The organism is Bacillus sp. DU-106, from assembly GCF_004799705.1.
Classification (GTDB): Bacteria; Bacillota; Bacilli; order Bacillales; family Bacillaceae_G; genus Bacillus_A; species Bacillus_A cereus.
Genome location: NZ_CP026607.1, coordinates 365,172 through 480,514 on the forward strand (window position 1 = coordinate 365,172; position 115,343 = coordinate 480,514).

Sequence of the window (115,343 nt, forward strand, 5' to 3'; positions counted from 1 at the left end):
ACGAATCCCTTTATACATTGCTTCTTCAAGATCATTCCATTTGTAACCATAACGCCAAGCGACAATAGAAGCAACGGTTGTACCAATAATAAGTGGAACGTGAGGAGTTTGTTTTAATACAACAATTGTAACCATCATAACTGCAACGGTAATGATAATAGGGATAATCGCTATTCCAAAAGGTATTTCTTTTTTCATAAAGTTCCTCCTTGTTACGTATGTTTGTTTGTATTTTTAGAATTGTCGTAAAATAGACGTTTATTAGGTTATGATAACTAAAAGTTTATGTAAGCGTCAACATAAAAAAACAGAAAATAAGGAATGTTCTAGTTGTTTGTTTAGTTTGTAATATAAGTGCAGAGTAAGCTTTTTAAGTATTTAAAAATAAATAATTGACTTTTTTCTTAAAATTCAATATGTTCATAAAAACATCTGTTTTTCATAAGTATAATTAACCCGAATCGTTTGTAATGTGGGAAGGAGACTGGAACGTTGAAAACATTAGAACTACAAGAGCGCTTAACGGAGATTTTTCAGCATTTACACGAAAACCCTGAAGTAAGTTGGAAAGAATATGAAACGACAGCGTATATTACTGACTTTTTAAAAGAAGAAGGAATTTCATATAGAACATTTGATGATTGTCCAGGTGTAATTGCTGAGATTGGAGGCGGGAATCCAGTTATTGCGATTCGTGCTGATATGGATGCACTTTGGCAAGAAGTAAATGGAGAATTTAAAGCGAACCATTCATGTGGCCATGATGCTCATATGACCATTGTAATGGGACTTATTTTACAATTGAAAAATATGAGATGGAAAAGTGGTACGGTTAGATTTATTTTTCAGCCGGCAGAAGAGAAGGGGAATGGTGCTTTGAAGATGGTGGAGAAAGGTGCTGTAGATGATGCTGATTTCTTATTTGGCGTCCATCTAAGACCAATTGAAGAACTATCTTTGAAACAAGCAGCCCCATCTATTCGCCATGGAGCAGCAGGATTTTTAGAGGGTATGATTCATGGGGAGGATGCACACGGGGCAAGACCACACCAAGGTGTGAATGCAATTGATGTCATTTCCATGATTAATATCGGTTTGAAAAATATTTGGCTGCCACCGCAAAGTTCCTATTCAGTAAAAATGACGAGATGCCAAGCAGGTGGTGATAATTTAAATATCATTCCGGGAAATGGTCATTTCAGTTTAGATGTAAGAGCTGAGAGTAATATACTATTAGAAGAATTAAAGAAAAAGATTGAGCATGTAATAGAATCAGCTGCATCGATGGGGTCGAAAACTTCATACGAATGGATGGATCTTGCACCAGGAGCAGAGGTTTCCGAAGAAGCAGAGCGCTTTATGCGTAAAGGTATTCTCGAAGTGTATGGGGAAGAGAGATGCACAGGGCCTCTCTATACGACAGGAAGCGATGATTTCCATTACTATACAGTGAAAAGACCACATTTAAAAGCTGTCATGCTTGGACTAGGAGCAGACCTACAACCTGGATTACACCATCCGTATATGAGGTTTGATCATAGTTGTATTATGGATGGGGTAGAAATATTGAAACAAACTGTATTGAAAGTGTTAGAAGACAGGGGCTAGAGAGCTCCTGTTTTTTTGTCGTGAATTGTCGGCAAATCGATATATTTGAAAAACCGTTGATATATTTGAAGTTATGATAGATATATTGAGAAAATCGTTGATATATTTAAAGTTATGATAGATATATTGAGAAAATCGTTGATATAATTTCACGTACCTATTAATTTGATGAAAAATGAGCCTCCAGTACATGGTGTATAATAATAAGTACCATTTTTTAATAGGAGAAAACGAATGAACGAACAATATTACGATGCAGTTTTACATATAAAAACAGTCGGTGAGCAAAAAGGGTTTAACAAGTCTATGCATTATCATCGCTATGAACCGACACCGTATAGCGGGTTAGATGAGTTATTGAATCAATATGAAATACGAAGTAGCGACCGAATTGTAGACTTTGAGTGCGGAAAAGGGCGATTAAACTTTTATATGCATCATAAATGTGGTGCTTCAGCAGTTGGAATTGAAATGAATGAAGAGTTTTATAAAGAAGCGATGGATAATCGAGATCGTTATGCACGAAAGGCACGAAACAGTAAGGGGAAAATTCAATTCCAATGTTGTTTAGCGCAGGAATATGAGATTGATCCACATGATAATAGGTTTTATTTCTTTAATCCGTTTTCTGTGCAAGTGTTTATGAATGTAGTAAATAACATTTTGCTTTCAGTAGAAAACACGGGGAGAGAAGTGGATATTATTTTATATTATCCTTCTGAGGACTATATTTTCTTCTTAGAAAATCAGACTGCGTTTGAGCTGAAGAAAGAAGTTAGATTGCCAGGTGCTTATGAGAAGAATGGGAATGAGAGGTTTTTAGTTTATACATTAGGGTAATAAAAAAACAGGTGCCAAGGCACCTGTTTTTTTTATTAGTTACGGATTAAGTAATCAAATGCACCTAAAGCTGCGTTTGCACCTGAACCCATAGAGATGATGATTTGTTTGTACGGATTATTTGTACAGTCACCTGCAGCAAACACTCCTGGTACGTTTGTAGCGCCGTGCTTGTCTGTTACGATTTCACCGCGAACGCGTTCAACTGTTTCGCCTAACCAGTCTGTGTTTGGCACAAGACCGATTTGTACGAATACACCTTGTAATTCAACGTGATGAACTTCTTCAGTTTCACGATCGATGTAAGAAATACCGTTTACTTTATCAGTACCAGTGATTTCTTTCGTTTGAACGTTTTTCAGAACAGTTACGTTTGGTAAGCTGTTAAGACGCTCTTGTAATACAGCATCAGCTTTTAATTCTGGCATGAATTCAAGAACAGTTACGTGCTTAACGATACCTGCTAAGTCGATAGCTGCTTCAATACCAGAGTTACCTCCGCCGATAACTGCTACGTCTTTTCCAGTGAATAATGGACCGTCACAGTGTGGGCAATATGCTACACCTTTATTTTTGAACTCAGCTTCACCTGGTACGCCAACATTACGCCAGCGAGCACCTGTAGAAACGATTACGCTCTTACTTTTCAGAATAGCGCCGTTTTCAAGTTCCACTTCAATAAGTTCTTTTTTCTCTAAACGTTTCGCACGTTGTAGATTCATTACATCGATGTCGTATTCTTTTACGTGCTCTTCAAGGCTTGCTACTAGCTTAGGACCTTCAGTCTTTTTCACGCTGATGAAGTTCTCAATGCCCATAGTATCCATTACTTGACCACCGAAGCGCTCAGCAACGATACCAGTGCGGATGCCTTTACGTGCTGCGTAAATTGCTGCACTTGCACCAGCAGGGCCGCCACCAACAACAAGAACATCGTATGGATCTTTATCAGAAAGCTCTGATGCATCTGGACCGTTACCCATTTTAGCTAAAATTTCTTCAAGTGTCATACGACCGCTTCCGAAAGATTCGCCGTTTAGGTAAACAGTTGGTACTGCCATAATGTCTTTGCTTTCTACTTCCTCTTTGAATGCAGCGCCATCAATCATAGTATGTGTAATACCAGGGTTAAGAACGCTCATTACGTTAAGAGCTTGTACAACATCAGGACAGTTATGACAACTTAGGCTGATATAAGATTCAAAATGATATTCGCCTTGAATGTTTTTAATTTGATCGATTAATTTTTGTTCAACTTTTGGAGCGCGTCCACTTACTTGTAGTAAAGCTAACACTAATGATGTAAATTCGTGTCCTAATGGAATACCAGCGAATACGACACCAGTGTTTTCACCAGGGCGGTTTACGCTAAAGCTTGGTGTTCTCTCTAATTCAACTTTTTCTACTGTAATCTTAGATGACATAGTAGCTAATTCGTCTACTAGAGCTAACATATCTTTAGATACGTTATCGTCTCCTGCGCTTACTTTAAGTAAAATATCGTTCTCCATTAATTGAAGGTATTGGGATAGTTGTGTTTTTATATCTGCATCTAGTATCATTTTGATCGAACTCCTTAGATTTTGCCTACAAGGTCAAGGCTTGGTTTAAGTGTTGCAGAACCCTCTTGCCATTTAGCTGGGCAAACTTCACCTGGGTTGTTACGTACGTATTGAGCAGCTTTAATTTTGTTAACAAGAATGCTTGCGTCACGGCCGATACCGTCAGCATTGATTTCCATAGATTGGATAACGCCGTCTGGATCGATGATGAATGTACCACGAGCAGCAAGACCTTCTTCTTCCATTAAAACGTTGAAGTTTGTAGTGATTGTGCGAGTTGGGTCACCAATCATGATGTACTCGATTTTGCCGATAGTTTCTGAGCTATCATGCCATGCTTTGTGAGTGAAGTGAGTGTCTGTAGATACAGAGTATACTTCAACGCCTAAGTCTTTTAGAGTTGCGTATTGGTTTTGTAAGTCTTCAAGTTCAGTTGGGCAAACGAATGTGAAGTCAGCTGGGTAGAAACAAACTACACTCCATTTTCCTTTTAAACTTTCGTCAGTAACTTGGATAAATTCTCCATTATGGTAAGCATTAGCTTTAAACGGTTTTACTTCTGTGCCGATTAATAACATGTTAAAATTCCTCCTAAATGTTGGTTTTGAGCATCAAAAAATAGTGTGCTCATAAAATATATTTTTTAATTAACTATAATAATTCTAATTCGATATTAATTATCATATAGAAGTGGTTATTTTGTCAAGAGAATAAACCAACTTTATACCAATTTAATTAATATTTATTCTCAATTAAGACTAACAGGGAATGGAAAGGTAATTTTAAGTCTATAAATTTTAGATGAGTAGTTGAAAGTTTAGTGTGTATGTTAGAGATAGTGTGTAAGTTTAATTTCTTAGGAAGGAGATATTTCTTAGAAGTTGTGGTTTTGAAAAGGAACTGCTTACTTCTATTTTACAAAGAATTTTGTGATAAATAAAATAAAATGAATCGGAAATTTTTTGAACAATTTTTGTCATCTCAAATATATAATTAGGAAGTATATTACGATAATAGTTAGAAACATTGACTCAAAGTGCTAACAAGATATAATAAAACCTAGATATACATTTCAAAAAGAAGATCATATATTTTAGGATGAAAGATTTAATCCTATTATTTTTTATAGCTTTTAGAAAACGCTTACAATTAGTGTGGAGGGGAAACCATGTCTAAGTTCATGAAGTATTTTTTAATGGAAGCTAAAGATGTGATTGCATATGTGAAAGAGAAATTATCTAAGTTTGAACATGCAAAGGGGTTACAGTGTAAAGAAATAGGTGATGGCAATTTAAATTATGTGTTCCGCGTTTGGGATGAAAAAGAGAACATGTCTGTCATCGTAAAGCAAGCTGGGGATACAGCTCGCATTTCAGAGGAGTTTAAGTTGTCGACGAATCGTATTCGTATAGAATCAGATGTTTTGCAGTTAGAGGATGAGTTAGCACCTGGACTTGTTCCTAAGGTGTATTTATTTGATAGTGTGATGAATTGTTGCGTAATGGAAGATTTATCGGATCACACAATATTACGTACAGCACTTATAAATCATCAAATATTTCCGAGGCTTGCTGACGACTTAACTACTTTTATGGTAAATACACTTTTGTTAACATCGGATGTTGTAATGAATCATAAAGAGAAGAAGGAACTTGTGAAGAATTATATAAATCCTGAATTATGTGAGATTACAGAGGACCTCGTATATTCAGAACCATTTACAAATCATAATAAGCGTAATGAGTTATTTCAGTTAAATGAGGGATGGATTAGGGAACATATTTATAGTGATAAAGAGCTTCGTATGGAAGTAGCGAAACGTAAATTTTCTTTTATGACGAATGCACAGGCATTACTTCATGGTGATTTACATACTGGTTCTGTTTTTGTAAGAGATGATTCTACAAAGGTTATTGATCCTGAGTTTGCTTTTTATGGACCTATGGGATATGACGTTGGGAATGTAATGGCGAATTTAATGTTTGCTTGGGTGAATGCAGATGCAACGATGTCACCTGGAGCTGAGAAAGATACGTATATGGATTGGTTACAAACTACGATGGTAGAGGTAATTGATTTATTTAAGCAGAAGTTTTTAGGTGCTTGGGATATTCATGTGACCGAGATTATGGCGAAGGAAGAAGGCTTTAGCGAAGTCTATTTGCAATCTGTATTAGAGGATACAGCTGCAGTGACAGGTCTGGAATTAATTCGCCGTATTGTTGGATTAGCGAAAGTAAAAGATATTACTTGTATTGGGAATGAGGAAGCACGTGCTAGAGCGGAGCGAATTTGTCTTCAAGTAGCGAAGGGTTTTATTTTACGAGCGAATCAATATAGAACGGGCACAAGTTTTGTAGAAACGTTAAAAGAACAGTCAATGCACTACGCGAAGTAAGGGGAGAATATGATGGAAGAGCAATTAATACCAATTCAGTGGAAAGATGATGCTTTAGTTTTGTTAGATCAAACGTTATTACCAAATGAAATTGTCTATGAATCTTTTAAAACAGCTGAAAGTGTGTGGGATGCGATTCAAGTAATGAAAGTACGAGGTGCACCCGCGATTGGTGTTTCAGCTGCTTATGGAGTGTATTTAGGGATAAAGGAATTTGCTGAAAGTACGGAAGAAGGATTTATGGATGAAGTAAGAAAGGTATGTACATACTTGGCGACATCAAGACCGACTGCCGTAAATTTATTTTGGGCACTTGAAAGAATGGAAAGTGTAGCGACAGATAATATTCATTTATCAATCTCACAGCTGAAAAATAGATTACTAGAAGAGGCAAAAGAGATTCATAGAGAAGATGAAGAAATTAACCGTCAAATTGGAGAACATGCATTAACATTATTCCATGATGGAATGGGAGTATTAACACATTGTAATGCTGGTGCGTTAGCGACAACTAAGTATGGTACCGCGACAGCTCCCATGTACTTAGCGAAAGAAAAAGGATGGGACTTAAAAATCTATTCTGATGAAACACGCCCTAGATTACAAGGTTCAACGTTAACAGCATTAGAACTGCAGCGAGCAGGCATTGACGTTACTGTTATTACAGATAATATGGCAGCTATGGTCATGTCACAAGGGAAGATTGATGCGGTAATTGTTGGATGTGATCGTGTGGCAGCAAATGGTGATGTAGCAAATAAAATTGGCACATTAGGCGTATCTATTTTAGCTAAGTACTACAACATTCCGTTTTATGTAGCAGCGCCAACACCGACAATTGATTTAAAGACATCGACAGGAAAAGAAATTCCGATTGAAGAAAGAGATGCTTCTGAAGTGATTAATCGCTTCGGAAAATATTCAGCTCCGAAAGAAAGTAAAGTATATAATCCAGCATTTGATGTTACTCCACATGAAAATGTAACAGCGATTATTACAGAAAAAGGGATTGTAAAGGCACCGTTTACGGAGAATTTAAAAAAGCTATTTCAATAAGTAGATAAATGTAAAAGTCAGTCATCATAAGCTTCATACTTAGGGGGATGTATATGTTATTACAAAAAGAAAGAGAAGAAATTGTAGCGTATGGAAAGAAAATGATTTCTAGTGGTTTAACAAAGGGAACGGGCGGTAATATTAGTATCTTTAATCGTGAACAAGGTCTTGTTGCGATTAGCCCAAGTGGTTTAGAGTATTATGAAACAAAGCCTGAAGATGTAGTTATATTAAACCTAGATGGTGAAGTAGTAGAAGGAGAGAGAAAACCATCAAGTGAATTAGATATGCACCTTATTTACTATAGGAAGCGTGAAGATATAAATGCGCTTGTGCATACACACTCTCCTTACGCGAAGACGATTGCATCATTAGGATGGGAGCTTCCTGCTGTATCGTATTTAATTGCTTTCGCAGGACCGAATGTGCGCTGTGCACCGTATGAAACATTTGGTACGAAGCAATTAGCGGAGGCTGCTTTTGAAGGCATGATTGATCGCCGTGCTGTTTTACTTGCAAATCACGGTTTAATTGCTGGTGCAAATAATATAAAAATGGCGTTTACTGTTGCAGAAGAGATTGAGTTTTGTGCTCAAATTTATTATCAAACGAAAAGCATTGGGGAACCAAAGCTATTGCCAGAAGATGAGATGGAGAATTTGGCGAAGAAGTTTGAAGGGTATGGGCAGCAGTAGAATGAAACAAAAACACCCTCAAGAAATCTTGAGGGTGTTTTTTAAGCTTTTTTAAGCAACAAATACATAAAGTAAGGAGCCCCAATTAAAGCAACGACAATACCTGCTGGAATGCCATTAGGATCAACGATATTTCGTCCGATTGTATCTGCTAATAATAATAGCCATCCGCCGATTAAAAGGGCGATAGGCATGAAGATTTGATGTCTTGGACCTACTAAAGATTTCGCGATATGAGGAGCCATTAATCCGATAAAGCTAATTCCTCCTGTTACGGAAACAGCTGCGGCTGCAAGTGCAACGGCTGCAACTAATAAGTACCTGCGTTCTTTTTCAATTTCAATTCCAACGCCAATTGCGACTGGTTCGTTTAATGCTAAAATGTTTAATCGATTTGCTTTATAGAAAACAAACGGAATGAATACGATTAACCATGGGAGCATTGCTAAAACGAAAATCCAGTCATCTCCCCAAATATTTCCGGCAATCCATTTTGAGATAAAGTCCACTTTCATACGATCAGCGGATGAAATAAGGACAATCATCGCTCCAGATAGTGCAAATGCAAAACCGATACCAGTTAATGTTAATCGTATTGGTTGAAGTCCAGTTGATTTACTATATGAAAACACGTAAATTAGAACAGCTGTCAGAAATGCCCCAATAAATCCAACGACAGGTAGTAAGTAAAGAAATGAACCTACGTCTATTGGAAAGTATAAAAAGAAAATAGCAACAGCAACACCAGCCCCAGAGTTAATACCAAGAATACCAGGTTCAGCTAAATCATTTCGGGTAATTCCTTGCAGAATAGCCCCTGATAAAGCGAGAGCCATACCAGCTAATAATGTAATGACAATTCTAGGTAGTCTTAAAGAGTATAAAACAAACTCCTCTTTAAAAGTCCCTTGCCCCATTAATGTTGGGAGTAGTCGATCATAAGATAAAGATGCTGAACCAAGTCCCATTCCAACTACAATGGTTGTGATGATTACTATAAGTAAAGCGAGTATAATGAGACGCTGTTTTCTTAAAATAGATTGCATCATGAGAATGTTTTTCCTCCTTTACGTACAATGAATAGGAAGAATGGTAACCCTACAATCGCAACAATTGCCGCAACTGGTGTTTCGTATGGAGCGTTAATAGTACGTCCGATTGTATCTGCAAGTAGCATAAAGGAAGCTCCAGCAATTGCTGACATCGGTATAACAAATCGGTAATCTGGACCGACAATTGGGCGTACCATGTGAGGTACCATTAAGCCGATAAATGCCATATTTCCAACAAGCGCTACAGATGCACCTGCAAGTAAGATAATAATGATAAATAAAATAGTTTTAATAACAATAATTTTTTGACCTAGTCCAATAGCCACTTCTTCACTGAAACTAAGAACTGTCAATTTTTTTGCTAGTAAGATAGCGATAAAGATACTAATTGAAATGACTGGAATAATAATTTTTAATTGGCTCCAAGTTGTTCCAATTACGCCCCCAGCAGTCCAAAGTGATACATCTTGTGAAATTTTAAAGTAAATGCCGATTCCTTCTGAAATTGCGAGTAGAAATGCTGAAACTGCAGCGCCCGCTAATACAATTCGAAGAGGAGAAAGGCCGCCTTTTTTCACCATACCAATTCCAAATACCATAATTGCGCCAATTGCAGCACCGATAAAGCAAGCTAATGTTAAGTAAAGATAGCTGATGGAAGGGTTGAAAGCAAGTGTCAGTGCAAGCGCAGCATTTGCTCCACCAGATAGCCCTAATAATCCAGGGTCCGCAAGTGGATTTCGTGTTAATCCTTGCATAATTGCCCCAGAAACGGCTAATCCAGCTCCTACAAAAATAGCAGCAACTTCACGTGGTAAACGTATTTCTCGAATAATAGATATTTTGTCTCCTTTAGCGGAGGAAGTGAGTGCTAACCATACATCTTTTATCGAAGTATCTGCAGCACCTAATACCATTGCAACCATAAAAATAAGAAAGAATGCAATTAAGCTTAAAATTAGTTTGTATGTAAAAGCTATAGAACGTGGATTGTCATGATCTTTTGTCATTCGTTTCACATCTTTTCTGTTCATAGAATAAAGGAAGAGGAATTCTTAAATTAAGAATTCCTCATGTTTGTATTATTTACCAAGAAAGCTCTTCTTGAAGAAGTCTAGTTGGAAATCTAATGTAAGTGGATCATTGAAATAGAATTCCATCATGTTTGCTTCATATACGCGATTATTTTTTACTGCTGGGATGTTTTTATATGATTCTGTCTCTTGGAATGAGTTATCAGTATCTTTGTTTTTACTTACGATTAAGTAATCACCAGCAAATTCAGGTAATACCTCAGTAGATAATGCGTAGTAACCTTCTTTTAATGCTTTCTCTTTTACTTTTTCAGGCATTTTTAATTTCATTTCTTGGTACAGGATTTCTGTTCCACGGCCCCAGTTCTCGCCGTATACATAAAGCTGTTTGTTGAAGTTTTCTACAACAGAAACTGTTGCATCTTCACCGATTTTTGCTTTAATTTCTTTACCAGCTTCTTGTGCACGTTTCTTGAAGTCATCAACCCAAGTTTTTGCTTCTTTTTCTTTATTTAATAACTTACCGATTTCTAAATGCTGTGTTAAGTAATCAACTTTTCCGTAAGTGTATGTTACAGTAGGCGCGATTTTCTTTAACTTATCGACATTTTTAACATTTGATAAACCGATGATTAAATCTGGATTTAGTTCAGCGATTTTTTCAACATTTTCATCAGATACTTCAGCAACATCTTTAAGTTTGCTATCAAAACGTGGGTTTTGTTTAGACCATGAATCTACCCCAACAAGATTTACACCTAATGACATTACGTTACCAGCGAATGATGATAATACAACAACGCGTTTTGGATTTGCAGGAACTTCTACTTTTTTACCATCTTCAGATTGGTATGTAATTGTTTCTGATTTGCTACCTTTTGCATCGTTCTTTTTGTCTGTAGAGCTATTGCTACAAGCGCTCATAACAAGAACGAAAAGGACTGTTAGTGAAATAAATAACTTTTTCATCGTCTTTCTCCTTTAACATAGATGATATGTGTATACAATAATTTGTTTAACTGCAATCTTTTTGAAATAGTAGTGGTAATGCAAAATAATTTATTAAAAATCTTGAATATGAGATTTTATAATATAGTAATAACCATATTAATGAAAGAAGATGTAATCTCAAATTTGCTAATTATTAACAAAATGATAATGATTATCACTATTGATTCTTTAAATAATATAATTTTATATAGGTGTATTGTCAATAGTAATTTTGATTGTAAATTTTGCGGAAACAGGTTATATTTTATTGAGAATGATAATCAACGATTAATAGCTGAGGAGTGAGCACGAATGAATCGAGAAGAATTGTTTGATGTAACCGTGATAGGCGGAGGACCTGCAGGGCTTTATTCAGCTTTTTATAGTGGACTCAGAGAAATGAGAACGAAAATAATAGAATTTCAACCACATTTAGGTGGAAAAATACATGTGTATCCGGAAAAAATGATTTGGGATGTAGGAGGACTATTGCCAGTTACAGGTGATAAGTTAATTGAACAACTTGTACAGCAAGGGTTAACATTTAAGCCGGAAGTTGTATTAGATACAAAAGTAGAATCGATTATTCGTAATCAAGATGGTACTTTTACATTAAAAACAAGTACTGGCGAAGAACACTTTTCAAAAACAGTTATCGTCGCAACAGGAAGTGGTATATTGAAACCGCAAAAGTTATCTATTGAAGGTGCTGAGCGATTTGAAGTATCGAATTTAAATTATACAGTTAAATCTTTAAAGCGTTTCAAAGGTAAAACAGTTATTATTTCCGGTGGAGGCAATTCTGCTGTTGATTGGGCAAATGAATTGGAACCAATTGCGAAAAAAGTGTATGTAACTTATAGAAAAGAAGAATTATCTGGTCATGAAGCACAAGTAAAACAACTTATGAACAGCTCAGCGGAGTGTTTCTTTAATACATCGATTACAAAATTAATTGCCGGTGATAATCATGAAGCGATCGAATATGTAGAATTAACAAATCATGAAACAGGTGAGGTTTCTCATTTACCTATTGATGAAGTTATTATTAATCATGGATATGAACGCGACATTACATTATTAGAAAATAGTGAGTTAGACGTTGCAATTATAGATAATTATTATATTGCAGGTAATGCAAATAGTGAGTCTTCAGTAGATGGATTATATGCTGCTGGAGATATTTTAAAGCACGAAGGGAAACTACACTTAATTGCAGGTGCATTCCAAGATGCTGGAAATGCTGTGAATAAAGCAAAACAATTTATCCAACCAGATGCAAGTGAGTACGGAATGGTTTCTTCTCATAATGAAGTATTTAAGAAGAGAAATCGCGAACTGATTAAGCAGATGATGAAATAATAAGGAACAAGTATACCCCCACGTATTTCTCTATTCAAGTGAATGAGAGATGTACGTGGGGGTTTTCCTGTTTACTATATTTTCTATCATTATAATGACACCGGTTTCATCAGTTCATATGATATGAACATTTTATTGGTAAAGCATCCTAGAAAACAATTTAGCTATGTTTTGCTTACACAGAACATGGCTAAATTACGCTGTCCCTTTAGCGCGTTTATTAGGAAATGGCATATTTAGTATAGAAGCAATATACTGTTTTCCGTGTTTTCGAGCCAATGATTCTAATATTTGACGGACGCGTTTTGTAAGATGACCTTGTTTTTGGATGGCTTCACAATATGCGTCATAGAAGGCATATTTAGCCCAAAGGAAATCATCTTGTTGGAATAAGAAATGATTTTTGTACCATTCACCAATTGTATGATAACAATTGTTTTCATGTATTGCTGTGCTTTGAGAAAGAAAACGATCAGATAAAGATACATTCAAATGAGAAATTGTGTTTTCTGTTTCAACTTGCAGTGTTTTTTCTAACATTGTAATGATGTGACGAGTAGCCATATGTTAACTCTCCTTTGTGTAAATGGGTAATACCATTCTATATTTAAAAAATTCTTACTATATAATACTATACAATATATGGAATGCATCTACCTGCTTTTTGAACTGCATTTACAAAATCTTTTTTATTTGTTTACAAAAATAAAGTAAAGTAAGATACAGTATAGATGAAAAAATAATAAAGGAATGAACGCATTGTATATAACAATAGAAGAGACTGCGGAGTATTTGAATTTACCAAAATCGTATATTGAAGAGTTAATTCAGCAAAAGAAAATTCGTGCGCTATTCGATGGAGAGCAATATTTAGTAAATAAAGAACAATTCAATACGCATTTAGAACAAATGGAGAAATATAAGCAATTAGTGGAAGAAATATTGAACGAACCAATTCCAGAAGATATGGATGTTAAAGACGAAGATTAAACTATGGGAAATCCCTTATGAAGATATGCAGAAATGTATCTTCATAAGGGATTTTTTGTTTGAAGATATCAAAAACATAAGGAGTTCTTAGCCTTTCTTCAAATTTTGATAGGTAGTAGTCTACCATGTTAAAAGCATATTTTTTTCTAGCTAGGACAAACATAGAGAACGTAACCTGTACAGATACATATACTATCAGTGCAAAAGCTTATAAATTAATGGAAGGGGTTTTCTCGTGAGTTTATTTCATTGTGATTTTTTGAAAGACTTAATTGGATCTTTTGTGAGAGTAAACAGGGGTGGTCCAGAATCTCAAAAAGGAACAATAATATCAGTATGTCAGGACTACTTCGTATTGAAGAATGAAAAAGGTGAGCTTTATTACTATCAACTTAAACATCTAAAAAGTATTACAAAAAATGCGAAAGAATGTGGATCAAGTGATTGTGAGTGGGAAGATTGCGCCTGTGCAGAAGATTTTGAAGCACTACTTGAAAGTTTCAAATATTGCTGGGTGAAAATTAATCGCGGCGGTCCAGAGAAAGTGGAAGGCATTTTGCAAGATGTTTCTTGTGACTTCGTAACATTAATCGTAAAAGAAGAAATTATATTAATTGCAATAAAGCATATTAAAAGTGTTAACTATAATGCTTTAGCATGCGGAGAGAGTGATGAGAGCGACGATAGTAAGGAAAGTAGCGATAATTCAGGTCGTGCTCGTGCACAAAGACAATCAAGTAGAGGAAGATAATAAGAAAGGGGGATACGAAATTGGAGAACGTATTATGCTGTGACCAAATTAAATGTTTAGTTGGTGAGACTGTAAAAGTAAACCTTCGTGGACCAGAAAGTCGAGTTGGTGAGCTCGTATCGTTAGGAAAAGATTATCTAACGTTACAGTTACCTCATGGTGAATTAGTATATTATCAGTTGAAACATGTGAAGAGTCTAGTGAAGAAAGTGAAAGAAAGTAAATGTGGCGATTGCTATAGTTCATGTTTCTGCTCTGATGAGGATACTTTTTTAGATATATTAAAAGACTTGAAGTATAAGTGGGTAAAAATTAATCGTGGCGGTCCAGAGTGTGTGGAAGGTTTATTAAGTGAGGTACACCATGGCTGTATTACACTAGTAAACGGTGATGAAGTTATTTATGTAATTAAGTCTCATATTAAGAGTGTGAGTCAAGTAGTTAAATGTAAAAAGAATGAAGATGAATAATGTTTAATAAATAAGAGGGGCATTATGAGGGAAAGAGAAGAACAATTTCTTATTTCGATAGTATGAAAAGGAATTACTTACTATTAAAACAGAACTTTGCCCTGATTATTTTTTTAGAAATGGAAGACAGATAAGAAGAAATTCGTAGGAAGGAGGATATAGATGAATGAGTTAAACAAAAGTATTGGAGAAAATATATATGTTAAATTAATCGGTGAAAAAAGATTTAAAGGTGTATTAATTGATGTAGGAAATGATATCGTTGTTCTTTACAATGGACAAGACTACGTATATATATCTTTATATCATGTACAATATTATAAGTTTTTAAGATCAAATGATGAAGAAATCTCAAAACCAGATGTGGATTCTGTAATTAAGAGAGAGTCTCCTTCAATTTCTTTGAGGAAAGTATTAAGTACATCTAAAGGGATTTTTACGGAAATTTATGTAGCCGGAAATGCTCCAATACATGGTTATGTTACAAGTGTGATGAACGATTATATTGTTTTTTATAGTCCAGTTTATAAAACTGTATATATATCTTTAAAACACTTGAAATGGTTAATTCCGTATAAAGAAAATCAAGTGCCTTATGCCCTCAATAAAAATGAACTCCCCGTGAATCCGTTAAATATTACGTTAGCTCGAACGTTTGAAGAACAGCTTATTAAAATGGCTGGGAAAATTATGGTGTTCGATTTAGGTGAGGAGTCCAATAAAATTGGAAAAATGGCGAAAATTGATGAAGGTCATATTGAAATATCAAAAGCACGTGATGCGAAAATGTATGTAAATATTCAACATGTAAAATCCGTCCATTGTCCGTAGATTAGTTGGAAGGGCTGGCTTTTTCTTTTATATGCAGAAGAAAAGGTCGAGCCTATTTGTTTTAGTTTAATTTGGAGATGAGGGGAAAATGAATTGAATATAAGCATAGTATAGTGTGATTTTTTAAAAGGTAACTTTGTACTAACTTATAAACATTGTGTACGAGCTATCTTATTATATATTCAATTTATTTTTTGAGGAGGAGCTGCTCAACTAATTTATTAAAGGGGTTTTGTTTGTGGAGCAGTTTCCTAATTCGTTATCAATTACATTGCTTGGTAGTGCTGGTGGAGCAGCAAAAGCGGTTTTAGCAATTTTAAATCAAGCGATAGCAAATGAAAAAGATCCAATTTATGAAGTATTAAAGAATGCCAAATTTCATTTGGTGGATATAAAACAAAAAGATAGGACTTATTATGATGAGTTGTTTTCGAATCTGAAAGGTCAATTATATTTATATGAAATAAACCTTCAAAATGTAGTGGAATTTAAACAACATTTAAAAGAAAAAAGAACGAGTGTTGTGATTGATGTTTCAGGGGCAGATACAATTAGAGTATTAAGCTGCTGTAATGAACTAGGAATTTGTTATATTAACTCAGCCTTGGAAAATGAGGCAGTAGATCAGGACGATAGCTTAATTGGCTTTCAGCTTACGGAAAGATATACAAGGTTTGAGAAGGAGAAAGAGAAATTTACAAATACAAAAGCGATTATAGGTTCAGGTATGAATCCAGGTGTTGTTCAATGGATGGTTGTTGAGCTTATGAAGGAACGACCAAATGAAAGGCCAAGAGCATGTTATATTGTAGAACATGACACGTCATTTTTGAATGATACAGCACTTATAAAGCCACATACACTTTATGCTTCATGGGCAGTAGAGCGATTTTTAGATGAAGCAATCTGGAGTTATCCGATGTATATGAGCCATCATCGTCCTCTTTACTTTTATGAAGATGTATATGCTTCAGAGTATAAAGTGAAGTTAGGAGAAAAAGAATTCTATGGTTGTTTAATGCCACATGAGGAAGTATTAATTTTAGGGAAAAACTTTAATATGGAAGTTGGTTTTCTTTACCGAATTAATGAGTATACAACAAATATAATTAGACAGAACTTAGATCAAGTAGAAGATTTATGGAACTGGAATCGTAAAGTGTTTAATCCAGCGGAAGAAGAGGTTGCTGGAGAGGACTTGGTCGGTGTGTTACTCGTTTATGAAAATAGTGAGACATATATGTATAATGTGATGAATAGTAGCCAAGTTTTTCGTAAATATAAAACGAATGCAACGTATTTTCAGGTAGGGTGCGGGATTTATGCGGGCTTGTCCAGTTTACTTTTAGATCAATTTGAACAAGGTGCTTATTACGTTGAGGAGTTGTTATTAAATACAGAAAGTAAGTACGGTGAGTATTTAAATTTATATATGAAGGATTTTGTAATAGGGCATAATAATTTTACGGATGGATTGTTACATGACAGGGTAAGATGGATGTAAGTTGTTACCAAAAGGAAGGAGAGATCTCCTTCCTTTCAGTATTATAAGGTTAAATATTGCCCTGAAAGCAATTTCATACTTATACTTTAAGGAGATAACAATGAAAGTTTTTTGTATCGATCAAGGGGAGTTTTTATATGAATAAATACAAGAGCTTGATTTATGAAGAAAGAAGAGCCTTAAAGGTATTTATATTATTATTTTATATTATATTCTTTTTATATGACGCTATATATTATTTTGTATATCCTGCTATGAATATTAGTGGAACAGCGGTAGGTTGGCCAGAAGGTAGTCTTGGGATAGGTGTGCCTATATTTGTAATAGCATTATTTCCTATTTCTATATATCTTCAAAAAAGAGGGTATGTATATTCTGTAAAATATTTATTTTTATTTGGGTACATGTTTATCAATCTTGTGAATAATTTAATGATTTATTTGCGAACGGATAGACCTTTTGAACATGGCAGTATGGTAGAAATGTTATTAATTTTATTTGCCCCAGTTTTCGTGAATAGAAAATACTTTTATTTAGTGTCCTTTAGTGTAATTGGAAAGTACGTATTTTTCACATTGCTATTACAAGATTTAAAAGTGATAATTCCACTTGTTTTATGTGTATTTTATTTCATTATTTCACATTCTTTATTAAAACGATTTCAATCTTATGTAAGAACAGTGGTTGAAATGATGAACAATATGAAAGAGACGGAAAATTTAGCTGTGATTGGGACTATGTCTACAACAATTGCTCATGAAATTCGAAACCCGTTAACAGCGTTAAAAGGGTTTACGCAAATGCAAAAAGAAAGAAATCCAACTGATACGATGAGCTACGACATTATGCTACAAGAAATTGAAAGAGTCAATGGATTTGTTAGTGAATTGATGTTGTTAGGAAAACCAAAGCCAACAAATTATGAAAGGTGTAATATACGAGACATCCTTCTATATGTTGTGCATCTAATGGAAAGTTATGCAACGCAATATAGAGTTAAATGTCATTTACAAGTAGATGGGAATTTACCGGCTATAAACGGTGATGATAAGCAATTAAAACAAGTGTTATTAAATATCATTAAAAATGGAATAGAATCAATGCCAGAGGGTGGAGAAATTCATATCCGTGCATATCAAAAAACGCAAGGACATTTGTGTATTTCTGTTGAAGACCAAGGATTTGGTATAGAGAATGAGAAGTTAGAAAAAATTGGCAAGGCGTTTTACACAACAAAGGAGACTGGTACAGGACTTGGATTAATGATTACATATAAAATTATTAAGGAACATCAAGGGAGTATCACGATCCAAAGTAGTGTAGGAGTAGGAACGAAAGTAGAAATTTTTTTGCCGACCTTTTAATGTATTGGGAGAAAAGATTTTTCAGAAAAGTGTTCTTGTTGTGTAAATATAAACATTTTATAAAATGTTTCAAGAAGGGTTTTTTTTATAAAATACTTCGTTTATAATGGAGGAAAATATCGACATGAGATTGATTGCTCATGTAGCGGTTCAGTAGTGTTATGAAAAGATAAGAAGGGGTGCACACGCATCCTTTTTTCTATGCAGATATTATGAAAGAGGTGGTATGATGGAATTAACATTAAATTCGACTGTATGTTTACACACGATTCAATTTCGAAAAGAGCAAAAGAATTATATTGTAAAAGATACAATTACAGGAGAAAAATATGAAATGCCGCCACTTTGGATTGATGCATTGGCAATGATGCGTGACGGTTTTTTATTGGGGGAAATTGAGGAGAAATTAAAAGAAGAGTATCCATCCGAAGAAGTGAATATGTTAGCATTCACGAGGCAACTGTTAGAACTAGAACTTGTTGAAATGGTAGATGGAGAAGAGATAGCTTGCACAAAGAAGAAAGAGATAGATTGTTTAGCTTGGGTGCGTCCTCGTGTGGAACAATTCTTTCTTAATTTAAATAGAAAATATAGAAGCAAAGACCAGTAGTGGCCTTTGCTTTTTTTATAGGCTATGTTTAAAAAATAACAGCAAATGCTCTTGCGAAAGCACCGTCACTATTTTTAATTTTTAAAGGTGCTGCTGAGAAAAAGAAACGTTTTTCTTCGATAGCATCTAGATTTGTTAAGTTTTCAATTAAGTAAATATCATTCCCTAGTAATATGTGATGAATCGGTGATGTTTCTGTTGTGACTTCATCAGGAGAAATGAAATCTAAACCGATAGATTTTACTTTTAATCGCACTAGTTCTTTAGCTAATTCTTCAGAAAGATAAAATGCTTCCTTCTCATAAGCTTCTGTATTCCATTTTGTGGATAGATTAGAATGAAAAATAACAATATCACCTTCTTTTATGTCAGTATTATGCAATACTGTCTTAGGTAATTTTCGCTCTTGAATATGTGTTACATCTATAAGAACAGCTTCACCTACAAATTGATCCAGCGGTAATTGATCGATGGTCGTTGCGCCTGAAATAAAATGCGCAGGAGCATCACAATGCGTGCCAACATGAACGACAGAATGAAAATCTGTAACTTGATATCCTGATTCTTCAACACTTGTAACAGCTTCTAGTTGTATTTTAGGTGTTCCAGGAAATTGAGACATATTATTTTCAAATGTTTGTGATAAATCAATTACTTTCATTTTACATACCTCCAATATATGTTTTTCAAATAATAAAAAGCTCATCCTTCAGTATCAAGAAAGATGAGCTTTACATGCTAGTTGAGTTTTATCTTCCAAAATGCATTGCATTTTGCAGGAATTAGCACCTATTCAGTTTGTATAAACTGAGGTTGCTGGGCTTCAAAGGGCCGGTCCCTCTGCCTCTCTTGATAAAGAAGTATTCAGTTTTTAAAATCGGAATTTTCCGATAGTTAAATTGTAATTCATTTCCTTTTTGCGTGCAATACAAAATAGGTATTCACCCAAATAAAGCTGCTCGCATATTGTAGCTTATGTAAATAGAATGCTGCGAAGGAGTGAGTGCAGTGACAGGAAATGTATTAAATTATTATGCTGGTGGTAATACAGCTAGGGGATTTCACAATTTATACGAAGAGAATTTAAAAGGATTAGACAGATTATTTATCTTAAAGGGTGGCCCAGGAACGGGAAAATCTTCTTTAATAAAGGCAATAGGTCGTGAATGGATTGAAAAAGGATATGATATTGAATTTTTACATTGTTCTTCTGATAATAAATCGGTTGATGGTGTAATTATCCCAAAATTAAAAGTAGGAATTGTTGATGGGACATCGCCGCATGTTATTGAGCCAAAAATGCCAGGAGTTGTTGAAGAGTATATAAATTTAGGAATTGCTTGGGACTCAGATAAACTAAGAAAGCAGAAGTTAGAAATTGTAAGATTTGTTTCAGAAGCAAGCAAAGCTTTTCAGTCTGCTTACGCACGTTTTAAAGAGGCATTGGTTATACATGATGAGTGGGAGAAGATATATATTGATAATATAGATTTTAATAAAGCAAATGAACTAACCAATCAGCTAATCCAGAAATTATTTGCAGATAAAAGCGGGAGACAATCGCTTGTAAAACATCGTTTTTTAGGAGCTGCTACACCGAAAGGAGCAGTTGATTTTGTTCCTAATTTAACAGAAGGGTTACCACATCGTTATTTTATAAAAGGGCGCCCAGGCTCTGGAAAATCAACGATGCTCAAAAAGTTAGCTAAGGCAGCTGAAGAAAAAGGGTTTGAAGTTGAAGTATATCATTGTGGATTTGACCCGAATAGTCTTGATATGGTTATCGTAAGAGAATTAGGATTTGCAATTTTTGATAGCACCGCACCACATGAATATTTTCCAAGTCGCGAGGGTGATGAAATTATTGATATGTATGCCCTTATTGTTACGCCAGGGACGGATGAGAAATATGCGAAGGAAATTCGTGATGTCTCCATTCAATATAAAGCAAAAATGAATGAGGCGATGTCTTTCTTAGCGAAAGCAAAATCGGTTCGTGATAAATTAGAACGAATTTATATTGCTGCTATGGATTTTTCAATAGTAGATGCATATAAAGAGGAGATTCAAAAAGAGTTTGAACGAATTGCTGCTACTGTAATTGAAAAGCAACAATAGACGTTTCATTAGGCTGTCAGTAATTTCTGACAGTTTTTTTAGTATGTAGTAAAATTAATAGTGTATTGTCGAATTTCCAAGGAAATAATCAAAAAATGGAGATGTTATGAAATGAGAGAGAAAATCGAGTTGGAGTTAGAAAGAATTGAAAAAGAGAATGATGTAAAAATTTTATTTGCGGTGGAATCAGGGAGTCGTGCTTGGGGGTTTCCATCGAAAGATAGCGATTATGATGTTAGGTTCGTTTATATACATCCGGTAGAATGGTATTTATCAATTCATGACAAACGAGATGTAATTGAATATCCAATTAGTGATGATTTAGATATAAGTGGTTGGGATATTAAAAAGGCGTTGCAACTATTCGCGAAGTCGAATCCTGCTTTACTTGAGTGGATTCGATCACCAATTTTTTATTCGAAAAACTCTAATTTTCCAGAACTACTTCAACAGATGAGTGAGAAGAATTTTGATCCAAAAGCAACGATATATCATTATTTACATATGGCTTCGAAAAATTATCGTGAATTTTTGCAAGGTGAGAATGTAAAGCTGAAAAAGTACTTTTATGTATTACGTCCCATTTTAGCTTGTAAGTGGCTAGAAGAGAAAACGACTTTACCTCCTGTAGAATTTGATCGATTAATTACAGAATTATCATTAGAACGTAGCGTATTAGATGAAATTGAAAAGTTGTTAATAAAGAAAAAAGCAGGTACTGAATTAGATGTTGGATTGAAAATTAAGGTGCTAAATCAATTTTTAGAAGAACAAATTCATTACTATCAGCAATATGTAAAAGGAATTGAAAAGGGATCAGGAATCGATATTGAGAGTTTAAATACATTGTTTCGAGATATGTTGTTTGAAGCATATGAAAAAGAGCACAAGTAAGTTTGTGCTCTTTTTATTTTGTAGGAATGAAGAAAACAGATATAGCTGCGATAAGACCTGCAAAGGAGAATAAGTAAAAATTCCATGCTAAGTCATATTGCATTGTCATAATAATACCGACGAGAATTGGGCCAGCAATTGCACCAACTCGGCCAAGCCCCAGTCCCCAGCCTAAGGAGGTAGCTCGGATATGTGATGGGAAGTATTGTGTTACATATGCATTTAATATTTGAGTAATACCGACTGATCCAATACCAGCAAGGCCAATTAAAAGATAAATGATTGTAACAGATGGTTTGATTGTTAATAGTCCGATACATATGGCTGCCATAAGATAAGAGATGCTAATAACAATTTTTGCTCCTATACGATCAGCAAGTGCTCCAGCGAATAATGCGCCGATAGCTGCGGTAATATTTAGCATAAGTAGAAATGACAGACTAGACCCAAGAGGATATCCTGCCTGGCGCATCATCTGTGGTAACCAAGTGTTTAAACCATATATTAAAAACATTCCCATTATATAAGTGATCCAAAAAAGTAGCGTTGCTTTTATGTATTCTTTTGAGAATAAAGTAAAAAATCCATTTTTCTTTCGTATAGTAGATGGAGCTTGATGAGTTTTATCTTTTACATGAAATTCAATTTGAAAACGATTAAGAATTTGGTTCACTTCTTCTTGGCGATTACGTGATAATAAAAATTGAATGGACTCGGGTAAATAGCGAATAATGAAAGGAATGAGGAGTAGTGGAATCATTCCGATACCAAACATAATTCTCCATCCGAAATCTTCTAACATAAGCATGGACAAAATAGCACCTAACACGATACCTAAAGGATAGCCAGTAAACATAAGAGCATAAATAAAAGATTGCCTTTTTTTTGGTGAATATTCAACAGTAAGTGCTGAAGCTGTTGGGATAACACCGCCTAATCCGATTCCTCCTATAAATCGAGATAATCCAAATAACTCAGGAGAAGGAGCGATAGCCGCTAAACCCATTGTGATAGAAAAAAGTGCTAAACAGCATATAAGCGTCCATTTACGCCCAATTAGATCTGTAATCGTTCCAACTAGAATAGCTCCAATAAACATCCCCAATAAAGCATAGCTTGCAATTGTACCAGCATGCGCTGGTGATAGCGCCCAGCTTTTGTCTTCTAGGAGCTTTGGTAGAACGGCACCGTAAATACCTAAATCATATCCATCAGCTAAAATGGCTAGCCAACAAATAAAAACAACAAGTTTTGTAATAGAGCTTGGAAAGATAGTTTCTGTAGATTCTAGATGAGGTGGAGCTGAAGGTTGCATAATATTCACCCCTTTTAATTTGTAGATGAATATATTATTTTATTTAATGTTAATATTTTCCTCCTTGTGTCGAATTTTATCTGAAAAGGGTTTATAACAAATAAAGAAGTTCAACAGTAATTTTGTTGAACTTCTTTATTTGTTTACTCATTATCAACTCGTTTTAACGGTTGATCTGCTGGGCCTTCAAGAACGTCTCCCTCAATTGAAAAACGAGAACCATGGCAAGGGCAATCCCAAGTACAATCACCATTATTCCATTCAACTTCACAGCCGAGATGTGTACAAGTTGTATCGACGATATGTAATTTTCCTTCTTTGTCCTTATAAGCACCTGCTCGTTTACCGTTAACATGTACGACAGATCCTTCACCAACTTCGAGATCTTCTGGCTTACGTAATGCGGTTTCAATCTTTCCTGCAATTAAATGTTTCGCAACATCAATGTTTTGGGAGAGGAATGTTTTTATATCTGGATTTGCATGGAAGCGTGATGGTGCATACAGTTCTTTATAGGGACTGTGGACTTTTAGGATGGAGTCCTTCAGTAGGTGAGCAGCAGCAGTTCCAGTTGTCATTCCCCATTTGCGATATCCAGTTGCAACAAATATATTTGGATTTCTTTCGTTAATATGTCCGATATAAGGAAGCTTATCTAGAGTAATTAAATCTTGTGCTGACCATCTATAAGGAACTTCATCTATTCCAAAAGTGGCTTCAGCAAAAGAATAGAGTGCTTCATAATGAAGCATCGTATTTATTCCCTGACCTGTTTTATGACTCTCTCCGCCAATCAAAATTAATTTTTCTCCATTGTTTGTTATATAGCGTAAGGAGCGCTTTGGATCATCAATACTTAAATACATGCCACCTGGATACTCCGTTTTTGCTTTTATTGCAAGAGCGTAGGAGCGTTCTGCGTACATTCGCGTAAAGAAAAAGCTATTCGCATCATAAAAAGGAAAATGTGAACAAGAGACGACATATTCACAAGTGATATGATGGCCCTCTTTTGTAATTATTTGTGAATAATCGCCCTTTTCCACATCCATAGCTGTTGTTTGTTCGTAGACCTTTCCGCCCATCTCCACAAACTTTTCTAAAAGTGTTTTTAAATAAAGAAGGGGATGGAATTGTGCTTGATTTTTCATTACAAGCGCAGATTGTACTGGAATAGGAATCGATAGAGATTGAACATAGTCACAAGGTATATTTAATTTTTGATAAGCTTCATATTCTTTCGATAAATTTCTTAATCCGTTATCAGTAGTTGTATATAAATATGAATCTTCATTTGAGAAATTACAGTCGATTTTATATGTTTGAACAGTTTTATTTATGAATTGTAGAGCCTGATTATTTGATTCATAGTAAAGCCGGGCCTTTTCTACACCGAAATGATTTATTAATTCATCATAAATAAGATCATGTTGTGCTGTTACTTTCGCTGTTGTATGCCCAGTCGTTCCATTTAAAATACGACCAGAATCAATTAAAACAACATCGATGCCTTCTTTTGCAAGTAAATAGGCAGTAGTAATACCTGTAATACCAGCACCGATAATAGCAACTTTCGTCTTTATATTTTCGGATAAACGAGGGAAAGTAGGAAACTGAGTAGATTCAATCCAATAAGATAGCGGCAGTTGTGGAAATGTATCACTTGTCATTGTGGAAACCTCCTGATTTTAGAACAATTTTCCTTTTAATATTTCCATATTATATGAAATTCATGTGTGTTGTTTTAGAAGTAGTCTATTTTTATTAAAAGAGGTTATAAATTATTTTGATATAATTAATTAGGTGGGGCATTATGATGTAGTAGGATTTATATAAAACTAAATTCAAGTGATTCTGTTTGTTGATTACATAGGGAGTTATTGAATGAGATAGAGTCTATGGCGTTTAAGAAAATGTCTATATATAGTGGGTAAATCCTTATGGAATCTATACATTTTCTTTAGTGAAATAAAGTATGATTATAAAAATATAACCACCTTTTATTACTAGGTCATAAAAGGTGTTGACAATATAGAAATTCTATTGTTATGATTCATCATGTGGAAAGGTTGATAGAGAGTAAAAAGAGAAATGTTTTTCATTGATAATAAAAGCGAAAAATAAGTGACGATAGAGTGAGTATATTTTCCTTATAGTAGATGCTTTTTGGATCATCTAGTAAAATCAATCTGGAAGCAAGAATTGATATATGTAAGTTGCGCAAGGCGCGGCATAAGAAAGGAGCAAAAGGATGAAGGAGCTTCATACGTTTGGGTGGTATGCAGCACGTGTATCACCACATTTGCCGAAAAAAGCATTTAAACCAGTGCCTACTCGTTTATTTGGTGGACTGGCTTATTTGCTTGTGGCATTGGCGGGATTAATATCGATTGGTGTATTTGAATTGAATGTGTGGGCGAATCTAGGAATTGCGATTGTTCTTGGATTATGTTTTGCTTCACTAGGATTTTTAGGGCATGAAATTTTACATGGAACTGTTGTAAGAAAGGCATGGCTTCGTGACTTCTTAGGCGCGATTGCATTTATGCCATTATCAACAGGGCCAAAGCTTTGGAGAAAGTGGCATAATGCAACGCATCATGTTCATACACAGCATGAAGAGAATGATCCAGATGCATGGCCGACACTTGAGAAACTTAAGAAGAGTAAGTTTTTGAGTTGGGTATATCGTATGCCTTTACATGTACGTTCATTCTTTAGTTTTCTGTCACTAACAATTCAATTTACATTGCATTCGACTCGAATGTTCTTTCATTTTATAAAAGAGTTCAAGTCATCCAATCAAAAATCTGTATGGCTTCAACTTCTTTTGCCTTGGACAGTTTGGATTAGTTTATTGTTTATTATGGGACCTGGAAAATGGTTATTTGCATATGTCATTCCGTTGTTAATTGCTAACTTTATTGTAATGGCATATATCGCAACAAATCACCGCTTAAATCCAATTGTTCCAGTAAATGATCCGTTAGCAAACTGTTTGTCAGTAACAGTGCCGCGCTGGGTAGACGTTTTACATTTCAATTTCTCATATCATACAGAACATCATCTGTTTCCCGCTATGAGTTCTAAATACTATCCGTTAGTAAAAGAGAAGATTAAAGAAATGTGGCCGGAACGCTATCATGAGATGCCGATGACAAAAGCTTTGGCAGCGCTATGGAATACACCACGTGTGTATTATCAAGGAAGTGAATTAGTGGATCCGCATAGAGAGCATTTCTATGGTTCTTTAGGAAATGGACTAGATCCTCATAATATTTCATATCGTGAGGAACATATAGAAGAAGAAAAGAGTATTAAAAAAGTAAATCAGTAAAAATTAATATATTTTTGCAATGAAAAAGCAAGCCATCTCAGGCTTGCTTTTTCTTATAAAGAAACTTCCTTTTTGTTCCTTTTATGGACTTGGACGGAGTTAGTTTCTTTTCGTTGTAGTCGTTTTTCTAAAAGATTAACAAAATAAGTAAATAGAAGAACAAGTATGAGATAGTATGCACCAACGATTATGTAAGTATCTAATTGTTGGAAATTACCTGCTGCAATTGATAAACCTGAACCCCATAATTCGGACATTCCTACATAAGCAACAAGTGAAGAATCTTTTAATCCGATAATAAATTGGTTTCCTAGAGGAGGAAGAGACAGACGAAATGCTTGTGGTAATATAATTCGTCGCATAGCTAAAGGATAAGGCATGCCTAAAGAGCGAGCTGCTTCTAATTGTCCCCGGTCAACGGATTGAATAGATCCACGGAAAATTTCCGTAATATATGCTCCGTTATGAATTGCTAAAGCGATTGCACCTGCCCAAAAAGGGGTGAAAACAACAACGGATGTAATCCCAAAATAGAGAATGGCAATTTGAACAATTAAAGGTGTACCACGAATAATAGCAATGTAGACATGAGCGATACTATTTAAAACTTTATTGTTAGAGATTCGAAAGAAAGCGAATAATAATCCAATTAATGAACCGAGTACTAGGGAAGTTAATGTTAATTGTAATGTGACAATAGTAGCCTTTAAGAGTGTGGGATAGGAAGAGATAAAAATTTCAAACATGCGTTTCACCTCATATTGTATAGATTTTAGTAGAGAATGAAATGCCCCACATAAAATGAACATTTAATCAGTGGGGCATTGTTTATGAATCTTTTGAATGGCTAACTTACTTCGTTTTTTCCTCTTCACCGAGAATATTACGCCCGAACCATTTTTTACTGATCTTTTCATACGTACCATCTTTAATGATTTCATCTAACGCTTTATTTACTTTCTCAACCATTTCTTTATCATCTTTGCGAATAGCAATTCCCATTTCATCAAGATTTAATGGTTTTCCGGCTTCTTTTATCTTCGATTTTCCTTCTTTTATCATACGTAGACCAACCATTTGATCCGTAATTACTGCGTCAACACGCCCAGGCTCTAAGTCCATAAGAGCAGTAATATCGCTGTCATATTCTGTGATTTGATCTGTATATTTTGCAACAAGATTTTTAAAGGTACTAGCTTTTACAACACCAATTTTCTTACCTTTTAAATCTTCTGGAGAAGAGATAGCGGTATTCTTTTTAGCCACAAAAATTTGGGCGCCAGAGCGATAGTACGGATTTGAGAAACTAACAGCTTTTAAGCGCTCCTCTGTAATTGCCATACTACCCAGTATTACATCATATTTCTTCGCTTGAAGACCTTGAATCAGCGTTTCCCATGGGTTTGTAACGGGCGTAGCCTTCATGTTCATCTTTTTAGCAAGAGCTTCACCGATTTCTACATCAAAGCCGACAAGTTTGCCGTCATTTTCTTTATAGTTAAAAGGTTTGTATAATCCACTCATCGCATAGCGAAATTCTTTTTCACTATTTGATGAAGTAGTAGAGCTTTCTTTGCTACAAGCTCCTAGTATGAAGGATGTACATAGTGTAATGCTCGCAACAATGGTTAATAGTTTTCTTTTCATAAAACCCCTCCTATATATTGATCATACGGATGGTTTTTTAGTATGTTATTGAAATATTTTATTTGGATGATTAGTTGTGCACCGTATGAATGTATTCCTTTTCGTTTGAAACAAAAGTTACATTATAAAACGTTGCGTAAAAATTGTTTTGCCCGTTCATGTGATGGAGCTGAAAAGAATTGTACTGGCGGAGCATCTTCTACAATCTTTCCATCGTCCATAAAGATGACGCGATCAGCTACATCTTTTGCGAAATTCATTTCATGAGTAACAATAACCATTGTCATCCCTTCTTCAGCAAGTTCTTTCATAACTTGCAATACTTCTCCAACAAGTTCAGGGTCTAAAGCTGAGGTAGGCTCATCAAATAGCATAATCTTAGGGCTCATTGCAAGAGCTCGTGCAATGGCAATGCGCTGTTTTTGACCACCTGAAAGAAGATGAGGAGTTACATCCGCTTTATCTTGAAGGCCGACTTTTTGGAGAAGTTGATTTCCAATATCCTGTGCATTTGCTTTCTCTAATTTTTTTACGTGAATAGGTGCTTCTATGATGTTTTCTAGTGAGGTCATATGAGGAAAGAGGTTAAAGTGCTGAAAAACCATACCGACATTTTCACGGACTTTATTTAAATTTGAATGCTTTGGATCAATTCGCTCACCTTGTAAGTGAATTTCGCCTTCATCGTACATTTCTAAAAAGTTAAGACAGCGAAGTAATGTACTTTTACCAGAACCACTGGCACCAATTAAAACAACAACTTCTTTTTCTTTTACTTCTAAATCAATTCCTTTTAACACATCAAGTGAACCGAATGATTTTACTAGATTTCGAACTTGAATCATACAAAACCCCCAGTTAAAAATATATTTTACAAATGTTGCCCTGTATTTCTGTTATTAGTCATAAATTGTCAGAATCCTTTATTTTTTTCGTGCAATTTGATATTCAAAGAAATAATGATTTTTAAAATCTCTATATCCTTCTATAATGAAAATATGGATAATAATATATAGGTAGTATTTATATTGCTTATAAAAAGGGGGAAAGGGAAGATGGAAAAAGAAAGAAAAACATTTTCTTTTGGATTACGTACACAACTTATGCTATTCACTACAGTTTTAGCTTTCATTACATATTCAACAAGTATATTTTTTATTTACGTGATATACGATTATTTTCAAAGTTATGTAAGTCAAACTGTATATAATATTATCGTTATGTTATTAGGGGTAGTATGGTCTGGAATTTTAGCATATGGAGCAGCCGTATTTTTAATTAAACCGCTTCGCAAGTTAGAGGAAGCGGCAAGAAAAGCAGCTGAGGGTGATATTCGTGAAGATGTTCCATTACCGAAGACAGATGATGAAATTAAATCTTTAAGTGTTGCATTTAATATGATGTTAGGAAACTTAAGGGGCATGGTAAAAAATATTGATACAACATTTTCGTATACAAATAATCAAGTACAGCAGATTAGAAAACAAACAGGCGAAGCAACGAGACAAGCGCAAGGTGTATCTGAGACACTTGCAGAGATTTCTTCAGGCGCTGAGCAATCAGCGGCATCAATTCAAGCAATTGTTTCTGCTGTTGATACAACGACTTCTATTGCAAGTGAAGTAGAAGAAAAAGCGAAGCAGTCTGATACATTGTCTTCAGAAATGGTTGAAGCTTTAGGGCATAGTACTCGTGTCTTTACGTCTTTAATTCAAGGTATTCAAACATTGGCAAAAGAAAATGAAGATTCAATGCAAAATGTACAGAAGTTAGAAGAACGAATGAAACAAGTAGAACATATTGTGTCTGTTGTGAGTGCGATTGCTAGCCAAACGAATTTATTAGCACTAAATGCTTCTATTGAGGCAGCTCGTGCAGGAGAGCATGGAAGAGGCTTTGCGGTTGTTGCGGAAGAAGTACGTAAACTTGCTGATGAAAGTGATCATTCTGCAAGAAACATATCGCAGTTATTACGGAATATGCAAGATGAAGTACAACAAGTTGCAATGAAAATGACAGAACAAGTGAAAATAGCTAAAGAAGAGGCGAAACGTGGGGAAGCTACGGAATTAATTTTAAAAGAAATGTCATCAAGTGTTATGGAAGTAGCCGATGCAACTCAGCAAATTAGTAGTTATATGAATGAACAAGTGAGCCACATTCATCAAACAGGAGCACAAACAAAAGCTGTAGCAGCAATTGCTGAAGAAACGTCAGCTGGTTCGCAAGAAGTAGCACGTGTGACGCTACAACAATCTAAAAATATGATAGTAATCGATCAATTATTAAAGGATTTAGAGAAGCAAGCAACTGATTTGAAACAAACAATTGAACGATTTTCAATGTAAAAGGAAGAACAGAATATTGTTCTTCTCTTTTTTATTTAGCTTGATTTAATATTTACAGTTAAACTATGAACGTTTCCGCAACATTCTTTTCTGTCCCTTTCGGATGAAAATTATAGCGAGCTATAATATTAAAAGGGGTGTCTTTTATGAAAAAAGAAAAAAGACAACGGTTAATTAAACAATTTGTAAAGGAGTATGAAATAGATAAGCAAGAAAGATTAGTAGAATTGTTAGCAAAAAAAGATGTATTAGTAACACAAGCTACGGTTTCTCGCGATATTCGTGAGTTAAACTTAACGAAGGTACCTTCTCAAGAAGGATTAATGATATATAAAGTTTTCTCAGAAGAGCATTTACAAACTGATATAAAGTTAAAGAAAAAATTACGAGAAGTTGTTGTAAAAATTGATTGTGTAGATCAATTAATGGTTATTAAAACATTACCTGGTAATGCACATGTTATTGGTGTTTTATTTGATGAATTAGATTGGAAAGAAAAAATAGGATGTATATGTGGAAATGATACATGCCTTATAATTTCACAGTCGAAATCAGATAGGGAGATTATAGAAGAAAGATTAAATTTAATTATTTAGATGCAAAAATCCTGTTTTTAATAAAATTAAAAACAGGATTTTTGCTTAAATACGGAAGTTAAATATTCAATATATATGCGTAATATATGTATTTTTTATTGAGAAAGCAAGATAGTTTGTTATAAAAATACATATTCGTATGATTTTAAAAAAATAACTTGTTTAATATTTCACAATGATAATGTGGATGCTTTCACAAAGATGAAAATACAGAGCATTTATTATGTACTTGTAAGACATCAAACATATTTAAAAGGAGGTACAACAAATGAAACATCCGATACATGTTACTTCAGAAATTGGGGAATTACAAACGGTTTTATTAAAACGACCGGGTAAAGAAGTGGAAAACTTGACGCCAGATTATTTGCAGCAATTATTATTTGACGATATTCCATACTTACCAATTATTCAAAAAGAGCATGATTATTTTGCACAAACGTTACGCAATCGGGGTGTTGAAGTTCTTTATTTAGAAAAACTAGCCGCTGAGGCGTTAGTAGATAAAAAACTTCGAGAAGAATTTGTTGATCGTATTTTAAAAGAAGGACAGGCCGACGTAAATGTTGCACATCAAACTTTAAAAGAATATTTACTTTCCTTTTCAAATGAAGAATTAATTCAAAAAATTATGGGCGGTGTACGGAAAAACGAAATTGAAACAAGTAAGAAGACACATTTATATGAATTAATGGAAGATCACTATCCGTTTTACTTAGATCCAATGCCTAATTTATATTTTACTCGTGATCCAGCAGCTAGCGTGGGCGATGGCTTAACGATAAATAAGATGAGAGAACCAGCGCGTAGACGTGAATCATTATTCATGGAGTACATCATTAAATATCATCCAAGATTTGCAAAACATAATGTACCAATCTGGTTAGATCGTGATTATAAATTTCCGATTGAAGGTGGCGACGAGCTAATTTTAAATGAAGAAACAATTGCGATTGGAGTATCTGCTCGTACTTCAGCTAAAGCAATTGAACGTTTAGCTAAAAATCTCTTTAGCCGACAAAATAAAATTAAGAAAGTGTTAGCAATAGAAATTCCAAAATGTCGAGCATTTATGCATTTAGATACAGTATTTACAATGGTTGATTATGACAAGTTTACAATTCACCCAGCCATTCAAGGGCCAAAAGGGAATATGAATATTTATATTTTAGAAAAAGGATCAGATGAGGAAACTCTTAAAATTACACATCGTACTTCTTTAATGGAAGCATTAAAAGAGGTATTAGGCTTAAGTGAATTAGTTCTTATTCCATGTGGAGGAGGAGATGTAATTGCTTCTGCTCGTGAACAATGGAATGATGGCTCGAACACATTAGCAATTGCGCCAGGTGTAGTTGTTACATATGATCGCAACTATGTATCTAATACGTTATTACGTGAACACGGTATAGAAGTGATTGAGGTGCTAAGTTCGGAATTATCTCGTGGTCGTGGGGGTCCACGTTGCATGAGTATGCCAATTGTTCGTAAAGATATTTAGTATAAATAACGGAGAAAGTAGGGATGAATTATGTTAATGACTAGACCAAATTTAAAAGGAAGAAGCTTTCTAGCAGAAAAAGATTTTACACAAGAAGAATTGTTATATTTTCTAGATTTGGCAGCAGAATTAAAAGAGAAAAAGAAAAATGGTATCCCGCATCATTATTTAGAAGGTAAAAATGTAGCGCTCTTATTTGAAAAAACTTCTACTCGTACGCGTTGTGCATTTACAGTAGCATGTACAGATTTAGGGGCAAATCCTGAATATTTAGGGAAAGGTGATATTCAACTTGGGAAAAAAGAATCTGTAGAGGATACAGCAAAAGTGTTAGGGCGTATGTTTGACGGAATTGAGTTTCGTGGATTTAATCATGAAACTGTAGAATCTTTAGCACAAAATTCTGGTGTGCCAGTTTGGAATGGATTAACAGATATGTGGCATCCAACACAAACACTAGCAGATTTATTAACAATTAGAGAACATATAGGGAAATTGAAAAATGTGAAGCTCGTTTACGTTGGCGATGGGCGAAATAATGTTGCTAATAGCTTACTAGTTGGTGGAGCAATCGTTGGAATGGATGTACGTATTTGTACACCGGAATCTTTATGGCCTGCACAAGAAGTAATTGATTTAGCAAAAAAATATAATGAACAAGTAATGATAACAAGTAATGTGGAAGAAGCTGTTGCGAATGCAGATGTAATTTATACAGATGTATGGGTGTCTATGGGGGAAGAAGAAAAATTTGCTGAACGTGTCGAGTTATTGAAACCTTATCAAGTAAATATGAAAATGATTAAAGCAACAGGGAATGAAAACGTGATTTTCTTACATTGTTTACCTGCATTTCATGATGTTGAAACGATGTATGGCGAAGAAGTTTATGAGAAATATGGGTTGAAAGAAATGGAGGTAACTGACGAAGTATTCCGCAGTAAACATTCAAAAGTATTTGATCAAGCTGAAAATAGAATGCATACAATTAAAGCGGTTATGGCAGCTACTTTAGGAAACATGGAGTAAAGAAGAAAGGGAGTCTTCCTTTCTTCTTTCTCCTCCTTTAGACACTATCATTCACTATTGCTTTTGTATTGTTATTGCAATTAAAGAGAGGTGAGTGGAATGGGTGAAGATAAGAAATTAGGGTTGTTTACACTAACGGCTCTTGTAGTTGGGTCTATGATTGGCGGTGGAGCCTTTAATTTAGCGAGTGATATGGCAAAAGGTGCTGGTGCTGGAGCCATTATTATTGGCTGGGTTATAACAGGAATTGGGATGATCGCACTCGGATTATCTTTTCAAAATCTAACTGTAAAACGGCCAGATTTAGATGGTGGTATTTTTAGCTATGCAAAAGCAGGGTTTGGTAATTTTATGGGGTTTAATAGTGCATGGGGATACTGGCTATCTGCTTGGCTTGGGAATGTAGCTTACGGTACATTATTGTTTTCTTCATTAGGATATTTCTTCCCGATCTTTGAAGGCGGTCAAAATGTAGAATCCATTATTGGTGCAAGCGTATTATTATGGTGTGTTCACATGTTAATTTTACGTGGAGTTCAATCAGCAGCCCTTGTGAATTTAGTAACTACAATCGCAAAATTAGTACCTGTATTTGTATTTATTGTCATAGGAATCTTTGCGTTTCATATTGATACGTTCTTAGATGGATTTTGGGGGCAAACTGGTTCTTTTTCATGGGGAGCAGTTGGCAGCCAAGTTAAAAGTACAATGCTTGTAACTTTATGGGTATTTATTGGGGTAGAAGGGGCTGTTGTTTTATCCAGTCGAGCAAAAAATAGAAGTGATGTAGGGAAAGCAACCGTTATTGGCTTAATTGGTACACTCATCATTTACATTTTAATCACATTATTGTCTCTTGGACTTATGCAGCAAGCAGACATTGCAGGTTTGAAAAATCCGGCTATGGCTTATTTGTTTGAAAGTGTTGTTGGAAAATGGGGTGCTATCTTTATTAATTTAGGTTTAGTCATCTCTGTATTAGGTGCTTGGTTAGGTTGGACTTTGCTCGCTTCTGAAATTCCATATTTAGCGGCTAAAGATGGAGTATTTCCAAAATGGTTCGCAAAAGAAAATAAAAATAAGGCTCCAGTAAATTCATTATGGATAACAAATGGTTTAATACAAATATTCTTGTTAACATTCGTCGTTTCTGATCAGGCGTATAACTTTGCATTCTCTTTAGCATCTTCAGCTATTTTAATCCCATATGCTTTTTCAGCATTTTATCAACTGAAGCATAGCTTAAAGTCTGAAGAAGCAGATCGAAATAAAAATATAATAATTGGCTTGATCGCAAGTATTTATGGCGTGTGGTTAGTTTATGCAGCCGGTTTAGAGTATTTATTATTAACAATGACTTTATATGCGCCAGGTATTTTTATTTTTTACAATGTTCAAAAGCAAAAGAGTTCGAAGCAAATATTTACTCGAGTGGAATTAGCATCATCCGTAGCAATTGGTGCTTTAGCATTCTTTGCGATTTATGGATTAATTACAGGCAGTATTACTTTATAAAGCGCTGTGAAAGCGAAATCAACTGGAGGGCTGGAATATGGCACGAAGAAAAATTGTAGTTGCACTAGGGGGAAATGCGATACAGTCTGGAGAAGCTACTGCGGGAGCGCAGCAAGAAGCGTTGGAAAAAACGGCAGAACAACTTGTGAAAATAATGGAAAATGATGTGGATATAGTAATTGCGCATGGAAATGGCCCACAAGTGGGGAATATTTTATTACAGCAAAAAGCTGCAGAAACGGAAAAGACACCTGCAATGCCATTAGATACTTGTGGGGCAATGAGCCAAGGGATGATTGGATATTGGATGGAAAATGCAATTGAAAAGGCATTGAAAAAACGGAATATAAACAAAGATGTAGCAACGGTTATAACACGTGTTGTTGTGGATAAAAAAGATGAGGCATTTAAAAATCCAACTAAACCAATTGGTCCTTTTTATACAGAAGAAGAGGCCAGAAAATTAATGGATGAAACAAAAGCAGTGTTTAAAGAAGATGCTGGTAGAGGATGGAGACGTGTTGTTCCATCACCGAAGCCTGTAAGTATTCATGAACATAAAGTGATTAATTCTTTGGTCGAAGATGGAAACATAGTGATAGCTGTGGGCGGAGGTGGAATTCCAGTAATTGATTCTGAAGAAGGGTTAAAAGGAACTGAAGCGGTTATCGATAAAGATTTCGCTGCGCAGAAATTAGCAGAATTAGTAGATGCCGATACGCTCGTTATTTTAACTGCAGTTGATTATGTGTATGTAAATTATAATCAACCGAATCAAAAAAAATTAGAGCATGTCACAGTGAATCAATTAGAAGAATATATTGAAGAACAACAATTTGCTGCGGGAAGCATGCTTCCAAAAATCGAAGCTGCTATTAATTTTGTTAATACAAATCCAAAAAGAAAAACGATTATTACGTCTTTAGAAAAAGTATATGAAGCACTAGAAGAAAAAGCCGGTACTATTATTTCAAAACAGAATGTATGCATGTATGTTTAAATTATTATGTACGCTACTTAGTAGTAAAAAAAGAATGAGGTTAATAACTTCATTCTTTTTATTTATTAATATTTTTTGTACTCATTGTTCATAAAGTTTTCATGATGAAATCTGAATATACAAGTTAATTATGATAAAATTCAAATTGAATACGCTTTCTTGATTTTTCGCTCCAACATACAGCAAGAGAGAGGGAATTTTATGAATAGACGGAACGTAGTGAAAGACTTAAAGCAGTTCGAATTATTTGCTCATTTAACAGAAAAAAAATTGAAAGGCTTAACAGAGTTTGTTTATTGGCGAACTTATAAAAAAGGTCAATTTTTATTTTTAGAAGGGGATTCAAGGGAAAGAATTTACTTCATGTTAGATGGTTTTGTAAAGTTAGAGCGGGTTAATCAAAATGGGAACTTATTATACGATGACTATGTAAAGCGGTATTCTATTTTTCCTTATGGTGGTATGTTTACAGACAGAGGATATAACTATACAGCAGAAGCAATGACGGATGTGGAGGTATATTATATTCCAACGGTAATCTTTGAAGATATGGTAAAGTCCAGCAGAACACAATTGATGTACGTTGTTCAGCAATTATCATCTATATTAAAATTGAACGAAAATCGAGTGCAAAATATTACAATTCCTAATGCACAAGATCGTGTTATCCAAACGTTAAATTATTTAATGCAGGATTTAGGAGAACAGAGTGGAGAAAAGATTGTAATTTCATGTCCACTTACAACAATTGAAATATCCAAAATATCTGGAACATCTCGAGAGACAGTTAGCAGCGTATTAAAACAATTAAAAAATGATAGCATTGTTACAATTTTAGATAAAAAAATTACAATACATGATCCAACATATTTTGAAGAAATCTCTATGTGAAAATTGTATATTGATTTTTTAATTCATAGTGTATATTAATAAGGTTCTTTATATATTTATAAGGAACTTTTTTACGTTATCCTCTATAAAAAGATTGTATAGTATGGTAATAATAGCTAAAATCGATAATAAAATACAAAGTGAAGGGGAGAAAGAATGATTCGTATTGAGTATGATCGATTAGTAGCTATTTGTTACAGTATAGGGGTTTTGTTATTATTAAAAATTCCAAATGATAATGAATTAATTGGGGAAAAACTATTCAATGTCTATAAGATTCCGATACATACGTATGTTTATATGGATTATAAAGTCTCAAATATATTGATTGTTTCTTTCATACTACATGTAATTGCATTTATATTATTTTTAAAATGGCTAGGAAAAAAGGAGTCTAGTACATTTAGAAAAATGAATAAAATAAAAGTAGTAGGTACTAGTATTTTGATTGTAATGATGCCGTTTATTTTAAATACAATCCTCCAGACATTGAATAAAACATGGTATTATGCAGGAAAAACAGGGGTAGAAGCAATAGAATATAAAAAAGAAGATAGCCAGTGTAGAATGGAGAAAAATGGAGAGAATATCCAACCGAAGTGCATTGTTACTTTAAAAAATTATCGTAATCATTCACAAGCATTAAAAGTTGTTTTATATGATAATGCAAACGAGAATTCAAAAAGCTATCCAGTACCGAAACCAGTCTATTTACAAAAACATGAGACAAAGCAATTTGAATTTCAAGTTCCTGTTTCTTATAATAGAGGTATTGAAAAAGATAAAGTACCAAATATTAAATTACATTCATTGCATGAAAATGATACGAAATACAATTAATCTGTAAGTAAAAGTTTATGAGTAGGAGCAAGAATTTGAAACGATATAGAAAATCAACTTGAATCATCCAACATACTGCGAGGTAACGGTATATTGGATGATTTTTTTATGTTATCCCCTTTTTTCACGTATGAAAAGGAGGAATACTTTGTTGGAAATGAAAAACATCACAAGGATCATACATGGTTTTTACTTTACGTAATCTGTGAAAGTTAGAGCCATAATAACTAGTTTGCCAATTTTTAATGTCGATATCGGGCCAGTTCACATAGTCACCTAGTGTATAAAGATCTAAGCTTTCTCGTAAACCTTTAACCCAGCGTATATTTCGATTTTCTTCATCATCGCATTTCCAAGAGGTAATGTATTCTTGAGCAATAATTGCTTTACGATGAAAATAAGCCGTTTCATTCGGCGAAATATTTTCAACAGCACCTATGAGCGATTGATGCCAAATACTAGCATCTTTATTTGGTGCATGAGAAAGAAAGGATTGCATGATTTGAATGCCTTTAAGGGGAATAGGTTTATAGACATAGGAACCAGAGCGCTTAAAATTTTCAGGGATGTTACCTCCATTAAAAAATTTAACAGCCTTTATATAAGGAACTTCTTCTATAAAGAGAGAGGGGCTACCAGTTTCAAGAAGAGGGGATAATAGGGAATGGAGTTCAGAGGGAGAACCGACAAACTCGCCTTGTGCTTCAATTTTATTTCGTTGCTTGGCGAATAATTCGATCGATGAAGTGAGACGTTCATCTATATAAGGTGCCCAGTTTTGCCACGCTTGAAATGCAGCAATAAAGTCTTCCCATTCCCATGTAATTGAGAAAATTGATACATTTTTTACGGGGTGGACTCGAAAAGTTAAGGAAGTGATAATTCCGAAGTTTCCACCACCGCCACCACGGCATGCCCAAAAAAGGTTAGAGTTTTCTTGTTCATTTGCACGAATGAGTTTTGCACCAAATTTTCCACATGCTTGTACCATTTCCACTTCCATTAATTGATCACATGTTAATCCAAATAAGCGTGAAAGCATACCAATACCACCGCCAAGTGCTAATCCAACAATTCCAACGCTTGCACTTGTACCAGCAGGAATTGTAACACCGTAATTCCAAAGTTCTTTATAAACAGTGCCAAGATTTGCACCAGCCTCAATTGTTGCTGTTAATTTCTCTGTATTAACAGTAATGCGATGCATTTCACTCACATCAATAATAAGTCCTCTATTTAAAAGAGAAAAATTTTCATAGCTATGACGTCCACTTCTTAACCGAAATGGTATATGACGTTCACGTGCCCATTTTAAGGCGTTACAGATATCCTTGTTATTTTGACAAAAAACAATAATACAAGGGAGTTTTGGAATACTTAAATTTAAATTCATTCGGGCTACGTCGTAGTCAGGATCTGTGGGAACAACGATACGACCTGTTAATTTTGTTTGTTTCAATTTATTACTCCTTTCTAAAATAATCAGAGCTTTTTATTAATATATGAAAAATGTCTGTAATACGCGTGGACAAGGAGAGGTGGAGAATGAGATTTACCTTTGTGAGAAATAAATAAAGCATAAGAATAAAGAATCTACATAGAGTTCAATGAAAACAGTTGCAAACTGTTCATATTTTGTTATGATAGTGTTACGAAAACGTTTGCATAAAATTCCGATGGGATGCAAAAGGAGAGAATGACTATGAATAAGACATGGTGGAAAGAAGCGGTTGCTTATCAAATTTATCCACGAAGCTTTATGGATTCAAATGGTGATGGTATTGGAGATTTACAAGGTATTATTGCAAAACTGGATTATTTAAAAGATTTAGGTATAGATGTAATTTGGATTTGTCCAATGTATAAGTCACCTAATGATGATAATGGTTATGATATTAGTGATTATCAAGATATTATGGATGAGTTTGGTACAATGGCAGACTTTGATGCTTTACTAGATGAAGTTCATAAGCGTGATATGAAGCTTATTATTGATTTAGTTATTAATCATACGAGTGATGAACATCCATGGTTTATTGAATCACGTTCATCTAAAGATAATCCGAAGCGTGATTGGTATATTTGGCATGATGGTAAAGATGGTGCGGAGCCAAACAACTGGGAAAGTATTTTTAATGGTTCGGCATGGGAATATGATGAAGAAACAGAACAATATTATTTACATTTATTCTCACGTAAACAACCAGATTTAAACTGGGAGAATAAAGAAGTTCGCGAAGTACTATACGATACGGTTAATTGGTGGCTTGATAAAGGTATTGATGGTTTCCGCGTTGATGCGATCAGTCATATTAAAAAAGAAGAAGGCCTCAAGGATATGCCAAATCCAAAAGGGTTAAAATATGTGCCATCTTTTGATAAACATATGAATGTGAAAGGTATTCAACCTTTATTAGAAGAGCTAAAAGAAAATACATTCTCTAAGTACGATATTATGACTGTTGGTGAAGCAAATGGTGTTAAGATTGAAGATGCTGAGCTTTGGGTTGGAGAAGAGCAAGGTAAGTTCAATATGGTATTCCAATTTGAACATTTAAGTTTATGGGATGCAGAGAAGAAGAAAGACCTTGATGTTGTAGGATTGAAAAAAGTATTAACGAAATGGCAAAAAGGATTAGAAAATAAAGGATGGAACGCTTTATATATTGAGAATCACGATAAACCACGTATCGTTTCAACATGGGGAGATGATAAACAATATTGGCGTGAAAGTGCAACAGCTCTAGGGGCGATGTATTTCTTTATGCACGGTACACCTTTTATTTATCAAGGCCAAGAAATTGGTATGACAAATGTTCAGTTACCAAATATTGAAGATTACGATGATGTAGCAATTAAAAATTTATATCGCGAGAAAATTGCAGAGGGCGTACCACATCAAGATATGATGGAGATTATATGGGCTTCTTGCCGCGATAATTCACGTACACCTATGCAGTGGAATGATGAGATGAATGCTGGTTTCACAACAAGTACACCTTGGTTTAGCATGAATCCAAATTACAAAGAAATTAATGTTGAGAAGCAAAAAAATGAAGAAAAGTCTATTTTCAATTTCTATAAGAAAATGATTGCCCTGAAAAAAGAGCACGATGTACTGAACTATGGCACGTACGATTTACTTTTAGAAGACGATCCACAAATTTATGCATATACACGTACGTTACAGGATGAAAAAGTCATTGTAATTAGTAATATCTCAAAAGAGGAAGCTGTGTATAATGAGGGTTCATTTGCACTAGAACGCAAACGTTTGCTTTTAAATAACTATGAAGTTGCGGAACATGAAGAAGTAACAACAATTGCTTTAAAGCCTTATGAAACAAGGGTTTATCGCATTTCATAATAAAAAAGGATGCTCTTTGAGCATCTTTTTTTATGAAAAAAAATAAATTTCTATTGCAAAGTGAAAACGCTTTTATTAAAATAGATTTATGAAAACGGTTGCGTAAAGATAAAAATAAAGTAACATAAGGAATCGTTTTCATAAAGGGAACAGAAATTATAATTTAAATCATTATGTTTTTATAAATAAAGGGGAGGAAGAACAGATGAAAATTACGTCTTTTGATTTTTGGCAAAAGTTCGGGAAAGCGTTATTAGTTGTTGTAGCCGTAATGCCAGCAGCTGGTTTAATGATTTCCATCGGTAAGTTAATTGGTATGTCTGCTGGGGATGTTAACGCAGTTCATACAATCGCTCGCGTAATGGAAGACATCGGTTGGGCAATCATTACAAATCTACACATCTTATTCGCAGTAGCAATTGGGGGATCTTGGGCGAAAGATCGCGCGGGTGGTGCATTTGCAGCGCTATTAGCATTCGTCTTAACAAACCGAATTACAGGAGCTATATTTGGGGTAAACGCTGAAATGTTAGCGGATTCAAAAGCGAAAGTTTCTTCAGTAATAGCGGGAGATTTAATTGTAAAAGATTACTTTACTTCTGTACTTGGTGCACCTGCATTAAACATGGGAGTGTTCGTAGGGATTATCACAGGTTTCTTAGGAGCTACTTTATATAACAAATATTATAACTATAATAAACTGCCACAGGCATTAGCATTCTTTAATGGAAAACGATTTGTACCATTCGTTGTAATTCTTTGGTCTACAGTTACTGCGATTGTATTATCACTTCTATGGCCATTCATCCAAAGTGGGTTAAATGAATTTGGTCGCTGGATTGCAGCTTCAAAAGATAGTGCACCAGTTGTTGCACCGTTTGTATATGGAACGTTAGAGCGTTTATTATTACCATTTGGTTTACACCATATGTTAACGATTCCGATGAACTATACAGAGCTAGGCGGAACATATACGATGCTAACTGGTTCAAAAGTTGGACAAGTTGTAGCAGGGCAAGATCCATTATGGCTTGCATGGATTACAGATTTAAATAATTTATTAGCAAATGGAGATACGAAGGCATATAACGATTTATTAAATAACGTTGTACCAGCTCGTTTCAAAGCTGGACAAGTTATCGGCTCAACAGCAGCGTTAATGGGGATTGCATTTGCGATGTTCCGTAACGTTGATAAAGAAAAGCGTGCAAAATATAAACCAATGTTTTTATCAGCAGCATTAGCAGTATTCTTAACAGGTGTAACAGAACCAATTGAATTCATGTTCATGTTTATTGCTCCAGTATTATATGTTGTATATGCTATTACAACAGGACTTGCATTCGCGCTAGCTGATTTAATTAACTTACGTGTTCATGCATTTGGATTTATTGAGTTAATTACTCGTACGCCAATGATGGTTAACGCAGGTTTAACAAGAGACTTAATCAACTTTGTTATTGTTTCATTAGTGTTCTTCGGTCTTAACTTTACACTATTTAATTTCTTAATTAAAAAATTCAATTTACCAACACCAGGGCGTGCAGGTAACTATATTGATAATGAAGATGAGGCATCAGAAGGAACAGGAAATGTACAAGACGGTTCATTAGCAACAAAAGTTATCGATTTATTAGGTGGAAAAGAAAATATTGCTGACGTAGATGCTTGTATGACACGCTTACGTGTAACAGTAAAAGATTTAGATGTTGTTGCACCAGAAGCACAGTGGAAACAAAATGGTGCTTTAGGGCTTATTGTAAAAGATAAAGGTGTACAAGCGGTATATGGTCCGAAAGCTGACGTATTAAAGTCAGACATTCAAGATATGTTAGGTGCGTAATAATATGAAATTGCTAACTTTAAACTGTCATTCTTGGCAAGAAGAGAATCAAATAGAAAAGATACAATACCTTGCTAAAGTAATTCAAGAAGAAGAGTACGATGTCATCGCATTGCAAGAAGTAAGTCAGTCCATACAAGCTGAAAATGTATGCGGTAACAAGAAAGAAGATAATTTTGGACTTTTACTATTAGAAGAGTTAAAAGCGCTACATGTAAAAGATTACAATATTACTTGGGATTTCTCTCATATTGGTTATGACGTGTATGAAGAAGGATTAGCGATTATAACGAAGCATAATATTATAAAAGAAGATACGTTCTTCATTTCAGAAAACGAGGATACAACGTATTGGAAAACGCGTAAAATTGTAAGTGCAACAATTGCTTATAATGGTAAGGATATAACGTTTTACTCTTGTCATCTCGGTTGGTGGAATGATGAAGAAGAGTCATTCAAAGGTCAAGTCGATCGTTTGATGGAGCGTGTAGATAGCAATAAGCTCGCCTTCTTAATGGGGGATTTTAATAACAATGCTCGATTGAAAGGCGAAGGTTATGAGTATATGATGCAAAAAGGGTTGTATGACACATATGAATTAGCAATAGAGAAGGATGAAGGAACGACTGTCCAAGGCGAGATTGCTGGTTGGGATGAAAATAAACATAATTTGCGAATCGATCTAATATTGTGTAACCAAAGTAAAAAAGTTCATTCTTCAAAAGTTATTTTTAATGGTACAAACAGAAATGTAATTTCAGATCATTTCGGTGTAGAGGTTCAATTGGATATATAATAGAAGAAATCCTCACAGAGAATAAAAGCTGTGAGGATTTTTTTTAGGAATACAAGTATTTCCAAGAGAAAATACTTGTATTTTTTATGACATTTCATATATATTTGTTATTATTGAATGTAAAACCGATTTGGTCATTTTGTATTCATACTTTGACTCACTTCGTTATATAATGAAGTAAGTGAAAGTTAATGGGAAAAAATAGTACGTTTTTGGTTAATACACGATGTAGAAAGTGATATAATTGCAAAATGTATGTATCATTTTCTAAAGAAGGAAAAATATATAATTAGGTGATAACTTCTATGAAACAGATTTGGCGTATTTATAAGACAGATTTACGGAATGTAGCCAAACATTGGGCTGCAATTGTTATTGTTTTAGGATTAATGATTTTACCATCGTTATATGCATGGTTTAACATTAAAGCTTCTTGGGATCCATATGGAAATACAAAAGAGGTTCCCATTGCAGTTTCTAACCAAGATGCAGGTTCTAATTTAAGAGGGAAAGATATTAATATCGGGAAAGAGATTGTAGACTCCCTTAAGAAAAACAAAAATCTTGGCTGGAAATTTGTAGATGAAAAACAAGCAATTTACGGAGTTGAGCGTGGAGATTATTATGCAAGTATTACGATTCCAAAAGATTTCTCTGAAAAAATTGCAACTGTTCTGGATGAAAATCCTAAAAAACCAGAACTTGATTACTATGTAAATGAAAAGGTAAATGCGATTGCACCGAAAATTACAGCAAAAGGTGCATCAGGTATTACAGAAGAAATTAGTAAAAACTTTGTAAAAACAGCAAACGGTGAGATTTTTAAAATTTTCAATGATCTTGGAATCGATTTAGAAACAAACTTACCAAGTATCGAAAAAGTAAAAGATCTTGTATTTAAGTTAGAAGCGCAGTTCCCAGAAATGAATACACTTATGGATAAGGCGTTAGATGATGCAACTCGAGCAGAAGATGTTGTGAAAGTAGCGCAGAAAGATTTACCTGTTGTAGAGAGTGTAATAAATGATGGACAGGAAGCGTTAGCGAATTTAGATAAGTTCTTTGCAAGACAAGATCAAACATTAAAAAATGCTCCAGGGACGATAAGAAATGATTTAGTAGCAGCAAAAGGCGTTATGGATAGTGCAGCTGCATTTACTGACTTTTTAATGAATCCAGGTGTAGAACTAAATATTCCTGACTTGTCTGGAATGAATGGATTACCTGAATTCCCAGCGAGACCAGATCTTTCTAAGTTGAATAGTGATGGTTATAAGAGTATAGCGCAAAATATTAATCAAACAGTAAATAATGTTTTAAGTTCATCACGTGCAGGAACAGCTTATGGGAAAAGTGTTTTAAATGGATTGCAAAATGGTCAGTTTGATCCAGAACAAGCAAAGAGAGATTTAAATGCGGTATCAGAACGATTACAAACTGGTACAGATGGTATTTCATATCTTATTAATTTCTTTACTGAACTTCAAAAATCGGCGACTACTGATTTTGGTCAAAGCTTTTTCAAAGGGCGAGTGGATCACTTAACTAATGTTAAAAAAGGTATGGAAAATGCGAATAACGGTATTAAAGATATTGTAAATGTTATTGGCAAAGGACAAGAAGTAAAGAAAGATGTAACAGATGTAGCGAATCAAAAATTAGATGCAGCAAATGGATTAATTGATCAAGCTGAAAAAGATTATAATGAAACGTTTGTAGCAGATTATAAAAAAGCAGTTAGCACAGTCGATCAAGCTAAAGTTGATGCAAATGCAGTATATGATAATGCAAAAGCAGATTACGATAAAGTAAAAAATGGTATTGAGGGTGCAAAAGCAGATTTACAGAAAGCAAAAGAAGATGTACAAAATAGAGGTATTAACGGTTTAGATTCAACGAAAGTAGCTTTAAATAGCTTAAATGGTCAATTCCAATCTGGAATCGGTTTAATTGATGATATGATTCCAGTTCTAGAAAGTACAAATAAGGTTTTAGCGGATGTAAATAGTGATAAAAACCTTAATAATGGAATTGCAAAATTAAACAAAGCGAAAAGTAGTCTGCAAAAAGGTGTAGATGCAACGAATAAGGGGATTACACTTCTTAACAATGGCCAGAAACCTACAAAAGATGTAATTGAAAGTATTAACAACGCTGCGAAGGGCGGATCAGCTCAATTAACAGATGTATTATCGACGTATGATTCAGAAATTGTACCTAATTTCAATACAGCAATTGCTCGTACAAAAGAGATGTCGAAAAATACAACTCAAATTTTAAATGATGCAGACAAAAAGCTTCCAGATGTTAAAAAATTACTAGAAGATTCATCAAAAGGTTTAGTAGATGGTAAAAAGAAATTAGCAGACATTAAAGCTGAAATGCCAGCTACTGAGAAAAAGATTAAAGAATTAGCAGATAAAATTCGTGATTTTGAATCTGAAGAGGATTTAAAAGACATTATACGCTTATTGAAAAATGATGTTGAAAAGCAAAGTGATTACTTTGCGAATCCAGTAAATTTAAAAGAAAATAAATTATTTGCGATGCCGAACTACGGTTCAGCGATGTCACCATTCTATACAGTGCTTGCATTATGGGTAGGCGCATTATTAATGGTTTCATTATTAACGGTAGAAGTACACGAAGAGGGCGCGAATTATAAGAGCCATGAAATTTACTTCGGACGTTTATTAACATTCTTAACGATAGGTCTTTCACAAGCGTTTATCGTATCGATGGGAGATATATTCTTACTCGGTACGTACGTAGTCGATAAGTTCTGGTTTGTGTTATTTAGTTTATTTATTGGTGGAGTCTTCGTTTGTATCGTATACTCACTCGTTTCTATTTTCGGAAACGTTGGGAAATCGATGGCGATCATTTTACTTGTACTACAAGTAGCAGGATCGGGCGGAACATTCCCAATCCAAATGACACCAGCGTTCTTCCAAGCGATTTATCCGTTCTTACCATTCACATACGCAATTAGCGCAATTCGTGAAACAGTTGGCGGAATGCTTTGGGATATCGTAACGCGAGATTTACTTGTGTTAAGTGCTTTCGTAGTAGTTATGATTGTTGCTGCGTTATTACTGAAAACACCAATTAACAAATCAAGTGAAAAATTTGTTGAGAATGCAAAAGGAAGTAAAATCATTCACTAAAATAAAAGGTTCCTACCGATAGAGGTAGGAACCTTTTTGTTTAATCAAATTTTAATTTTTTTAATGCTTCTGCGAACGGGTTGTTTAATGGTTCTTCTTCTTTGTTCTGTTGTTTCATATATTTTTGAACGTCGCGCTTATCAGCTTTGTTTCCAGATTCTTTTTTACGTCTTTCTTGGAATGTTGATAATTTCTCGCGATAGCCACATTTACATGCAAAGATTTGTCCTGCACCCTCACCACGTAATTCTAGTTTCTTCTTACATTGCGGACAGCGAGCGTTTGTTGTACGAGATACATTTTTACGATGACCACATTCACGATCTTGGCATACGAGCATTTTTCCCTTTTTGCCGTTTACTTCTAGCATTGGTTTACCGCAATCTGGACAAGACTTCGTTGAAATGTTGTCATGTTTATATTTTTTATCGCTTGATTTAATTTCAGAAACGATTTCTTTCGTATAGTTCTTCATTTCAGAAATGAATACTTCTTTTTTCAATTTACCTTTTGCGATAGCCTCAAGTTTTTGTTCCCATTCACCAGTTAGTGTAGGAGATTTTAATTCTTCTGGTACTAAATCAAGTAACTGGCGACCTTTTGAAGTAATGTGAATATCTTTACCGCGTTTTTCAATTAAGAATGAATTGAATAGCTTGTCGATAATGTCTGCACGTGTCGCTACAGTACCTAATCCACCAGTCGATTTTAACGTATCAGCAAGTTGTTTATTTTGCGTATCCATATATTTTGTAGGATTCTCCATTGCTGAAAGTAAAGTCGCTTCGTTAAATCGTGCAGGTGCTTTTGTTTGACCTGATGTTTGCATAATTAACTTTACAGCTAATGTATCGCCTTTCTCAATGTGAGGTAGAAGTTGCTCTTTTACGTCATCAGTTACATCATCATCTTCAAAGCGATTTTCATATACTTCTTTCCAACCGGCATGTAGAATTGTTTTTCCGCGCGCAATGAACGTTTCATTGCCAACCTTTGTGCGTAACGTTAGTTGCTCATATTCGAATGCCGGGAATAACACAGCTAAGAAACGTTTTACAACTAAATCATAAATTTTGCGTTCTTTATCTGTGAATGCTGAGAAGTTAACGTATCCTTCTGTTGGAATAATCGCATGATGATCGCTTACTTTACTATCATCAACAAATGATTTGTTAGGTTTGATAGGCTTTTGTAATACTTTATGTGCGAAGGGACGGTATTCTCCAACACCACATGCTTTTAGACGTTCTGGAAGTGTTCCAACGATATCAGATGAAATGTAGCGTGAATCTGTACGAGGGTACGTTAGTACTTTATGCTGTTCATACAATTTTTGCATAATATTTAATGTTTCTTTAGCAGAGTAACCGAACTTTTTATTCGCATCACGTTGCAATTCAGTTAAATCGTAAAGACCAGGAGAGAATGACTTCTTCTGTTTCTTATCAATTTCCAAAACAGTAGCATTTTGTTTATCTAAACGTTTTACAATACCATCGATTTTTTCTTTATTAAAACTACGGCTATTGCCATTTGCATCTTGCCAAGTAAGTTTGAGCTTCTCCATTGTTTGAGCTTCGATGCCGTAGTAAGTTTGTGCTTTGAAGTTCTTTATTTCATCCTCACGACTAGCAATCATAGCAACAGTAGGGGTTTGTACACGGCCGCAATTTAACTGGGCATTAAAGCGAGTCGTTAAAGCACGAGTTGCATTAAGACCGATATACCAGTCAGCTTCTGAACGCGCAACTGCTGAAGCGTATAAATTGTCATAGGCTTTACCTGGTTTTAAATTTGCAAAACCATCTTTAATTGCTTTATCGGTTACAGAAGAAATCCATAAACGTTTGATTGGTTTATTTAGCTTAACTTTATCGATAATCCAGCGTGCGACTAATTCCCCTTCACGTCCAGCGTCTGTTGCTACAATAATTTCATTTACATCTTTTCTAAGTAGCTGACTTTTTACAGCATTAAATTGTTTACCAGTTTGTTTAATAACCGTTAATTTCAAACGCTCAGGTAGCATCGGTAAATCTTCTAAATTCCACTTTTTATATTTCACATCATAACTTTCTGGATCTGCTAATGTAACGAGATGACCTAAAGCCCAAGTTACAATATATTTACTACCTTCAAGATAGCCGTTTCCTTTTTTATCACACTTCAGTACACGAGCAATATCTCGTGCAACGGAAGGTTTTTCAGCGATTACAACGCTTTTTGACATATTAAAAACATCCTTTCAAATTTCCATAAGTTAAATATAGCATACATCTTCTTGAGATTCAGTTTCGCTCCATATTTCAGCTGTTTTTAATGGAGTTAACAAAATCCCAACTGATTAAAGTTTCACTTTATCAGTTGCCTCTATATCAAATAGAAAAGTAAAGAACTTGTTATTTTACTAGAATAAGAGTAGACTTTGAAGTAGATGAATAAGAAACACATGGGAGTTTGTGGATACAAACTGAGAGTATGGCTACTAGTCCGTCATTGACCATTTGAACCTGTTGGATAATGCCAGCGTAGGGAGAGTGTAAAAGCACATATTCAGGCACTTTGCGTACGCGCAAAGTGTCTTTTTGTGTATCTCCCATCATTATAGTTAGGAGATGAAAAGGATGAATATGAAAGAAATTAGTAAAGTAGTGGATTTGGTGAGAGAATCTAATCCGCTTGTTCATAATATTACAAATGTTGTTGTAACAAATTTTACTGCTAACGGTTTGTTGGCACTTGGGGCATCGCCTGTAATGGCGTATGCGAAAGAAGAAGTAGCAGAAATGGCTAGCATTGCTGGAGCGTTAGTATTAAATATGGGGACACTTCGTCCTGAAGAAGTAGAAGCGATGTTACTCGCGGGTAAATCAGCAAATGCGAACAATGTGCCAGTACTATTTGATCCAGTTGGTGCAGGAGCAACTTCGTATCGAACAGAAGTTGCGAGACATATTCCGGCTGAAATTGAGTTAGCAATTATCCGCGGAAATGCAGCTGAAATAGCAAATGTTATTAATGAGAAATGGGAAATTAAAGGGGTAGACGCTGGTACTGGAAATGGCAATGTTGTAAGTATTGCAAGGCAGGCAGCAGATGAACTAAATACAGTTGCGGTCATTACTGGAAAAGAAGATGTTGTTACAGATGGAAAGAGAACTATTGTTATTCGAAATGGTCACCCTATTTTAACGAAAGTTACGGGAACAGGTTGTTTACTAACTTCTGTAATAGGAGCATTTGTAGCAGTGGAAAAAGATTATGTAAAAGCAGCAGTAGCAGCATTAACGTTTTATGGTGTAGCTTCGGAACTGGCAGCTGCTAAGACCGTGGAAAAGGGACCTGGTAGTTTCCAAATTGAATTTTTAAATCAGTTAGCGAATACTACTTCTAGTGATATTGAGAAGTATGGAAAGATTGAGGAGTTAGAGTAAGAGGGAGTGAAAGAAATGGCACGCATTGAAATAGATAAAATGTCTAAGCTATTGCAAGTGTATTTTATTATGGGAAGTAATAACTGCACGAGGGATCCTTTAGCTGTATTGAAAGAAGCGTTAGATGGTGGAGTGACAATTTTTCAGTTTCGCGAGAAGGAGGAAGGTTCTTTAATCGGAGAAGATAGAGTGCGCTTTGCAAAAGAATTGCAAACGCTTTGTAAGGAATATAGTGTTCCTTTCATTGTAAATGATGATGTAGAATTAGCCATTGAATTAGATGCAGATGGTGTTCATGTAGGACAAGATGATGAAGGAATTACATCTGTTCGTGAAAAAATGGGAGATAAAATTATCGGCGTATCTGCTCATACAATTGAAGAAGCACGCTTTGCAATCGAAAATGGAGCAGATTATTTAGGCGTTGGACCTATTTTCCCAACGAGTACGAAAAAAGATACGAAAGCGGTTCAAGGAACGAAAGGATTAGCCTATTTTAGAGAACAAGGAATTACAGTGCCAATCGTTGGTATTGGTGGGATTACAATTGAAAATACAGCGGCAGTTATAGAAGCGGGTGCGGACGGTGTTTCAGTTATTTCAGCAATTAGTTTAGCTGAATCTGCGTATGAAAGTACGAGAAAATTAGCTGAAGAAGTAAAGAGAAGTTTGTAGGGAAGGACGTGTAGTATTTTAAGTGCTACATGGAGAAATAGACTGCCCCAAAATTTAAACAAACATTTGATTAAAAAAGCACAAACCTTTTTAAATAAAGGTTTGTGCTTTTTCTTTAAAACATAATTGAAATTAAGAGCATTCCAATTCCGATAGAAGTAAATGTTGCAATTAGGCCAGGAATCATAAAACTATGATTTAATACGTATTTACCGATACCTGTTGTACCAGTACGGTCAAAGTTAATAGCAGCAACGATTGTTCCATAGTTTGGAATGAAGAAATATCCATTTACTGCAGGGAACATAGCAATCAGTAGCGCTGGTGGAATGCCAAGAGATAGTCCAAGTGGCATTAAGGCACGAACAGTTGCTGCTTGGCTGTACAGTAAAATAGATAGAATGAATAGTGCGATGGTAAATAGCCAAGGTGCACTTGTTACTAAATGCTGAATGGATCCTTGAATCATATTTAAGTTTCCATTAAAGAAAGTATCTCCCATCCAAGCGATACCGAAAATAGCAACAACTGCTGTTGCCCCCGCTTTAAAGACGTTACCAGACACAATGCTTTCTACATTTGGTTTACAGAAAATAATAATAAGAGCCGCGATAGTTAACATAACCATCTCAATTGTATTCGGCATGGAAAGACGGGCTAACTTCCCATCAACTATCCATCCTGGACGAAGTGCTTCAAATGAACCAAGAAGTACAACAAGGAAGGTTCCTACAAGGAAAAGGATAACTGATAATTTTGCGCCCTTTACACCTACAAATTCTTTTTTCTCTTCAAGCTTAGGAATCATTCCTTCTTTTAATCGTTTTAAGTATTCAGGGTCTTCATTTAATTCTTTTCCCATCTTACTAGCAACGAATGCTGCTAACATACAAGCAATGAAAGTGGAAGGAATACTCACTTTTAAAATATCTAATAAAGTGATTTTATAGTCAGCTAACATTGCTAAAAGAGCAACTGTGGCAGCTGAAATTGGACTAGCTGTAATTGCTTGTTGAGAAGCGATTACGGCAATTGACATTGGGCGTTCCGGTCTAATCCCTGATTCACGAGAGACTTCTGCAATAACAGGAAGTACAGAATAGGCAACGTGACCAGTACCTGCACATAGTGTGAATAAATAAGTAACAATTGGAGCAAAAAAAGTAATACGCTTTGGATTTTTTCGTAATGCCTTTTCAGCTAGATGAACAAGATAGTCCATTCCTCCAGCAGCTTGCAAAGCACCAGCAGCTGTAATTACTGCCAAAATCATAAGCATTACATCGATAGGAGGCGCGGTTGGTTGTAGGTGGAAGACAAAAACGAGTATTGCCATACCAACTCCACCCATTACTCCTAAACCAACTCCGCCTAGGCGTGCACCAATAAAAATACAGAGTAACAAGGTAAGAAATTGTAGCCAAAACATGATAAACTACCTCCGAAATTCATTAGTTAAGATATATTCGAATAGTTTAATTTGAATGAAAATTAAATAAATACCCGAAGAAATCCTTGTTATTTATACATTTTTTATTATATAACACAAAAAAAGTAACATTCACGTACTTTTTGAAATTATTTCGAAAAAGCAATGCATTAAAAATTTGTATTTATATCTCTAAATAAGTAGACATTTTGATTTATATGTTGTAATCTTTGAAAGAGAATAAATTAATTCTCATAGAACTCCCATATCGTTCAACTCGTTCAGCGAGAAAGGCAAACTGATGGAAACATGAGGACGCAAAACTACAGGAGCTAAGGTCGAAAGGCTACGCTAGCCAGTTACCGGACGGATAGGGTTGGTCTTGGCCAATGCTTTTACATTGGCTTTTTTTTATTCTCGAACATATTGAGAAACATTTTCAAACAAAATATCCATATATTTTGTTTTTTTGTTTGTGTTGATTAAGGAAGGTGGATATTAATGAAAAAATATTGGCATAAGTTATCGTTCCTTCAAAAGAACGTCTTATTAACCGTATTAGTTATTTTGACACTTGTTGGAAGTATGGGTGCGTTAAGTTTCAATATGTTTCAAAATAGTATGATGTCTTTATTTGAAAGGCAGTCTATTGAAACAGGAGAAATAGTATTGAAAAAACTGGATGTAGAATTAGTTAGAGACATGGCGAAAGATCCTACAGCCGAAAAAGTGAAAAAAGAAAAGTTAACAGAGAAATTAGATGAAGTATCAAAAGAATTGAAAAGCGTTGGACAAACGTATGTTACAGGAGCAAAGCCGAATGAAAAGCGAGAATTACAACTCGTTGGTTTGACTACAGAGTTAACAAATGCGTTTCCTATAAAGCCGGGAGATTATTATGAACAACCCGCTCATTGGATGAAGGCATACGATAAAGTGATTGATACGAAAAAGGCTCAAATGACAGAAGTATATGAAGATGAAATAGGTTCGTGGGTGACAATATTAGAACCAATTACAGATGGAGAAAACAATATTATTGCAATTGTTGCCGCTGACTTAGATGCTTCCATTGTTCCTATTACAAAAGAGAAGTTTATGATACAGGGTTTACTCTTTATCATTATTTCATTAGCAATTGCGACTATTACTCAATTCTTTATCGTGCGTCACTCGCTAGCTCCATTAAAAGATTTACGAGAAGGGTTACGTAAAATTGGCGAAGGTGACTTGAGTATTAAATTAAAAGAAAGACCAGATGATATTGGAATTATTAATGTTTATTTCAATAACACGATTGAAAAGTTTAAAGGGATTATAGATAAAGTAAGGCAAACTGCTGAGCAAGTTTCTTCTTCTTCACAAGAATTGTCGGCGAGTACAGAGGAAAACAGCATGGCAGTTCAAGAGATTGCAAGTTCTATTGAAGGTTTAAGAGTAGGGGCACAGTCTCAAAAAACTTCAGTACAACAATGTTTAGGGATTGTACATGGAATGGAAGATAAGGTAGAAGAGATAACTGGGGCTGCGAAACAAGTTGCGGTTGCTTCTGAAGGTATGGAGCAACATTCAATTGAAGGTAATGAAGTGATTGGACAAATTATTAATCAAATGAGTTTAATCCAAAATGCAGTACAAGATTTATCTTCCATCATTTATTCGTTAGAAACAAGGTCAAAAGAAATTAGTGATATCGTAACTGTAATTACAGGCATTTCAAATCAAACAAATTTATTAGCTTTAAATGCTTCTATTGAGGCTTCACGTGCTGGAGCAGCTGGAAGAGGGTTTGCAGTTGTTGCTGATGAAGTACGAAAATTAGCAGAACAAACTGAAGCGTCTGCAAAAGATATAGCGAAATTAATTGGTGAAACACAAGCTGAGACAGAAGATGCTGTAGTTTCCATGCAAAAAGGTTCAAAAGAAGTAGAAACTGGAATTTCACTTGTTCAAAGTAGTGGAGATTTCTTCGAAAAAATCTCCAAATCAGCGCAATCTGTTACAGATCAAGTAAAAGCTGTTTCGGGTAATTCGAGTGATATTTTACAAAATAGCCAGAATATCGTTCAAGTCGTAAATGAATTATCACATATTGCAAATACTTATGCCAACAGCAGTAGTAATGTTGAAGAAAGCATGAAAGAGCAAGAAATATCAGTACAAGATATTGCAGAATTAGCGACTTCTTTAAGTTGGCTCTCTCAGGAATTACAAGAGCTTATTGGTGAGTTTAAAAGCGAATAAGGAGAAAGTTCAATTCTAATCAAGGGGGTATCTCCGCTACTGATTATGAATTGAACGAATCTGCCCTTTAATAAGGGATAAAAAAGGTGTGAATTTTCACACCTTTATTATATTTAAGAGAGGAATTTACATAAATATGAAATTAGCAATTTCTTATAGTGAGATGGTAAAAGAATTTTTAGGAAAAGTAGAAGGAAGTATTAAAATACCTAAAGATGTGCAAGGAACAGAACTTAGGATAAAAAGGAAAACGGAACTGTTTTCAAATTTGACTCACATTGTAGATTTAATAGGAGCGACTGCAACGTGGTTATATCATATTTCTAAAGAAAAACATATTGTCGTGCTTTATCATGTAAGAGGAAGTTTATTTCCGATTACTATTGAAGTTTCTAATTTTCTCTCCTATGAAAGTTTAAATTTACAAATTGAAGAGCAACTGGAGCAAATTAAAGAAATGAATGAGGAAGAAATAGAAGAGTTTCAAAACGGTAATACGTTATATGAAATGTCACCTATTATTATTGGTGAAACATATTATGAGCTAAAAGACACGAATACATTACAATTTGTATTTAGTAAAAATATGCAAAGTGTAGAAATAATATTTAATAGTGTTAATTGGAAAGAGACAACAATTACTCGTTATGCACAACAAATACAAGGTGTTTTAATTAATAAATCACAAAATAATAATAATCATATAAATAATTTTAATGTTATTACAGAGGCCGAGATGGCACTTTATAGTCAAGTGAATGATACGACAGCAGTATATCCTGAGAAAAGTATCGTCGATATGTTCTATAATACTGTTACTCAATTTCCAAATCGTATAGCTTTATCTTCAAGGGAAGGTACTTTAACTTATGAGGAGCTAAATAAAAAAAGTAATCAAATAGCTCATATGTTAATTAAAAACGGCGTCCAATTAGGAGACTATGTTGGAATATTTATGAAACGTAGCATAGACACAGTAGTAAGTATGGTAGCTATATTAAAAGCTGGTGCAGCGTATGTTCCGATTGATCCAGATTATCCGGAAAGTAGAATACAGTACATTATTCAAGATAGCCAAGCGAAAGTTATATTGATGAAAGAGACGCCTATAACATGTGATGGGGTTCAAACAGTTTCAATGTATGATAGTGAAACTTATGAAGATACAGATGTAAAGTTGTCTATTCATTGTGATGATGTAGCTTATATGATTTATACATCTGGTTCAACAGGGAATCCAAAGGGAACGATGTTAGCTCATAGAGGCGTTGTTAATCTGTATACTTGGATGAAAAAGCAATATGAATTGACAGAAGAGGATGTATTTGCCCAATTTCCTTCCTTTAGTTTCGATGCTTCTGTATGGGAGTCATTTGCTTCTTTATTCTGTGGAGGAAACTTATATGTACTATTAGAGGAAGAGCGATTGTCTGTAGAAGCATTTGCAAATGCAATCTATAAAGTGAAAGCAACTTCAATCTTGGCATTAGCAACAATTTTTGTTCGACAAGTAGCAACTTATTTAGCAGAAGAAGATATATATAAGCTAGCTTCCCTAAAAAGAATTGCGATTGGCGGTGAAATGTTGCCTGTAGAGGTTATTAAATTGTGGAGAGAAAGAATAGGTACAAATGTTGAAATTCATAATGTATACGGACCGACAGAATGTACTGTAGTGACGACAACCTATAAAATACCTAGTCAGTTAAATGAGGATGTTGCGAGTATTCCCATTGGTAAACCATGTGCTAATTATCAAGTTATGATTTTGGATGAGAATATGAATCTTTGTCCAATTGGTGTACCTGGTGAATTATATATAGATTCAGTGGGATTAGCAAAAGGGTATTTTAATAAGCCTAATAAAACAATTGAAGCTTTTATTCCGAACCCTTTTAATCCTATAGTTAATATATATAAAACAGGTGATATCGTTAAGTTGCTAGAGGATGGAAATATAGAGTTTTTACATCGGAAAGATGATCAAGTAAAAATTAGAGGACATCGTATTGAACTAGGCGAAATCCAAAGTAAAATTTCTCAAAATCATAATATAAAAGAAAATGCTGTTTTTGCTAAGAAGAGTAAGGAAGGTAGCCAATATTTAATCGCGTTCTATACAACTTTAAATAAAAAAGAAATACCAGAATTAGTTTATCAGTTACAAGAGCAATTACCAGATTATATGGTGCCATCTAAACTAATTTATATTAATGAATTACCACTTACACCTAATAAAAAGATTGATGTTAAGAAGTTAGCTCAGTTAGAAGAAAAGTGTGAACCGGTTCGGCTACAAGAATATGTTGCACCTTCTAATAAAGCAGAAAAACAAATAGCGAACGCCTGGGCGGAAGTATTAGGAATTTCAAAAGTTGGAGTGCATGATGATTTCTTTACAATTGGTGGACATTCATTAAAAGTATTACGAGTCTTAACATTGTTAAAAGAAGATTTCTCACATTTAACAATTCAAGATTTCTTTAAAGAAAGAACGATATATGGATTAGCTCGAATTGAGCGAGAAGTAAAAGTAGAGAAAGAAGAAGTATTTCGTGAATATAAAGTGATTCACGAACCAGATACTATCACGTATGCAAACGTTTTGGAAGAAAACCAGATTTCAAATGTCTTTTTAACAGGAGCTACTGGTTATTTAGGATCACACATATTATATGAATTGTTGAGAGATACATCTGCTACTATTTATTGTTTAGTAAGACCAACTAAAGATGTGCAGCAAAGAATTATAGATACATTAACAGGCTACTTTAATGATATATGTGAAGAATGGTTACAGCGTATACAGGCCGTAGCTGGTGATCTTGGAGAAGAGTATCTTGGGATGAGCGAAGAAGAATTTATGTTCATCAGTTCTAAGATGGATACGATAATTCATTGCGGTGCAGATGTAAGACATTTTGGAGATGTAAAACAATTTGAAAATATAAATGTCCAAGGAACTAGCCGTATGCTAACATTAGCGGAGAAAGGTGCTACATTCCATTTTATTTCTACAATTGGTATCCCGTTAGAATTAGCGGTAGATCAATGGGATACATACATGAAAACTGGTGATTTTAATTACAGTGTAGACTTAGAGAATGTATATTCAAATAGTAAACTACAAGCGGAAAACATTGTTCGTGAAGCAATGAAAAATGGTTTGCGTGGAAATATTTATCGTGCAGGTAATTTAGCATGTCATTCAGAAACAGGTTCGTTCCAACAAAATATTGAAGGAAACGCATTTTATCGTCTTATTAAAACAATGCTATTAATTGGGAAAGCACCAAATGTGAAGTGGAAAGTTGATTTCACACCAATTGATTTTGCTAGTAAATCAATTGTATCGTATTTGCAAGATGCGCAAATTATAGGAGAGACGTTACATATTTGTCATCCACATCAAATTGAGTTTGAACAATTTATACAGCTAATTGGAGAGTGTGGATACAATCTTGAAATGGTTCCACTTTCAGAATATGTAAATACCGGACTTGCATTAGCGAAGGGAAATGAAGTAATAGCAGAGTTAATTGCTTCTCAAGTTGCAGGAGATGGAGCGCAGCAATCTGAAATTGTAATGGGTACGCGTAGAACGAATAAATGGATTAAGAAAAAAGAATTGATAGTACCAGCAATTAATAAAGAATTTATTCAGCAGTTATTAGCTCATGGTGAAAAAGTTGGTTATTTTCCAAAAATAATGAAATGATTATGCATGCTTTTGTTTGTTCAATAAAATAAATCATGCTACAATGAAAACGAATTAAGGACCGGGGAGCCAATTGGCTGAGAGGATGTAAGTAAACATCGACCCTCAACCTGATCTGGATAATGCCAGCGTAGGGAGTTACTTAAAGTGATGTAGCATATGTTATTCTGTAATAACTTGCATACAAGGCTTTCCTACGCAGTAGGAAAGCCTTTTCTTATTTTTGAAATTTATTTTTGAAATTTATTTTTGAAATTTATTTTTATAAGGGGGATTTTATTATGTCACAACAAGTTACAATGTCATTTTCAGTAGTACCACAAGCAAAAACGAAAGATGTATATTCTGTTGTCGATAAAGCAATTGAAGTTGTGCAACAATCGGGAGTTCGTTATGAAGTAGGGGCAATGGAAACAACTTTGGAAGGAGAATTAGATGTACTTCTTGATGTCGTTAAACGTGCGCAACAAGCTTGCGTCGATGCTGGAGCAGAAGAAGTGATTACTTCTATTAAAATCCATTATCGTCCAAGCACTGGTGTAACGATAGATGAAAAGGTTTGGAAGTACCGTGATGAATATGCAAAACCAGAAGCAATCTAAACTTATTACAACTATTTGGCTTATCCTTCTCATTGCGATATGGGAAGGATCTGTTTCATTATTTAAAATCGAACCGTGGATTTTACCAAAGCCTTCTGCCATTGTTCAAGAATTAATTGGGATGAAAGATTTACTATTACCAAATACGATGCAAACACTGCAGGAAGTTATAATTGGACTATTCTTTGCAATTTTATTGGGGACGAGCATCGCAATTATTATGGACGTTATACCGTTATTTCGTATTTTAATAAATCCATTGCTCGTTATTTCGCAAACAATTCCAATTGTTGTACTTGCACCGCTATTTATTATTTGGTTTGGATATGGGATGTTGCCGAAAGTAATGGTCGTAATACTCGTTTGTTTCTTCCCAATTGCGCTTAGTATTTTAGAAGGTTTTCAAACAGTAGATAAAAACATGTTGAAACTGTTACAAACAATGAAGGCGACAAAATGGCAAGTTTACCAGAAAGTAAAATTTCCAGCAGTGCTTCCATACTTTTTCTCAGGTTTAAAAATTGCAGTTACATATAGCGTAATGGGGGCAATTATCGGAGAATGGCTCGGTGCAAGTGAAGGATTAGGCGTTATGCTTACGAGGGCTACAAAATCCTTTTTGACTGCCCGAGTATTTGGTGTTGCAGCAATCATCGTTATGGTGACATTATGCCTGTATTTTATCGTAGAGTTTATGGCAAGAATAACAGCACCATGGATATATAGAAAGGACGGCAGAAAATGAAAAAAGGTTTGAAAGTTATGTTAGCTGCCTTAGTAGCGGTAGGTGTGGCTGGATGTAATCCGGCAAAGAAAGAAGAAAGTGCAAGTAAAGATCAAAAAGTAAAAGTAGTATTAGATTGGTTTCCAAATACGAATCATACTGGCTTGTATGTAGCGCAAACGAAAGATTATTACAAAAAGCAAGGATTAGATGTAGAAATTATTCAACCAGGTGACAATGTAACAGCAGAGCAAATGATAGCATCAGGAAAAGCAGACTTCGCAATAAGCGCACAAGAAAATGTAACGTTAGCTCGTGTGGAAGGAATTCCTGTTGTATCTGTAGGAGCGATTATTCAGCATAACACTTCAGCGTTTGCATCGCTTAAGAAAGATAATATGACGTCACCGAAAGATTTTGAAGGTAAACGTTACGGCGGCTGGGGAGGACCAGCGGAAGAAGCGACATTAAAGACGATTATGGATAAACATCAAGCTGATTTTAATAAAGTTGAAAAAATCATCTTAGGACAAACAGATTTCTTTAAATCAATCGGTCGTGATGCAGATTTCGAATGGATTTATTACGGTTGGGATGGTATTGAAGCGAAGCGCCAAGGAAAAGAGTTAAATACGATTATGGTGAAGGACTTAGATCCAGCGCTTGATTTCTATAGTCCTGTTATTATTACGAGTGAAAAACATACGAAGCAAGATAAAGACTTTGTGAAAAAGTTTATGAGTGCAACGACAGAAGGTTATAATTTTGCAATTAAGGAACCGAAAGAGGCTGCTGATATTTTAATTAAAGCTGTTCCAGATGTAAATAAAGATTTAGTTCAAGAAAGCCAAAAATGGTTAAGTACGAAGTATCAAGATGATGCTAAAGCATGGGGAGTACAGAAGGAAGAAATTTGGACGAATTACATGAATTTCTTATATGACAACAAAGTTATTAAAAAGAAAATCGATGTAAAAGATGCTTTTACAAATGAATTCCTTCCAAGTGAAAAATGAGCGGATTACAAATAAAAAATATAGTGAAATCTTTTGACGGAAAGAATGTATTAGAGAATATTAGTGCCTCTATACAAGAGGGAGAGTTTGTTTCCTTTGTAGGACCGAGTGGTTGCGGGAAAAGCACATTATTAAACATGATTGCAAATGTTGAAAAACCAACAAGCGGGAACGTAACGTATAACGATAAGCAAGTACAAGAGCAAGATGTTGTTAGTTATATGCCACAACAAGATTTATTACTACCGTGGCGATCAGCTTTGCAAAATATCGTTCTTCCGTTAGAAATTGAAGGAAAGCCGAAAAAACAAAGGCTGACAGAAGGAATGGAAGCATTAAAGCAGTTCCAACTAGATGAATATGCAGACCATTATCCAGATGAATTATCTGGTGGTATGCGTCAAAGAATTAGTTTTCTGCGCACATATTTATGTGAAAAGCCAATTATGCTGCTGGATGAGCCTTTTGGTAAATTAGATGCATTTACAAAAATGGAAGTACATAGCTGGCTTTTAAACTCTTGGCATCAAGAAAAGCAAACAATCGTTATGGTGACACATGACTTAGATGAGGCAATCTTGCTTTCAGATCGCGTATTTATTTTATCTCAAAGACCAGCGTCAATAGTTGGCGAGGTACAAGTGAAATTACCTAGGCCGAGAACGATGGATATGTTAACATCACTCGAATTAAAAAAGGATAAAGAAGAGATTTTAAGTGTGTTAGCTCCTTATATGAAAAAATAGAAAAAGCTGATGTTTTAATTTTAGACGAACCGACTAATCATTTGGATGTAGAAACTAAGATGGCTTTACAGGAAGCGTTACAACAATACAAAGGAACGGTTTTAATTGTCTCACATGAACCTTCTTTCTATGAATCGTGGATAACAAAAGTATGGAATATAGAAGATTGGAATACTGAACAATATGAATAAAGAAAAGGCATTAGCTTTTAGGAGCTAATGCCTTTTCTTTGTGATTAACATGATTTTCGAGAACTCTTACATGAGAATTGTATGAAGAAGCACTCTTATGGTGCGCTTATAAGCGTGCTTTTTCTTTTGTTATATTTATAATACGAAAGCCTTTCCCTAACAGGTGACTATCTTTCTTTATATATATAGATAGTTCAAAATGGAATGAAAATAATTCCTTTATGTAAAGGATAATATGGATATTATAGGAAGACAATAGAAATTAAAGGAAATTCATGTAAAATTCAAATGAACTTCATATAAACTTCATATTAGAAATTAAATATAATTATAATAGGTTATTATGATATTTTTGATTTTTCGTAAAATTAAAAGTTTGAATTTAGGAGGTATTGCTCAAACCTAAATTCAAACTTTAGTGAATTAATTAATGGATATTACGTCTAGTTTTCGCTAATGACGGTATTTAAAAGTTCGGCAGGATTACCTGTTCCTGCACCGCCAATTGTAATAGATCCACCAGGAGGAATTTCACCATTCCATCCTGCGTTCGTAATTACATAATGATTATTTGTTTTACTACTAATTTTAGAATCCCAAACTTGTGTTAAATTACCGCTATAATCAAATTCTAATTTCCAATTTTTAATAGGAGTCGTTCCATTATTTTTGATTATAATCGAGAAGTTATAACCGCTGCCCCAATTCGAAGTGACTGAAAATGTAGCAGTACCATTTCCATCAGGAGGTGTCGTATTAGCTTCATCCGTTTTGACAGTAAGAGCGGTAGGTTGTGATTTATTTCCAGCAGCATCTTTGGCAATTATTGAAAATGTGTATTCCGTATTAGGTTTTAAGTTTTTAATTGTAATGCTATTTGTTGTTGTACTCCATTTCTCTTCTCCAGCAGTAATTTCATATTCCATAACTCCTACGTTATCAGTAGATGCAGTCCAGTTTAATTGAACTGAGTTTGAATTTTTATTCGTAACTACAACGTTTTTAACATTCGTTGGTGGCTCAGTATCTTTTTGACTAATAGGTCCACCAAGTAATTCTTTTACTAGCGTATCAAGTAATTTTGGACCACTGCAACTATATTTTGGACTTGTACGGCAATCTCCGCTTAGTTCCCAAAACATTGCTCCACTTAAACCTTTCGTCTTTATATAGTCTGTTTTGTATTTCATAGATTCATTGTCATCGTAGCTAATAAATGTGCCTGTAGTTGCATTATATAAATAAGGTACTTTAGCTGTGTCATTCCAGTAGCGTACAAAACCATTTTTATTAACGTAATTGGCTGCTAAATCACCGTAATCATACACACCTGTGTCACCGGTAGAATAATCATCCCAAGTACCTTTAGAAGCAAGTTTCCCATCACTACCTGGTTTGCAAGGTTGATATTGTCCGTTATTTTCTTTGCCACAACTTTTCCAGCCACGTCCGTAAAAGGGTACGCCTAATACTAGTTTATCGACTGGAACACCTTCATTTGTATAAACATTTATAGCACCATCTACGTAAAAATTCGTATTTGCTGCTGGGTCATTTGGATCCTTATATAGAGCTGCATTATGATTAGAAGTAGCTTCCCATCCGCCGTGGAAATCATATGTCATAATATTAATCCAATCGAGTATTTGAGAAATTTTCTTTAGCTCTGTATGATCAGCGTAGCGTTGGCTTGCGCCTGAAGCGATTGTTAGTAAATATTGTTTGCCATCTTCAGCACCTGCTTTATTCAAAGCATTTCGGACATCTTGAAGAAGGAGAGTGAAATTTTGTTTATCTTCAGGACGATAACTACCACCAGGAATCGTTTCAACGCCCGGATATTCCCAGTCTAAATCTACGCCATCAAACCCATATGCGCGAAGAAAAGCTACTGTAGATTCAGCAAATACTTTTCTTGTTTTTTCATCAGCGGCCATATCAGAAAAGCGGTTAGACCAAGTCCAGCCACCAACGGAAATAATTGTTTTTAAGTGAGGATATTTAGCTTTTAATCGTTTTAGTTCCCCGAAATTTCCGCAACGGGCATATTTATCGCAATCTTCCCAAGTTGTCCCTGAGCCAGGATACGATTTGGTAACATCAGCCCATGGTTCACCGAGTACGAGAGTACCATTAGGAACCTCTTTATTTTGCAATGGTACACCAGATTCTTTACAGTTCCACGTTTGTTTATTTGGATTATCAGGATGAGTAGAAGGGTTTCCATGTTTTCCATTCCAACAAATATCCGCGAAAGCATAGTTAAGGTGAGTAAGCTTTGATGCATCAATGTCAGCAACTTGATAATTACGTCCGTAAACGCCCCACGAAGGAAAGTACCCAACAATTTTTTGACTTTGCTTTGGTGAATCTGCTAATGCGAGATTTGGAGTAATAAAATTTGTGAGAAAAAGAGGTAAGAAAAGTAGTAGAGATAGTAATAGCAGTGTGAATTTTTGAGACCTCATAGCCATTTCTCCTTTCAAAATAAAAGATATATTTAAAGGCATACGCCAATAAACCAAAATGAATCTAGACGTATGAAACGTCTAGATAAAATGATCAGACATCACGAAGTCTATACAAGGGAGCTGGGGGTGATTAAATCGTAACAAATGTAAGATTTAGTGTAAACGCTTTATTAAGTTGAAAAAGACTTTCTCAATACAAAAAGGCTTGAATACAAACTATATATGAAAACGAAAGATTGGTATGGGAAGAAAAAGCTCATTATAAATAAATTTGAGAAAAAATTGTATGGAGCCAATTATTAAAGACGTAGAAAGATAAGGAAATATCATGTAAAATAATAGTAAAAATATGTAAAGGAGGGAATGGTGTGGATGTGTTTTTGAACATTGCTGAAGAAAAAATTCGACAAGCAATACGGAATGGTGATCTTGATTATCTTCCGGGAAAAGGAAAACCACTACAATTAGAAGATCTTTCAATGGTACCTCCAGAACTTAGAATGAGTTATAAAATTTTAAAAAATGCGGGAATGATTCCACCAGAAATGGAACTACAAAAAGATATATTAAAAATAGAGGATTTAATTGCTTGCTGTTATGATGAAGAAGAGAGAAAGAAATTACGAGAAGAGTTAACAGCAAAAACTCTTCGTTTTCAGCAGGTAATGGAAAAGAGAAAGATTAAAGATAGTTCAGCTTTTCGTATGTATCAAGGCAAATTATTTCGTAAATTACGCTAAGAGGGATAAGATGACTACATTTAAAACGATAGAAGAATTAGCGACCTATATCGAAGAACAACAATTGGTACTTCTGTTTATTAAAACGGAAAATTGTGGTGTTTGTGATGTTATGCTAAGAAAAGTAAATTGCGTATTAGAGAATTATGATTACGTAGAGAAAATAGAAATATTACTACAAGACATGCAAGAGATTGCGGGGCGATATGGAGTATTTACAGGGCCAACAATTTTATTATTTCATAATGGAAAAGAAATTCTTCGTGAATCACGCTTCATTTCACTTGAAAATCTAGAGAGGATCATTCAATTATTCGAGGAATAGGGGAGGCTTTTATATGGGATTTATTATTGTCATACTATTATTTGTTGTAGTTGGAATAATCGTAACAGCAGTTCGATCGAACAAAAAGAAGGTGAACTTGGCGAAACAAAATAACATACATAATTCATCTAACAGCTCATCACCATTATTTTTCTTTGCTGGATCGGATAATGATAGCTCGCATGATGGCGGTTCACATGATTGTGGAGGCTCTTTTGGGGGAGATAGCGGAGGAAGCTGCGGTGGCGGTGGGGATTGATGAAAATGCGCCTTATATAGGCGTATTTCTTTTTAAACAAACGTTTGATTAGTCGGCTTACATATACATAAACACAGTTAAACAAACGTTTGATTAATATTTTTAACATACTAAGGGGAATGGAAATGAAAAGGGAACCGAAAGTGAAAAATAAGGGGAAAGTAGTGTTATTTTTATTAGCTGCGGGAGGCGTATTTCTTGTTAAATTAGCATTTAAATTTGGAACAATACATATGATTCGAACTTGGTTTGAAAGTACGTTTTCTTAAATAAGGAATATAGCCTCTTGCGATAGAGGTTTTTGATTTGTTATTATTAGACTGAACGGTCGGTTTAAAGAGGTGTGAATATGAGAAGAAGCGCAGAAGAGATAAAGAAAGAAATTGCATACAAAGCAGAAAGTCTATTTTCACAGAAGGGCTACGCAGCTACATCTATGGAAGAGATTTGTGAAATTACAGAGCGAAGTAAAGGAAGTATTTATTATCACTTTAAAAGTAAAGAAGAATTATTTTTATTTGTAGTGAAACAGCATACGTATGATTGGCTTGAAAAATGGAATGAAAAAGAGAAGTTGTATAGCACTAGTACTGAAAAACTATATGGTCTCGCGGAATATCATGTAGAGGACATACAGCAACCAATTTCAAATGCCATAGAGGAATTCTCTATGAGTCAAGTTGTAAGTAAAGAGATTTTGGAGGAACTATTAGCTTTAACTAGAGAATCATATGTTATGTTTGAGAAATTAATTGAAGCAGGTATACAGTCTGGAGAGTTCCGTGAAGATAATACTCGTGATCTTATGTATATTGTGAATGGATTATTATCAGGGCTTGGAGTACTTTACTACGAGCTAGATTATAAAGAGTTGAAGCGTATTTATAAAAAGGCAATAGATGTATTGTTAAAAGGAATGGCAGCTGAATAATAGGTCAGTTGCTTTTCTTACAAAATAAATTAGACTGAACGGTCGGTTTGTGAAAGGGGAATGAAAATGAACGCTTTATTTAAAAACCGAGCATTTATGCTCGTTATGGCGTCTGATATTTTACAACAATTTGCAATTTGGATCAGAAATATGGCTCTTTTGTATTTTATAATGGAGCGAACGAATAATGATCCGGTTTCTGTTTCTTTGTTATCAGTTATGGAATATGCACCTATTTTTATTTTCTCGTTTATCGGTGGTGCGCTAGCTGATCGCTGGAATCCGAAAAGAACAATGGTCACTGGAGATGTGTTGAGTGTACTGTCTATTATAGGAATTGTCCTGTTGTTAAAGCTGGATTATTGGCAGGCTATATTTTTTGCAACACTCATTTCCGCGATTGTAGGTCAGTTTTCTCAGCCCTCATCTTCGCGTATATTTAAGCGCTATGTAAAAGAAGAACAGGTAGCAAATGCGATTGCATTTAACCAAACATTACAGTCATTATTTCTAATTTTTGGACCAGTGGTAGGATCACTTGTGTATACACAACTTGGTTTATTTACGTCACTATATAGCTTAATCATTTTATTTTTGTTATCTGCTATCGCCCTTTCATTTTTACCAAAATGGGTTGAAAAAGAGCAAGTGGCGAGAGATTCATTAAAAAATGATATAAAAGAAGGTTGGAAGTATGTTCTTCATACGAAAAATTTACGTATGATTACGATCACTTTCACCATTATAGGCTTAGCTGTTGGATTAACAACTCCATTAGAGGTGTTTCTTGTAATAGAACGCCTTGGAATGGAAAAGGAAGCAGTTCAATATTTAGCTGCAGCTGATGGAATAGGTATGTTAATTGGTGGTATTGTTGCTGCAATTTTCGCTTCAAAAGTGAATCCGAAAAAAATGTTTGTATTCGGTATGGGCATATTAGCAATGTCATTTTTAGTAGAAGGGCTATCTACATCATTTTGGATTACTAGTTTCATGAGGTTTGGAACAGGTATTTGTTTAGCTTGTGTTAATATTGTTGTCGGTACGCTTATGATTCAACTTGTACCAGAAAATATGGTTGGAAGAGTAAATGGGACGATTTTACCACTGTTTATGGGGGCAATGCTAATTGGAACTTCACTAGCTGGAGGATTAAAGGAACTAACTTCACTAGTTACTGTGTTTTGTATAGCAATGGCACTTATTTTATTAGCGATAGGGCCAGTTCTACGTATGCAAATAAAAAAAGAAGATGTTGCTAATAAAGAGGCACTAACAAATTCGTTAGCTTCGAAATAACTATTGTAAGGGAGCAATATTGCTCCCTTTTTCTTTGAGGAACTTTTGACAACTATATGAGCCAATTATATACTGATGTTGTAAAAACGATTTTACAGGTTAGGAGCAATGGTGTGAAAAATCAAATCTATGAATTACGCACTGAAAATAATATTTCACAAGGCGCATTAGCTGATAAATGTAAGGTTTCTAGACAAACGATAAATGCAATTGAGAATAATAAGTATGATCCAAGTTTAGCGTTAGCATTCCGTTTAGCTGAAGTATTAGGAACAACTGTTGATAAATTATTTTTGTACAAGCAGTAGAGTCGTTCATTATAAGTCGCACCTTTAAAAATAAAAAAGATCCTCTTCTTATGAGAAGAGGATCTTTTCTTATAGCGTTTTAGTCTTTGGACTAGGTGGTGTAACGGATGTATTATTTTCTGGAACTCTAGTTAGTAAAAATCCTCCGATAATAAACAGAACAATAATACTAAGAACACCAGCGTTTGTTTTTCCTGTTAATTGGGTTGTAACACCGACTAATACCGGACCCATAATTGCGGCAAACTTGCCAAATATATTATAAAATCCGAAGAATTCATTAGCAGATTCTTTAGGTACTAGTTTTGCAAAGTATGAACGACTTAGTGCTTGAATACCACCTTGAGATGTAGCAACTAACATTGCTAAAATCCAAAAATCAAGTGTCGTTTTTAAAAAATAAGCATATGTGCAAATAATGATATAAATAATGATACCGACATATAACATTTTTTTACCAGTAAATGTTTCAGATAATTTTCCGTATAGTAAAGCAAATGGACAAGCGACAATTTGTGTTACAAATAATATAATTAATAGATTCGTTGCACTAATACCGAGATCGGTTCCGTAAGCGGTAGACATAGTAATAATTGTGTCGACTCCGTCAATATAGAAAAAGTAAGCGATTAGAAACATAAATACAGTTTTATATTCTTTAATATTTTTAAAAGTATCAGCAAGACGTTTGAAGCTCATTCTAATAGGTCTTGGATGACGCTCAATATAGTGTGTTTGCTCTACGTTTTTTAGCATTGGAATTGTAAATAATCCCCACCAAAGAGCTGTTATTGCAAAGGAAATTTGACTAGCAATGCCGACCGATAAGGGAATAGTTCCTTTTTGGGAAAGAATAATAAGAGCGATACAACCGATAAAAGGAATTGTACTCCCGATATAACCTAATGCAAATCCTCTTGTAGAAATTCGGTCCATTCTATCTTCAGAAGTGACGTCTACTAAAAATGCATCATAGAAAATATTTGCTCCAGCAAAGCCGATTAAGGCGAGCATATAGCACCCTAGCAATAAGTACCACTGAGAGGTTGGAACGACTGCTAACATACTTGTAAATACGATACCGAGTCCAAAGAAGAATGTGAAAAAACGTTTTTTAAATCCTTTATAATCAGCAACTGTGCCAAGAATAGGAGCAAGTATAGAAATTAAAAGTGTTGCGAATGAGTTTGCATATCCCCAATATGCTGTTGAAGTTGCCCCAGATAGTCCAGCTTCTTTTGCAGCTGCTTTAAAGTAAATTGGAAATAATGCAGTTGTAATGACGAGCGAGTATACAGAGTTCGCCCAATCGTATAATATCCAGCTTTTTTCTTGTCTGGACATTTTTTTCATATAATGTTCCCCCTTAAATTTGTTTTACTAACAGTGTACAAAAATAAAAATTATAAAAAGAGAAACAGTGATGAATTTTACATAACTTTTACATATATACACTGTTCTTTACAATTGGAGTAAATCCTCTACAATTGCTCCGTCTGTTTCACCTAAGTGTAAACCGAGTAGTCTAGCGATAGTTGGACCTTCATCAATAAGTCTCATATACGGGACGGTAACGCCACTTTTTATTCCTTTCCCAGCAGCGATAAAAATTGTTTCATAGTTAGGTTTTGTTGGAGAGTATCCATGCGTACCAAATGTATATTTTTTACTAGGCGTAACATCTTTTTCGGTAATTTCTTTTATAAAATCTCCTGTATAGTTTTCAGTGAAATAATACCCTTCTCGTGCTTCTAACATGAATAAACAATTACCGTCTGCACCGCAGTCTTTCGCAGCTTCATCATGAAGTATAAATTCAATTCCGTTTTGTTTATTTTGAAGTAGCTCTTCAAGGAGTAGTTGTACCTCCCGAATTGTATCCGTATCATTTTTGTCCTTTACATATACATAGGCAGAGCCGTCGCAACTTTGGCAATAGGCTTTCCAGTCTACTAATTTTCTTTTTTTATTAAGGGATATAAGTCCTCTTTGATGGAATAGCACATTTAATTGTATGGATTTGTTTTCACTTAAAGCGCTATGATCACCAAGGGCAATAATTGTACTTTCTTCGTATAAGTCACTTTCTTTTAGTGCTTGAATAATTTTCCCTAGACGTTCGTCGTGTCTCTGGATAGCAGCTATTGTTTCGTTAGATTCAAAGCCGTGATAGTGTCTTTGTGTGTCTAGATCGGTGAAATGTACGAACATGATATTAGGCTTTTTCGTCTGGATTGTATGCACAGCAGAGGCGAGGACGAAATCATCCAGCTCTGGTTGTGATAAACCATTTCTTATATGGCCGAAACGACGATTTAAATCTAATTGGTATAGTGGGCTACCGCTAAATAAGGAAACTAACACTTGATTTTGCCAAGGTCTATTTGGAAAAATTTCTGGTAAATTGTAATCGATGTTCGCTCTTCCAGTAACAGGCCATAGAAGGGCAGCTGTCGTTAAATTTGCTTTGCGCGCTTCATCATACAATGTTGTTCCTTTTATTGATTTTCGGTACCAATGCCAATCAGGTGATTCACGCCCTGGTTGAAGTAACGTATTGCTAACAACACCGTGCTTGTTAGGGTAATTACCGGTTACGATTGTTGAGTGGCTTGGATATGTTACAGAAGGATAAATTGGTTCTACTTTTTCGACAACCGTGCCCTTTTTTATTAGAGATTGGAAATGAGGTAGTTTTTGTAGTATAGGAAAATCTAAAGCTGATAAACAGTCGAATGATAAAATAATGACATGGTTTGTTAATGCTTTATCCATAAAGTTCCCTCCTGATTATATAAAACCTATTCTTATATATTACTATTAATACCTAGTAATAAAAATATATTTTTATGTGAAAATTTATTATTTATTTTCAGAAAAATTAAACATATAATTAAGTATAAGGGAATCTATGGAAGGAGGAAACACTATGGATTGGTTAGATGGATTTGGTATCTTTTACATCATTGGCGGAATCACGATTATCCTTGTATTTGCTATTTCATATTTACTAAAGAAACGGTTTCCAGACAAACAGTTCGATATTATATTTGCACTTAGTTTAATACTTCTTTGCTTAGCGTCCTTTCCCGTTACAATGATTGTTATTGGTGGGTGGGAAGGAATGGGATATGGATTTATTGGTTTCTTCGTTCTACTTGGTACACTTATCGGTATGATTGCACATCAACTTGTGAAAATTACGCGGAAAAGCTACGTATAAAACTGCAAAAAATGAAAAGAATATATAAAAATAAGAAAATTAGCTATTGTTTTAAAAAAGAATTTGTATTATGATAATCAACAAATTTATTTCGTTATAACGATGAAAAAGGACTAGTACATGTTCAACCTTTTTAGCAGAGAGAGAATCCGTCAGGCTGAAAGATTCTTAAAAAGGCAATATGGAACCTGCCTTTGAGTTCTGCATATGCAGCGGGAATTTCCCGTTATCAAAAAGAGAGCATGCGCAATTTTTGTGCATGAATCAGGGTGGTAACGCCGACAAAGCTCGGTCCCTATTTAGGGACGCGGGCTTTTTTGTATTTTCTAGAAGGAGGAAGACTGACTATGGCAAAAGAACAAGTGCAAGCCATTACGAAGATGGAAGAGGACTTTGCGCAGTGGTATACCGATATTGTAAAAAAAGCCGAACTTGTTGATTATTCAAGTGTAAAAGGATGCATGATTTTACGTCCGTATGGTTATGCCTTATGGGAGAATATGCAGAAGGTGATGGATGAGAAGTTAAAAGAAACTGGCCATGAAAATGTATATATGCCAATGTTTATCCCAGAGAGTTTATTGCAAAAAGAGAAGGATCATGTTGAAGGATTTGCTCCTGAAGTAGCATGGGTTACGCATGGTGGAGATGAAAAGTTAGCGGAAAGACTTTGTGTACGTCCTACATCTGAAACTTTATTCTGTGAGCACTTTTCAAAAATTGTGCAATCCTATAATGATTTGCCAAAGTTATATAATCAGTGGTGTTCAGTAGTTCGTTGGGAGAAGACAACTAGGCCGTTCCTTCGTACGACTGAATTTTTATGGCAAGAGGGTCATACAATCCATGAAACGGCAGAAGAATCGCAGGCTGAAACATTAAATATTTTAAACTTATATGCTTCTTTCTGTGAGGATTATTTAGCAATACCAGTTATTAAAGGACAAAAAACAGAAAAAGAGAAGTTTGCTGGAGCAAAGGCAACTTATACAATTGAAAGTTTAATGCATGATGGAAAAGCACTTCAAACAGGAACCTCTCATAACTTTGGGACGAATTTCTCAGAAGCATTTGATATTAAGTTTTTAGATCGTAACGGTAAGTGGCAATATGTGCACCAAACATCTTGGGGTGTATCAACAAGAATGATAGGCGGGCTAATAATGGTTCATAGTGATAATAATGGACTTGTAATGCCACCAAAAGTCGCTCCAGTGCAAGTTGTTATTGTACCAATTGCTCAGCATAAAGAAGGAGTTTTAGCAAAAGCAACAGAGTTACAAGCACATATTCAAAAGGTTGCACGAGTAAAAATAGATGCTAGTAATAAAACACCAGGCTGGAAATTTAATGAGTATGAAATGAAGGGGATTCCAATTCGATTAGAAGTTGGCCCTAAAGATATTGAAAAGAATCAAGTTGTACTTGTAAGAAGAGATACGAAGGAAAAAGAGTTTGTACCAATGGATCAATTAGAAGAACGTATTCCAGCATTACTTGAAGAAATTCATATTGCTTTATTTAATAAAGCAAAAGCATTTCGCGATGAGAATACGTATGTTGCGACAAATTTCGAAGAGATGAAAAAAATAGCTGATGAAAAGCAAGGCTTTATTAAGGCAATGTGGTGCGGGGAATTAGCTTGTGAAGAAAAACTAAAAGAAGAAGTTGGCGTATCTTCACGTTGTATGCCTTTTGAGCAAGAGCATTTAGCTGAAGAATGTATTTGTTGTGGTAAAGAAGCTAAACAAATGGTGTATTGGGGAAAAGCGTATTAATACTTTTTCTGATAGGTGATAAAAGGACTTTGGGCTGCATAATAAAATGTAATCCAAAGTCCTTTTTAGTTTTATACAGTATTTCATGTACTTTTTAGATGGAAGGATGTTGTTCTTATTTTACGTTTTTACGACGAATAAACAGTAACATACCAATTAGGAATGTTGAAAGCCCCATTAAAATAGATATAGGGTAATGCGTTGCAGTATTAGGTAATTTATCACCTTGTTTTTTCGTATTATCTTTTACATTACCCCCTTGAGAACCGTTGCCCTCCTGAGAATTGCTATCGCCTTTAACACGATTGCCACCTTGAGAGCCATTACCCCCTTGAGAACTGCTATCACCTTTAACACGATTGCCGCCTTGAGAGCCATTGCCGCCAGAACCGTTACCACCAGAACCGTTACCGCCAGAACCATTGCCACTAGAGCCATTGCCGCCAGAACCGTTACCGCCAGAACCATTGCCACTAGAGCCATTGCCGCCAGAACCGTTACCGCCAGAACCATTGCCACCAGAACCGTTACCGCCGGAACCATTACCGCCAGAACCGTTGTCACCAGAGCCACTGCCGCCAGAACCGTTGCCACCAGAACCATTGCCACCGGAACCGCTGCCGCCAGAACCGTTACCGCCAGAACCATTGCCACTAGAGCCATTGCCGCCAGAACCATTGCCACCAGAACCATTGCCACTAGAGCCATTGCCGCCAGAACCGTTGTCACCGGAACCATTGCCGCCAGAACCATTACCGCCAGAACCGTTGTCACCAGAACCGTTACCGCCAGAGCCGTTGCCACCAGAACCATTGCCACCGGAACCGCTGCCACCGGAACCGCTGCCGTCAGAGCCACTACCACCAGAACCGTTACCGCCGGAACCATTGCCACCAGAGCCACTGCCACCAGAACCGTTACCGCCAGAACCATTGTCACCAGAACCAGTATCGTCCTGAGAATCGTTATTTCCTGGAGGTATATTATTATCCTTTGAGTTTCCTTCTGCAAAATGATCGCTATTTTGTACAATAGCGTTTGTTAATGGTTGGAAGTTTTCAGTTGCAGCATTACCGATATTTAAACCGCTAAAAAAAGATAAAGAGAGTGTTGATGCTAAAATGAAGATTTTCGTCATGGTTTTCCTCCTAAGAGATTAATGTTCCATCTAAAATACATCCCTTTGTAATATTTCTTAGGAAAAAGAGTTTTATGCAAAAAAAACTATATATAGAAAAAGGTGGTGTATTTGTCAAAGCAGAAAAGAGTTAATGTAGATTTCCTACAAATAGTAGAGGGGGAGAATTTACATTCATAACGGTAGAGGAAGTGGCAGCAGATGAAAGAGTATATAGCGTTTGATATTGGCGGTACGCAAATTAAGTATGGTATTGTTTCAGAAATAGGGAGAGTATTAAAGCGTCAAACAGTTGCAACAGAAATTCATTTAGGCGGAGAACAAATTATTCAAAAACTTATATATGTATCCAAAAAAATAATGAATGAACATACTATTGCCGGAATCGGTATTAGCACTGCGGGAATTGTTGATATTAATAAAGGAATTGTGACGGGAGGTGCGGATCATATTCCGGGATATAGTACTATTCCTATTATTGATAGATTGCAAGAGATATTAAAAGTTCCAGTATCGATTGACAATGATGTGAATTGTGCAGCGTTTGGAGAAAAGTGGAATGGTAGTGGAAGAGAGAAAGATAACTTTATTATGCTCACCCTTGGAACAGGGATTGGGGGAGCAATTTTTATAGATGGAAAATTGTACCGAGGACATTCATTTAGTGCTGGTGAATGGGGGAATATGTTAATAGAAGAAAAAACGTTTGAAGAGGTTGCTTCGATTTCAGGATTAATTCGACTTGTAAGCAAATATAAAGGCAAAGGCAAGTGGAATGGGAAAAGAATTTTCGAGTTGTATGATAAAGGAGATCGGGAAGTTGCTCAAGCAGTTGGGATTTTCTTTAAACATTTGGCAATCGGAATTAGTAATCTTGCTTATATTTTTAATCCAGAAACGATTATTATTGGTGGAGGAATTACCGATAGAGGAAATGAGTTTTTAAAAGAAGTAAAAGAAGAGGTCAGTAAATACTTAAATCAAGAGATTTATAATAATTGTGAGATTGAACTTGCGCAAAACGGTAATTGTGCAGGAATGATTGGTGCTATTTACCACTTCTTACATCATCATAAGTAAATTATATGAATGTTTTCATATAACTGAGAATTTATCCTTTTTATCGCTAGGTAAATAATGCTACAATATAAGAGAAGAATACAATATTTTCCGATTCGGAAAATGCTTTGTAGAAAGGGAGAAACTTCATGCCTATTATTTTAGAAAAAGGTCAAAAGATCGATTTAACGAAAGGACAACCAAAAGTAGCAAAACTACAGGTTGGCTTAGGCTGGGATCCAATTGGGCAATCAGGTGGATTTCTGTCTTCATTATTTGGAAGTAAACCAAATGTAGATTGTGATGCATCTGTTGTTATGTTAGAAGGAGATCGTTTTTTAAACAAAAATGATTTAGTTTACTTCGGAAATAAACTTTCTACTTGTGGTAGTATTATTCATTCAGGAGATAATTTAACAGGTGAAGGCGCTGGTGATGACGAAACAATTTTCGTAGAATTACATAAAGTTCCAAGCCGTATTAATCGTTTAGTATTCGTTGTAAATATTTATGACTGTGTAAATCGTCGTCAAGATTTCGGGATGATTCGTAATGCATATATTCGTATTCAAAACCCGCAAACTGGTGAAGAATTAGCACGCTATAATTTATCGGATAATTATGCTGGCAAAACAACTCTAATTGCAGGTGAAATGTATCGTCACGGAAGTGAATGGAAGTTTTCAGCAGTTGGAGAAGGCACGCAAGATAAAAACTTAAGTGAGATTGTATCACGTTATCAATAAAATAACCGAGGAGGAATTGTATATGGCATCAATTTCATTGAAAAAGGGACAAAAGGTAGACTTAACAAAAACGAATCCAGGTCTTTCGAAAGTTCTTGTAGGACTTGGTTGGGACACGAATCGTTATGACGGACAAAACGATTTCGACTTAGATGTTAGTATTTTCTTAGTAGGCGCGAATGGTAAAGTTTCAGGAGCAGAAGATTTCGTTTTCTATAATAATCCAAAAGGTGCGAATGGTGCTGTAGAGCATTTAGGAGATAACCGCACTGGTGAAGGTGAAGGCGATGACGAAGCGATTAAAGTAGATTTGAAAAATGTTCCTGCTCACATCGAACGTATTTGTTTCACAATTACAATTTATGATGGAGAAGGCCGTAGCCAAAACTTCGGACAAGTTTCTAATTCTTTCGTACGTATTCTTGATGAAGAAAAGAATGCAGAATTAATTCGTTACGATTTAGGAGAAGATTTCTCTATTGAAACAGCCGTAGTAGTAGGTGAATTATATCGTCATGCAGGTGATTGGAAATTCAATGCAATCGGAAGTGGATTCCAAGGTGGATTAGCGTCTCTATGTAATAACTTTGGTTTAGATGTAGAGTAATAGATTTGATTTATATATCCATCGGTGAAATGTATGTTTACTGATGGATATGTTTTTAAAGATAAAAATATAGAGGTGAATATAGATGGTTATTCAATTACAAAAAGGCCAGAAAATCGATTTAGGTAAGACAAGCCCTGGTTTAACAAAAGCAGTAATTGGTCTTGGATGGGATATTAAATCTTATGACGGCGGAGCCGATTTCGATTTAGATGCATCTGCCTTTTTATTAGATGCAAACGGAAAATGTACGAAGGAAACTGATTTTATCTTCTATAATAATTTACAGTCTCCTTGTGGATCTGTTTTACATACAGGAGATAACCGTACAGGTGAAGGTGAAGGTGACGATGAGCAACTTGTTGTGGATTTGAAGAAAGTTCCAGCAGATGTGCACAGAATTGCTATTACAGTTACGATTTATGATGCAGAAGGCCGTAGTCAAAACTTTGGGCAAGTAGGAAATGCGTTTGTTCGTTTAGCGAATGAAGAAACGAGTGAAGAAGTTCTTCGTTTTGATTTAGGGGAAGATTTCTCCATCGAAACAGCAGTTGTCTTTTGTGAATTATACCGTCATAATGGACAGTGGAAGTTTAATGCAGTAGGAAGTGGATTCCAAGGTGGTTTAGGTGCGCTTGTAAGAGCGTATGGCTTGGATGCATAGAAAGGAAACGATATTCGTTTCCTTTTTTTGACCTTTCTATAAATCTAGCAAAGAATAGGGGATAAAGGTAAGATGAGTATTTTGCAAGGAATCCTTGATACGTATGCTCAGTTTTTCGACTTGGACATGTGGATTAAAGTGTTGCAGGATCCAGTATCTTGGGGATTAATTGGTACACTTGTTGTACTTGAAGGATTATTATCTGCTGATAACGCACTTGTGTTAGCGGTAATGGTAAAACATCTTCCGGAAGAAAAACGTAAAAAAGCATTATTCTATGGACTTATTGGAGCTTATGTGTTCCGCTTTATTGCGATTGGAATCGGAATGTTCTTAATTAAATTATGGTGGGTAAAACTTCTTGGTGCACTTTACCTTGCTTGGTTATCAGTAAAATACTTTATTGATAAGCGTAAAGGTGCAAGTGAAGAAGACGAAGCTCACGGTATGAATCAAAATAGTATTCTCTTTAGAATGTTTGGTGTCTTCTGGGGAACAGTTGCGATGGTTGAATTAATGGATATCGCATTCTCTGTAGATAGCGTACTTGCTGCATTTGGTGTATCTAATGAAGTTTGGATTTTACTATTAGGCGGAATGCTAGGTATTTTAATGATGCGTGGTATTGCTGGTGTATTCTTAAAATTGTTAGAGCGTATTCCAGAGCTTGAAACGACAGCATACATTTTAATCTTAATTATTGCAGCAAAAATGTTACTGTCTTTAATCGAGATTGAGATTAGTCATACACTATTCTTTATTATTTTAGTTGTAGCATTTGGAGCAACATTTATACTTCACTACATGAAGAATTCTGGACAAGCTAGAGAAGAAGTTGCAGCTACTAAAGAAGACAATAAATAATTGAAATGGGTTTGCTCGTTTTGCGAGCGCCCATTTTTTATAACCAAAAATAGTTTATAATAGAAGAAGGACTTAGAAAAAACGTAAATGTTTTTGGAGGTGAACTGTTGTGTTTTCACGTTTTACACTTCAACCATATGCATTAAAAGATGAATCAGATTTAAAGCAATTTGAAACGCTTTTAGAAAAACGCCCACAATATGAGCTGACAGAGAATGAGATGAAATTTAGTTATATAGCATGTCGAATCCTTGGCGTTCCTAATGATGTAGATGAATATTTTAATGAACTGTTTGATTATAGTGAAGCGAAAGGAATCGAAGTTTTACACGAACAAAATTTAAACAAAGTGATTGATTCGGAAAAGCTTCGTCATATTCAAGAAGTGTTCGGATTACATCAAGAAGCACCAAATGGTCTGACAGTAAATAGGCTAGTTGCACACTTATCTGGGAAACAACTTTTACCGAAAGTAGACAATCCTGATTTACAGCATTACATACATACGACGTTTATTTCACTATTGAAATTATATGAGAAGCAACATAATCAGTCGTTAAAGACAGAAGGCTTCCGTCGTTTCTTAATCGACATAATTAAACTAAGCGAAAATTACGTAGCGAAGTGGTTCTCTACGATTAATTATAAGAAACAAATGCCGCGTATCATTTGGTACGGTGATGCACAGGAAAGCCGTATATATTTCTTATACTTTCTTATTATGCTCGGTTGTGATGTGCTTTATTATCACCCAGAAGGAAAAGATGGATTTGAAAATATTGATGAAGAGGGAAGAACTTTTGTTGTATCTCATTCAAGTCGCATTTCGCTTGAACCATTCCCTGATCGTCGCCGTGAGCGTGTTGCAACAGTAGCGTATCAAGCTTCGAAAGAAATTGAACAAGTACTTCACCACGATAATTCACTGCTGTACAAGCCGTGGCAATTCCGTTCCTATACGCCTGTAGCTCGTACGTTAAAAACGACATATGATGAACTCTTTTTAATTACGAAAGAAAAGGCATTTGTACGCCCAACATTCTTTGTTGAAAATAAACATATTTATATTCCTTCTTTATTTGCGAAAATATCAGGCGTTTCAAAGAATGATAAAGAATATTTTCAACGATTAAAGGCTGTTACATCATTTGATAACAGTTTATTAATTAATACATTCCCGTTTACGAAAGAGCAAAAAGCAAACTTCCAATATCATTATCGAGATGCATTGGACCGAGCTGGAAAATTGCATCCTGATCTAATTATGAATAGCCATTGGTGGCCGCATAAGCGTTTACCGGAAGGTTTACAGCATGGGATTGCAGAGGCGATTATCCATACGTGCGAAAGTGAAATGTGCAAACCAATTGCGAAAGAGACGAAACAAGATGTAGCGCTATATGTTTTCGCACAACTTTCTCAAATACCACCGAATATTTTAGAACAGCTTGAGAAATTTGATTATTCACAAGATGTACCGAAAATTGTTATATTTAATAATGAGAAGAGCGGAGAATTAACTCGTTCTGACGCTGTTTTATTACTATTTTTGAATCAAATTGGAGTAGATGTATTCCATTTCAATCCAACGGGAAGAAACGATATTGAACCGTATATTGAAGCGGGGGCATTTGATTCACATTGGCTTGAAGAGGTTAATTTCGATCTTGAGTTTCATGGTTCATCAGCCTATAAAAATTTATCACAAACAATAAAAGGACTATTTCGTCCATTTTTATAAGGAAAGGGAGAATACCATATGAATAACCCAGTCGTACTAGATCCGAAAACAGAATTAAATGAACAAACAGCACAAGATGTTCGCTTACAACTTAGACAAGATGCGGATGTACAACGTATTTATAATGCGGTAGATATTAAAGATCAATTAGAATTAATTGAACTTGGAAAAGAACCTTCTATGGAAATTTCACGTTTTGCTGATCAAATTTTACATACAATGTCATTATCAAAGATAGAAGATTCTGGTGAATTATTAAAACAGCTTGGTAAAATTATGGACCGATTTGATAGTAAAGACTTTGCGGAAGAAAAAAGTGGTTTCTTCTCACGTATGTTCAAAAAAGCAGATAAAATGATAGAACAAATCTTTAGTAAATATCAAACGATGGGCCGCGAAATTGATAAAGTTTATGTGGAAATTACGAAGTACCAAGATGAGATGAAAAAATCAATTGGTACGTTAGATGGCTTGTATGAGCAAAACTTAAAATATTATTTAGACTTAGAGAAGTACGTAGTAGCAGGAGAAATGTTATTAGAGCGTTTAAATACAGAGTTAGTTCCGATGTATGAAGAGCGTGTACGTAATAATGATCAATTAGCAGGTATTGAATTAGAGTCGCTTAAAAACTCTGTTGAAATTTTAGAACAGCGTATTGACGATTTAGAAAAAGCACGTATGGTTGCGTTACTTACAGCACCACAAATTCGTATGATTCAACGTGGTAATAATAAATTAATTGGTAAAATCAATACAGCATTTATTACAACGATTCCTATCTTTAAAAATGGTATCATTCAAGCGGTAAATGCCAAGCGCCAAAAGCTTGTTGCAGATTCTATGGCTGAACTGGATCGCCGTACAAATGAATTACTTAAGAAAAATGCACAAAATATCGCAACGCAAAGTGTAGAAGTAGCGAGATTATCAGGTTCTTCTAGTATTAAGATGGAAACACTTGAGGAAACTTGGAACATTATTTCAAGAGGTATGCAAGAAACACAACAAATTGAAGAACAAAATAAACGTGAGCGTGAAGAAAGCCGCAAGCGTATGGCTACATTAACAGAGAATATCAAAAAAGAATTACAAGGATAAAGTGAAACTTTAATCAGTGGGGTTTTGTTCATCCCCACCGATTATTAGCCTTCACCAATTGGACATTTATGGGCAGTTAATCCATCACCTAACTTCTTTGCTCAAACTGAATTTTGAGGTGGGAGTTTTACTGCACGGAAAATAGTAGGATAAATGAAAAGGCAATGAGGACTATTCCTCATTGCCTTTTAGTTTCTCTTCACTAATTTAATAATCTCATTCAGAATAAGTGGAATGATACTTAATAAGAGAACAAATCCCCAATCTCGCATCGTTAATGCATGTACACCGAATATATTTGCAAGGGGCGGGATGGAGATGATACAAACTTGCATAAGAACACCGATAAGAAGGGAGAAAACTAAATATTTATTTGTAAAGATCCCAATTGAAAAAATTGATTTCGTTATTGAACGCAAGTTAAATGAATGAACGAGCTGAGAAAAACTAAGAACGACAAATGCCATCGTTTGAGCGTGTAATAGAGCATCGTCATCAATTCGCTCTGGGAAAAGAGGAAATAAATTTGTATCTCCAGTATAGAATTTTGCTCCGACGATAAAAGCTATTAGAGTTAAAAGTCCAATGATAACTCCATTGAAAATCAGGAAAGGAACGCTGCCACTAAATAAGCTTTCTTTCGCATGTCGTGGTTTTTCCTTCATCACATCTGGATCTTCAGGATCAACCCCAAGTGATAATGCAGGCAGTGTATCTGTAATTAAATTCACCCACAAAATATGAATAGGTCGTAGTGGTGTTGCCCAGCCGAGTAAAATCGCTAAAAATAAAGCGATAATTTCTCCGAAGTTACAAGAGAGTAGGAAGAGAATTGATTTTTTTATGTTACGATAAATATTTCTACCTTCTTCAACGGCTTTCACAATAGATGAGAAATTATCATCTGTTAACACGACGTCTGCTGCCCCTTTTGCAACGTCTGTTCCTGTAATGCCCATCGCAACGCCAACATCAGCTTGCTTTAAAGATGGTGCATCATTGACACCATCACCAGTCATAGAAACGATATTTCCTTTCGCGCGTAATGCCTTTACAATTTTCACTTTATGCTCTGGAGAGACTCTAGCGAATACATTTAAATGATTAATTTTGCTAGCTAGTTCTGTATCAGAAATGTTATCTAATTCAGTTCCAATCATAATTTCCGATATTTCTTCAGCAATGCCAAGTTCTTTGGCAATTGCAAAGGCGGTATCTTTATGGTCACCAGTAATCATAACTGTGCGAATACCGGCTTTTTTACATTCTTTAATTGAATCTTTCACTTCAGTTCGTGGTGGATCAATCATACCGACAAGACCAATAAAGATAAGATTTTTTTCAAGATAATTTATATCCACATCGTTTGAATCGTATTGTTTAAATGCGAATGAAAGTACTCTTAAAGCTTCTTGAGACATTGACCCAGCGGCTTCTAATATTTGATCTTTATCAGCATCTGTTAGAACCTCGATTTTACCGTTTTTAAATATGTGGGTACATCGAGGTAAGAGTTTATCGATAGCACCTTTCGTCATGCTATAGTAGCTTTCATCATATGTATGCACGGTTGACATCATTTTACGATCTGAATCGAAAGGCAGCTCATTTACACGTTCATGTATTTTTTCTAAATGATCTTTTTGCATATTAAAGGTGGTTCCGGCAACGAGAAGAGCAATTTCAGTCGGGTCTCCCGTTTGTGATTCGTTATTGTAAGACGCATCATTACATAGCACCATATTTTCTAACAATAGACGTTGCGCATCATTATTTACATTTAAACTTTCTAAGCGATCGTATGTGTTATCACTATAAAAGTGAGTAACGGTCATTTTATTTTGCGTTAACGTACCTGTTTTATCTGAACAAATAATTGTGACAGAACCGAGGGCTTCAACAGCTGGTAGTTTCCGAATGATAACGTTTTGTTTAATCATACGTTGCACACCAATTGCAAGAACGATGGAAACGATAGCTGGCAAACCTTCTGGAATAGCTGCAACGGCTAAACTAATTGCAGTCATAAACATTTCTAGTGTATCTCGTCCTTGTAAAAAGCCTATGAGAAACATCATGATACAAATAGCTACAGCAACAAAGCCTAAATACTTTCCGACTTGTGCTAAGCTTTTTTGAAGTGGTGTCATATCATCGTCAGCTTCATGTAACAAGGTAGCAATCTTACCAATTTGTGAGTTCATTCCAGTTTCAACAGCAACACCGACGCCTCGTCCATATGTAACAAGAGTAGACATAAAGGCCATGTTTTTTTGATCGCCGAGTGGTACTTGCTCATCACGTTGCATGGAAGGGTGGTAGATTGCATCTTTATCAACAGGGACAGATTCACCAGTTAGAGCAGATTCTTCAACTTTTAAATTTGCGGTTTCAATAAGGCGTAAATCGCATGGGATATATCGTCCGGCGTCGAGCATAACGATATCCCCTGGAACGACGTGCTCAGATGGAATTTCTTTTAGTTCACCATTTCTCTTGACGATAGCTTTAGGTGTTGCCATCTTTTTCAATGCCTCTAAAGCTTGTTCTGCTTTCGATTCTTGGACAACACCGATAACAGCATTTAAAACTACAACAAGCGCGATAATACTGGCATCCGCCCATTCACCTACAAAGGCAGAAATAAGGGCAGCAATAATAAGGACATATACGAGGACGTCATTAATTTGGGCGAAAATACGCTGCCATAAAGTGCGTTTTTGTTTTGTAGCTAATTCATTAGAACCGTATTGCTTTAAACGTTCACTTACAATCTCATCTGTTAAACCGTTTTGTTCGTTTGTTTCTAGGTCAATCAATGTTTGATCTTTCGTCTTACTGTACCAATTGCTCATAAGTAAGCACCTCCAGTAAAAACAGTTAGCAATGGTAGTGTTGCTATTATTTGTGAGTAGTATGTATGGAGAAAAAATCTAAGGTGAGGTTCTACTTCTATTGTACAATATTTTACAGTTGGTTGAGGGAAAGAGAAGAGTTGTCATGAATTTGTTGGAAATAAAAAAGAGCCTCATAATAAGAGAGGCTTTTTTACTTTTTAATTAATGTACCTAATTCTTCTGTAATAGCTTGCATTTCACTAATGCTGAATGTTTCACGTTTCATAACATGATCATAAATGTCACGTAAATCTTCGTACATTTCTTCGTTAAAACTAGCAGCTCTCATCGCTCCAGCATTAACCATACGTAATTTTTCTTTAATAGCTTCGACCATGTATTCAACGTTTTCTTCTGACTTTACGGATAAATCCACCGAAGTGTCCCCCTTTAAAATAACATAAGGCTATCTTAACATTTTTTATCATTTTCGTTAATGGATCTTTTCAATCCTATTAAATTAGTAGGGATTTCCTTTATATTTCATAATTGGTTGTTTATACTATAAGTATATATGAAGAAATGCACCAAGAAGGGAAGAAACAAAAACATGGTTCAAGTATTGTTTGTTTGTCTTGGGAACATTTGCCGTTCTCCGATGGCAGAAGCGATTTTTCGAAATCTTGTCGTAAAAGAGGGACTTGAAGAGAAAATTGTCATTGATTCTGCAGGAACTGGAGATTGGCATGTTGGTCATCCGCCACATAAAGGAACACAAAAAATTTTAAAAGAAAATGCAGTCACTTTTGAAGGAATTAAAGCAAGGCAAGTAGAAAAAGAAGACTTAACAAAGTTTGATTATATTATTGCCATGGACAACAAGAATATAGCAGATTTAAAAAGTTTAGGTAAAACTGGAGGCTATATTGGTAGGCTGTCCGACTTTGTTCCAGACGGTGGCTGGACAGACGTTCCTGACCCTTACTATACAGGGAATTTCCAAGAAGTATATGACCTTGTAACAGAAGGGTGTGCAAAGCTATTAGCTTTCATTCGAAATGAACAAGGAATATGAGGAAGCTTAGAAAGAAATACTTTCTAACATAAGAAATGAAAGGGTGAAGGAATATGGCAAAGAAAAATAATATTGCTCGAAACATTGCGATTGGTGTAGCGGCAGGTGTAGCTGTATCCATGTTAAAGAAAGAAAACCGTGAAAAAGTAAAAAATACAGCAGAAAAAGCAAAAACAAAGATGATTGAAATTGGTGAAAATGCAAAGATCAAAGAAAAAGTGCAAACTGTTACAGATAAAGGACGCGAACTTGCAGATTTCAATGTGGTAAAAGCGAAAGTAGCAGAAATTAAAAAATTAACGCCATCTGTTGTAGAGACGTTAAAAGAAACGAAAGAAATTTTTAGTAAGAAAAAAGTTGAGCCAGAAGAAAAGCCAGAAACGATTGAAATTCAAGCTGTATCTCCAAAGGTAGATGAGTTGAAAGTAGAAGAAGAGCCAATAGTTGCTGAAGATGGTGGTATGAAAGAAGCGCGTGAATTATTTATGAAAGACTCAAATGCAGTGGAAAAAAAAACTGAAGCGTACATTGAGTTAAAGCAAGATAAAGAAGAGAAGAAAAGCGTTTAAACATATATGAGAAAAATTTTAGAAAAGGTGAGAAGAAATCGTACTTATTCGTTTGGTAAAGATTTATATGACCGGACGATGCGCGATGATGTAGCGGGCTTGGCAGCACAGCTCGCTTATTTCTTCTTGCTTGCAATTTTTCCTGGGCTCGTTTTCTTAATTACGCTTCTTGGATTTATTCCCATTCAAACAGAGGATGTGCTTAGTTTATTAGAGGTTTATGTACCAGATGATGCAATGAACTTAATTGAGGTAAATGTAGATAAAGTTGTAAACCAGCAAAATGGTGGTTTATTATCATTTGGTTTATTATCCATGTTATGGTTTGCCTCAAATGGTGTTAATGCGGTTATGAATGCTTTTAACCGCGCTTATGACGTAAAGGAAACACGTTCTTTTATTACAACAAGAGCGTTATCAATTGTGTTTACATTAGCTATTATTTTTATGATTGTCTTTGCGTTAATTGTTCCGGTATTCGGACAAGTTATTGGAGCAGCAGTGTTTAAAGCACTCGGTTTATCAGATAGTTTTTCTTTCGTATGGAGCATTACACGATTAGTAGCGAGTTTCTTCGTACTATTTGCTTTGTTTAGTTTCTTATATACATTTGCACCAGATCGAAAGTTAAAAAGAAGAGAAGTTATTTCAGGGGCGTTATTTGCTACTGTAGGATGGATTGTGGTGTCTTACTCATTTGCTTATTATGTAGATAAGTTTGCGAATTACGCCAATACATATGGTGGTCTCGGTGGTATCATTATTTTAATGTTATGGTTTTATTTAACTGGATGGGTAATTTTACTTGGCGGTGAAATTAATGGTTTACTCCACCATTATAGAACCGGTGACAATAATTCCCGTAATGAATAATGAGTTCTTGTTCCATAATAAAAAGGAACAGGGGGGATATTTCATGAGTAATAATAAAAAGAACCATAATAATAAAAGTAATAATAAACAAAAGAGCAGTTCGCATCCAAAGCATAAAACGAGTAGCAGTGCGAACGGTCATAATAGCTATCACTAAAAAAAACGGGTCCTCTATGAGGGACCCGTTTTATTTGCTTCCTTTTAGTAATCGTAAGCCATTCAAAATGACAAGAATCGTACTTCCTTCATGACCAATAACACCGAATGGAAGAGCTAAAAATTGCAAGAAGTTTGAACAAATTAGCATGGCAATAACGGCTAGCGAAAAGATTACGTTTTGCTTCACAATACGGTTCATTCGTTTTGATAAACGAATTGCTTGGGAAAGGCGAGATAGTTCGTTCTTCATCAGTACAACATCTGCAGTTTCTAAAGCTACATCTGTTCCTTCTCCCATTGCGACACCAATGCTAGCAGTAGCTAGGGCAGGTGCATCATTTATACCGTCTCCAACCATTGCTACTGTACCGTATTTTTCTTTTAACTTTTTAATCGTTTCAACTTTTGTTTCTGGTAAGCATGATGCGTAATATTCCTTTATATTACTTTCAGAGGCAATTGCTTTTGCCGTTTCTTCATTATCTCCAGTAATCATAATTGCTTCGACACCAATGCTTTGTAAATCACGAATAGCAGCTATTGTTTCTTGGCGAAGCGTATCTTTTAAAGCGATAAGTCCAAGAATGCCTCCCTCATCACTAATATAAACGACAGTTTTACCTTCCTTTTCAAGTGAGGCAGAAATACCATTATGAAATGTTTTTGTTTCTTCACCGATAAAATCAGCTTTACCTATTTTATAAGCGTTGTTTTCGAATATTCCTTTTAGCCCAAAACCAGTTACATCTTCAACCTTTTCTGGTTTTTTTAATGTAATGTCGTACGCATGTTGTGCATATTTAACAATAGATTCAGCCAAAGGATGTGTAGAGTGACTTTCAATTGATGCTGTAATAGAAAGCACTTCTTTTTCTGTCATATTTTCTCGAACATATATATCTGTTACGGTAGGTTTTCCTTCTGTTAATGTTCCTGTTTTATCAAAGGCGATTGCTTTTACTGAAGCGAGACGTTCTAAATGTATGCCACCTTTAAAGAGAATCCCATTTCTTGCTCCGTTAGAAATGGCTGATAACGTTGCTGGTGTAATGGCAGCAACGAGTGCACAAGGAGATGCGACTACAAGTAAGATCATAGCGCGATAAAACGTTTCATTCCAGCTCCAGTCAAGTAAGAAATGAGGAACGAACATCATAAGCGCAACAACGAGTAGTACACCTTTTACGTATGTTCCTTCAAACTTTTCGATGAATAGTTGTGATGGTGATTTTTCACTTTGTGCACTTTGTACGAGACGGATAATCTTTTGGAATAATGTTTGATCGCTCGGCTTCGTAATTTTAACTTCGATAGCACCACGTAAATTTACAGTACCTGCAAATACTTCATCGCCATATCTTTTCTCATTTGGAATAGGTTCTCCCGTGATTGCTGCTTCATCGATATTTGTTTCACCGTTATGAATCGTACCGTCAGCAGGAACACGTTCACCTGGTTTAATTAAAATAATGTCGTTAATTTGTAACTCTCCAACAGGAATACGTTCCTCTGTTCCGTTGGAAATGCGTAATGCTTCTTCGGGTTGTAAGTCAAGAAGAGCGGAAATTTCTTTTTGGCTCTTACTTAATGTATAAGATTCCATAGCACCGCTGAGCGCAAAGATGAAGATTAAAATAGCCCCTTCTGCCCAGTAGCCAATAATTGCAGCACCGATAGCTGCAAAGAGCATTAGCATTTCAACATTTAGCTCTTTTTCTTCAATCGTATCTTCAATGCCTTCTTTAGCTTTTGCATATCCACCAACTATATAAGCAAGGATATAGCAAGTAATACCTACATTCATTGCATCGTTCTTTGTGAATAGCCAGCCAGCTAAAATAAAAATACTAGATGCCACTGCAAATACAAGTTCATAATGTTTTTTTAATGTGTCCCATAAAGAGGGATGAGAAATTGTTTCTTTTGCGTGTAACGTTTTTACTTCTGAGTTCATTACTACTCGCTCCTTCCGAATTCTTATTGAGAAAAATAATCAAAATCGAAACCCCTATAAAACGACGAAAGCTGCCATCCATAATGGATAGCAGCATTTCTGTTGAATCTGTTTTTAATAGTTATTATGTTGTAATTATTCTATAGTATATCATATGTTTTTATGAGATGGTACGGTTTTGTTTCAAGTATAAACGGAAAACTTGTGTTTTCGCAATTCCTTTGGTATATATGAATATTGTTCATAAAAAGGTCGGAAAGGAAGACAACAAGTGAAGACAGAGAAATTTTTTACCCATCCGATTGGCGTATTTATTGCTGCAATAGTAGCAACTTTTTTATGGGGAAGCGCATTTCCTTTTATTAAGTTAAGTTATGCTGAACTTGGAATTCAACCACAAGAAGTTGGAGAACAAATATTATTTGCCGGTTATCGTTTCTTGTTATCTGGAGTCATGCTCTTATTATTCTTTAAAGTGTTAGGAAAAGATATGAGCTTCAAAAAAGGAACGGGGAAACAGTTAATACAAATTGGTTTATTCCAAACGTTTCTTCAATATATATGTTTTTACATTGGAATGAGTTATAGTTCAGGAATTGAAGGAGCTATCATTTCAGGGACATCATCATTCTTTCAAATTTTACTCGCCCATTTTTTATATAAAGATGATGCTCTCAATATAAGAAAAATAATTGGGGTATCGATTGGTTTTTGTGGCGTCATTTTAGTAAATGTGCCGAGTGATGGTAGCTTATCATTTCATTTTGGAATCGGAAGCTTATTACTTCTTAGTGCAGCAATGCTGTATTCATATGGAAACATATTAGCAAAAGAAGGTAGTAAAACATTAGATGTTGGCTATATGACAGCATACCAAATGATGTTTGGTTCTATAGGATTATTATGTATAGGGGCTTTACAAGTTGGAGTCATGCCATTTACATTTAGTCTACATGCACTACTTATGCTGATTTATTTATCTTTCTTATCTGCAGCTGGTTTTTGCATTTGGAATACAATTATGAAGTACAACAAGGTTGGAAAAGTATCTATGTATATGTTCTTTATACCCGTATTTGGTGTGTTATTATCGAGCATGATTTTAGGTGAAGCAATTCATTCATTTGTGCTACTCGGTTTAGCATGTGTAGCCGCGGGAATTATTGTGGTAAATCGAACGCCAGCTAAGCAAAAAATGGAGCAAGAAAAACAAGTAGCATAGAGAGCAGAAAAGCGATTACAATGGAAGAACAGTACTGTTCTTCTTTTTTTTCATAGAAAAAGGATAATAGACTAAGTGTAACGAAAAAAGATACAAAAAGCATTTATTGAGGAGAACATGTTATGAATCTACTTTACATGGTGTTAATTGGGCAAATACTTCTTTTTTTAATTGGTGCAATTTATGCAATGCGGCAGACAAAAAGAACGAAAGATAATATGCCGTTACCTTTAGTAATCCGTCTTATTCTTAGTTTTTCTTTAACAGGTAGTGCAATTTGGATATGGTTACAAGATCCATCTGTAGAGTATAGTACGTGGGTTGCACTTGGTATGACTTTATCGACTGTGGGAGATTTGTTTATGGCTGGGCTGATTCCAATTGGTCACAGGTTAATTGGTGGGATGGTTACTTTCGCTCTTGCTCATTGTTTTTATGTAAAAGCATTTTTGCAAACAGGAATTTCGTGGAATGGTTTTTGGATTGGCTTACTCGTATATGGGCTCTTTCTAATTGTAGGATGGTTCTTCTTTATCCGAAATGATAAACAGGATAAATTGTTTACGATAGGAGCTCTAATTTACGGATTGTGGGTTGGAGGAATGGCTTGCTTTGCATTCGCCTTATATTATGAAAATACAGGAATATGGTGGATACCAGCGTTTGGTGGTTTACTGTTTGTGATTTCTGATTTTATTATTGGCGTGACAGATATCGGAGGACGTAAATTGAAGTATGAGCCACTTTGGATTTGGTTTACATATGTAGCTGCTCAAATGTGTATTGTATATGTGGGATTATAAAAAGATACTCTCAAAATAGTGAATAGACTATTTTGAGAGTATCTTTTTTGCTTGTTTAATTTGATCAGTATTACCATTTTGAAATTTCTAATATTATAATTTTATAATTCAGAATTTTGTAGAAAATCATCGGTCGTATTATTTATAATGAAAGTAAAAAGATGATGAGTTGGTGAAATGATGCAAAAGAAAAAACGTTGGCGTGAATTCTTTGGAACTATTGCAATTGCATGTTTATTGGTGTTTTTGGCGAAAATTTTTGTGTTTTTTCCGACGAATGTAAAAGGAGCATCCATGAGGCCGACGTTGCAAGATGGAGATAAGGTGATTGTTAATAAGCTAGCAAAACAATTTGAAAGCTATGGGAGAGAAGATATTATTGTTATGAAAACAGATAATTTTTATGTCAAAAGAGTGATTGGATTACCTGGAGATATAATTGAGATGAGAAATGATCAATTATATGTAAATTCTGAAGTGAAAGATGAAGAGTATTTGGATAGTAATAAAAAACAAGCAGAAAAAAAACTTATGAATTTAACAGAGGACTTTGGACCAATTACAGTTCCCGAAAATAAGATTTTTGTTATGGGAGATAATCGCTTAATAAGTAAAGATAGTAGAAATGGTTTAGGTTTTATTGATAGAGAAGATGTGTTAGGAAAGTTAGCAGGCATTTATTATCCGTTTGAACATATGAAAATAATAAAGTAAAAAACCAAGCAAATTTTAGTTTGCTTGGTTTTTTTTGTTAAACAGTAGGAGATTCGTTTGATACAAAAATATCTTCATGTTTCTTTGTAGTACTTAAAACGAATTTATGTTGTAGCAATTGTAGTTTAAATAACGCCAAAGGATCATGATATGTTTCTGGATTGCTTCTTAGCGTTGCTAATGTTTGCTCGTCTTCCTTTATCTCAAGTTGAGCTGCATCTACATTTTGTTTCAATATATTAAGTGGATCTTTGAAGAACATCATGATATCACGTTCTAATGCACCTTCAAATACTTCAAATTGAAGGAAGAATTGTTTTGAAATTGTGTGAGCAATTTCTGTATAGTCTTCTGTTTCAATATATTGTTTATATTTGTTGGCGAGCATAGATTGGTTTTTTTGCATATTACCAAATAATTTTCCGGCACTTTTTAAGAAAAACTGTGTCGGTGTAAAGCGTAATAAAATATTGATGTTCGTTACTGTAATTCGATTTGTCATTCGTACAACATCTCGATTCCAATCATCTAATAATTTGAAATCGCAAGGAAGTTTCATACGTTCTTCTTTATATAATTTATTAAACGTTTCACTCATTTCATCTAAATAAGCTTGAGCTTGAATAAATTCATTATGTGCTGTTTCAATCCATTCTTGAATAGACCCAGTAAATTTAGGAAGAAGTACCTGTTGTACATGCTTTTGAACTCGTTCATTCATTGCAGCATTTAATTCTTCATGAACTAATTTGAAATCACTATCTTCTTGAACAAGATCAGAGCAGCTCTGTAATAATTCAGGAATTTGAGAATGTATATCTCGTGTAATTTCTTCTTTCGTTAAAAGATAGGATTCGGTAATAGAACGAATTTTATCTTTTTCAAGAGCAGTAAGGTTATTAATAAATCCAGTAAGTTTCACTGAGATGTGTTTATTCCAGCGTACGGATTTTACTAATGTATTTTCTAATTCCACACGTTCATTTATGAGATAAGCAATGGTCTTTTGCGTAAACCATATTAGCTTTTCTATACGTTCTTTTTCTATATCGCGTTTTGCAAGATTAGAAAGAATAGATTCTGTTACATCTCCAAGTTGCTGGCTACTCTCTTGCGAAGGAGAGTATGGGAAGAATTGTGCATCTGGAAAATGTACTTTAAGTTTACTAATTAGTTTTTCATCAGTAGTCGTATTATTTGTGTGTGATACGAAGTGAATTTGTAAGTTTGGTACTTGTTCACGTAAATAAATTAACGTATCAATTTCTTGACTATGCAATGGTGAAGAAGAATTTAATACGTATACAAGGCTATCTGCTGCTTGTAAGTATTCAAAGTATGCATTGTTTTTATCCAATTGTCCTTGAATAGATGGTGTAATAAGAAATGTAAACTTATTTTTTCTTAAAAACCTACTTGGTAGCTTAATTTCTATACATTTTTTCTCAAGTTCTGACTGAGCAGATGTAGCCGTTATTTGATGGAATTCATCAAGGTTAGGGATATTTCTTATATCTAACTCGGTAAATTCTGTTATTTCAGTTTGACTAGCGTCTTTAAATAGAATAGGAGTTGTTAAAGTTTCAGTTAAGATGTTCTCTCCCAATATTGAATTAACAAATGATGTTTTATCATGGTCACTAGTTCCAGCTATTAGTATTGGTGTGACATTTAAATCACATAGTTCATGGACGAGTAGCGTAAATTGATGACTTAAATCTACATCATTTTTCTCAGCCCATACAGCGATTGTTTCGAATAAATGAGAAACTGTTTCCATATTTACATCTGCTTCAGCTGATGTATTAGAAAGTAAGGATCCAGCACTTTTTACGAGTAATGATTCTAAAGTTGTAGGTGAGACTTCATTCCATGCTAACACTGCTGCAGAGACAACTAGAGAATCTTTTGCTTTCGTTAAACTGAACCAATTTGTTAATAAATTTGGTACAAGTCCGTTTAATTCATGCATAAAATGATTTCCGGTAATTAATGCAAAGTATGTTTCTTGGTAGCGAGTAGAGATTTCATTCCAATCGTCATTATTGTCTGTTTCAATATGCAAGAATAAATGATTAATACTTTGAATCCAAGGAAGGTATAAGGATTCATGTTGATAGCTATTCCAAAGAGCAATAACAAGTTCTTTAAATTGAGCTTGATCAACAGCATATAGAGCTTTTAAAGACTCATAGAAATATTCAGGCTTAATATTTTTTGTAAATCCTTTGTTTATGTAAGTTATTAACGTATCAAACCAGTGTAAAGATTGTGTTCGGATACCTTCTTGAACAGCTAGTTCGATAGCGTTGTTCCAATCTTCTTGTTTTTCATAGAAAGAACGTGCAATTGCAGTAATATTTGGGTAATCCGGTTGGAATGCAACAGCTTCACTAATCGTCTTAAAAGCGAGTCCTAAACGATCTTGTTCGATATAAAGAGAAAGAAGTTGTAAGGAAACCTCCATCGTAAGAGTCGTATCTTCCGTTTGGATAGATTGATAAATTTCTTCTGCCTTTGGTAAGAATCCTAGTTCAAAATAAGCATCTGCAATATTTTTTGTCGCCCAAAGTGCAAGAGCATTATTTACTTTTTCCCATTTAAATATAGCTGCTTCAAAATCTTTATTTTGATAATAAAATTCACCTTGAGCAAATCGAATATTAGAAATGTTGGAGAATTCATTTTTAGATTCATTTATATATGCTTCACCGAGTACTTCCGATGCAGGAGTAGAAGTTTCTTCTGTTAAAAATGTTTTATAGTAAACTTTTTGAATAAATTGATTTTCAATGGTCATGTTCGTTCCCCCCTGTATAATTTAGAAAAATGATGTTGTATGTAAAAGGGTGTATGTTCTTTTAATAGGTAGAAGTTGCATTATATAGACCAAACTATGTTTTTGCTAGATATATCATTTTTCTTGAGAGTTAAACCGTTGCGAAAAGTAACTTTCCTTTATTGTAACAAAAAAACACGCATATGAATTTTTATTTTTTATCGGGTTATTTGCGGGCAATAAGAATCTAATCTCAAAATTGGTGAATGTAAGTGAGTTATGTGGAGTCGGGATGTCTGTAAAAGCAAGATTGGCATAGGTTAATAATTAGTAGAGGATGAACAAAACTCCCACTGAGTAAAGTTTTTCTTTATCTCTGTTAAAGGAAAGAATAGAAGTAGAGTTCATTATAAAAACAATGTATAGTGAATATGTATACCATGTTTGCCTTAAAGATAGAAAGGGTACAATGTGGAATAACGACCGTGCATAGGATGTGTCTTCCGAATGGAACAACATATTGGCGAGTTAATCGCGCATTATGGCTATTTTGGAATTGTTATAGCTTTGGCTGGTGGGATTGTCGGATTACCGATACCAGACGAGTTTTTATTGACCTTTGTTGGTTATAATGTTTCAAAAGGAGTTATGTCAGGAACTGCTGCTTTTTTAAGTGGGCTGGCTGGTGCGATGTTAGGGATCACGTTAAGCTACATATTAGGTTTAAAACTTGGGCTCCCTGTTTTAAAGAAATATGGGCCGAAAATTAGAATTAAAGAACATCACATTGAAAAAACACATATTTTATTTGAAAAATATGGGCCATTTCTTTTAATGATTGGTTATTTTATACCGGGCGTACGTCATTTAACAGCATATTTTGCTGGGGTATCAAATTTGACACTTTGGCGTTTTTGTTTGTACGCTTACGGTGGTGCGCTCATTTGGATAAGTGTTTTTATTGGGCTTGGCTGGAAGTTAGGCGAGAAGTGGCGCTTCGTTGAGTATAGTTTACATCATTATGGAATATGGATTTTATTAATTTCAGCAGTTGTTACATGTTTTGTATGGTTGTACATAAAGAAAAAGAAAAACCGCTAATAGCGGTTTTTTTAGCTGAAAGCAATAAATAATACACCAGCTGTAATAAAGACTACACCAACGCCGGTCATAAAGTTTAACTTTTCACCGAGGATAATCATAGCGAGAATGATAGAAAATACGACGCTTAATTTATCGACAGGAGCTACTTGTGAAACCTTTCCTGTTTTGAGGGCAAGAAAATAAAATAGCCATGAAGAAGCACCTGCAATCCCACTTAATGTGATAAATAGCAGTGCTTTTTTATTTAGCAGTACGTCGCCGATATTTTGAAATTTACCTTGTATGATAATAACGCCTATCATAAATAATGCCATAATAATAGATCGAATTGTTGTTGCAACGTTTGCATCGATGCCGTCTAAACCAAACTTTCCAAAAATCGATACAAGGGCAGCAGCAATTGCTGATAATAGTGCAAATAAGAGCCACGAACTCATAGTAAAATTCCTCCAATCTTACAGTATTATACATGAAAATGATTCTCATGTATAAAGTTGAAGCAATTGAGCTTATAGGAAGCACGACTTCAACTTAACTCCTTGCTCCACCTGAATTTTAAGGTGGGAGTTTTACTGCCTGTAAATAGTGGGCTAAATAGCGAAATAATCCCCACCTTATATTTTTAATAAGGTGGGGATTATTATACTACTCTGCAATTTCCTCATATAAAAAGTACGTTACATTATAAATATGTTCTACTTCATCGTCTGTCATAAACAGTAATTCGTCACGCTCAATCCCTTTTTTCTTTTCAATAAACTCAATCATGTTTTTGCGTTCTTCTCTCTTCATCAATTTTATTTCTCCTCTCAATCTGTTTTAATACAGTTTATTTAAGTTAATGCTATTATATAACAGAATCTTTAGAAAGTTCCACCTATTTTATTGTTTTTTTCAAAAGAACTTTTCGACAAAACAAGCCCACCTAAGGGGGGCTTGTTTTATTTTATAGTCGTAAAAACTCAGGCTCCGTCGTACCGGCACCATCGATGTAATAAATTGTGTCGGGGTTGATTTTTATCAATACGTAATTAGGGTCTTCAGGGCCGAGTAACCAACGTTTTAAGCTATTATTCCAAAACTTGTTTTTTAATGTCGAGTCTTCCTCAATTGAAGCCAATCCTTCAACTTCAATATAATCTTCATCTAATTTTTTCCCTTCTCGTCCGAGTAGTACATGGACATTAGGATTTTGTTCAATATCTGTTATCTTTTTTGATTGTCGATCTGTTGCAACATACAGTACAAAATCTTCATGGAAAAACATCATAAAGGCGCTATGAGGTTTCTCATTTCGTACTGTAGATAATACACCAGTACGTTGACCTTGAATAATAGTTGCGATTTTTTCTTTTAAGTGCATAATTTTAACCCCTTTTCACAATTTATAATTCTGTCTGTTTAAACAAGATAATTTAAATATCTTTCATACTGTTTTCTTCAATCCGATTTTTTAAACGTAATTGTGATGAAATCGGACAAGTTAGGAGAAGAATAATAATAATATTGAGGAGAAATACATACGATGGAAGGATGAAAAACATGTTTAATAAAATATTTCTTATAGTAGCGCTTATAGGTGTACCACTATCTGTACTTGGAAAAACACTTCATTGGCCAGAAACAATTATGTTCGCTGTGTATTGTGTTACGATTATCGCATTAGCTGGTTTTATGGGTAGAGCAACAGAGAGTCTAGCAATTGTTTCTGGTCCTAGAATAGGCGGATTATTAAATGCTACTTTCGGTAATGCTGTTGAACTTATCATTTCAATTTTTGCACTTCAAGCAGGGTTAATTGAAGTGGTGTTAGCTTCTTTAACGGGATCTGTACTTGGAAATTTATTATTAGTAGGAGGGTTATCCTTCTTTGTTGGAGGTCTTAAATACAAAAGACAAAGTTTTAATGTATATGATGCAAGGCATAATTCAGCTTTATTAATATTTGCTGTTGTTGTGGCCTTTGTTATTCCAGAGATCTTTTCAATGAAGATGGACGCTGGCAAGACGTATCAATTAAGTATAGGTGTTTCTATTATTATGATTATCATGTACCTTGCTGCATTACTATTTAAGTTAGTTACGCACCGTGGTGTATATCAACATAAAAGTGACGAAGTAGCGCATGAAGAAGAGCCAGAGTGGTCGAAAGGGAAGGCGCTACTTATTTTAGCGATAGCAACACTAGCGGTAGCTTATGTGTCAGAGGCACTCGTGCATACTTTTGAAACTGTTGCAAAGTCATTTGGCTGGTCAGAGTTATTTATAGGGGTTATTATCGTTGCAATTGTTGGGAATGCAGCGGAACATGCGTCTGCAATTATTATGGCTTATAAAAATAAAGTAAATATTGCAGTTGAAATTGCAATAGGCTCTACATTACAAATCGCCATGTTTGTTGCTCCTGTATTAGTATTACTATCTATGTTCTTCGCGCAAAGGATGCCTTTAGTATTTACCATACCAGAACTTGTGTCTATGATTACAGCCGTTTTCTTAACGATTGCGATTTCCAATGATGGAGATACAAACTGGTTTGAAGGAGGCACTTTACTAGCGGCGTATGTCATTATGGGAATTGGTTTTTATTTATTATGAAAAATAGGCATAACAATTGCGCTCAGAGAAAACAATAAACGAAGTAGTATATATACCTACATAGGAAGGAGCCAGACAGGTGAAACGAGTATACAGCATATGTCTTTCAACTATGGTCTCGTTTATTTTATTATTTCCTAACATGAGTTTTGCAAAGACAACAGTAGGAACAAAAATGCCTTCATCTGTTTTAAATATTTCAAAAGACAATACATTTCCAAATGATGCGCAAGATTTGCCACGTTTACAACCAAGTAAATTTGCTCAAGAGCTATTGAAAACGGCTAATATTAAAATTGAAAATCCAGACTTAATTCGGATGTTTAATGAAACGACAATTTCAAATGCGCCACTTGCAGTAGGGTATCGGGCAAAAATTTATTTAGGTCAATGGGCCTTACATTATGAATCAGTAGACACATCGATTAATTGGGAATATAAACAAGTGAATCGAAATGTGTATGATAATCGCGGAGGAGACCGTTTATATCCACTTCGCTATAAGCAAGAAACACAAAAGACGGTTGAAGGCGATTTAACAGCAGATATGAAAGATGCTGCAGATGTGAAAAAAATGATGCTTCTCAAAGCACTTGAAAAAGTACAATTACCTCTTTCGTTTAAGACAACTATTGGTTATGGTACTGGACATGAGCGTGTGTATAATATTAGTCCGAGTCAACTTGGATATTTATACGCTTATACACCAGCAGTAAATGAAAAGGGAAAAGTAACATTTGGAGAAGTGTATCTTGTATTAAAGGGAAATCAAAAAAGACTTGTTGTGAAAAATATTACTTCTCAAGGAATTGGAGCGGCAATTCCAATTCATGATCATTTGTTTTTTAAATTTATTTCTTCTTCTCACTCGCAATAACATAAAAAACGTCAGCTTATAAGCTGACGTTTTTTTTATAATGTAATGTTTGCTGTTTTTGATAAGAAATCTTCTGTCGGATAGTAGCTGTTTTTTACAAGAACATTTGGTCCAAGACATTTTACTGCAGGACAGTGGCAGCTTAATGATTTTGCTGTTTTTGAAGTGCTCCATTTTTCATACGCTTCTTGTAATGTGTTTGTTTGTATGTTTCCTAGAAGTGGAACATCACCAAAGTCCGTCACAATAATATTTCCATCGAAAATATTTACATTTAAACGAGAACGGCCATCTGGATCATTACGAACAGTTACATTTTTGCTCTCTTGCAATTTTTTAAATGTAGCTATGTCTTTTTCGTCATCGCTACAAGCATAGAAAGGTAACGTTCCAAATAACATCCATACATTTTCATCACGAATTTCTAGTAAATGCTCAATCGCATCACGAATTTCAGCTTTTGTTAAAATCTCTAGATTACTCGCGAAGTCACTTGGATACATTGGATGAACTTCATGACGTTTACAGCCCATCTCTTCGACGATTTGGCGGTGAATATGTTCAATATGTGGTAGAGTTCTTTTGTTTAGCATTGTTTCGGCCGATACAAGTACACCTGCATCTGATAGAGCCTTACTATTTGTAATCATTCTTTCAAATAATTTTGCACGTTGTTCGTAAGTAGGCTTACGCTCCATCATTGCAAATCCGCCTTCAACGAAGTCATCAATTGTTCCCCAGTTATGAGATATATGCAATACGTCTAAATAAGGAATAATCTGTTCGTAACGTGCTAAATCTATAGTTAAGTTAGAGTTGATTTGAGTGCGAACGCCTCGTTCATGGGCATATTTTAAGAGTGGTGTTACATAGTTGTCGACGGATTTTTTTGAAAGCATAGGTTCGCCGCCAGTAATACTTAAAGAACGTAAATGAGGAATCTCATCTAATCGTTTTAATAAAAGATCCATCGGAAGCGGATTTGGGTCTTTCGGCTGTAACGTGTAACCAACAGCGCAATGCTCACAGCGCATGTTGCATAACGTCGTCGTTGTAAATTCAACATTTGTTAATAGTAGTTTGCCGTACTCTTCAAGGTCCATATACGCTTCCCATGGATCGTAAGAAGGAGTAATCGGCTTCATTTTTTGTGATATCGTCATATGAAATACTCCTTTGACTATTGAAATAACAATTTGTCCATTCTCTATAATAGAAGAATATGTGCTTTTTATAAAGTGAAACTTTTTAGCATGGAAAGAGAGAGGGCTTACATTATAGTGGATGACTGTGACAAAATTGATGAAATTTCATGCCCATAGCAATCGTTTTTGCGGTATAATAAAAGCAACTCGAATTAAAAGGAGAGTGCCTTCATGGGAAAAGCAATTCAAGATAAAGATACACAATTAGTATATTTAAAAGAACGTTTAAATATGTTCATTGAAGTAATTGATACAATTGAACCTGAAGAAGTAGAATTAGAAGATGTAGATCGTCTTCTTGCAATGTTAGATGAATTAGAATTAAAATGTGAGCAATTTAAAAAAGACGAATAATATATTAAAAAGGCTACCAATTCCAATTTGGTAGCCTTTTTCTGTTCGGGTAATAGAAGGACGATAGAAAAAGAGGTATAATCAAGTTGTGAAAAATTTCATTTATGCTCTAATAGCGTGAAACAAATAAATAGCTAAAGAGCATAACAATTGAATTTTCAGCTCATAACGTTTTGGTAGCGTTCACAATTGAGGGGGAAGTAACAATGGAAAAGCTTCAAGAAAGCATGTATCAACTAATTGTTGAAACGTCAACGAACTTACCGAAAGATGTTCGTCGTGCGATTCAACAAGCGAAAGAGCGAGAAAATGCAGGGACTCGTTCTGCGATGGCACTTGGCACAATTACAAATAATATTAAAATGGCTGATGATAACATCTCGCCGATTTGCCAAGATACAGGGATGCCAACGTTTAAAATTTATACACCAGTTGGTGTGAATCAATTAAAGTTGAAGGAAGCTATCTATAATGCGCTTGAGCGGGCGACAAAAGATGGTAAACTTCGTCCCAATTCTGTTGATTCTCTTTTTGGAGATAATAGTGGAAATAATTTAGGACCAGGTACACCGGTGATTAAGTTTGAACAATGGGAAAAAGATTATATTGATGCACGTTTAATCCTAAAAGGTGGTGGCTGTGAGAATAAAAATATTCAATATAGCTTACCGTGTGAACTAGAAGGACTTGGACGAGCTGGCCGTGATTTAGAAGGGATTCGTAAATGCCTTCTTCATGCAGTATATCAAGCACAAGGGCAAGGATGTAGCGCTGGTGTAATTGGTGTTGGTATCGGGGGAGACCGCACATCAGGTTATGAATTGGCAAAAAATCAATTATTCCGTACATTAGATGATGTCAATCCAGTACCAGAGTTACAACATCTTGAAGAGTACGTATTAGAAAATGCGAATAAGCTTGGCATTGGTACGATGGGATTTGGCGGAGAAACAACTTTACTTGGTTGTAAAATTGGCGTCTATAATCGTTTGCCAGCTAGTTTCTATGTATCTGTTGCGTATAATTGCTGGGCATATCGTCGCCTTGGTGTGAAAATCCATCCTGAAACAGGAGACATTATGGATTGGCTATATCAAGAAGGTGAAGATACACTTCAGCATGAAGTACAAGAAAAAACAGAGCAACGTGAGATTGTATTACAAGCACCAATTACAGAAGAGCAAATTCGTGAACTTCGCGTTGGTGATGTTGTAACAATTAATGGCATGATGTATACAGGTCGTGACGCAATCCATAAGCATTTAATGGATAATGATTGTCCAGTAGATTTAAATGGACAAATTATTTACCACTGTGGTCCAGTTGTTGTGAAAGATGAAAATGACAATTGGCAAATTAAAGCGGCAGGTCCAACGACAAGTATTCGTGAAGAACCGTACCAAGGCGATATTATGAAGAAATTCGGTATTCGCGCTGTCATTGGAAAAGGCGGTATGGGTGCGAAAACATTAGCGGCTTTAGAAGAACACGGCGGTGTATATTTAAACGCAATCGGTGGTGCAGCGCAATATTATGCTGAATGTATTAAAGAAGTGAAAGATGTTGATTTCTTACAATTTGGTATTCCAGAAGCAATGTGGCATTTACGTATCGACGGGTTTAAAGCAGTTGTAACGATGGACTCGCATGGTAATAGCTTACATGCAGATGTTGATAAAACATCACTTGAAAAATTAGCTAGCTTTAAAGAGCCAGTATTTAAGTAAATAAAAAATGCATCTCGAATGATTCGAGATGCATTTTTTTGGTATATATAGAAAAACATGTTCAGCATGAAAGAATGCGTAGCAACAGAAACTACAAGTACGATTATATATGGAAAGGAGACTATTTATGAAATATAAATGGTTATATATCGGTCTCATTTTTTCAATTATGATGGCACTTGTTCCAGTTTCAGCACTGGCTTATACAAATACTCCACATAACTGGGGAATCCCGCGTCCTAAAAATGAAACAGTACCAGATGCAGGAAAGTTATATACAGATTTACTACAAAAAAATGGCGGGTTTTATTTAGGAGATACGAAGAAAAAAGATATTTATTTAACATTTGATAATGGATATGAGAATGGATACACAGGGAAAATATTAGATGTATTAAAAGAGAAAAAAGTACCAGCAACTTTCTTTGTAACGGGGCATTACATTAAAACGCAAAAAGATTTATTGTTAAGAATGAAGGATGAAGGACACATTATTGGAAACCATTCTTGGAGTCATCCTGATTTTACAGCGGTAAATGATGAGAAACTTCGTGAAGAATTAACGAGTGTAACGGAAGAAATTAAAAAAGTAACTGGGCAAAAAGAAGTGAAATATGTACGTCCTCCGCGCGGTGTATTTAGTGAAAGAACGTTAGCTCTTACGAAAGAAATGGGCTATTATAATGTATTTTGGTCACTTGCATTTTTGGATTGGAAAGTGGATCAGCAAAGAGGATGGCAATATGCGCATAATAATGTTATGACGATGATTCATCCAGGATCTATTTTATTACTTCATGCAATATCAAAAGATAATGCAGAAGCACTTGCGAAAATCATTGATGATTTGCGCGAGAAAGGGTATCATTTTAAAAGTCTAGATGACTTAGTAAAAGGCAATCAACCGTAAGCATGTATGCTTACGGTTTTCTCATGCTATAATGATGTGTAAAAAGGATGGGGAAACGTATGTGGAGCGAACATGTTACGTTAGAGTATCCGTATCATTTTGAAGAAGTATTAAAACGTTTATCTTTTGATCCTCTTAACGTCATTCAATTAGATGAGAAAGTTATTTATATCCCGCTTTGTATAGACGAGGAACAGGTTGTTGTTCGCTTACAAGGGATTGGTACTGTTCAAAATCCACAGTTTTGGATTTCTAGTCAGACAGGAGATCCAGAGAAAGTCATGAAACGAATGAGGGCCATTTTTCATTGGAATGAACCGTTTCAAGATATACAAAATCATTTTTTAAACACATCATTACGTCCACTATTTGAAACATATGCTTATACTCCAATTATTTTAGAATTTGATTATTTTGCTTGTCTGCTTCGCTGTATCATTCACCAACAAATAAATTTGAAATTTGCTACTGTGTTAACAGAACAATTTGTGAAACGGTATGGAACAGAGAAGAACGGTGTATTCTTTTTCCCCACTCCGGAAATAGTAGCAAATATTTCAATAGAAGAATTGAGAGAGCAGAAGTTTAGTCAGCGAAAGGCTGAATATATAGTAGGATTAGGTCGAAGTATTGTCAGTGGTACATTAAATTTAGCGAGTATAGAAAATGGGACGGAAGAAGACATTTCAGCACAATTGTTGCCAATTAGGGGAATTGGTGCATGGACAGTGCAAAACTTTTTAATGTTTGGGCTTGGACGGAAAAATATGTTCCCGAAAGCGGACATTGGGATTCAGCGTGCAGTGCAAGGTATATTTCAATTAGATGATAAACCTGATGATGCATTTTTAGAAAAAGTGAAACAAGAGTGTGAACCATACTGCAGTTATGCAGCGTTATATTTATGGAAAAGTATAGAGTAGAGGTGTAATAATGATACAAAAGCAACATGAGAGTAAGTTGGAAGTTGGTCAAACGTTTCCTGTGACAATTAAACGTCTTGGGATTAACGGAGAAGGCGTTGGTTATTTTAAGAGACAAGTTGTTTTTATTCCAGGGGCATTACCAGGAGAAGAAGTTGTTGCAGAAACAACGAAAATTCAGCGTGGCTTCGCTGAAGCGAAAGTGAAAAAAGTTCGTAAAGCTTCACCGCATCGTGTGAAAGCACCGTGTCCAGTATATGAGGAGTGTGGCGGTTGTCAGCTGCAACATTTAGATTATAAAGAACAATTGAATCAAAAGCGTGATATCGTTGTACAAGCATTTGAGAAGTACATGAAAAATAGTATGGAAGAGAAAATTCGCCCAACGCTTGGCATGGAAAATCCATGGCATTATCGTAATAAGAGTCAATTACAAGTGGGGCGTAAAGACGAAAAGGTTATTACAGGGCTGTATAAACAAAACTCACATCAGTTAATTGATATCGCTCACTGTATGATTCAACATAAAGCAACGAATGAAGCGACAAAAGTTGTAAGACGTATTTTAGAAAAATTAAATGTTTCTATTTACAATGAGAAAAAACAAAAAGGTTTAGTACGCACAATTGTAACACGTACTGCAGTTCAAACAGGGGAAGTACAAGTTACACTTATTACAACAAAAGAAGAATTCCCAAATAAAGAACAATTTATTGCAGAAGTACAAAAACAGATGCCAGCGGTTAAATCAATTATGCAAAATGTAAACTGGCGTAAAACATCTGTTATTTTTGGCGACAAAACATTTAAATTAGCTGGAAAAGAAGTCATTCAAGAAACACTTGGCGATTTATCATTTGAATTATCAGCACGTGCATTCTTCCAGTTGAATCCAGAGCAAACAGTTGTTTTGTATAATGAAGCGAAAAAAGCAGCTGCGTTAACAGGAAACGAGAAGATTGTGGATGCGTACTGTGGTGTTGGTACAATCGGTCTTTGGCTTGCAAATGATGCAGCGGAAGTACGTGGTATGGATGTAATTCCAGAAGCAATTGCAGATGCAAGAAAAAATGCAAAGCGTCACGGATTTACAAATACGAAATATGAAGCAGGTAAAGCTGAACAATGGTTACCGAAATGGGTAAAAGAAGGATGGCGTCCAGATGTAATTGTTGTCGACCCACCACGTACAGGTTGCGATGATAAATTACTGGAAACAATTTTAAAAGTGAAGCCGAAACAAGTTGTGTACGTGTCTTGTAATCCTTCTTCATTAGCACGTGATGTACAAGCATTAATGAAGAGCTATGAAGTGGAGTATGTGCAACCAGTTGATATGTTCCCGCATACTGCGCATGTTGAGAATGTAGTTAGATTAAATTTGAAATAAGAAGGATTAAAAATGTTGATGTGGTTAACTACATCAACATTTTTTGTTATGTTAGTAGATAAATCACGTTACGTAATCAATATCCATACTTTCTGTATGGATTATATGAAATTATTTGCTGCACTCAAAAAAAATTTGTAAAAATATACAGTGTTCAGATTGTATAGACCACTCTGTATTAATAAATTACAATATGGATGTAACATAGCAAATTTGCTATAGAAAATAAGCTAAAAGGGAGAAGATTTATGAAAAAATGGTTGGCATTATTTGTTTTTGGGATGGTTTCTTTATTTGCAACTTCTGCACATGCGGAATCATATGAAACAACAAAAACATTAAAAGTATATGAAAGTCGTAGTTTTAATTCGCCTGTGAAAAAAGAACTGCAGCCAGGAGAAAGGGTTTATGTTACAAATCAACATCCTAGTGGATGGTGGAAGATAAGTGGTGGATTTATCGCACCAGAGGGCGCTAAAGTAGAAATTAATCGAACTTTTGAAGCTTTTGATTGGATTAATATGGACAGTGCGAAGTACGTATTTAGTCCTCAAACTGTTATTGCACGTGATGGTACACTAAGAGGTGAAATTTTGATTGATACATATTTGGGGCAGAAGTGGACAAGTGTAAATGGAATGCCACAAATAATGAAGCAGAATTTTGCAGCATACAGTAGCCCTGAAGCTAAAAATCCAGATGCTTGGTTCGCTCCACAAACGGTTAATATTTTGCAGACAAAAGAAAACGGTTGGTCTTTAATTAATACGTATTTAGGGCCAAAGTGGATTGTTCGTTATCCACACGTGGAACATATTAATCGTGATTTTTATGCATACAATGAACCTAAGTACATGCATCATGGTGTGAAATTCTCAGCCCAATCTGTAAGAGTACTTCAACAAGGAGAAAATGGTTGGAAGAAAATTAAGGCTGAGGTTGGAGAAAAATGGATTGCGCCACAAGGGTCTTATTACCATGTCCCAAATGTGTTTACAGCATTTGATCAACCTTTCGGTAGAGCAATCGGCACTTTTGCACCACAAACGGTATTTGTAGTTGAAGAATCTACAACATCATTTGGTTGGTTAAAAATTAGAACATACTTAGGAGATTCCTGGATTCGAACGAATCGTAATTAGTAAATAGATTACTTTATTCCTTTTAGAATGAAGTAACAATATGTTATAGTTCCCTCATATGGAAAAGCTGTATGAGGGATTATATTTTTAGGTCAATAAGACAAGGAGAATACGATGCATAATTATAAATTAACGATTCAGTACGACGGCGCACGTTTTAAAGGATGGCAACGTCTCGGTAATAACGATAATACAATTCAAGGAAAAATCGAAAGTGTCATATCTGAAATGGTCGGAAAAGAAATTGAAATTATCGGTTGTAGTAGAACAGACGCTGGTGTACATGCTTTGAATCAAGTTGCTAACTTTCAAAGTGATGAGAAGTTAGTGGAACATAAAGTGAAAAAATATTTAAATCAATATTTACCTAACGATATTAGCATTACGAATGTGGAAGAAGTACATGATCGTTTCCATGCTCGTTACAATTCTAAAGCAAAAACATATCTGTATAAAATTTGGAATGAAGAGCATACAAATCCATTTATGCGTAAATACAGCATGCATGTGAATAAAAAATTAAATGTGAAAAGCATGAAAGCAGCTGCAAAACATTTAGTTGGTTCACATGACTTTACTGCTTTTTCAAATGCGAAATCAAAGAAAAAATCTATGGTTCGAGAAGTATATACACTTGATGTGATGGAAGAGGCAGGGTTTGTACAAATTAGAGTAAGTGGTAACGGCTTCCTTCATAATATGGTAAGAAAAATTGTCGGGGCATTAATTGAAGTTGGATTAGGACAATTAGATGCTGAAGCAATTCCAAACATTTTAGAGGAAAAGCAGCGCAATCAAATTAATTGTCTTGCTGAGGCAAGTGGGTTGTATTTAGAGAATGTTGAGTTTTAATGGCAAATAAAAAAATCGGGCTAAGTAGCTCGATTTTTTTATTATTAAGAAGATTTTTCGTTTTTTATACGTATCTTCAAATTCCAAAAAGTAGCAAGCATAATAGCTGCAAAGGAGCCAAAAATTGTTCCTAATAGCTTTGCATAAGGAGAGCTGCTTACATCGGCATTAATGAATAACATCATACAGAGCATGGCAGGGAAAAAGTATAAGTATTGTAATAACTTTAATTTTTTATCATTACTCATATATATAGCCCCTTTCTAGCATGTTATATGTTTATTATAACATATTTTACCAAGTCATTTTTACACTTGGAGACATGTTTATTTCATATGTGTAAATGCAGTTTTTTAATTCGATATTGTAAGTTTTGCCTACTTAATCCTAAAAATTTTGCAGCTTGTGAGATGTTGCCATGATTCTCTTTAAGAATTTGGTTAATGTAGTTCTTTTCCATTTTTTCTATTGTGTGTTTTAAAGTTTTAGGTGCATCAGTATTGTGAGTAGTTAGTGCATGTTGCATATTGAATTCTGTTTTTATTCGTTCGCGAAAGCGAGTAGGAAGATGAAACGCTGTAATGATGGTTTCATCTTCTATCAAGTTCATGGAACCTTCAATTATATGTTCCAACTCCCGTACGTTTCCAGGCCAATCGTAGGCATAGAAAAATTCTCTTACATTTACATCTACATCGGTTACGTTGAGCCCGAATTGAGTATTATATTTTTCAATAAAGTGCTGAACAAGAGCTGGAATATCTTCTTTTCTTTCACGTAAAGGCGGAAGACATAAAGTAACGACGCTTAATCGGTAATATAAGTCTTCCCTTAATCGATTATGTGCGATGGCTTCAAAGGGATCTTCATTGATAGTTGCTATAATGCGAACATCAATTTCTTTTTCGTGTGTACCTCCGATTCTTCGTATTGTTTTTTCTTGTATAGCCCGCAGCAACTTAGCTTGAAGTATTGGGCTTAATGAATTGATTTCATCTAATAACAAAGTTCCTCCGTTTGCTTCTTCGAATAAGCCTGATTTATCTATTGCTCCTGTAAAGGCACCTCGATTTGTGCCAAATAGTAGGCTTTCCATTAAGGTATCAGGTATAGCGGCACAGTTTTGTGAAATAAAGGGTTTTGTTGAACGCTGACTTTCATTATGGATGCTTTGTGCAAATAGTTCTTTACCAGTGCCTGTTTCTCCTACTAGAAGTATGGAGGAAGATGTACGAATTACTCTTTTTCCTTCTGTAATGATTGATTGAATGGCTTCAGAATCACCAATTATGTGATCAAAGGTAAATTTAGTGCTTTGTTTTCGAGAAGGACCTATTTTTATCGTTTGCTTTAAGTTACTAATTTCTTTTGATATTTCAATAGCGCCTTTAATTTTTCCATTTTCTATTATAGGGAAAGTATCGTTAATCGTTGTAATTTCTTGTCCTTTATTGTTAAAATACGTTTGTTTTATATTTTTCTTTGTTTTTCCAAATTTTAATGCCTCTATAAGAGTACTATTTTTATTTTCCTCAAATACGAATACTTCTAAAGGACTTTTATATAGCACATCTGAGCGCTCCATTGATTCAATTTCCATCATTTTGCGGTTATAGATAATCGTCTTACTTTCCTCATTAATAATATGAATTCCGATGTCGAGTTCATTGAGTAAAGTTTCATATAGCATATTCATTTCAATGATCTGTTTTAAATTAATTTCTTCTGTACGCATAGATTATCTTCTCCTCATTCCACCCTATGAAGACTGACTTTTTATAATTTTATTAAAATTCTTATAAAATCGCAAAAATTTTTTGCTATTTTCCTTTTAAAATCTCTGAAATGATAGAAAAATTTTGCGGTTATGAAGTTTTTTTTTGGAGAAACCTTCATTTTAAATAGGAATTGGAGATTGGTACGCATTTTGCATAAATAATAATTGATATATCTAAAGGAGGGATATGCAACGTTTCAGTACCAACTAATAAGAAGGAGGAGTGTATAAAGTGAAGACGGTTATAGAATGCGTGTATAGTCCTTGTTACGGGAAAGTAGAGAAGTTATTTGTTACGGAAAGTTCTTACGTATATGAGTGGGAGAAATTAGCATTAATTGAAACAATAGATAAACAGAAAGTAGAAATTAAGATAGGGATCAGTGGTTATATTGAATCATTAGAAGTAGTAGAAGGACAAGCTATTGCTGATCAAAAGTTATTAATAACAGTAAGGGATGACCTTTTAGTAACAGGCAGTGATTAATGTAAGTGACGTGTATTTTTGCTCTTTTAAATCATTATTTTTACGGTGAATAATTTTAAAAACGCTTACATTAAATGGGTTTACAAAGTGAAAAGGGGGGATTTATATGATGAATCAAAATCAAGGATTAAAAAGAGAATTGAAAAGCAGGCACATATTTATGATTGCACTTGGAGGCGTTATTGGTACCGGTCTTTTTTTAGGATCTGGGTATACAATTCATGAAGCTGGGCCTGGAGGAGCGATTGTAGCATATCTTGTTGGAGGATTTGTTATGTATTTAACGATGCTCTGTCTTGGAGAGTTAGCTGTTGCAATGCCTGACGCAGGATCTTATCAAACGTATGCGACAAAGCATATTTCTCCTGCAGCAGGTTATGTAGTTGGATGGATGTCATGGTTAAACTGGTCAGCTACGATAGGGATTGAACTAATTGCAGTTAGTATTTTAATGAAACGATGGTTTCCTGATGTACCTTCATGGATTTGGTGCGTAGTGTTTGCGGTACTCCTCTTTGCTATTAATGCGTTATCTTCAAGAAGTTTTGCGGAAGTTGAATTTTGGTTTGCAAGTATTAAAGTAATTACGATTATTGCATTTATTATTTTAGGCGGGGCAGCAATGTTTGGTTTTCTAGATATGAAAGGAAATGAACCAGCGCCGATGTTCTCTAGTTTTACTGATTATGGTGGATTGTTCCCCAATGGATTATCAGCCATTTTAATTACGATGATTGCAGTTAATTTTTCTTTCCAAGGAACAGAATTAGTTGGTATTGCAGCAGGTGAGAGTGAAAATCCAGAGAAAACAATCCCGAAGGCAATTAACAATACAGTTTGGCGTATACTTGTTTTCTTTGTACTATCTATTTTTATTCTTGCTGGACTATTCCCTTGGCAACAAGCGGGAGTAATTGAAAGTCCATTTGTAGTTGTATTTGATAAAATTGGTATTCCTTATGCAGCAGATATTATAAATTTTGTTATCATTACAGCAGTGCTATCCGTTGCGAATTCAGGGTTATATGCAACTTCTCGTATGCTATGGTCTATGTCTAATCAAGGAATGATTAGTCCGATTTTTGGTAAGTTATCTAAAAACGGTGTTCCTATTTATGCATTGATTGTAAGTACAATTGTAGGTTGCCTTTCATTACTATCAGGTATTTATGCGGAAGATACAGTTTATTTATGGCTACTTTCTATTGCCGGGTTCGGGGCGATATTAGTTTGGGCATCTATTGCTCTATCTAACTTATTAGCTAGAAGGTCATACATAAAGCAGGGCGGGGATGTGAAAGAATTGAAATTTAAAACACCATTGTATCCATTTGTACCACTTCTTGCGTTAGTATTAAATTTAACAGTAATCGTTGGAATGGCCTTTATTCCAGAACAAAGAATGGCATTGTATTGCGGAATTCCATTTATGATTGTTTGTTTACTGTTTTACCGTGCGACAAGAAATAAGGCACGTAAAGTAGAACATATTGAAAAGACAAATACGACGGAAGTAGAGAGCTTATAATATGAATTAATTTGGAGACTGTAAGATTTGTAAACAGTCTCTTTTTTTGTGAAAATAAAGCTGGAAACATACTATGTATGCAAAGGGGAATTAGCGATGAATCCAGAAGTTTTGCAGTTGTTAAAACAAATAGATTCAAGGAAAGAGGAATTGTTAGAACTTACAAAAACATTAATTCGTTTTGAAACACCAGCACCACCAGCGAGAAATACAAATGAAGCGCAAGAATTTGTTGCAGATTTTTTAAGAAAACGAAATTTTAGTATTGATAAATGGGATGTATATCCGAATGATCCGAACGTTGTCGGAGTTAAAAAAGGAATAAAAAGTGACTCATATAAAAGTCTTATTATTAATGGTCATATGGATGTAGCTGAAGTGTCAGCAGATGAGGCGTGGGAAACGAATCCATTTGATCCATTTATAAAAGATGGCTGGTTAGTTGGACGTGGCGCAGCAGATATGAAAGGTGGGCTGGCTGGAGCGCTATTTGCCATTCAACTTTTACAAGAAGCTGGTATTGAATTACCTGGAGATTTAATCTTTCAATCAGTAATAGGAGAAGAAGTTGGAGAGGCAGGTACACTTCAATGCTGCAGGCGAGGTTACGATGCTGATTTTGCAGTAGTAGTGGATACGAGTAATTTACATATGCAAGGACAAGGCGGTGTCATTACTGGATGGATTACAGTGAAAAGTCCGCAAACGTTTCATGATGCAACGCGCAGACAAATGATCCATGCTGGAGGATGTTTATTTGGAGCGAGTGCGATTGAAAAAATGATGAAAATTGTGCAAAGCTTACAAGAATTAGAGCGCCACTGGGCAGTTATGAAAACATATGAAGGCTATCCATCTGGAACAACAACAATTAATCCAGCTGTTATTGAGGGTGGAAGACATGCAGCTTTTATTGCGGATGAGTGCCGGTTATGGATAACAGTGCACTTTTATCCGAATGAAACACATGAACAAATAATAAAAGAAATTGAAGAGTATATTGGAAAGGTGGCAGCTGCCGATCCATGGTTAAGTGAAAATCCGCCACAATTTAAGTGGGGCGGAGAATCAATGATTGTGGATCGTGGCGAAATTTTCCCTTCTTTAGAAATAGATAGTGAACATACAGCTGTAAAAACGCTTAGCTCAGTACATGAATCAATTCTTTCTAAAAATGCAATTTTAGATATGTCTGCAACGGTAACGGATGGTGGTTGGTTTAGTGAATTTCATATTCCAGCGATTATATATGGACCAGGTACATTAGAAGAAGCACATTCTGTAAATGAGAAAGTTGAAGTTGAACAGTTAATTGAATTTACAAAAGTGATAACAGCATTTATATATGAATGGTGCCACACGGAAAAATAGATTTGTACAGTAAAATCGTACGAGTATGTATACTTGTACGATTTTTTATTGAACTATTTCAGTGTTGAATATAAACAACTGAAATAGTTCTTTATTTTTCTATGTCTTTCGTTTCATTTCAATTAATTTCTCTCTCGCTAATTCAACGGCAATCGCATCATCTAAATAGCCAATTGGAAAGAGATAGTCGGGAATAATATCTGTCGATAATATGAAATAAAGTAATGCGCTCCCAAGAACTGCACGTTCTTCTTTTGAAATGGTTTCATTACAAAATTGCTGATACATATCTGTTAATTGTTCAATAAAAGGACCAGCACTATCAATTTGCTCTAATTTGCTTGCAAAACTGTCATGAATACGTTTTTCGCCTTCTGTTGTCTGGGCATAGCGTTCGTAATTTTCGAGTTCTTGTTTTACGCGAGTTGTAGTGTAATCGAAATCGAATAAGTTAGAGGATTGTAAAGTTTGCTGAATGGTATCAAGAGATGTGTACATATCCGTCTTTTCTTTATTAATGTGAGGAGAATCAGGATACATTTCATCAAATAACAATTGGGGTGGAACTTGCAGACATTCTGCGAATTTTTGTAGGTGTTTTTGTTTTGGCGGTTGTTTACCATTCATAATTCTTGAGATTGTTGCGGGATCAATATTTGTAAGCATTCCGAGTTGGCGCATAGATAAGGCACGTTCTTTTAAAAGTTTTTTTATTAATCTACTAAGCCGCTCATTTGGATTTTCTTTAGGCATAGCGAAGGCACTCCTTTTTATTGTTGAAAAAATGTTGAGCATTTATTACATGTATATGAAACAGACAGGCACAGTTGCTCAACATTTTCATAAGATGCATGGAAAAGTGAGGAAAAGGGGTGGCTATTTATGAGTACGGCAGGTCTATTTTCAATTTTTTTAATCGGGATTGCTTCTAATTTAGATAATGCAGGTGTTGGGATTGCATATGGCATTCGTAAAATTAGAATTTCGTGGTTCAACAATTTTATCATCGCATTTTTTGGGTTTTTATTTACTTTATTAGCTGGATTTTTTGGGAACTGGATTGCGTTATTTATTTCAGAGTTTACAGCAAACCTGATTGGAGCGATAGTTTTAGGGATAATCGGGGTGTTTATTTTGTGCCAGCCTTTCTTGGGGAAAAGAAATACCGTAGGCTCTAAAGATGGTAATGTACTTATGGGAATTTTACGTGATCCAGAAAAAGCAGATTTTGATGGTTCTAAAACAATTAGTTTTTCAGAAGCAATTGTATTAGGGATTGCGTTGTCTATTAATAATATTGCAGGTGGATTTGATGCTGGGATAACAAATTTAAATCTTTGGCTTACAGCGACTATTTCTGGGGTGTTTAGTTTTATTTGTATTAGTGGTTTTGCGTATGTAGGAAAACGATTTTTAGCAGAATACTTAGGGAAATGGGCGACAATTATCGCAGGAGTATTATTAATTCTTATTGGGATCGATCAGTTGTTGTAAGGAGAGTAGAAAACAAGGTTCGAGTATTTCCTTGGAAATACAGCAAGGGATTGCATATATCGACGTACTTTTCTCCATACTAATACGGATTTCTTTTAAGAAAGGGGGATTTGTATGGGACGCGGGAAAGCATTTGATCATAAGAAAAAAGGGCATGATCATCAACCACCTAAAGGTGCGTTCATTCATAAAGATGTAAATGAACATACTTTGGAAGAGGAAGAGCTACCAGTAAATATTGAGGCGTATAAAAATAGTTTAAAAAAACATTAAAAGCACCTACATAGGTGCTTTTTTACCGTATATCTTCAATTAATTGTTCCGATTCTTCATGCATACTGTACTCACTTAATACTTGAATGCAAAGCCATTTTAATTCCTCAATCGTATGCTCAAGTTCTTCAGGAAGCACGTGATAAATGTCTTCAAGTCCCATCCCGAAATGAATAAGTTCAAGTACTTGATCATCGATGTTCCGATCCATTAATAATTCAAGTACTTCTAAATTGAATATGTATCGGTGAGCTTCGTCGAGTGAAACAACTTTTAACTTCAAGCTTTCTACAATACTCAATATAAAAAGAAGGATTGTTTTTTCAAGAACAGGTTGTTTTCCCATTTGAAATATTAGTTTCATCTTTCACACCTCCACATATAGCGCTAGGTTGTACTATATTATTCAGGAGGGGGGAACAAATATGCATGATATAGAGAAACTTTCAGCACTGTTTTTATAAGAAGATTGATAACTCGCAAAATTGAGGTTTTGGCGAAATAAAAAATCCTGCTAGTATAGCAGGATAACTCGCGATTAAAAAATGCTCCAACCTTCTTGAGCAGAAAGAAGTTCAAGAATTTTAAAACCAGCAATACTATTTCCGTTTGCATCTAAAGCTGGTCCGAAAATACCGATTCCCATGTCTCCTTTTACGCAGCCAAAAATACCACCGGCTACACCGCTTTTTGCAGGAATACCAACACGAATTGCAAATTCACCAGATTCGTTATACATACCACATGTGACCATAAATGTTTTGCAAATTTTTGTAATATGTTTAGGGATGATTTGTTTCTTTTTATATGGATCATATCCATCCATTGCAAAAATTAAGCCGATACGTGCTAAATCGATGCAGTTTACTTCAACTGCGCATTGACGAGTATATAAATCCATAAGTTCTTCAATATCACAATCGATAATTCCGTTTTGTTTCATATAATAACAAAGTGAACGGTTTAGGTAAGCTGTCTCTAGTTCTGAATCG

General features: G+C 35.0%; 105 protein-coding genes, 3 pseudogenes, 4 riboswitches and 1 other annotated feature (2 of these 113 cut by a window edge). Of the genes and pseudogenes, 75 read left to right on the plus strand and 33 right to left on the minus strand.

All coding sequences use genetic code 11. The features are described from left to right. Window positions 1-198, minus strand: partial view of a Na+/H+ antiporter NhaC gene (gene nhaC, locus C3Y97_RS01990; protein WP_000711525.1) — the 5' portion only. It extends 1,224 nt beyond the left edge of the window; 198 of the gene's 1,422 nt are visible here — the first part of the coding sequence; its start codon is at window positions 196-198; the stop codon falls past the left edge of the window. A gap of 294 nt (window positions 199-492) precedes the next feature. On the opposite strand from nhaC, the gene C3Y97_RS01995 reads away from it, so the two are divergent. Further along, the gene (locus C3Y97_RS01995; protein ID WP_000853516.1) at window positions 493-1,608 is read left to right on the plus strand and encodes a M20 peptidase aminoacylase family protein; all 1,116 of its coding nucleotides are present in this window, start codon (window positions 493-495) and stop codon (window positions 1,606-1,608) included. A gap of 234 nt (window positions 1,609-1,842) precedes the next feature. Continuing rightward, window positions 1,843-2,448 carry a class I SAM-dependent methyltransferase gene (locus tag C3Y97_RS02000; RefSeq protein ID WP_136362981.1) on the plus strand — a complete coding sequence of 202 codons (606 nt, stop codon included), beginning with the start codon at window positions 1,843-1,845 and terminating at the stop codon, window positions 2,446-2,448. Between the two features lie 35 nt (window positions 2,449-2,483). Here the strand turns inward: C3Y97_RS02000 and ahpF are convergent, their stop codons facing one another. Both ahpF and ahpC read right to left on the minus strand, forming a co-directional pair. Then, entirely contained in the window at window positions 2,484-4,010 is a 1,527-nt protein-coding gene (gene ahpF, locus C3Y97_RS02005; RefSeq protein ID WP_000599508.1) for an alkyl hydroperoxide reductase subunit F, read from the minus strand. A 14-nt stretch (window positions 4,011-4,024) separates the two neighbouring features. Then, window positions 4,025-4,588: an alkyl hydroperoxide reductase subunit C gene (ahpC, locus tag C3Y97_RS02010; RefSeq protein ID WP_000924420.1), complete on the minus strand. Its 564-nt coding sequence runs from the start codon at window positions 4,586-4,588 to the stop codon at window positions 4,025-4,027. Window positions 4,589-5,178: 590 nt separating this feature from the next. On the opposite strand from ahpC, the gene mtnK reads away from it, so the two are divergent. From mtnK to C3Y97_RS02025, 3 genes are read left to right on the plus strand one after another with little or no spacing between them, the layout of a single operon-like run. Beyond that, a complete protein-coding gene (gene mtnK / locus C3Y97_RS02015; protein ID WP_000033075.1) occupies window positions 5,179-6,408 on the plus strand; it encodes an S-methyl-5-thioribose kinase in 1,230 nt (409 codons plus the stop codon). Window positions 6,409-6,417: 9 nt separating this feature from the next. Further along, window positions 6,418-7,464, plus strand: a complete 1,047-nt coding sequence (gene mtnA, locus C3Y97_RS02020; RefSeq protein WP_002025237.1) for an S-methyl-5-thioribose-1-phosphate isomerase — start codon at window positions 6,418-6,420, stop codon at window positions 7,462-7,464. Window positions 7,465-7,517: 53 nt separating this feature from the next. Further along, window positions 7,518-8,159, plus strand: a complete 642-nt coding sequence (locus tag C3Y97_RS02025; protein ID WP_000926557.1) for an L-fuculose-phosphate aldolase — start codon at window positions 7,518-7,520, stop codon at window positions 8,157-8,159. A gap of 41 nt (window positions 8,160-8,200) precedes the next feature. Here C3Y97_RS02025 and C3Y97_RS02030 read toward each other — a convergent pair whose 3' ends face one another. From C3Y97_RS02030 to C3Y97_RS02040, 3 genes are read right to left on the minus strand one after another with little or no spacing between them, the layout of a single operon-like run. Then, entirely contained in the window at window positions 8,201-9,208 is a 1,008-nt protein-coding gene (locus C3Y97_RS02030; protein ID WP_000983751.1) for a FecCD family ABC transporter permease, read from the minus strand. Then, window positions 9,205-10,245, minus strand: a complete 1,041-nt coding sequence (locus C3Y97_RS02035) for a FecCD family ABC transporter permease (RefSeq protein ID WP_002025239.1) — start codon at window positions 10,243-10,245, stop codon at window positions 9,205-9,207. The genes C3Y97_RS02030 and C3Y97_RS02035 overlap by 4 nt, the downstream gene beginning before the upstream one ends. Window positions 10,246-10,293: 48 nt before the next feature. Next, on the minus strand, window positions 10,294-11,214 hold the full coding sequence (locus tag C3Y97_RS02040) for an iron-hydroxamate ABC transporter substrate-binding protein (protein ID WP_000732597.1): 921 nt from the start codon (window positions 11,212-11,214) through the stop codon (window positions 10,294-10,296). 333 nt (window positions 11,215-11,547) lie between these two features. Here C3Y97_RS02040 and C3Y97_RS02050 point away from each other — a divergent pair, with 333 nt between their 5' ends. Continuing rightward, a complete protein-coding gene (locus tag C3Y97_RS02050) occupies window positions 11,548-12,597 on the plus strand; it encodes an NAD(P)/FAD-dependent oxidoreductase (RefSeq protein ID WP_001078299.1) in 1,050 nt (349 codons plus the stop codon). A gap of 195 nt (window positions 12,598-12,792) precedes the next feature. Here the strand turns inward: C3Y97_RS02050 and C3Y97_RS02060 are convergent, their stop codons facing one another. Then, complete coding sequence (locus tag C3Y97_RS02060; RefSeq protein ID WP_000235476.1) at window positions 12,793-13,161, minus strand: hypothetical protein; 369 nt, start codon at window positions 13,159-13,161, stop codon at window positions 12,793-12,795. 186 nt (window positions 13,162-13,347) lie between these two features. Between C3Y97_RS02060 and C3Y97_RS02065 the strand changes: the two genes are divergently transcribed. The 7 genes from C3Y97_RS02065 to C3Y97_RS02095 all read left to right on the plus strand — a co-directional run bounded on the left by C3Y97_RS02065 (window position 13,348) and on the right by C3Y97_RS02095 (window position 19,117). Beyond that, the gene (locus tag C3Y97_RS02065; protein ID WP_002025240.1) at window positions 13,348-13,587 is read left to right on the plus strand and encodes a helix-turn-helix domain-containing protein; all 240 of its coding nucleotides are present in this window, start codon (window positions 13,348-13,350) and stop codon (window positions 13,585-13,587) included. Between the two features lie 235 nt (window positions 13,588-13,822). Next, window positions 13,823-14,338 (plus strand): spore coat protein B, encoded by a 516-nt coding sequence (locus tag C3Y97_RS02070; protein WP_000051525.1) that lies wholly within the window; start codon window positions 13,823-13,825, stop codon window positions 14,336-14,338. 20 nt (window positions 14,339-14,358) lie between these two features. Then, window positions 14,359-14,808, plus strand: a complete 450-nt coding sequence (locus C3Y97_RS02075; protein WP_000432509.1) for a spore coat protein B — start codon at window positions 14,359-14,361, stop codon at window positions 14,806-14,808. Between the two features lie 162 nt (window positions 14,809-14,970). Continuing rightward, a complete protein-coding gene (locus C3Y97_RS02080; RefSeq protein WP_001004284.1) occupies window positions 14,971-15,639 on the plus strand; it encodes an LSm family protein in 669 nt (222 codons plus the stop codon). Window positions 15,640-15,877: 238 nt separating this feature from the next. Next, the gene (locus C3Y97_RS02085) at window positions 15,878-17,143 is read left to right on the plus strand and encodes a hypothetical protein (RefSeq protein WP_000434719.1); all 1,266 of its coding nucleotides are present in this window, start codon (window positions 15,878-15,880) and stop codon (window positions 17,141-17,143) included. Window positions 17,144-17,280: 137 nt separating this feature from the next. Next, on the plus strand, window positions 17,281-18,507 hold the full coding sequence (locus C3Y97_RS02090) for an ATP-binding protein (RefSeq protein ID WP_001046103.1): 1,227 nt from the start codon (window positions 17,281-17,283) through the stop codon (window positions 18,505-18,507). A 229-nt stretch (window positions 18,508-18,736) separates the two neighbouring features. Beyond that, on the plus strand, window positions 18,737-19,117 hold the full coding sequence (locus C3Y97_RS02095) for a hypothetical protein (protein ID WP_000424116.1): 381 nt from the start codon (window positions 18,737-18,739) through the stop codon (window positions 19,115-19,117). A gap of 28 nt (window positions 19,118-19,145) precedes the next feature. Here the strand turns inward: C3Y97_RS02095 and C3Y97_RS02100 are convergent, their stop codons facing one another. Further along, on the minus strand, window positions 19,146-19,778 hold the full coding sequence (locus C3Y97_RS02100) for a cyclase family protein (RefSeq protein WP_000862981.1): 633 nt from the start codon (window positions 19,776-19,778) through the stop codon (window positions 19,146-19,148). A gap of 85 nt (window positions 19,779-19,863) precedes the next feature. After that, window positions 19,864-19,976: riboswitch (SAM riboswitch) on the minus strand. A 149-nt stretch (window positions 19,977-20,125) separates the two neighbouring features. On the opposite strand from C3Y97_RS02100, the gene C3Y97_RS02105 reads away from it, so the two are divergent. Both C3Y97_RS02105 and C3Y97_RS02110 read left to right on the plus strand, forming a co-directional pair. Continuing rightward, window positions 20,126-21,235 (plus strand): PRK06851 family protein, encoded by a 1,110-nt coding sequence (locus C3Y97_RS02105; protein WP_136362984.1) that lies wholly within the window; start codon window positions 20,126-20,128, stop codon window positions 21,233-21,235. Between the two features lie 111 nt (window positions 21,236-21,346). Continuing rightward, window positions 21,347-22,129 carry a nucleotidyltransferase domain-containing protein gene (locus C3Y97_RS02110; RefSeq protein WP_001208237.1) on the plus strand — a complete coding sequence of 261 codons (783 nt, stop codon included), beginning with the start codon at window positions 21,347-21,349 and terminating at the stop codon, window positions 22,127-22,129. A 13-nt stretch (window positions 22,130-22,142) separates the two neighbouring features. On the opposite strand, the gene C3Y97_RS02115 is transcribed toward C3Y97_RS02110, so the two are convergent. Then, window positions 22,143-23,444 (minus strand): MFS transporter, encoded by a 1,302-nt coding sequence (locus C3Y97_RS02115; RefSeq protein WP_136362986.1) that lies wholly within the window; start codon window positions 23,442-23,444, stop codon window positions 22,143-22,145. Between the two features lie 143 nt (window positions 23,445-23,587). After that, entirely contained in the window at window positions 23,588-25,114 is a 1,527-nt protein-coding gene (locus C3Y97_RS02120) for an FAD-dependent oxidoreductase (RefSeq protein ID WP_000199986.1), read from the minus strand. Window positions 25,115-25,695: 581 nt separating this feature from the next. On the opposite strand from C3Y97_RS02120, the gene desB reads away from it, so the two are divergent. Continuing rightward, window positions 25,696-26,781, plus strand: coding sequence for a Delta(10) desaturase DesB (gene desB, locus C3Y97_RS02125; protein ID WP_000661226.1), 1,086 nt, complete (start codon window positions 25,696-25,698; stop codon window positions 26,779-26,781). Window positions 26,782-26,834: 53 nt separating this feature from the next. Here the strand turns inward: desB and C3Y97_RS02130 are convergent, their stop codons facing one another. The 3 genes from C3Y97_RS02130 to C3Y97_RS02140 form a co-directional block, all read right to left on the minus strand. Further along, the gene (locus tag C3Y97_RS02130) at window positions 26,835-27,590 is read right to left on the minus strand and encodes an amino acid ABC transporter permease (protein WP_002025246.1); all 756 of its coding nucleotides are present in this window, start codon (window positions 27,588-27,590) and stop codon (window positions 26,835-26,837) included. A gap of 43 nt (window positions 27,591-27,633) precedes the next feature. Further along, the gene (locus C3Y97_RS02135; RefSeq protein ID WP_000823765.1) at window positions 27,634-28,428 is read right to left on the minus strand and encodes an ABC transporter substrate-binding protein; all 795 of its coding nucleotides are present in this window, start codon (window positions 28,426-28,428) and stop codon (window positions 27,634-27,636) included. Window positions 28,429-28,550: 122 nt separating this feature from the next. Next, a complete protein-coding gene (locus C3Y97_RS02140) occupies window positions 28,551-29,273 on the minus strand; it encodes an amino acid ABC transporter ATP-binding protein (protein ID WP_000616927.1) in 723 nt (240 codons plus the stop codon). 375 nt (window positions 29,274-29,648) lie between these two features. Here C3Y97_RS02140 and C3Y97_RS28395 point away from each other — a divergent pair. From C3Y97_RS28395 to C3Y97_RS02180, 9 genes and pseudogenes are all read left to right on the plus strand, one after another. Next, window positions 29,649-29,834, plus strand: a pseudogene (locus C3Y97_RS28395) (HAMP domain-containing protein); the annotation flags it as partial. Between the two features lie 369 nt (window positions 29,835-30,203). Further along, window positions 30,204-30,776: pseudogene (locus C3Y97_RS28400) on the plus strand (methyl-accepting chemotaxis protein); the annotation flags it as partial. Window positions 30,777-30,922: 146 nt separating this feature from the next. Continuing rightward, complete coding sequence (gene argR, locus C3Y97_RS02150; protein ID WP_000711826.1) at window positions 30,923-31,372, plus strand: arginine repressor; 450 nt, start codon at window positions 30,923-30,925, stop codon at window positions 31,370-31,372. A gap of 268 nt (window positions 31,373-31,640) precedes the next feature. Further along, a complete protein-coding gene (arcA, locus tag C3Y97_RS02155; protein ID WP_000682331.1) occupies window positions 31,641-32,873 on the plus strand; it encodes an arginine deiminase in 1,233 nt (410 codons plus the stop codon). 30 nt (window positions 32,874-32,903) lie between these two features. Next, the gene (gene argF / locus C3Y97_RS02160) at window positions 32,904-33,902 is read left to right on the plus strand and encodes an ornithine carbamoyltransferase (RefSeq protein ID WP_000930289.1); all 999 of its coding nucleotides are present in this window, start codon (window positions 32,904-32,906) and stop codon (window positions 33,900-33,902) included. A 99-nt stretch (window positions 33,903-34,001) separates the two neighbouring features. Next, a complete protein-coding gene (gene arcD / locus C3Y97_RS02165; RefSeq protein WP_000503412.1) occupies window positions 34,002-35,417 on the plus strand; it encodes an arginine-ornithine antiporter in 1,416 nt (471 codons plus the stop codon). Window positions 35,418-35,454: 37 nt separating this feature from the next. Continuing rightward, window positions 35,455-36,417, plus strand: coding sequence for a carbamate kinase (gene arcC, locus C3Y97_RS02170; protein WP_000113951.1), 963 nt, complete (start codon window positions 35,455-35,457; stop codon window positions 36,415-36,417). 201 nt (window positions 36,418-36,618) lie between these two features. Further along, window positions 36,619-37,308, plus strand: coding sequence for a Crp/Fnr family transcriptional regulator (locus C3Y97_RS02175; protein WP_001081905.1), 690 nt, complete (start codon window positions 36,619-36,621; stop codon window positions 37,306-37,308). Window positions 37,309-37,464: 156 nt separating this feature from the next. Next, complete coding sequence (locus C3Y97_RS02180; RefSeq protein ID WP_000619186.1) at window positions 37,465-38,148, plus strand: hypothetical protein; 684 nt, start codon at window positions 37,465-37,467, stop codon at window positions 38,146-38,148. 124 nt (window positions 38,149-38,272) lie between these two features. Here the strand turns inward: C3Y97_RS02180 and C3Y97_RS02185 are convergent, their stop codons facing one another. Further along, a complete protein-coding gene (locus C3Y97_RS02185; RefSeq protein ID WP_136362988.1) occupies window positions 38,273-39,607 on the minus strand; it encodes an FAD-binding oxidoreductase in 1,335 nt (444 codons plus the stop codon). A gap of 243 nt (window positions 39,608-39,850) precedes the next feature. Between C3Y97_RS02185 and C3Y97_RS02190 the strand changes: the two genes are divergently transcribed. The 4 genes from C3Y97_RS02190 to C3Y97_RS02205 all read left to right on the plus strand — a co-directional run bounded on the left by C3Y97_RS02190 (window position 39,851) and on the right by C3Y97_RS02205 (window position 47,321). Then, on the plus strand, window positions 39,851-41,515 hold the full coding sequence (locus C3Y97_RS02190; RefSeq protein ID WP_001044710.1) for a glycoside hydrolase family 13 protein: 1,665 nt from the start codon (window positions 39,851-39,853) through the stop codon (window positions 41,513-41,515). A gap of 205 nt (window positions 41,516-41,720) precedes the next feature. Further along, window positions 41,721-43,358, plus strand: coding sequence for a PTS transporter subunit IIBC (locus tag C3Y97_RS02195; RefSeq protein ID WP_000705560.1), 1,638 nt, complete (start codon window positions 41,721-41,723; stop codon window positions 43,356-43,358). A 4-nt stretch (window positions 43,359-43,362) separates the two neighbouring features. Beyond that, complete coding sequence (locus C3Y97_RS02200; RefSeq protein WP_000771986.1) at window positions 43,363-44,154, plus strand: endonuclease/exonuclease/phosphatase family protein; 792 nt, start codon at window positions 43,363-43,365, stop codon at window positions 44,152-44,154. A gap of 305 nt (window positions 44,155-44,459) precedes the next feature. Then, window positions 44,460-47,321, plus strand: coding sequence for a YhgE/Pip domain-containing protein (locus tag C3Y97_RS02205; RefSeq protein ID WP_000810080.1), 2,862 nt, complete (start codon window positions 44,460-44,462; stop codon window positions 47,319-47,321). A gap of 40 nt (window positions 47,322-47,361) precedes the next feature. On the opposite strand, the gene topB is transcribed toward C3Y97_RS02205, so the two are convergent. Further along, window positions 47,362-49,551: a DNA topoisomerase III gene (topB, locus tag C3Y97_RS02210; RefSeq protein ID WP_136362990.1), complete on the minus strand. Its 2,190-nt coding sequence runs from the start codon at window positions 49,549-49,551 to the stop codon at window positions 47,362-47,364. Between the two features lie 209 nt (window positions 49,552-49,760). Next, window positions 49,761-49,873: riboswitch (TPP riboswitch) on the plus strand. A gap of 72 nt (window positions 49,874-49,945) precedes the next feature. Here topB and thiM point away from each other — a divergent pair. Together thiM and thiE are read left to right on the plus strand one after the other, a co-directional pair. Further along, the gene (gene thiM, locus C3Y97_RS02215) at window positions 49,946-50,755 is read left to right on the plus strand and encodes a hydroxyethylthiazole kinase (RefSeq protein WP_136362992.1); all 810 of its coding nucleotides are present in this window, start codon (window positions 49,946-49,948) and stop codon (window positions 50,753-50,755) included. A gap of 15 nt (window positions 50,756-50,770) precedes the next feature. After that, window positions 50,771-51,430 (plus strand): thiamine phosphate synthase, encoded by a 660-nt coding sequence (gene thiE, locus C3Y97_RS02220; RefSeq protein WP_136362994.1) that lies wholly within the window; start codon window positions 50,771-50,773, stop codon window positions 51,428-51,430. A 115-nt stretch (window positions 51,431-51,545) separates the two neighbouring features. Here the strand turns inward: thiE and C3Y97_RS02225 are convergent, their stop codons facing one another. Next, a complete protein-coding gene (locus C3Y97_RS02225) occupies window positions 51,546-52,859 on the minus strand; it encodes an anaerobic C4-dicarboxylate transporter family protein (RefSeq protein ID WP_136362996.1) in 1,314 nt (437 codons plus the stop codon). Window positions 52,860-53,141: 282 nt separating this feature from the next. After that, a riboswitch (cyclic di-GMP riboswitch) is annotated at window positions 53,142-53,226 on the plus strand. Window positions 53,227-53,360: 134 nt separating this feature from the next. Between C3Y97_RS02225 and C3Y97_RS02230 the strand changes: the two genes are divergently transcribed. The 7 genes and pseudogenes from C3Y97_RS02230 to C3Y97_RS02260 form a co-directional block, all read left to right on the plus strand. Further along, on the plus strand, window positions 53,361-55,103 hold the full coding sequence (locus C3Y97_RS02230; protein WP_000761079.1) for a methyl-accepting chemotaxis protein: 1,743 nt from the start codon (window positions 53,361-53,363) through the stop codon (window positions 55,101-55,103). 136 nt (window positions 55,104-55,239) lie between these two features. Then, complete coding sequence (locus C3Y97_RS02235) at window positions 55,240-58,821, plus strand: non-ribosomal peptide synthetase family protein (protein WP_121868417.1); 3,582 nt, start codon at window positions 55,240-55,242, stop codon at window positions 58,819-58,821. 52 nt (window positions 58,822-58,873) lie between these two features. Then, window positions 58,874-58,975, plus strand: a riboswitch (TPP riboswitch). A gap of 127 nt (window positions 58,976-59,102) precedes the next feature. Then, a complete protein-coding gene (locus tag C3Y97_RS02240) occupies window positions 59,103-59,423 on the plus strand; it encodes an MTH1187 family thiamine-binding protein (protein WP_000082906.1) in 321 nt (106 codons plus the stop codon). Then, the gene (locus tag C3Y97_RS02245; RefSeq protein WP_001057166.1) at window positions 59,395-60,168 is read left to right on the plus strand and encodes an ABC transporter permease; all 774 of its coding nucleotides are present in this window, start codon (window positions 59,395-59,397) and stop codon (window positions 60,166-60,168) included. The genes C3Y97_RS02240 and C3Y97_RS02245 overlap by 29 nt, the downstream gene beginning before the upstream one ends. After that, the gene (locus tag C3Y97_RS02250) at window positions 60,165-61,163 is read left to right on the plus strand and encodes an ABC transporter substrate-binding protein (RefSeq protein ID WP_000715573.1); all 999 of its coding nucleotides are present in this window, start codon (window positions 60,165-60,167) and stop codon (window positions 61,161-61,163) included. The genes C3Y97_RS02245 and C3Y97_RS02250 overlap by 4 nt, the downstream gene beginning before the upstream one ends. Further along, the gene (locus tag C3Y97_RS02255; RefSeq protein ID WP_000016088.1) at window positions 61,160-61,909 is read left to right on the plus strand and encodes an ABC transporter ATP-binding protein; all 750 of its coding nucleotides are present in this window, start codon (window positions 61,160-61,162) and stop codon (window positions 61,907-61,909) included. Before C3Y97_RS02250 ends, C3Y97_RS02255 begins: the two co-directional genes overlap by 4 nt. Further along, window positions 61,906-62,100, plus strand: a pseudogene (locus tag C3Y97_RS02260) (P-loop NTPase family protein); the annotation flags it as partial. The gene C3Y97_RS02255 and the pseudogene C3Y97_RS02260, both read left to right, overlap by 4 nt. Window positions 62,101-62,543: 443 nt before the next feature. Here C3Y97_RS02260 and C3Y97_RS02265 read toward each other — a convergent pair. Continuing rightward, entirely contained in the window at window positions 62,544-64,568 is a 2,025-nt protein-coding gene (locus tag C3Y97_RS02265) for a glycosyl hydrolase family 18 protein (RefSeq protein ID WP_001257487.1), read from the minus strand. A gap of 371 nt (window positions 64,569-64,939) precedes the next feature. On the opposite strand from C3Y97_RS02265, the gene C3Y97_RS02275 reads away from it, so the two are divergent. The 7 genes from C3Y97_RS02275 (at window position 64,940) to C3Y97_RS02305 (ending at window position 68,433) form a co-directional block, all read left to right on the plus strand. Beyond that, window positions 64,940-65,311 carry a DnaJ family domain-containing protein gene (locus C3Y97_RS02275; protein ID WP_000382376.1) on the plus strand — a complete coding sequence of 124 codons (372 nt, stop codon included), beginning with the start codon at window positions 64,940-64,942 and terminating at the stop codon, window positions 65,309-65,311. A 10-nt stretch (window positions 65,312-65,321) separates the two neighbouring features. Next, window positions 65,322-65,636 carry a thioredoxin family protein gene (locus C3Y97_RS02280; protein WP_000206515.1) on the plus strand — a complete coding sequence of 105 codons (315 nt, stop codon included), beginning with the start codon at window positions 65,322-65,324 and terminating at the stop codon, window positions 65,634-65,636. A 13-nt stretch (window positions 65,637-65,649) separates the two neighbouring features. Continuing rightward, complete coding sequence (locus tag C3Y97_RS02285) at window positions 65,650-65,895, plus strand: hypothetical protein (RefSeq protein WP_000505774.1); 246 nt, start codon at window positions 65,650-65,652, stop codon at window positions 65,893-65,895. A gap of 125 nt (window positions 65,896-66,020) precedes the next feature. Then, on the plus strand, window positions 66,021-66,164 hold the full coding sequence (locus tag C3Y97_RS02290; RefSeq protein WP_000817981.1) for a hypothetical protein: 144 nt from the start codon (window positions 66,021-66,023) through the stop codon (window positions 66,162-66,164). 80 nt (window positions 66,165-66,244) lie between these two features. Further along, the gene (locus C3Y97_RS02295; RefSeq protein WP_001254439.1) at window positions 66,245-66,826 is read left to right on the plus strand and encodes a TetR/AcrR family transcriptional regulator; all 582 of its coding nucleotides are present in this window, start codon (window positions 66,245-66,247) and stop codon (window positions 66,824-66,826) included. A 66-nt stretch (window positions 66,827-66,892) separates the two neighbouring features. Beyond that, complete coding sequence (locus C3Y97_RS02300) at window positions 66,893-68,125, plus strand: MFS transporter (protein WP_000992579.1); 1,233 nt, start codon at window positions 66,893-66,895, stop codon at window positions 68,123-68,125. 56 nt (window positions 68,126-68,181) lie between these two features. Further along, window positions 68,182-68,433, plus strand: coding sequence for a helix-turn-helix transcriptional regulator (locus tag C3Y97_RS02305; protein ID WP_002023181.1), 252 nt, complete (start codon window positions 68,182-68,184; stop codon window positions 68,431-68,433). 69 nt (window positions 68,434-68,502) lie between these two features. Here C3Y97_RS02305 and C3Y97_RS02310 read toward each other — a convergent pair whose 3' ends face one another. Continuing rightward, window positions 68,503-69,786, minus strand: coding sequence for an MFS transporter (locus tag C3Y97_RS02310; protein ID WP_000738812.1), 1,284 nt, complete (start codon window positions 69,784-69,786; stop codon window positions 68,503-68,505). 108 nt (window positions 69,787-69,894) lie between these two features. Beyond that, entirely contained in the window at window positions 69,895-71,208 is a 1,314-nt protein-coding gene (locus tag C3Y97_RS02315) for an alkaline phosphatase family protein (RefSeq protein WP_000356410.1), read from the minus strand. A 154-nt stretch (window positions 71,209-71,362) separates the two neighbouring features. On the opposite strand from C3Y97_RS02315, the gene C3Y97_RS02320 reads away from it, so the two are divergent. Then, window positions 71,363-71,656, plus strand: coding sequence for a YesK-like family protein (locus C3Y97_RS02320; RefSeq protein ID WP_000383850.1), 294 nt, complete (start codon window positions 71,363-71,365; stop codon window positions 71,654-71,656). 93 nt (window positions 71,657-71,749) lie between these two features. Beyond that, window positions 71,750-71,956, plus strand: a binding site (T-box leader). A 47-nt stretch (window positions 71,957-72,003) separates the two neighbouring features. After that, complete coding sequence (gene proS, locus C3Y97_RS02325) at window positions 72,004-73,434, plus strand: proline--tRNA ligase (protein ID WP_001040977.1); 1,431 nt, start codon at window positions 72,004-72,006, stop codon at window positions 73,432-73,434. 115 nt (window positions 73,435-73,549) lie between these two features. Here the strand turns inward: proS and C3Y97_RS02330 are convergent, their stop codons facing one another. After that, window positions 73,550-74,572, minus strand: coding sequence for an LPXTG cell wall anchor domain-containing protein (locus C3Y97_RS02330; RefSeq protein WP_136362998.1), 1,023 nt, complete (start codon window positions 74,570-74,572; stop codon window positions 73,550-73,552). 201 nt (window positions 74,573-74,773) lie between these two features. Between C3Y97_RS02330 and C3Y97_RS02335 the strand changes: the two genes are divergently transcribed. The 7 genes from C3Y97_RS02335 (at window position 74,774) to C3Y97_RS02365 (ending at window position 81,354) form a co-directional block, all read left to right on the plus strand. After that, window positions 74,774-75,652 (plus strand): ROK family protein, encoded by an 879-nt coding sequence (locus tag C3Y97_RS02335; RefSeq protein WP_000666116.1) that lies wholly within the window; start codon window positions 74,774-74,776, stop codon window positions 75,650-75,652. A 128-nt stretch (window positions 75,653-75,780) separates the two neighbouring features. Continuing rightward, window positions 75,781-76,377: a TerD family protein gene (locus C3Y97_RS02340; RefSeq protein WP_001121586.1), complete on the plus strand. Its 597-nt coding sequence runs from the start codon at window positions 75,781-75,783 to the stop codon at window positions 76,375-76,377. Window positions 76,378-76,399: 22 nt separating this feature from the next. After that, complete coding sequence (locus tag C3Y97_RS02345; protein WP_000146726.1) at window positions 76,400-76,984, plus strand: TerD family protein; 585 nt, start codon at window positions 76,400-76,402, stop codon at window positions 76,982-76,984. 85 nt (window positions 76,985-77,069) lie between these two features. Next, window positions 77,070-77,648 carry a TerD family protein gene (locus C3Y97_RS02350; RefSeq protein WP_000236643.1) on the plus strand — a complete coding sequence of 193 codons (579 nt, stop codon included), beginning with the start codon at window positions 77,070-77,072 and terminating at the stop codon, window positions 77,646-77,648. Window positions 77,649-77,720: 72 nt separating this feature from the next. Further along, window positions 77,721-78,512, plus strand: coding sequence for a TerC family protein (locus C3Y97_RS02355; protein WP_000025704.1), 792 nt, complete (start codon window positions 77,721-77,723; stop codon window positions 78,510-78,512). Between the two features lie 109 nt (window positions 78,513-78,621). Continuing rightward, window positions 78,622-80,253, plus strand: coding sequence for a YceG family protein (locus C3Y97_RS02360; protein WP_000492859.1), 1,632 nt, complete (start codon window positions 78,622-78,624; stop codon window positions 80,251-80,253). Window positions 80,254-80,271: 18 nt separating this feature from the next. Next, entirely contained in the window at window positions 80,272-81,354 is a 1,083-nt protein-coding gene (locus C3Y97_RS02365) for a toxic anion resistance protein (RefSeq protein WP_001064409.1), read from the plus strand. Window positions 81,355-81,542: 188 nt separating this feature from the next. Here C3Y97_RS02365 and C3Y97_RS02370 read toward each other — a convergent pair whose 3' ends face one another. Both C3Y97_RS02370 and C3Y97_RS02375 read right to left on the minus strand, forming a co-directional pair. Continuing rightward, on the minus strand, window positions 81,543-84,209 hold the full coding sequence (locus tag C3Y97_RS02370; protein WP_136363000.1) for a cation-translocating P-type ATPase: 2,667 nt from the start codon (window positions 84,207-84,209) through the stop codon (window positions 81,543-81,545). Between the two features lie 193 nt (window positions 84,210-84,402). After that, window positions 84,403-84,627 (minus strand): DUF1128 domain-containing protein, encoded by a 225-nt coding sequence (locus C3Y97_RS02375; RefSeq protein WP_000366196.1) that lies wholly within the window; start codon window positions 84,625-84,627, stop codon window positions 84,403-84,405. A gap of 174 nt (window positions 84,628-84,801) precedes the next feature. On the opposite strand from C3Y97_RS02375, the gene C3Y97_RS02380 reads away from it, so the two are divergent. From C3Y97_RS02380 to C3Y97_RS02390, 3 genes are read left to right on the plus strand one after another with little or no spacing between them, the layout of a single operon-like run. Further along, window positions 84,802-85,266, plus strand: a complete 465-nt coding sequence (locus tag C3Y97_RS02380; RefSeq protein WP_000250916.1) for a low molecular weight protein-tyrosine-phosphatase — start codon at window positions 84,802-84,804, stop codon at window positions 85,264-85,266. A gap of 53 nt (window positions 85,267-85,319) precedes the next feature. Next, entirely contained in the window at window positions 85,320-85,835 is a 516-nt protein-coding gene (locus tag C3Y97_RS02385) for a DUF4075 domain-containing protein (protein WP_001085389.1), read from the plus strand. Window positions 85,836-85,841: 6 nt separating this feature from the next. After that, on the plus strand, window positions 85,842-86,708 hold the full coding sequence (locus C3Y97_RS02390; RefSeq protein ID WP_001226536.1) for a YihY/virulence factor BrkB family protein: 867 nt from the start codon (window positions 85,842-85,844) through the stop codon (window positions 86,706-86,708). A 187-nt stretch (window positions 86,709-86,895) separates the two neighbouring features. Here C3Y97_RS02390 and C3Y97_RS02395 read toward each other — a convergent pair whose 3' ends face one another. Beyond that, complete coding sequence (locus tag C3Y97_RS02395) at window positions 86,896-88,821, minus strand: heavy metal translocating P-type ATPase (RefSeq protein ID WP_001083759.1); 1,926 nt, start codon at window positions 88,819-88,821, stop codon at window positions 86,896-86,898. 271 nt (window positions 88,822-89,092) lie between these two features. Here C3Y97_RS02395 and C3Y97_RS02400 point away from each other — a divergent pair, with 271 nt between their 5' ends. The 3 genes from C3Y97_RS02400 to lepB all read left to right on the plus strand — a co-directional run bounded on the left by C3Y97_RS02400 (window position 89,093) and on the right by lepB (window position 91,560). Beyond that, the gene (locus tag C3Y97_RS02400) at window positions 89,093-90,043 is read left to right on the plus strand and encodes a DMT family transporter (protein WP_000845696.1); all 951 of its coding nucleotides are present in this window, start codon (window positions 89,093-89,095) and stop codon (window positions 90,041-90,043) included. Window positions 90,044-90,165: 122 nt separating this feature from the next. After that, window positions 90,166-90,846, plus strand: coding sequence for a lysoplasmalogenase (locus C3Y97_RS02405; RefSeq protein WP_098212570.1), 681 nt, complete (start codon window positions 90,166-90,168; stop codon window positions 90,844-90,846). A 177-nt stretch (window positions 90,847-91,023) separates the two neighbouring features. Further along, window positions 91,024-91,560, plus strand: a complete 537-nt coding sequence (gene lepB, locus C3Y97_RS02410; protein ID WP_000983303.1) for a signal peptidase I — start codon at window positions 91,024-91,026, stop codon at window positions 91,558-91,560. A gap of 37 nt (window positions 91,561-91,597) precedes the next feature. Here lepB and C3Y97_RS02415 read toward each other — a convergent pair whose 3' ends face one another. After that, window positions 91,598-94,360 carry a tetratricopeptide repeat protein gene (locus tag C3Y97_RS02415; RefSeq protein ID WP_000151418.1) on the minus strand — a complete coding sequence of 921 codons (2,763 nt, stop codon included), beginning with the start codon at window positions 94,358-94,360 and terminating at the stop codon, window positions 91,598-91,600. 486 nt (window positions 94,361-94,846) lie between these two features. On the opposite strand from C3Y97_RS02415, the gene C3Y97_RS02420 reads away from it, so the two are divergent. Beyond that, window positions 94,847-95,440, plus strand: coding sequence for a DedA family protein (locus C3Y97_RS02420; protein ID WP_000434872.1), 594 nt, complete (start codon window positions 94,847-94,849; stop codon window positions 95,438-95,440). An 11-nt stretch (window positions 95,441-95,451) separates the two neighbouring features. Here C3Y97_RS02420 and C3Y97_RS02425 read toward each other — a convergent pair whose 3' ends face one another. The 3 genes from C3Y97_RS02425 to C3Y97_RS02435 form a co-directional block, all read right to left on the minus strand. Then, window positions 95,452-95,880: an EamA family transporter gene (locus tag C3Y97_RS02425; RefSeq protein ID WP_000100295.1), complete on the minus strand. Its 429-nt coding sequence runs from the start codon at window positions 95,878-95,880 to the stop codon at window positions 95,452-95,454. A gap of 208 nt (window positions 95,881-96,088) precedes the next feature. Continuing rightward, entirely contained in the window at window positions 96,089-96,235 is a 147-nt protein-coding gene (locus tag C3Y97_RS02430) for a BH0509 family protein (protein WP_000817786.1), read from the minus strand. Window positions 96,236-96,389: 154 nt separating this feature from the next. Next, entirely contained in the window at window positions 96,390-96,806 is a 417-nt protein-coding gene (locus tag C3Y97_RS02435) for a pyridoxamine 5'-phosphate oxidase family protein (RefSeq protein WP_000550220.1), read from the minus strand. A gap of 179 nt (window positions 96,807-96,985) precedes the next feature. On the opposite strand from C3Y97_RS02435, the gene cax reads away from it, so the two are divergent. Continuing rightward, window positions 96,986-98,041, plus strand: coding sequence for a calcium/proton exchanger (gene cax / locus C3Y97_RS02440; RefSeq protein ID WP_000482137.1), 1,056 nt, complete (start codon window positions 96,986-96,988; stop codon window positions 98,039-98,041). 79 nt (window positions 98,042-98,120) lie between these two features. Further along, window positions 98,121-98,918, plus strand: a complete 798-nt coding sequence (locus C3Y97_RS02445) for a YfkD famly protein (RefSeq protein WP_002083605.1) — start codon at window positions 98,121-98,123, stop codon at window positions 98,916-98,918. A 35-nt stretch (window positions 98,919-98,953) separates the two neighbouring features. Here the strand turns inward: C3Y97_RS02445 and yfkAB are convergent, their stop codons facing one another. Continuing rightward, window positions 98,954-100,081, minus strand: a complete 1,128-nt coding sequence (yfkAB, locus tag C3Y97_RS02450) for a radical SAM/CxCxxxxC motif protein YfkAB (protein ID WP_000156016.1) — start codon at window positions 100,079-100,081, stop codon at window positions 98,954-98,956. A 213-nt stretch (window positions 100,082-100,294) separates the two neighbouring features. On the opposite strand from yfkAB, the gene C3Y97_RS02455 reads away from it, so the two are divergent. From C3Y97_RS02455 to truA, 7 genes are all read left to right on the plus strand, one after another. Beyond that, window positions 100,295-100,477 carry an SE1561 family protein gene (locus C3Y97_RS02455; RefSeq protein WP_000513558.1) on the plus strand — a complete coding sequence of 61 codons (183 nt, stop codon included), beginning with the start codon at window positions 100,295-100,297 and terminating at the stop codon, window positions 100,475-100,477. A gap of 206 nt (window positions 100,478-100,683) precedes the next feature. Beyond that, a complete protein-coding gene (gene fumA / locus C3Y97_RS02460; RefSeq protein WP_000413523.1) occupies window positions 100,684-102,204 on the plus strand; it encodes a class I fumarate hydratase in 1,521 nt (506 codons plus the stop codon). Between the two features lie 127 nt (window positions 102,205-102,331). Continuing rightward, window positions 102,332-103,114 (plus strand): delta-lactam-biosynthetic de-N-acetylase, encoded by a 783-nt coding sequence (gene pdaA / locus C3Y97_RS02465; RefSeq protein WP_000875956.1) that lies wholly within the window; start codon window positions 102,332-102,334, stop codon window positions 103,112-103,114. Between the two features lie 59 nt (window positions 103,115-103,173). After that, window positions 103,174-104,037: a DNA-3-methyladenine glycosylase family protein gene (locus C3Y97_RS02470; protein ID WP_000269422.1), complete on the plus strand. Its 864-nt coding sequence runs from the start codon at window positions 103,174-103,176 to the stop codon at window positions 104,035-104,037. Window positions 104,038-104,047: 10 nt separating this feature from the next. After that, entirely contained in the window at window positions 104,048-105,427 is a 1,380-nt protein-coding gene (gene rlmD / locus C3Y97_RS02475) for a 23S rRNA (uracil(1939)-C(5))-methyltransferase RlmD (protein WP_136363002.1), read from the plus strand. A gap of 248 nt (window positions 105,428-105,675) precedes the next feature. Further along, window positions 105,676-106,569 (plus strand): S-layer protein, encoded by an 894-nt coding sequence (locus tag C3Y97_RS02485; protein ID WP_000758930.1) that lies wholly within the window; start codon window positions 105,676-105,678, stop codon window positions 106,567-106,569. A 114-nt stretch (window positions 106,570-106,683) separates the two neighbouring features. Then, a complete protein-coding gene (gene truA, locus C3Y97_RS02490) occupies window positions 106,684-107,421 on the plus strand; it encodes a tRNA pseudouridine(38-40) synthase TruA (RefSeq protein WP_000553118.1) in 738 nt (245 codons plus the stop codon). A 44-nt stretch (window positions 107,422-107,465) separates the two neighbouring features. Here truA and C3Y97_RS02495 read toward each other — a convergent pair whose 3' ends face one another. Then, complete coding sequence (locus C3Y97_RS02495; RefSeq protein ID WP_000063863.1) at window positions 107,466-107,669, minus strand: hypothetical protein; 204 nt, start codon at window positions 107,667-107,669, stop codon at window positions 107,466-107,468. An 83-nt stretch (window positions 107,670-107,752) separates the two neighbouring features. Next, a complete protein-coding gene (locus C3Y97_RS02500; protein WP_086400885.1) occupies window positions 107,753-109,156 on the minus strand; it encodes a sigma-54 interaction domain-containing protein in 1,404 nt (467 codons plus the stop codon). Between the two features lie 274 nt (window positions 109,157-109,430). Between C3Y97_RS02500 and C3Y97_RS02505 the strand changes: the two genes are divergently transcribed. From C3Y97_RS02505 to C3Y97_RS02515, 3 genes are all read left to right on the plus strand, one after another. Next, window positions 109,431-109,685, plus strand: coding sequence for a biotin/lipoyl attachment domain-containing protein (locus tag C3Y97_RS02505; RefSeq protein ID WP_000859480.1), 255 nt, complete (start codon window positions 109,431-109,433; stop codon window positions 109,683-109,685). 106 nt (window positions 109,686-109,791) lie between these two features. Next, window positions 109,792-111,213 (plus strand): amino acid permease, encoded by a 1,422-nt coding sequence (locus C3Y97_RS02510; RefSeq protein WP_000981865.1) that lies wholly within the window; start codon window positions 109,792-109,794, stop codon window positions 111,211-111,213. A gap of 96 nt (window positions 111,214-111,309) precedes the next feature. Further along, entirely contained in the window at window positions 111,310-112,584 is a 1,275-nt protein-coding gene (locus C3Y97_RS02515) for an acetylornithine deacetylase (protein WP_136363004.1), read from the plus strand. 99 nt (window positions 112,585-112,683) lie between these two features. Here the strand turns inward: C3Y97_RS02515 and C3Y97_RS02520 are convergent, their stop codons facing one another. Next, window positions 112,684-113,337: a helix-turn-helix domain-containing protein gene (locus tag C3Y97_RS02520; RefSeq protein ID WP_001123716.1), complete on the minus strand. Its 654-nt coding sequence runs from the start codon at window positions 113,335-113,337 to the stop codon at window positions 112,684-112,686. Window positions 113,338-113,466: 129 nt separating this feature from the next. Here C3Y97_RS02520 and ytaF point away from each other — a divergent pair, with 129 nt between their 5' ends. Together ytaF and C3Y97_RS27680 are read left to right on the plus strand one after the other, a co-directional pair. After that, entirely contained in the window at window positions 113,467-114,078 is a 612-nt protein-coding gene (gene ytaF / locus C3Y97_RS02525; RefSeq protein ID WP_136363006.1) for a sporulation membrane protein YtaF, read from the plus strand. Window positions 114,079-114,192: 114 nt separating this feature from the next. Continuing rightward, window positions 114,193-114,351: a hypothetical protein gene (locus tag C3Y97_RS27680; protein ID WP_000532409.1), complete on the plus strand. Its 159-nt coding sequence runs from the start codon at window positions 114,193-114,195 to the stop codon at window positions 114,349-114,351. A 22-nt stretch (window positions 114,352-114,373) separates the two neighbouring features. Here C3Y97_RS27680 and C3Y97_RS02530 read toward each other — a convergent pair whose 3' ends face one another. Both C3Y97_RS02530 and glsA read right to left on the minus strand, forming a co-directional pair. Next, the gene (locus C3Y97_RS02530; RefSeq protein WP_000766604.1) at window positions 114,374-114,715 is read right to left on the minus strand and encodes a DUF3969 family protein; all 342 of its coding nucleotides are present in this window, start codon (window positions 114,713-114,715) and stop codon (window positions 114,374-114,376) included. A 174-nt stretch (window positions 114,716-114,889) separates the two neighbouring features. Next, window positions 114,890-115,343 carry the final stretch of a glutaminase A gene (gene glsA / locus C3Y97_RS02535; protein ID WP_001149861.1) on the minus strand. Its footprint extends 476 nt past the window's final position, so only the last 454 of its 930 coding nucleotides appear in the window; its start codon lies off the right edge, out of view; the stop codon is at window positions 114,890-114,892.

Coding starts and splice junctions, on each gene's coding strand:
- C3Y97_RS02000 (WP_136362981.1), top strand. CDS start 1,843: ATGAACGAACAATATTACGATGCAGTTTTACATATAAAAACAGTCGGT.
- ahpF (WP_000599508.1), bottom strand. CDS start 4,010: ATGATACTAGATGCAGATATAAAAACACAACTATCCCAATACCTTCAA.
- ahpC (WP_000924420.1), bottom strand. CDS start 4,588: ATGTTATTAATCGGCACAGAAGTAAAACCGTTTAAAGCTAATGCTTAC.
- mtnK (WP_000033075.1), top strand. CDS start 5,179: ATGTCTAAGTTCATGAAGTATTTTTTAATGGAAGCTAAAGATGTGATT.
- mtnA (WP_002025237.1), top strand. CDS start 6,418: ATGATGGAAGAGCAATTAATACCAATTCAGTGGAAAGATGATGCTTTA.
- C3Y97_RS02025 (WP_000926557.1), top strand. CDS start 7,518: ATGTTATTACAAAAAGAAAGAGAAGAAATTGTAGCGTATGGAAAGAAA.
- C3Y97_RS02030 (WP_000983751.1), bottom strand. CDS start 9,208: ATGATGCAATCTATTTTAAGAAAACAGCGTCTCATTATACTCGCTTTA.
- C3Y97_RS02035 (WP_002025239.1), bottom strand. CDS start 10,245: ATGAACAGAAAAGATGTGAAACGAATGACAAAAGATCATGACAATCCA.
- C3Y97_RS02040 (WP_000732597.1), bottom strand. CDS start 11,214: ATGAAAAAGTTATTTATTTCACTAACAGTCCTTTTCGTTCTTGTTATG.
- C3Y97_RS02050 (WP_001078299.1), top strand. CDS start 11,548: ATGAATCGAGAAGAATTGTTTGATGTAACCGTGATAGGCGGAGGACCT.
- C3Y97_RS02060 (WP_000235476.1), bottom strand. CDS start 13,161: ATGGCTACTCGTCACATCATTACAATGTTAGAAAAAACACTGCAAGTT.
- C3Y97_RS02065 (WP_002025240.1), top strand. CDS start 13,348: ATGAACGCATTGTATATAACAATAGAAGAGACTGCGGAGTATTTGAAT.
- C3Y97_RS02080 (WP_001004284.1), top strand. CDS start 14,971: ATGAATGAGTTAAACAAAAGTATTGGAGAAAATATATATGTTAAATTA.
- C3Y97_RS02090 (WP_001046103.1), top strand. CDS start 17,281: ATGAATAAATACAAGAGCTTGATTTATGAAGAAAGAAGAGCCTTAAAG.
- C3Y97_RS02095 (WP_000424116.1), top strand. CDS start 18,737: ATGGAATTAACATTAAATTCGACTGTATGTTTACACACGATTCAATTT.
- C3Y97_RS02100 (WP_000862981.1), bottom strand. CDS start 19,778: ATGAAAGTAATTGATTTATCACAAACATTTGAAAATAATATGTCTCAA.
- C3Y97_RS02110 (WP_001208237.1), top strand. CDS start 21,347: ATGAGAGAGAAAATCGAGTTGGAGTTAGAAAGAATTGAAAAAGAGAAT.
- C3Y97_RS02115 (WP_136362986.1), bottom strand. CDS start 23,444: ATGCAACCTTCAGCTCCACCTCATCTAGAATCTACAGAAACTATCTTT.
- C3Y97_RS02120 (WP_000199986.1), bottom strand. CDS start 25,114: ATGACAAGTGATACATTTCCACAACTGCCGCTATCTTATTGGATTGAA.
- desB (WP_000661226.1), top strand. CDS start 25,696: ATGAAGGAGCTTCATACGTTTGGGTGGTATGCAGCACGTGTATCACCA.
- C3Y97_RS02130 (WP_002025246.1), bottom strand. CDS start 27,590: ATGTTCATTTTATGTGGGGCATTTCATTCTCTACTAAAATCTATACAA.
- C3Y97_RS02135 (WP_000823765.1), bottom strand. CDS start 28,428: ATGAAAAGAAAACTATTAACCATTGTTGCGAGCATTACACTATGTACA.
- C3Y97_RS02140 (WP_000616927.1), bottom strand. CDS start 29,273: ATGATTCAAGTTCGAAATCTAGTAAAATCATTCGGTTCACTTGATGTG.
- argR (WP_000711826.1), top strand. CDS start 30,923: ATGAAAAAAGAAAAAAGACAACGGTTAATTAAACAATTTGTAAAGGAG.
- arcA (WP_000682331.1), top strand. CDS start 31,641: ATGAAACATCCGATACATGTTACTTCAGAAATTGGGGAATTACAAACG.
- argF (WP_000930289.1), top strand. CDS start 32,904: ATGTTAATGACTAGACCAAATTTAAAAGGAAGAAGCTTTCTAGCAGAA.
- arcD (WP_000503412.1), top strand. CDS start 34,002: ATGGGTGAAGATAAGAAATTAGGGTTGTTTACACTAACGGCTCTTGTA.
- arcC (WP_000113951.1), top strand. CDS start 35,455: ATGGCACGAAGAAAAATTGTAGTTGCACTAGGGGGAAATGCGATACAG.
- C3Y97_RS02175 (WP_001081905.1), top strand. CDS start 36,619: ATGAATAGACGGAACGTAGTGAAAGACTTAAAGCAGTTCGAATTATTT.
- C3Y97_RS02180 (WP_000619186.1), top strand. CDS start 37,465: ATGATTCGTATTGAGTATGATCGATTAGTAGCTATTTGTTACAGTATA.
- C3Y97_RS02190 (WP_001044710.1), top strand. CDS start 39,851: ATGAATAAGACATGGTGGAAAGAAGCGGTTGCTTATCAAATTTATCCA.
- C3Y97_RS02195 (WP_000705560.1), top strand. CDS start 41,721: ATGAAAATTACGTCTTTTGATTTTTGGCAAAAGTTCGGGAAAGCGTTA.
- C3Y97_RS02200 (WP_000771986.1), top strand. CDS start 43,363: ATGAAATTGCTAACTTTAAACTGTCATTCTTGGCAAGAAGAGAATCAA.
- C3Y97_RS02205 (WP_000810080.1), top strand. CDS start 44,460: ATGAAACAGATTTGGCGTATTTATAAGACAGATTTACGGAATGTAGCC.
- topB (WP_136362990.1), bottom strand. CDS start 49,551: ATGTCAAAAAGCGTTGTAATCGCTGAAAAACCTTCCGTTGCACGAGAT.
- thiM (WP_136362992.1), top strand. CDS start 49,946: ATGAATATGAAAGAAATTAGTAAAGTAGTGGATTTGGTGAGAGAATCT.
- thiE (WP_136362994.1), top strand. CDS start 50,771: ATGGCACGCATTGAAATAGATAAAATGTCTAAGCTATTGCAAGTGTAT.
- C3Y97_RS02225 (WP_136362996.1), bottom strand. CDS start 52,859: ATGTTTTGGCTACAATTTCTTACCTTGTTACTCTGTATTTTTATTGGT.
- C3Y97_RS02230 (WP_000761079.1), top strand. CDS start 53,361: ATGAAAAAATATTGGCATAAGTTATCGTTCCTTCAAAAGAACGTCTTA.
- C3Y97_RS02235 (WP_121868417.1), top strand. CDS start 55,240: ATGAAATTAGCAATTTCTTATAGTGAGATGGTAAAAGAATTTTTAGGA.
- C3Y97_RS02240 (WP_000082906.1), top strand. CDS start 59,103: ATGTCACAACAAGTTACAATGTCATTTTCAGTAGTACCACAAGCAAAA.
- C3Y97_RS02245 (WP_001057166.1), top strand. CDS start 59,395: ATGAATATGCAAAACCAGAAGCAATCTAAACTTATTACAACTATTTGG.
- C3Y97_RS02250 (WP_000715573.1), top strand. CDS start 60,165: ATGAAAAAAGGTTTGAAAGTTATGTTAGCTGCCTTAGTAGCGGTAGGT.
- C3Y97_RS02255 (WP_000016088.1), top strand. CDS start 61,160: ATGAGCGGATTACAAATAAAAAATATAGTGAAATCTTTTGACGGAAAG.
- C3Y97_RS02265 (WP_001257487.1), bottom strand. CDS start 64,568: ATGAGGTCTCAAAAATTCACACTGCTATTACTATCTCTACTACTTTTC.
- C3Y97_RS02280 (WP_000206515.1), top strand. CDS start 65,322: ATGACTACATTTAAAACGATAGAAGAATTAGCGACCTATATCGAAGAA.
- C3Y97_RS02285 (WP_000505774.1), top strand. CDS start 65,650: ATGGGATTTATTATTGTCATACTATTATTTGTTGTAGTTGGAATAATC.
- C3Y97_RS02290 (WP_000817981.1), top strand. CDS start 66,021: ATGAAAAGGGAACCGAAAGTGAAAAATAAGGGGAAAGTAGTGTTATTT.
- C3Y97_RS02295 (WP_001254439.1), top strand. CDS start 66,245: ATGAGAAGAAGCGCAGAAGAGATAAAGAAAGAAATTGCATACAAAGCA.
- C3Y97_RS02300 (WP_000992579.1), top strand. CDS start 66,893: ATGAACGCTTTATTTAAAAACCGAGCATTTATGCTCGTTATGGCGTCT.
- C3Y97_RS02305 (WP_002023181.1), top strand. CDS start 68,182: ATGAGCCAATTATATACTGATGTTGTAAAAACGATTTTACAGGTTAGG.
- C3Y97_RS02310 (WP_000738812.1), bottom strand. CDS start 69,786: ATGAAAAAAATGTCCAGACAAGAAAAAAGCTGGATATTATACGATTGG.
- C3Y97_RS02315 (WP_000356410.1), bottom strand. CDS start 71,208: ATGGATAAAGCATTAACAAACCATGTCATTATTTTATCATTCGACTGT.
- C3Y97_RS02320 (WP_000383850.1), top strand. CDS start 71,363: ATGGATTGGTTAGATGGATTTGGTATCTTTTACATCATTGGCGGAATC.
- proS (WP_001040977.1), top strand. CDS start 72,004: ATGGCAAAAGAACAAGTGCAAGCCATTACGAAGATGGAAGAGGACTTT.
- C3Y97_RS02330 (WP_136362998.1), bottom strand. CDS start 74,572: ATGACGAAAATCTTCATTTTAGCATCAACACTCTCTTTATCTTTTTTT.
- C3Y97_RS02335 (WP_000666116.1), top strand. CDS start 74,774: ATGAAAGAGTATATAGCGTTTGATATTGGCGGTACGCAAATTAAGTAT.
- C3Y97_RS02340 (WP_001121586.1), top strand. CDS start 75,781: ATGCCTATTATTTTAGAAAAAGGTCAAAAGATCGATTTAACGAAAGGA.
- C3Y97_RS02345 (WP_000146726.1), top strand. CDS start 76,400: ATGGCATCAATTTCATTGAAAAAGGGACAAAAGGTAGACTTAACAAAA.
- C3Y97_RS02350 (WP_000236643.1), top strand. CDS start 77,070: ATGGTTATTCAATTACAAAAAGGCCAGAAAATCGATTTAGGTAAGACA.
- C3Y97_RS02355 (WP_000025704.1), top strand. CDS start 77,721: ATGAGTATTTTGCAAGGAATCCTTGATACGTATGCTCAGTTTTTCGAC.
- C3Y97_RS02365 (WP_001064409.1), top strand. CDS start 80,272: ATGAATAACCCAGTCGTACTAGATCCGAAAACAGAATTAAATGAACAA.
- C3Y97_RS02370 (WP_136363000.1), bottom strand. CDS start 84,209: ATGAGCAATTGGTACAGTAAGACGAAAGATCAAACATTGATTGACCTA.
- C3Y97_RS02380 (WP_000250916.1), top strand. CDS start 84,802: ATGGTTCAAGTATTGTTTGTTTGTCTTGGGAACATTTGCCGTTCTCCG.
- C3Y97_RS02385 (WP_001085389.1), top strand. CDS start 85,320: ATGGCAAAGAAAAATAATATTGCTCGAAACATTGCGATTGGTGTAGCG.
- C3Y97_RS02390 (WP_001226536.1), top strand. CDS start 85,842: ATGAGAAAAATTTTAGAAAAGGTGAGAAGAAATCGTACTTATTCGTTT.
- C3Y97_RS02395 (WP_001083759.1), bottom strand. CDS start 88,821: ATGAACTCAGAAGTAAAAACGTTACACGCAAAAGAAACAATTTCTCAT.
- C3Y97_RS02405 (WP_098212570.1), top strand. CDS start 90,166: ATGAATCTACTTTACATGGTGTTAATTGGGCAAATACTTCTTTTTTTA.
- lepB (WP_000983303.1), top strand. CDS start 91,024: ATGATGCAAAAGAAAAAACGTTGGCGTGAATTCTTTGGAACTATTGCA.
- C3Y97_RS02415 (WP_000151418.1), bottom strand. CDS start 94,360: ATGACCATTGAAAATCAATTTATTCAAAAAGTTTACTATAAAACATTT.
- C3Y97_RS02420 (WP_000434872.1), top strand. CDS start 94,847: ATGGAACAACATATTGGCGAGTTAATCGCGCATTATGGCTATTTTGGA.
- C3Y97_RS02425 (WP_000100295.1), bottom strand. CDS start 95,880: ATGAGTTCGTGGCTCTTATTTGCACTATTATCAGCAATTGCTGCTGCC.
- C3Y97_RS02430 (WP_000817786.1), bottom strand. CDS start 96,235: ATGAAGAGAGAAGAACGCAAAAACATGATTGAGTTTATTGAAAAGAAA.
- C3Y97_RS02435 (WP_000550220.1), bottom strand. CDS start 96,806: ATGCACTTAAAAGAAAAAATCGCAACTATTATTCAAGGTCAACGTACT.
- cax (WP_000482137.1), top strand. CDS start 96,986: ATGTTTAATAAAATATTTCTTATAGTAGCGCTTATAGGTGTACCACTA.
- yfkAB (WP_000156016.1), bottom strand. CDS start 100,081: ATGACGATATCACAAAAAATGAAGCCGATTACTCCTTCTTACGATCCA.
- C3Y97_RS02455 (WP_000513558.1), top strand. CDS start 100,295: ATGGGAAAAGCAATTCAAGATAAAGATACACAATTAGTATATTTAAAA.
- fumA (WP_000413523.1), top strand. CDS start 100,684: ATGGAAAAGCTTCAAGAAAGCATGTATCAACTAATTGTTGAAACGTCA.
- pdaA (WP_000875956.1), top strand. CDS start 102,332: ATGAAATATAAATGGTTATATATCGGTCTCATTTTTTCAATTATGATG.
- C3Y97_RS02470 (WP_000269422.1), top strand. CDS start 103,174: ATGTGGAGCGAACATGTTACGTTAGAGTATCCGTATCATTTTGAAGAA.
- rlmD (WP_136363002.1), top strand. CDS start 104,048: ATGATACAAAAGCAACATGAGAGTAAGTTGGAAGTTGGTCAAACGTTT.
- C3Y97_RS02485 (WP_000758930.1), top strand. CDS start 105,676: ATGAAAAAATGGTTGGCATTATTTGTTTTTGGGATGGTTTCTTTATTT.
- truA (WP_000553118.1), top strand. CDS start 106,684: ATGCATAATTATAAATTAACGATTCAGTACGACGGCGCACGTTTTAAA.
- C3Y97_RS02495 (WP_000063863.1), bottom strand. CDS start 107,669: ATGAGTAATGATAAAAAATTAAAGTTATTACAATACTTATACTTTTTC.
- C3Y97_RS02500 (WP_086400885.1), bottom strand. CDS start 109,156: ATGCGTACAGAAGAAATTAATTTAAAACAGATCATTGAAATGAATATG.
- C3Y97_RS02510 (WP_000981865.1), top strand. CDS start 109,792: ATGATGAATCAAAATCAAGGATTAAAAAGAGAATTGAAAAGCAGGCAC.
- C3Y97_RS02515 (WP_136363004.1), top strand. CDS start 111,310: ATGAATCCAGAAGTTTTGCAGTTGTTAAAACAAATAGATTCAAGGAAA.
- C3Y97_RS02520 (WP_001123716.1), bottom strand. CDS start 113,337: ATGCCTAAAGAAAATCCAAATGAGCGGCTTAGTAGATTAATAAAAAAA.
- ytaF (WP_136363006.1), top strand. CDS start 113,467: ATGAGTACGGCAGGTCTATTTTCAATTTTTTTAATCGGGATTGCTTCT.
- C3Y97_RS27680 (WP_000532409.1), top strand. CDS start 114,193: ATGGGACGCGGGAAAGCATTTGATCATAAGAAAAAAGGGCATGATCAT.
- C3Y97_RS02530 (WP_000766604.1), bottom strand. CDS start 114,715: ATGAAACTAATATTTCAAATGGGAAAACAACCTGTTCTTGAAAAAACA.